This is a genomic window from Bradyrhizobium sp. HKCCYLRH2047 (assembly GCF_051168175.1).
In the GTDB taxonomy this organism is placed as follows: domain Bacteria; phylum Pseudomonadota; class Alphaproteobacteria; order Rhizobiales; family Xanthobacteraceae; genus Bradyrhizobium.
Map to the genome: position 1 here is coordinate 1 of NZ_JBNPUM010000021.1, position 83134 is coordinate 83134.

At 65.0% G+C, this 83134-nt stretch carries 86 protein-coding genes, 1 tRNA gene and 1 pseudogene; 49 read left to right on the forward strand and 39 right to left on the reverse strand.

Going from position 1 to position 83134, the window contains the following annotated elements; translation table 11 throughout:
- Nucleotides 1-971: 971 nt before the first annotated feature.
- The 4 genes from ACQR1D_RS30495 to ACQR1D_RS30510 all read right to left on the reverse strand — a co-directional run bounded on the left by ACQR1D_RS30495 (nucleotide 972) and on the right by ACQR1D_RS30510 (nucleotide 2857).
- Nucleotides 972-1238: a hypothetical protein gene (locus tag ACQR1D_RS30495; RefSeq protein WP_315717207.1), complete on the reverse strand. Its 267-nt coding sequence runs from the start codon at nucleotides 1236-1238 to the stop codon at nucleotides 972-974.
- Between the two features lie 149 nt (nucleotides 1239-1387).
- On the reverse strand, nucleotides 1388-1786 hold the full coding sequence (locus tag ACQR1D_RS30500) for a TIGR02301 family protein (protein ID WP_315802179.1): 399 nt from the start codon (nucleotides 1784-1786) through the stop codon (nucleotides 1388-1390).
- Between the two features lie 31 nt (nucleotides 1787-1817).
- Nucleotides 1818-2237, reverse strand: coding sequence for an NUDIX hydrolase (locus tag ACQR1D_RS30505; protein ID WP_315802180.1), 420 nt, complete (start codon nucleotides 2235-2237; stop codon nucleotides 1818-1820).
- A gap of 65 nt (nucleotides 2238-2302) precedes the next feature.
- Nucleotides 2303-2857, reverse strand: coding sequence for a hypothetical protein (locus ACQR1D_RS30510; RefSeq protein WP_409997911.1), 555 nt, complete (start codon nucleotides 2855-2857; stop codon nucleotides 2303-2305).
- Between the two features lie 62 nt (nucleotides 2858-2919).
- Here ACQR1D_RS30510 and ACQR1D_RS30515 point away from each other — a divergent pair, with 62 nt between their 5' ends.
- Complete coding sequence (locus ACQR1D_RS30515) at nucleotides 2920-3687, forward strand: SOS response-associated peptidase (RefSeq protein ID WP_434840359.1); 768 nt, start codon at nucleotides 2920-2922, stop codon at nucleotides 3685-3687.
- Between the two features lie 80 nt (nucleotides 3688-3767).
- On the opposite strand, the gene ACQR1D_RS30520 is transcribed toward ACQR1D_RS30515, so the two are convergent.
- Genes ACQR1D_RS30520 through ACQR1D_RS30535 form a run of 4 tightly spaced genes read right to left on the reverse strand, consistent with a single transcriptional unit; the run spans nucleotide 3768 to nucleotide 7274 of the window.
- Nucleotides 3768-4349: an NUDIX domain-containing protein gene (locus tag ACQR1D_RS30520; protein ID WP_434840360.1), complete on the reverse strand. Its 582-nt coding sequence runs from the start codon at nucleotides 4347-4349 to the stop codon at nucleotides 3768-3770.
- Between the two features lie 9 nt (nucleotides 4350-4358).
- Nucleotides 4359-4814, reverse strand: coding sequence for a GNAT family acetyltransferase (locus tag ACQR1D_RS30525; RefSeq protein ID WP_316178233.1), 456 nt, complete (start codon nucleotides 4812-4814; stop codon nucleotides 4359-4361).
- Nucleotides 4815-4829: 15 nt separating this feature from the next.
- Nucleotides 4830-6257, reverse strand: coding sequence for an FAD-binding oxidoreductase (locus tag ACQR1D_RS30530; protein ID WP_316217275.1), 1428 nt, complete (start codon nucleotides 6255-6257; stop codon nucleotides 4830-4832).
- An 18-nt stretch (nucleotides 6258-6275) separates the two neighbouring features.
- Entirely contained in the window at nucleotides 6276-7274 is a 999-nt protein-coding gene (locus ACQR1D_RS30535) for an L-threonylcarbamoyladenylate synthase (RefSeq protein ID WP_434840361.1), read from the reverse strand.
- Nucleotides 7275-7503: 229 nt separating this feature from the next.
- Here ACQR1D_RS30535 and ACQR1D_RS30540 point away from each other — a divergent pair.
- Nucleotides 7504-7580 (forward strand) — tRNA-Pro (locus ACQR1D_RS30540).
- Between the two features lie 20 nt (nucleotides 7581-7600).
- On the opposite strand, the gene ACQR1D_RS30545 is transcribed toward ACQR1D_RS30540, so the two are convergent.
- Entirely contained in the window at nucleotides 7601-8143 is a 543-nt protein-coding gene (locus tag ACQR1D_RS30545; RefSeq protein WP_434840362.1) for a hypothetical protein, read from the reverse strand.
- Between the two features lie 145 nt (nucleotides 8144-8288).
- Nucleotides 8289-9671, reverse strand: coding sequence for a sigma-54 interaction domain-containing protein (locus tag ACQR1D_RS30550; RefSeq protein WP_316217273.1), 1383 nt, complete (start codon nucleotides 9669-9671; stop codon nucleotides 8289-8291).
- A gap of 173 nt (nucleotides 9672-9844) precedes the next feature.
- Between ACQR1D_RS30550 and cydP the strand changes: the two genes are divergently transcribed.
- From cydP to ACQR1D_RS30575, 5 genes are read left to right on the forward strand one after another with little or no spacing between them, the layout of a single operon-like run.
- Complete coding sequence (cydP, locus tag ACQR1D_RS30555; RefSeq protein WP_315802220.1) at nucleotides 9845-10033, forward strand: cytochrome oxidase putative small subunit CydP; 189 nt, start codon at nucleotides 9845-9847, stop codon at nucleotides 10031-10033.
- Entirely contained in the window at nucleotides 10030-11586 is a 1557-nt protein-coding gene (locus ACQR1D_RS30560) for a cytochrome ubiquinol oxidase subunit I (protein ID WP_316178240.1), read from the forward strand. Before cydP ends, ACQR1D_RS30560 begins: the two co-directional genes overlap by 4 nt.
- An 11-nt stretch (nucleotides 11587-11597) precedes the next feature.
- Nucleotides 11598-12740: a cytochrome d ubiquinol oxidase subunit II gene (gene cydB / locus ACQR1D_RS30565; RefSeq protein WP_434840364.1), complete on the forward strand. Its 1143-nt coding sequence runs from the start codon at nucleotides 11598-11600 to the stop codon at nucleotides 12738-12740.
- Nucleotides 12741-12791: 51 nt separating this feature from the next.
- Nucleotides 12792-12908, forward strand: coding sequence for a cytochrome bd-I oxidase subunit CydX (cydX, locus tag ACQR1D_RS30570; protein WP_316217271.1), 117 nt, complete (start codon nucleotides 12792-12794; stop codon nucleotides 12906-12908).
- Nucleotides 12909-12910: 2 nt separating this feature from the next.
- Nucleotides 12911-13189, forward strand: a complete 279-nt coding sequence (locus ACQR1D_RS30575) for a cyd operon YbgE family protein (protein ID WP_316238265.1) — start codon at nucleotides 12911-12913, stop codon at nucleotides 13187-13189.
- A gap of 314 nt (nucleotides 13190-13503) precedes the next feature.
- On the opposite strand, the gene ACQR1D_RS30580 is transcribed toward ACQR1D_RS30575, so the two are convergent.
- The gene (locus ACQR1D_RS30580) at nucleotides 13504-14283 is read right to left on the reverse strand and encodes a class I SAM-dependent methyltransferase (RefSeq protein ID WP_434894265.1); all 780 of its coding nucleotides are present in this window, start codon (nucleotides 14281-14283) and stop codon (nucleotides 13504-13506) included.
- Nucleotides 14284-14479: 196 nt separating this feature from the next.
- Here ACQR1D_RS30580 and ACQR1D_RS30585 point away from each other — a divergent pair, with 196 nt between their 5' ends.
- Nucleotides 14480-14803 carry an ArsR/SmtB family transcription factor gene (locus tag ACQR1D_RS30585; protein WP_316217268.1) on the forward strand — a complete coding sequence of 108 codons (324 nt, stop codon included), beginning with the start codon at nucleotides 14480-14482 and terminating at the stop codon, nucleotides 14801-14803.
- Nucleotides 14804-14843: 40 nt separating this feature from the next.
- Here the strand turns inward: ACQR1D_RS30585 and ACQR1D_RS30590 are convergent, their stop codons facing one another.
- From ACQR1D_RS30590 to ACQR1D_RS30605, 4 genes are read right to left on the reverse strand one after another with little or no spacing between them, the layout of a single operon-like run.
- The gene (locus tag ACQR1D_RS30590; RefSeq protein ID WP_434894264.1) at nucleotides 14844-16835 is read right to left on the reverse strand and encodes an alpha/beta fold hydrolase; all 1992 of its coding nucleotides are present in this window, start codon (nucleotides 16833-16835) and stop codon (nucleotides 14844-14846) included.
- Nucleotides 16732-17985, reverse strand: a complete 1254-nt coding sequence (locus ACQR1D_RS30595; protein WP_434840366.1) for a radical SAM protein — start codon at nucleotides 17983-17985, stop codon at nucleotides 16732-16734. Before ACQR1D_RS30595 ends, ACQR1D_RS30590 begins: the two co-directional genes overlap by 104 nt.
- A 25-nt stretch (nucleotides 17986-18010) precedes the next feature.
- A complete protein-coding gene (locus ACQR1D_RS30600; RefSeq protein ID WP_434840367.1) occupies nucleotides 18011-19078 on the reverse strand; it encodes a geranylgeranyl reductase family protein in 1068 nt (355 codons plus the stop codon).
- Nucleotides 19079-19086: 8 nt separating this feature from the next.
- Nucleotides 19087-20118, reverse strand: coding sequence for a radical SAM protein (locus tag ACQR1D_RS30605; RefSeq protein WP_434840368.1), 1032 nt, complete (start codon nucleotides 20116-20118; stop codon nucleotides 19087-19089).
- A 99-nt stretch (nucleotides 20119-20217) separates the two neighbouring features.
- On the opposite strand from ACQR1D_RS30605, the gene ACQR1D_RS30610 reads away from it, so the two are divergent.
- The 13 genes from ACQR1D_RS30610 (at nucleotide 20218) to ACQR1D_RS30670 (ending at nucleotide 30152) form a co-directional block, all read left to right on the forward strand.
- Entirely contained in the window at nucleotides 20218-20919 is a 702-nt protein-coding gene (locus ACQR1D_RS30610) for a type 1 glutamine amidotransferase (RefSeq protein WP_434840369.1), read from the forward strand.
- 259 nt (nucleotides 20920-21178) lie between these two features.
- Nucleotides 21179-21559, forward strand: coding sequence for a DsrE/DsrF/DrsH-like family protein (locus ACQR1D_RS30615; protein ID WP_315802231.1), 381 nt, complete (start codon nucleotides 21179-21181; stop codon nucleotides 21557-21559).
- 31 nt (nucleotides 21560-21590) lie between these two features.
- Entirely contained in the window at nucleotides 21591-22316 is a 726-nt protein-coding gene (locus ACQR1D_RS30620) for a 4Fe-4S dicluster domain-containing protein (protein ID WP_316171964.1), read from the forward strand.
- A gap of 62 nt (nucleotides 22317-22378) precedes the next feature.
- The gene (locus ACQR1D_RS30625; RefSeq protein ID WP_315802233.1) at nucleotides 22379-23752 is read left to right on the forward strand and encodes a heterodisulfide reductase-related iron-sulfur binding cluster; all 1374 of its coding nucleotides are present in this window, start codon (nucleotides 22379-22381) and stop codon (nucleotides 23750-23752) included.
- Nucleotides 23749-24798, forward strand: coding sequence for an FAD-dependent oxidoreductase (locus ACQR1D_RS30630; protein ID WP_434840370.1), 1050 nt, complete (start codon nucleotides 23749-23751; stop codon nucleotides 24796-24798). The genes ACQR1D_RS30625 and ACQR1D_RS30630 overlap by 4 nt, the downstream gene beginning before the upstream one ends.
- A complete protein-coding gene (locus ACQR1D_RS30635) occupies nucleotides 24795-25670 on the forward strand; it encodes a hypothetical protein (protein WP_434840371.1) in 876 nt (291 codons plus the stop codon). The genes ACQR1D_RS30630 and ACQR1D_RS30635 overlap by 4 nt, the downstream gene beginning before the upstream one ends.
- 10 nt (nucleotides 25671-25680) lie before the next feature.
- Nucleotides 25681-26427, forward strand: coding sequence for a 4Fe-4S dicluster domain-containing protein (locus tag ACQR1D_RS30640; protein ID WP_316178264.1), 747 nt, complete (start codon nucleotides 25681-25683; stop codon nucleotides 26425-26427).
- Nucleotides 26427-27350, forward strand: a complete 924-nt coding sequence (locus tag ACQR1D_RS30645; RefSeq protein ID WP_316238274.1) for a CoB--CoM heterodisulfide reductase iron-sulfur subunit B family protein — start codon at nucleotides 26427-26429, stop codon at nucleotides 27348-27350. Before ACQR1D_RS30640 ends, ACQR1D_RS30645 begins: the two co-directional genes overlap by 1 nt.
- Nucleotides 27347-27823, forward strand: coding sequence for a hypothetical protein (locus ACQR1D_RS30650; RefSeq protein ID WP_434840372.1), 477 nt, complete (start codon nucleotides 27347-27349; stop codon nucleotides 27821-27823). Before ACQR1D_RS30645 ends, ACQR1D_RS30650 begins: the two co-directional genes overlap by 4 nt.
- Nucleotides 27824-27838: 15 nt before the next feature.
- Complete coding sequence (locus tag ACQR1D_RS30655) at nucleotides 27839-28279, forward strand: glycine cleavage system protein H (RefSeq protein ID WP_434840373.1); 441 nt, start codon at nucleotides 27839-27841, stop codon at nucleotides 28277-28279.
- A gap of 45 nt (nucleotides 28280-28324) precedes the next feature.
- Nucleotides 28325-29332: a YeiH family protein gene (locus tag ACQR1D_RS30660; protein WP_315802240.1), complete on the forward strand. Its 1008-nt coding sequence runs from the start codon at nucleotides 28325-28327 to the stop codon at nucleotides 29330-29332.
- Nucleotides 29333-29388: 56 nt separating this feature from the next.
- The gene (gene dsrE2 / locus ACQR1D_RS30665) at nucleotides 29389-29883 is read left to right on the forward strand and encodes a sulfur carrier protein DsrE2 (protein WP_315802241.1); all 495 of its coding nucleotides are present in this window, start codon (nucleotides 29389-29391) and stop codon (nucleotides 29881-29883) included.
- A gap of 41 nt (nucleotides 29884-29924) precedes the next feature.
- On the forward strand, nucleotides 29925-30152 hold the full coding sequence (locus tag ACQR1D_RS30670; RefSeq protein ID WP_315715462.1) for a sulfurtransferase TusA family protein: 228 nt from the start codon (nucleotides 29925-29927) through the stop codon (nucleotides 30150-30152).
- 88 nt (nucleotides 30153-30240) lie between these two features.
- On the opposite strand, the gene ACQR1D_RS30675 is transcribed toward ACQR1D_RS30670, so the two are convergent.
- Genes ACQR1D_RS30675 through ACQR1D_RS30700 form a run of 6 tightly spaced genes read right to left on the reverse strand, consistent with a single transcriptional unit; the run spans nucleotide 30241 to nucleotide 35857 of the window.
- Nucleotides 30241-31506 carry a (Fe-S)-binding protein gene (locus tag ACQR1D_RS30675; protein WP_316178269.1) on the reverse strand — a complete coding sequence of 422 codons (1266 nt, stop codon included), beginning with the start codon at nucleotides 31504-31506 and terminating at the stop codon, nucleotides 30241-30243.
- A 4-nt stretch (nucleotides 31507-31510) separates the two neighbouring features.
- A complete protein-coding gene (locus ACQR1D_RS30680) occupies nucleotides 31511-33238 on the reverse strand; it encodes a nickel-dependent hydrogenase large subunit (RefSeq protein ID WP_316178271.1) in 1728 nt (575 codons plus the stop codon).
- The gene (locus tag ACQR1D_RS30685) at nucleotides 33235-33894 is read right to left on the reverse strand and encodes a hypothetical protein (RefSeq protein ID WP_434840374.1); all 660 of its coding nucleotides are present in this window, start codon (nucleotides 33892-33894) and stop codon (nucleotides 33235-33237) included. The genes ACQR1D_RS30680 and ACQR1D_RS30685 overlap by 4 nt, the downstream gene beginning before the upstream one ends.
- Entirely contained in the window at nucleotides 33891-34955 is a 1065-nt protein-coding gene (locus ACQR1D_RS30690; protein ID WP_315802245.1) for a hydrogenase small subunit, read from the reverse strand. Before ACQR1D_RS30690 ends, ACQR1D_RS30685 begins: the two co-directional genes overlap by 4 nt.
- Nucleotides 34948-35367, reverse strand: a complete 420-nt coding sequence (locus tag ACQR1D_RS30695) for a hydrogenase expression/formation C-terminal domain-containing protein (protein WP_434840375.1) — start codon at nucleotides 35365-35367, stop codon at nucleotides 34948-34950. The genes ACQR1D_RS30690 and ACQR1D_RS30695 overlap by 8 nt, the downstream gene beginning before the upstream one ends.
- Nucleotides 35357-35857 carry a HyaD/HybD family hydrogenase maturation endopeptidase gene (locus ACQR1D_RS30700; RefSeq protein ID WP_315802247.1) on the reverse strand — a complete coding sequence of 167 codons (501 nt, stop codon included), beginning with the start codon at nucleotides 35855-35857 and terminating at the stop codon, nucleotides 35357-35359. The genes ACQR1D_RS30695 and ACQR1D_RS30700 overlap by 11 nt, the downstream gene beginning before the upstream one ends.
- A 131-nt stretch (nucleotides 35858-35988) precedes the next feature.
- On the opposite strand from ACQR1D_RS30700, the gene ACQR1D_RS30705 reads away from it, so the two are divergent.
- The 6 genes from ACQR1D_RS30705 to ACQR1D_RS30730 all read left to right on the forward strand — a co-directional run bounded on the left by ACQR1D_RS30705 (nucleotide 35989) and on the right by ACQR1D_RS30730 (nucleotide 41323).
- Entirely contained in the window at nucleotides 35989-36234 is a 246-nt protein-coding gene (locus ACQR1D_RS30705) for a HypC/HybG/HupF family hydrogenase formation chaperone (protein WP_434840376.1), read from the forward strand.
- A gap of 1056 nt (nucleotides 36235-37290) precedes the next feature.
- Nucleotides 37291-37779 (forward strand): MarR family winged helix-turn-helix transcriptional regulator, encoded by a 489-nt coding sequence (locus tag ACQR1D_RS30710; RefSeq protein WP_315802249.1) that lies wholly within the window; start codon nucleotides 37291-37293, stop codon nucleotides 37777-37779.
- A gap of 118 nt (nucleotides 37780-37897) precedes the next feature.
- Nucleotides 37898-39514: an FAD-dependent oxidoreductase gene (locus ACQR1D_RS30715; RefSeq protein ID WP_434894266.1), complete on the forward strand. Its 1617-nt coding sequence runs from the start codon at nucleotides 37898-37900 to the stop codon at nucleotides 39512-39514.
- A gap of 199 nt (nucleotides 39515-39713) precedes the next feature.
- Nucleotides 39714-40244, forward strand: coding sequence for a DUF4142 domain-containing protein (locus ACQR1D_RS30720; protein WP_434894263.1), 531 nt, complete (start codon nucleotides 39714-39716; stop codon nucleotides 40242-40244).
- A 286-nt stretch (nucleotides 40245-40530) separates the two neighbouring features.
- Nucleotides 40531-40803 carry a hypothetical protein gene (locus ACQR1D_RS30725; protein ID WP_315802537.1) on the forward strand — a complete coding sequence of 91 codons (273 nt, stop codon included), beginning with the start codon at nucleotides 40531-40533 and terminating at the stop codon, nucleotides 40801-40803.
- 28 nt (nucleotides 40804-40831) lie between these two features.
- Nucleotides 40832-41323 carry a GNAT family N-acetyltransferase gene (locus tag ACQR1D_RS30730; protein ID WP_315802251.1) on the forward strand — a complete coding sequence of 164 codons (492 nt, stop codon included), beginning with the start codon at nucleotides 40832-40834 and terminating at the stop codon, nucleotides 41321-41323.
- 83 nt (nucleotides 41324-41406) lie between these two features.
- Here ACQR1D_RS30730 and ACQR1D_RS30735 read toward each other — a convergent pair whose 3' ends face one another.
- Together ACQR1D_RS30735 and ACQR1D_RS30740 are read right to left on the reverse strand one after the other, a co-directional pair.
- Nucleotides 41407-42297 carry a hypothetical protein gene (locus tag ACQR1D_RS30735; RefSeq protein WP_434894262.1) on the reverse strand — a complete coding sequence of 297 codons (891 nt, stop codon included), beginning with the start codon at nucleotides 42295-42297 and terminating at the stop codon, nucleotides 41407-41409.
- A gap of 354 nt (nucleotides 42298-42651) precedes the next feature.
- Entirely contained in the window at nucleotides 42652-42897 is a 246-nt protein-coding gene (locus tag ACQR1D_RS30740) for a DUF3551 domain-containing protein (protein WP_315802253.1), read from the reverse strand.
- 358 nt (nucleotides 42898-43255) lie between these two features.
- Between ACQR1D_RS30740 and ACQR1D_RS30745 the strand changes: the two genes are divergently transcribed.
- The 3 genes from ACQR1D_RS30745 (at nucleotide 43256) to ACQR1D_RS30755 (ending at nucleotide 47755) form a co-directional block, all read left to right on the forward strand.
- On the forward strand, nucleotides 43256-44290 hold the full coding sequence (locus ACQR1D_RS30745; protein WP_315802254.1) for a YihY/virulence factor BrkB family protein: 1035 nt from the start codon (nucleotides 43256-43258) through the stop codon (nucleotides 44288-44290).
- A 251-nt stretch (nucleotides 44291-44541) separates the two neighbouring features.
- On the forward strand, nucleotides 44542-46068 hold the full coding sequence (locus tag ACQR1D_RS30750; RefSeq protein WP_434894261.1) for an ATPase domain-containing protein: 1527 nt from the start codon (nucleotides 44542-44544) through the stop codon (nucleotides 46066-46068).
- Nucleotides 46058-47755 (forward strand): response regulator, encoded by a 1698-nt coding sequence (locus ACQR1D_RS30755; RefSeq protein ID WP_434840380.1) that lies wholly within the window; start codon nucleotides 46058-46060, stop codon nucleotides 47753-47755. Before ACQR1D_RS30750 ends, ACQR1D_RS30755 begins: the two co-directional genes overlap by 11 nt.
- A gap of 40 nt (nucleotides 47756-47795) precedes the next feature.
- On the opposite strand, the gene ACQR1D_RS30760 is transcribed toward ACQR1D_RS30755, so the two are convergent.
- Nucleotides 47796-48008 (reverse strand): hypothetical protein, encoded by a 213-nt coding sequence (locus ACQR1D_RS30760; protein ID WP_434840381.1) that lies wholly within the window; start codon nucleotides 48006-48008, stop codon nucleotides 47796-47798.
- A 21-nt stretch (nucleotides 48009-48029) separates the two neighbouring features.
- A complete protein-coding gene (locus ACQR1D_RS30765) occupies nucleotides 48030-48752 on the reverse strand; it encodes a Crp/Fnr family transcriptional regulator (RefSeq protein ID WP_434840382.1) in 723 nt (240 codons plus the stop codon).
- A 644-nt stretch (nucleotides 48753-49396) separates the two neighbouring features.
- Between ACQR1D_RS30765 and ACQR1D_RS30770 the strand changes: the two genes are divergently transcribed.
- The 5 genes and pseudogenes from ACQR1D_RS30770 to ACQR1D_RS30790 all read left to right on the forward strand — a co-directional run bounded on the left by ACQR1D_RS30770 (nucleotide 49397) and on the right by ACQR1D_RS30790 (nucleotide 53471).
- Complete coding sequence (locus tag ACQR1D_RS30770; RefSeq protein ID WP_315802257.1) at nucleotides 49397-50131, forward strand: DUF899 domain-containing protein; 735 nt, start codon at nucleotides 49397-49399, stop codon at nucleotides 50129-50131.
- Between the two features lie 50 nt (nucleotides 50132-50181).
- Nucleotides 50182-50316, forward strand: a pseudogene (locus ACQR1D_RS30775) (EF-hand domain-containing protein); the annotation flags it as partial.
- Nucleotides 50317-50498: 182 nt separating this feature from the next.
- A complete protein-coding gene (locus ACQR1D_RS30780) occupies nucleotides 50499-50882 on the forward strand; it encodes a DUF302 domain-containing protein (RefSeq protein WP_434873958.1) in 384 nt (127 codons plus the stop codon).
- Between the two features lie 576 nt (nucleotides 50883-51458).
- The gene (locus ACQR1D_RS30785) at nucleotides 51459-53081 is read left to right on the forward strand and encodes a methyl-accepting chemotaxis protein (RefSeq protein WP_434873957.1); all 1623 of its coding nucleotides are present in this window, start codon (nucleotides 51459-51461) and stop codon (nucleotides 53079-53081) included.
- 171 nt (nucleotides 53082-53252) lie between these two features.
- Entirely contained in the window at nucleotides 53253-53471 is a 219-nt protein-coding gene (locus tag ACQR1D_RS30790) for a hypothetical protein (RefSeq protein WP_316238289.1), read from the forward strand.
- Nucleotides 53472-53496: 25 nt separating this feature from the next.
- Here ACQR1D_RS30790 and ACQR1D_RS30795 read toward each other — a convergent pair whose 3' ends face one another.
- Both ACQR1D_RS30795 and ACQR1D_RS30800 read right to left on the reverse strand, forming a co-directional pair.
- Entirely contained in the window at nucleotides 53497-54261 is a 765-nt protein-coding gene (locus tag ACQR1D_RS30795; protein WP_316238290.1) for a serine O-acetyltransferase, read from the reverse strand.
- 133 nt (nucleotides 54262-54394) lie between these two features.
- Complete coding sequence (locus ACQR1D_RS30800) at nucleotides 54395-55021, reverse strand: LysE family translocator (protein WP_434873956.1); 627 nt, start codon at nucleotides 55019-55021, stop codon at nucleotides 54395-54397.
- A 255-nt stretch (nucleotides 55022-55276) separates the two neighbouring features.
- Between ACQR1D_RS30800 and ACQR1D_RS30805 the strand changes: the two genes are divergently transcribed.
- The 5 genes from ACQR1D_RS30805 to ACQR1D_RS30825 all read left to right on the forward strand — a co-directional run bounded on the left by ACQR1D_RS30805 (nucleotide 55277) and on the right by ACQR1D_RS30825 (nucleotide 60605).
- Nucleotides 55277-55714 (forward strand): PaaI family thioesterase, encoded by a 438-nt coding sequence (locus ACQR1D_RS30805; protein ID WP_434873955.1) that lies wholly within the window; start codon nucleotides 55277-55279, stop codon nucleotides 55712-55714.
- A gap of 129 nt (nucleotides 55715-55843) precedes the next feature.
- Nucleotides 55844-57469: a S1C family serine protease gene (locus ACQR1D_RS30810; protein ID WP_434894260.1), complete on the forward strand. Its 1626-nt coding sequence runs from the start codon at nucleotides 55844-55846 to the stop codon at nucleotides 57467-57469.
- Between the two features lie 105 nt (nucleotides 57470-57574).
- Nucleotides 57575-57904: a hypothetical protein gene (locus tag ACQR1D_RS30815; protein ID WP_409997924.1), complete on the forward strand. Its 330-nt coding sequence runs from the start codon at nucleotides 57575-57577 to the stop codon at nucleotides 57902-57904.
- Nucleotides 57905-58771: 867 nt separating this feature from the next.
- Nucleotides 58772-60322 (forward strand): L-piperidine-6-carboxylate dehydrogenase, encoded by a 1551-nt coding sequence (amaB, locus tag ACQR1D_RS30820; protein WP_434873952.1) that lies wholly within the window; start codon nucleotides 58772-58774, stop codon nucleotides 60320-60322.
- Between the two features lie 76 nt (nucleotides 60323-60398).
- On the forward strand, nucleotides 60399-60605 hold the full coding sequence (locus ACQR1D_RS30825) for a DUF3606 domain-containing protein (protein WP_316178301.1): 207 nt from the start codon (nucleotides 60399-60401) through the stop codon (nucleotides 60603-60605).
- A 2-nt stretch (nucleotides 60606-60607) separates the two neighbouring features.
- On the opposite strand, the gene ACQR1D_RS30830 is transcribed toward ACQR1D_RS30825, so the two are convergent.
- Both ACQR1D_RS30830 and ACQR1D_RS30835 read right to left on the reverse strand, forming a co-directional pair.
- Nucleotides 60608-60808 carry a hypothetical protein gene (locus ACQR1D_RS30830; protein WP_434873951.1) on the reverse strand — a complete coding sequence of 67 codons (201 nt, stop codon included), beginning with the start codon at nucleotides 60806-60808 and terminating at the stop codon, nucleotides 60608-60610.
- Nucleotides 60809-60867: 59 nt separating this feature from the next.
- On the reverse strand, nucleotides 60868-61161 hold the full coding sequence (locus ACQR1D_RS30835; RefSeq protein ID WP_316217241.1) for a hypothetical protein: 294 nt from the start codon (nucleotides 61159-61161) through the stop codon (nucleotides 60868-60870).
- A gap of 170 nt (nucleotides 61162-61331) precedes the next feature.
- Here ACQR1D_RS30835 and pncA point away from each other — a divergent pair, with 170 nt between their 5' ends.
- Nucleotides 61332-61967, forward strand: a complete 636-nt coding sequence (pncA, locus tag ACQR1D_RS30840; protein ID WP_316178473.1) for a bifunctional nicotinamidase/pyrazinamidase — start codon at nucleotides 61332-61334, stop codon at nucleotides 61965-61967.
- 10 nt (nucleotides 61968-61977) lie between these two features.
- Here the strand turns inward: pncA and ACQR1D_RS30845 are convergent, their stop codons facing one another.
- From ACQR1D_RS30845 to ACQR1D_RS30890, 10 genes are all read right to left on the reverse strand, one after another.
- A complete protein-coding gene (locus ACQR1D_RS30845) occupies nucleotides 61978-63531 on the reverse strand; it encodes a hydantoinase/oxoprolinase N-terminal domain-containing protein (RefSeq protein WP_434873950.1) in 1554 nt (517 codons plus the stop codon).
- Nucleotides 63532-63534: 3 nt separating this feature from the next.
- Complete coding sequence (locus tag ACQR1D_RS30850; protein ID WP_434840389.1) at nucleotides 63535-64635, reverse strand: DUF917 domain-containing protein; 1101 nt, start codon at nucleotides 64633-64635, stop codon at nucleotides 63535-63537.
- Complete coding sequence (locus ACQR1D_RS30855) at nucleotides 64632-65291, reverse strand: AroM family protein (RefSeq protein WP_434840390.1); 660 nt, start codon at nucleotides 65289-65291, stop codon at nucleotides 64632-64634. The genes ACQR1D_RS30850 and ACQR1D_RS30855 overlap by 4 nt, the downstream gene beginning before the upstream one ends.
- Before the next feature lie 64 nt (nucleotides 65292-65355).
- Nucleotides 65356-66444 (reverse strand): ABC transporter ATP-binding protein, encoded by a 1089-nt coding sequence (locus ACQR1D_RS30860; protein ID WP_316178309.1) that lies wholly within the window; start codon nucleotides 66442-66444, stop codon nucleotides 65356-65358.
- The gene (locus ACQR1D_RS30865; protein WP_316178311.1) at nucleotides 66441-67505 is read right to left on the reverse strand and encodes an ABC transporter substrate-binding protein; all 1065 of its coding nucleotides are present in this window, start codon (nucleotides 67503-67505) and stop codon (nucleotides 66441-66443) included. The genes ACQR1D_RS30860 and ACQR1D_RS30865 overlap by 4 nt, the downstream gene beginning before the upstream one ends.
- 14 nt (nucleotides 67506-67519) lie before the next feature.
- A complete protein-coding gene (locus ACQR1D_RS30870; RefSeq protein ID WP_434840391.1) occupies nucleotides 67520-68398 on the reverse strand; it encodes an ABC transporter permease in 879 nt (292 codons plus the stop codon).
- Between the two features lie 8 nt (nucleotides 68399-68406).
- On the reverse strand, nucleotides 68407-69282 hold the full coding sequence (locus ACQR1D_RS30875) for an ABC transporter permease (protein ID WP_316238299.1): 876 nt from the start codon (nucleotides 69280-69282) through the stop codon (nucleotides 68407-68409).
- A complete protein-coding gene (locus ACQR1D_RS30880; protein WP_315802277.1) occupies nucleotides 69282-70064 on the reverse strand; it encodes an IclR family transcriptional regulator in 783 nt (260 codons plus the stop codon). Before ACQR1D_RS30880 ends, ACQR1D_RS30875 begins: the two co-directional genes overlap by 1 nt.
- Nucleotides 70065-70217: 153 nt before the next feature.
- Nucleotides 70218-73763, reverse strand: coding sequence for a molybdopterin cofactor-binding domain-containing protein (locus tag ACQR1D_RS30885; RefSeq protein ID WP_434840392.1), 3546 nt, complete (start codon nucleotides 73761-73763; stop codon nucleotides 70218-70220).
- On the reverse strand, nucleotides 73763-74245 hold the full coding sequence (locus tag ACQR1D_RS30890) for a (2Fe-2S)-binding protein (RefSeq protein WP_315802279.1): 483 nt from the start codon (nucleotides 74243-74245) through the stop codon (nucleotides 73763-73765). Before ACQR1D_RS30890 ends, ACQR1D_RS30885 begins: the two co-directional genes overlap by 1 nt.
- 285 nt (nucleotides 74246-74530) lie before the next feature.
- Between ACQR1D_RS30890 and ACQR1D_RS30895 the strand changes: the two genes are divergently transcribed.
- The 8 genes from ACQR1D_RS30895 to ACQR1D_RS30930 all read left to right on the forward strand — a co-directional run bounded on the left by ACQR1D_RS30895 (nucleotide 74531) and on the right by ACQR1D_RS30930 (nucleotide 82807).
- A complete protein-coding gene (locus ACQR1D_RS30895) occupies nucleotides 74531-75982 on the forward strand; it encodes a 6-hydroxynicotinate reductase (RefSeq protein WP_434840393.1) in 1452 nt (483 codons plus the stop codon).
- A complete protein-coding gene (locus ACQR1D_RS30900) occupies nucleotides 75979-76866 on the forward strand; it encodes a UPF0280 family protein (protein WP_434840394.1) in 888 nt (295 codons plus the stop codon). The genes ACQR1D_RS30895 and ACQR1D_RS30900 overlap by 4 nt, the downstream gene beginning before the upstream one ends.
- 39 nt (nucleotides 76867-76905) lie before the next feature.
- A complete protein-coding gene (locus ACQR1D_RS30905; RefSeq protein WP_315802282.1) occupies nucleotides 76906-77490 on the forward strand; it encodes an amino acid synthesis family protein in 585 nt (194 codons plus the stop codon).
- A gap of 27 nt (nucleotides 77491-77517) precedes the next feature.
- Nucleotides 77518-78720 (forward strand): ABC transporter substrate-binding protein, encoded by a 1203-nt coding sequence (locus ACQR1D_RS30910; protein WP_315802283.1) that lies wholly within the window; start codon nucleotides 77518-77520, stop codon nucleotides 78718-78720.
- 182 nt (nucleotides 78721-78902) lie between these two features.
- On the forward strand, nucleotides 78903-80789 hold the full coding sequence (locus tag ACQR1D_RS30915; RefSeq protein WP_434840395.1) for an ABC transporter permease: 1887 nt from the start codon (nucleotides 78903-78905) through the stop codon (nucleotides 80787-80789).
- The gene (locus tag ACQR1D_RS30920; protein WP_315802285.1) at nucleotides 80786-81577 is read left to right on the forward strand and encodes an ABC transporter ATP-binding protein; all 792 of its coding nucleotides are present in this window, start codon (nucleotides 80786-80788) and stop codon (nucleotides 81575-81577) included. The genes ACQR1D_RS30915 and ACQR1D_RS30920 overlap by 4 nt, the downstream gene beginning before the upstream one ends.
- Nucleotides 81574-82278 (forward strand): ABC transporter ATP-binding protein, encoded by a 705-nt coding sequence (locus ACQR1D_RS30925; protein WP_315802286.1) that lies wholly within the window; start codon nucleotides 81574-81576, stop codon nucleotides 82276-82278. Before ACQR1D_RS30920 ends, ACQR1D_RS30925 begins: the two co-directional genes overlap by 4 nt.
- A gap of 13 nt (nucleotides 82279-82291) precedes the next feature.
- On the forward strand, nucleotides 82292-82807 hold the full coding sequence (locus tag ACQR1D_RS30930) for a MarR family winged helix-turn-helix transcriptional regulator (protein ID WP_315802287.1): 516 nt from the start codon (nucleotides 82292-82294) through the stop codon (nucleotides 82805-82807).
- The last annotated feature ends 327 nt before the right edge of the window (nucleotides 82808-83134 follow it).

Below are 83134 nucleotides of genomic sequence, written 5' to 3' on the forward strand. Positions count from 1 at the left end.
GACAGGACGCCTCGCTGCGCTATCCTCTCAGCCGTGCTGCCGGCCGTCGTGCCCTACCGCGCGAGCGGTTTAGTCCTGTGGCCCAGAGCGGACAGACTCAAGTGTCTACTGGTCAGCGAGCGACGTAGGCTGTTCACAGGCCCGGATGGAGGCTGCATCTCTCGTAAAGGCTGTGAATGCGAGGGTCTCTGCGCCCGCTTTGGATTAGGACATTGTAGCAATCTCGCTTCCAAGCTTCTGTAAAGGCGCTTCCACAACAGCACGACCAAAGCCGCGCCCCGAAAATCGGGGTGAGTGACAAGCCCGTCGGGCGAATCAATTGCTCGCATTTGTTCGTAACGCCGTCGTTCTGCTCTCCGCAACTACACGAAACGCAGGTCCCGAAGCGGCAATTTTGCGCATTGTGTCAACATGATCGCGGTTGCAACCCCGTCCGCGTGAAGAATTTAGCTTTCGTTTTTACAGAAAATGTGTCACTCCTCCATCCATCCCGCCTCAACGAGAGGGGCGTACGCGCGGTCGTCACGAGACGCGAGGCGGGCAGGCGGTGGACGTGTCGGGTTGCAGCGTGGCTTTGGCTGCGCGGACGAACAATCCCGATGCGGACGTGAAGTCGCGTGGTCCTGGCCTCCCGATGCCGAGGTCAAGCCTGAGCGTGATGCGAGAGCATCGGCGCAGGCGATGGGGGCAATCAAGCCGGTCCCCAGGGAGAGCGCGGAGTAAGCGTTAAACCCATCGCGCAGGGAAGGCTGGGCTCATCCGGCTGCACCTGTGGTTCCTGCCCCGTGCATTCTTGTTCGCACGGGGGCCATGGGCGTCAGCCGACGCCCAGCCTTCCCTGCGCCCTCGATTGAACGAGGGACGAACGCCGGTCATCGCTCGGACGCATCGCGCCGCGAGGACGATGAGGCGAGTCTCGAGCTGTTTGAGATGTGAAGACGGATCTCGGCCCGTCCGAGGAGCGGGAGACCCTACTGCGTCGCGCGCGACAGCGAGAACTCGCCGTTGCGGACGCGCTCCGGCAGGCCCTCGACGAAGGTCGCGACCGCGTCCTCGCCATAGGTCGTCACGAGCTCGGCGAGCGCCGCGAACAGGCTGGCCTGCGCCAGGCAGTCGCCGTCGACGCCGTCGTGGCGCGCTTCCGCCCAGGCTTCGTTGAGGTAGCTGAGCGCGGCCTGCTTCTGCTCGTGGTCGGGCAGGACGGCGGGGAGGGCGCTGAAGGTGACGGGAAAGCTCATTGAATTCAGTCTGGCGGGGCCGCGAGGCATGTTGATTCCGAACGCGGGCGCGCCGGACCCGTGTGGTTTACCACGCAGGCGGCGGACGCCTAGGCCAGTTCTTTAGGAAAGGTTAACAAGGTTAACGCAATCGGGGATATCCCCGGCGGTCAGTTGGCGTAGCGCGCCGTGAGGTCGCGCGAGATCTTGGACCCCTCGTCGATGTAGCGGCGGATTGCCACCATCGCGGCCGGCGTGCAGGTCCGGTAGGTCTGCTGGAAGCCGTTATAGCCGCGGTTGAAGCCGGCGATCATGCGGGCGCGGCGCTCGCCCGACGGGGTCTCGGCATCGATCAGGGCCTGCATCTGGTTGCGCCATTTGGCGCCTTCATTGCTGCCGCAGATGCCGCGGAGGTAATGCAGGGTTCCGAGGATCTCGGCCAGCCGTTGCAGATCGCCATCGAACGGCGCGGCCGCATCCTGCGCGCGCGCCGGCACGACGGCGCAGGCGGCAACGAGCATGAGGATGGCCAGGAGGCGCTTGGGGATCATGGGGAACACCGACGTCATATGCCTTTGCCCCGTCGCGGACGCAAGGCGCCTACACCAGGGTCCGTGCGGCGGCGATGATCTCCGGCAGCCCGTCGGTCAGCGTCAGGCCCTCCAGCGCATCGGGGCGGCGCCACTGAAAATCGTCCAGTTCCGGGTCGAGCCGGGGCTCTCCGGCCCGCCAGCGCGCCGCAAAGGGAAGGATCACGTAGTGGCCGCCGCCGCCCTGGGCCGGCAGCACCTCGCGCCAGCCGGCCAGCCCGACGATTGTGATCGAGAGCGCCGTTTCCTCCATGACCTCGCGCGCGAGGGCCTCGTGCAGGGTCTCGCCGAACTCCACCCGGCCGCCGGGCAGCGTATAGACGCCCTTGGCCGGGGAACGCGCCCGGCGTACCAGCAGGAGCCTGCCGTCGCGGAAGATCGCGGCGCTGACGGCGAGCTGGGGACGGCGGGGCGGCGTCGGGTCGGTCATGCCAATGGCTCCAGGCGGGGTCTGCACCGTAGCGCGAAGACGACCGCGCCGGCAGCCCGTGCAACTCAGAAGCTCGCCATGATGGCGTCGACGGCGTCGACCTCATCGACTTCGGCCACGGGCTCCGAATCGAATTCGATGTCGCCATTGATGATGCCGCCGGCCTGGGCCACCAGCGGCTTGACCCAGTTGGCGGCCTGCTCGGCGAGCTTGGCCTTGGTCGCGTCCTGCTTGGCATCGCGCATCGCGCTGCCGACCGCGAGCAGGATGTCGGTCATGGTCTTCGTGAGATGATCGAACTTGTCGCGAATCGCCGGGTCGGCCTGCTCATAGGCCTCGATGACGAGATCGCGGGCCTTGAAATTGGTGTGCGTGAAATGTTCTGGATAGGTCAGCGGCGACCACGCCAGAAAATCCTCGGCGCATTCCGGAATATCGGGAATCATTTCGAGCAGCATCACGGCTTCGTTGAAATGATTCAGATAGTCGGTGGCGAGCCCGGTGCGTGGATTGATGTTGGCAGCGCGCAGCATCGCGGCCCGCGCCGGGTCAATGGCGCTGCCCGCCGGTCGTTGGGTCGTGCGATCGGTAGGCACGGAATGGGTCGCCGCTGCGGTCATCCGCTGCAGTGTTGGCAACCCAAGTTAAAAGGTGCTGAACACACGACGATTTGAGTGAGATTATGTGTGGACGCTTCGTGATCACTTCACCACCCGCGGCTCTCAGGCAGATTTTCGGCTACCAGGAACAGCCGAACTTTCCGCCGCGGCACAATATCGCTCCGACGCAGCCGATTCCCGTAGTTCTTCTGGATCAGGACATCAGGCATTTCCGGCTCATGCGCTGGGGATTCATTCCGGCCTGGGTCAAGGATCCCCGTAGTTTCACGCTGCTGATCAACGCGCGTTCGGAGTCCGTACGCGAGAAGCCCGCGTTCAAGAACGCGATTCGGCGGCGCCGCGTCCTTGTGCCCGCTGATGGGTATTACGAGTGGCAGGTGATCGACGGCCGCAAGCGGCCGTTCTTCATCCATCGCAGCGACCACGCGCCGCTCGGCTTCGCGGCCCTCGCCGAGACCTGGTGCGGGCCGAACGGCGAGGAGGTCGACACGGTGGCGATCGTCACCGCGGCTGCGAGCCGCGATCTCGCCACGCTGCATCATCGTGTTCCCGTGACGATCAGGCCGGATGATTTTTCGCTGTGGCTCGACTGCCGTTCCGACGATCCCGATGAGGCCACGAGGCTGCTGATCGCGCCTCGCGAGGGCGAGTTCACGTGGTACGAGGTGTCGACGCGCGTCAACACGGTGGCCAACGACGACGAGCAACTGCTGCTGCCGATGACCGCGGAGATGCGCGCCGCCGAGGACGCGCAGCGCAAGCCGGCGAAGAAGGTTGCATCCCGCAAGGTTTCAACTGTGGCCGATGACGGGCAGGGGAGTTTGTTCTGAGGCGGGATGTATCGACAGAGAAGGTCGTCATCGCCGCGTATGCCGTCGCCTCAAGACCGGCGACCGAGCGTTGGCCGCGCTCAGCCAAAGATCCGCAACGCGGCGTGCTGCAGCAGCATGATGGTCTTGGCATCCTGGATGCGGCCGTCGGCGATCATCGCCAGCGCGTCGTCGACCCCGAGTTCCAGCACCTCGATCTCCTCGCCCTCATGCGCGAGCCCGCCGCCGGCGCTGACGCGCATCTCCGGTTCGTAGGCGGCGACAAAGAAGTGGATCTTCTCGGTCACGACGCCGGGGCTCATGAACGCCTCGAACACGAACCTGACGTCGTGCAGGCGGAAACCGGTCTCCTCCTCGGCCTCGAGCCGGATGCGCTCCTCCGGCGAGGCGTCGTCGAGCAGGCCGGCCGCGGCCTCGATCAGGAGATCGTCATGGCCGTTGACGAAGGCGGGATAGCGGAACTGCTTGACCAGGATGACGCTGCGCTGCGCGAGATTGTAGGGCAGGATCGCCGCCGCGTTGCCGCGGTCGAACACGTCGCGGCTCTGCATCTGCCAGGTGCCGTCGTCGCGCCGCCACTCGAACCTGGTCGAGGTCAGCGTGCCGTAGTGATCGGAGAGCACGCGCGTCTCGTGGACGCGGATGCGGTCGGAGATGCTCATGCTGGGCCTCTACTTCATTCCCGGTGTCGGCGGGCGGCCGTCGAGCCATTTCGAGAACACCACGCTGTCCTGCACGGCATAGTCGAGTGCCTGGTAGAACGCCTGCACCTTGGTGTTGTCGCCGCGCACCATCAGCATCAGCTTGGGCACACCTCGGCTGCGCAGCCAATCCTCGGCGGCGGCCATGATGGCGCGGCCAAGGTCGCGGCCGCGATGATCGGGATCGACGCTGACGTAGTAGACCCAGCCCCGATGGCCGTCATGGCCGACCATCGCCGACGCCGCGATTGCGTCGCCCACGCGGCCGACCAGGATCGTGGAACTGTCACCGCGGCGGGCGAGCGCGATGTCGGCGGCCGGATCGTTCCACGGCCGCGTCAGGCCGCAGCGCTGCCACAGCGCGATGATGGCGGGCACGTCGGCATCGGTGATGTCGGAGATCGCGAGAGCGGGGAGACTGTCCATGGGAGCGTCGAAAGCCTAGAGCACCTTGCCGGGATTCATGATCCCCAGCGGATCGAACTGCGCCTTGATCGCGCGCATCAGCGCGATCGCGGTCGGGTCCTTGACGTCGGGCAGCTCGTCGCGCTTGAGCACGCCGATGCCGTGCTCGGCCGAGATCGACCCGCCCATCCGCAGCACGATCTCGAACACGACCGCGTTGACCTCGTGCCAGCGCGCGAGATAGTCGGCGGTGTCGGCGCCGATCGGCTGGCTGACATTGTAGTGGATGTTGCCGTCGCCGAGATGGCCGAACGGCACCGGACGCGCGCCGGGCATCAGCTTCACGACGGCGGCGTTGGCCTCCGCAATGAAGGCCGGGACTGCCGCGACCGGCACCGAGATGTCGTGCTTGATCGAGCCGCCCTCCGGCTTCTGCGCCGCGGAGATGTCCTCGCGCAGCTTCCAGAACGCCATGCGCTGGGCGAGGCTGTCGGCGATCGCAGCGTCGTCGACGATGCCGTCTTCGAGGCCTTGCTCCAGGATGGTCTCGAGCGTGGCCCGGGCATCGTCGCGCGACGACGACAGCTCCATCAGTACGAACCAGGGATGGGCGCCCGCGAGCGGCGCGCGGTTGCCGGCGGCGTGGCGGATCGAGAAATCGAGCGCGATCGCGGCGATCAGCTCGAAGCTGGTGAGGCTGCCCGCAGCCTCGCGTTGGGCGATCGCCAGCAGCTTCAGCGCGTCCTCCGGCGATTTGAGCCCGACGAACGCGGTCTCGATCGCGCGCGGCTTCGGGAACAGCTTCAGGCTCGCCGCGGTGATGATGCCGAGCGTGCCTTCGGCGCCGATGAACAGATTGCGCAGATCGTAGCCGGTGTTGTCTTTCTTGAGCTTGGACAGCGCATTCAGCACCCGCCCGTCGGCCAGCACGACCTCGACCCCGAGCGCCATCTCGCGCGCGACGCCATAGGCGAGCGCGGCGGTGCCGCCGGCGTTGGTCGAGAGATTGCCGCCGATGGTGCAGCTGCCCTCGGCGCCCAGCGACAGCGGAAACAGCCGGTCGACCTCGGCTGCCTTCTGCTGCGCCACCTGCAGCACGACGCCGGCCTCGGCGATCATCGTGTTGGAGGCGGTGTCGACGTCACGAATCTTGTCCATGCGCCTGAGCGACACCACCACCTCGCCATTGTGCGGCGTCTGGCCGCCGACGAGGCCGGTGTTGCCGCCCTGGGGCACCAGCGCGATGCGATGCTGGCTGGCGAGCTTGCAGATCGCGGCGACCTCGGCGGTCGAGCCGGGGCGCAGCACCAGCGGCGAGCGGCCGTGGAACAGGTTGCGCTCCTCGGTGACGTAAGGCGCGACGTCGGTCTCCGCCGTCAGCGCCTGGCGCTCGCCGACGATGGCGGCGAACTGCGCGATCAGGTCGGGTGGCAGCGGCGGCACGGCAGGCTGGCTGATGTTCATCGTTGGTCGCTTCCAATGTTATCTCGGCGCGGCGGCGCGGCGCAGCCGGTCGTTGATGGCCTCGCCCAGGCCGTCATTCGGGATCGGCATCACGGCGATGCTGCGCGCGCCCTTGGCATCGAGGCTGCGAAGATAGCCGAAAAGATGCGTCGCCGCCTCTGCCGGATCGCCGGCGGGGGAGAGGTTGAGGATCGCGGCAGCTTCGCTGGCGCCGGGCAAGGTGACGGGGCCGAAGGCGAGCAGGGCCTCGCCAGGCGCGACATCGCTGGCGTCGAGGCGCACGTGAGCGTGCGGAGCATAGTGCGAGGCCAGCATGCCGGGTGCCAGTGGTTGCTCGGACGTCTCAGTCGCTGCGGCGGGCCGCGCCAGCGCACGGCCGAGCACGGCCTCGATCGCCTCGCTTGGAACTCCGCCCGGGCGCAGCAGCGTCGGCGCATCGAAGCAGCCGACGATGGTCGATTCGACGCCGACCGCGACCGGCCCACCGTCCAGGATGAGGTCGATTCGCCCGGTGAGATCGGCCGCGACATGCGCCGCCGTGGTCGGCGACACGTGGCCGGAGATGTTGGCGGAGGGCGCCACGACGGCGCCGCCGAACGCCGCGAGCAACGCCTGCGCGATCGGATGCGCCGGCACACGGATTGCCACCGTATCGAGGCCGGCGGTGGCGAGGTCGGCCACGGCGCAGCCGTCGCTCTGCGGCAGCACGAGGGTCAGCGGTCCCGGCCAGAACGCGGTGGCCAGACGCTCGGCGGTGGCATTGAAGCGGCCGATGCGCCGTGCCGCCGCGATGTCGGCGACATGGACGATCAACGGATTGAAGGCAGGCCGGCCCTTGGCCTGGTAGAGGCGGGCGATGGCTGCGGCGTTGGCCGCGTCGGCGCCGAGGCCATAGACCGTCTCGGTCGGGAACGCGACCAGTCCGCCGCGCACGAACGTCGCCGCGGCCTGTGTGATTCCAGCCGCGTCGGCGGGCAGGATCCTGGTCTCGATCGCTGGTGTGTGTGCGGTGGGCATCGATGGTACAAGACGGTGGTGGCTTACGCGCTCGGCTATAGCGGGCGGGGACCTTCGAATGAAGCGCACAATTCGCCTGTCGCATTGCGCCCGCGCCATGGCCGCCCGACAAAGCCTCACGGCCTCAAGCAGTTAACCCCTCCGCCGACGATCGACGATTTCGATGCGATTTCCTGCCTTGTGTCCTTGCGAAGACGGAAACCCGACGCTATAAGCCGGCTTCCCAAGTCGGAGCGTGGCTCAGCCCGGTAGAGCACTGCGTTCGGGACGCAGGGGTCGCAGGTTCGAATCCTGCCGCTCCGACCATTTTTTGAGGCGCTCAGCTTTTATCTCCCGAGAAGCGCAACGAAACGTACAATGAAATCACGCGGCGCCGCCCTGCACCATTCGGCATATCGGCTGTTCGTGAGCATTTGCCGCCTTCCTCCAAACGCCTCAGCCGCCTCGCCCTGGAAATCCTGATGGTGGGGGCCGTAGGTTTGCTCTAACTGCTCGACGGTCGTGCCGAGCCAACCGGCCGCTTGCCAATGGTCGGTGCCTTGCTGCGTCAGCGACGTCGCGGCCGTGTGGCGCAGGGAGTGACGCACGACGTCATCGCCAAGCCCTGCGTCTTCCAGAATGCCCCATGCCGAGCGGATCTTGCCGGCGAGCGGCTGGCGATCGTGCATGCGGTTGATCGAAGCGGATCTCCTTGCCGGTATCGAAAAGGCCGCTGCGCGCGGCTCTGCAGATCGGCATCCGTCGATCTTACGCCAGCGCACCAGATGCGGCCGCAGCCGATTGGCGATCTTGGCCGGCGGTCCGCCCTTCTTTGTTCTGCGGCCATCGCATGGAGGTCCATCCATGGATGCGTCGTCGTCGGCACCCATTGCGTCCGGCGGATCGTCTCCTCGCGCCGGGGGCTTAGAGCCCAATCAGGATGAAGCGGGCCGCCGGCCGGCGTGCTCGCACCCATCAACGACCTGTTCTTTCGTGTGCGAGGACTTGACGTAGTTCCTTGGTAGACGACAGCGCCTATCCAGCGTCCAATTCCTTCAGCTTCCGGTAAAGCGTGCGCAGGCTGATGCCGAGGGATTTTGCAAGCGCTTCCCGATTGCCGCGATGCGTCAACAGGGCGGTCCGAAGCGCTCGCGCTTCCCGTTCCTTCAATGACAGCGAGCTCTCATCCTCGGCATGCAGCAGCCTTGCTGCCGTTCGCTGCGCATTGTCGCGACCCGTGATGCCCGGCGCTCGCAACGCCAGAGCACGCTCGATCGTTGCGGCTGAGATGACATCGTCATCGCAGAGCAGGGCCGCGCGCTCCAACACGTTGCGCAACTCGCGAACATTGCCCGGAAAAGCGTAGCCCTCGAGCCGTTCGAGTGCCGGGGGGGACAAGGTGAGCTTTCGCTCCGGTGCCACGCGGGCAAGCAGCGCTGCGGCGAGAAGCGGTAGATCGCCGGGGCGGTCGCGCAATGCCGGCAGAAGGATCGGAAAGGTCGACAATCGGTAGTAGAGATCGTTGCGAAAGCGCCCGTCTGCCACCATGCGCTCGAGGTCCCGATGCGTTGCCGAGACCAGTCGCACGTCGGCGCGACGCAGCTCCGTGCTGCCGACCCGGCGATAGGTGCCGCTTTCGAGCAGCCGGAGCAGCTTCACCTGCATTGCAAGGGGGATGTCGCCGACCTCGTCGAGAAACAGAGTGCCGCCGCTGGCGGCTTCGACCAGCCCGCTCTTTGCCGTATGCGCGCCGGTATAGGCGCCCTTTTCGTGACCGAACAATTCGCTCTCGAACAAGGTCTCCGGCATGCTGGCGCAATCGACGACGACCAGCGGGTGCGAGGCGCGCATGCTCGCTTCGTGAACGGCCGCAGCGACGAGCTCCTTGCCGACGCCGGACTCGCCAAGCAGCAAAACGCTCGCGTTCGATGGACCAACCCTCGCGACCAGTTCGAGCATCTGCCGAAACGGCGCAGAACGCCCGATCAACCCTCGCGCCGCCGGCTCTCCCTTGGCAATCCGAAGTGGCTCCATCTTCTCGACAAACCAGGCGTCGTGTCCCAACGTGTCGCGGACGGGCGTCAACTCGATGTTCACGTAGGCTTCGCCAATCGGCGTGTGATGCAGATGCAGCACGCGCTCGCGCTGACCGGTTTTCTGCAGGCGCGCACGCGGACAGCTTTCTCCGGCCTGATCGCAAGGCACGGTGAAATGGTGAGACACTTCATAACAGGTGCGGCCGACGACCGATTCGTTGGGGCTGAAGTGGGCGCGATAGGCCGCGTTTGAAGCGATGATCCGGTACTGCTCGTCGACGAGAATATGCGGCTCCGGAAGGGCTTCGAGATAGGATGCAAGTTCGGGCTTCCGGCGAGTGGCCTCTGGCAGCCGGCCCGGCACTCGCGCTTTCGACGTCATCCTGCTCCGCCGCTCCGTGTCGTTCCTTCGCTGCACTGTGCCATGGACTGCCAAATAATGCCAGAATTGGCATCATGGCACGGGACGCGATGACGGCCGTTTCGGCAACAGATTGAAATAACACAATAATTCATCACGCCGCCGGCTGGCACGGGTCTTGTTAAGCAATGGCCATGAATGACAGGCGCCTCTTCCGACATCTGGGCGTCGCGATCGTCGCCAAACTCGTGCTGCTCCTGGCGCTGTGGTGGGCGTTTGTTCGCGACGCCCGCATCGACGTCGATGCGCCGACCACTGCTGCTCATCTTGCCGGCGTCAATTCCGCGCGGCAGCCGCTGGGCTTGCCAGGAGCTCTCCCATGATTCCCGACCAACTCGTCGATCTGTCGCGGCTGCAGTTTGCCGCGACCGCCATGTATCACTTCCTGTTCGTGCCGCTCACGCTCGGCATGGTGTGGCTGCTCGTGATCATGGAAGCCGTGTACGTGATGACCGGCGCCGTGGTCTGGAAAGACATGACCCGTTTCTGGGGCAAGCTGTTCGGGATCAACTTCGCGCTCGGCGTCACCACCGGCATTACGCTCGAATTCCAGTTCGGCACCAACTGGGCCTACTATTCGCACTATGTCGGCGATATCTTCGGAGCGCCGCTGGCGATCGAGGGCCTGATGGCCTTCTTCCTCGAAAGCACCTTCATCGGCCTGTTCTTCTTCGGCTGGGATCGCCTGCCAAAGACCCAGCATCTGATGGTGACCTCGCTGATGGCGATCGGCACCAATCTCAGCGCGCTGTGGATTCTCATTGCCAATGGCTGGATGCAGAATCCCGTGGGGGCCGCGTTCAGCTGGCAGACCATGCGCATGGAGATGGTCGATTTCTGGGCCGTCGTCTTCAATCCCGACGCGCAGGCCAAGTTCGTCCATACCGTCTCGGCGGGCTACGTCACCGGCGCGATGTTCGTGCTGTCGATCTCGAGCTGGTACCTCCTGAAGGGCCGCGACATCGAATTTGCCAAGCGCAGCTTCCGGGTCGCCGCCGCGTTCGGGCTGGCCAGCGTCGCGAGCGTCATCGTGCTGGGCGATGAGTCCGGCTACACGGTCGGTGAGGCGCAGCAGACCAAGATGGCCGCGCTGGAGGCGATGTGGGAGACCGAGCCGGCGCCGGCCGGGCTGAAGCTCCTGGCTGGCATCAACGAGAAGGCGGGCCGGAACGATTGGGAGATCGAGATTCCCTGGGTGATGGGCCTGATCGGCACACGCTCCGTCAGCAAGACGATCCCCGGCATCCATGAGATCAAGGAACACAACCGGCGGCGGATCGTCGATGGCATCACGGCGGTCCAGGCGCTGGAAGCGCTGCGCAAGGACCGTCATGACCAGGCTGCACTGGCCACGCTCGAGCAGACCAAGGGCGATCTCGGCTTTGGCCTGTTGTTGAAGCGATACACCGCCGACGTGGCCGAGGCGACGCCAGCGATGATCGATCGTGCGGTCGACGATACCGTGCCGCCGGTGTCGCCGATGTTCTGGAGCTTCCGCGTGATGGTCGGGCTCGGCTTTGCGATGCTTGTCCTGTTTGCGATGGCCTTTCTCAGCACGCTGCGGCTGCAATGTGCGGCGCGGCCATGGATCATGCGTGCCGCCGTGATGCTGCTGCCTGCGCCCTGGATCGCGAGCGAGCTCGGCTGGTTCGTCGCGGAATATGGCCGCCAGCCTTGGACCATCTACGGCGTGCTGCCGACCCATCTGTCGGTGTCGACGCTGAGCGTCGCCAGTCTCTACGGCTCGCTCGCCGGCTTCGTTGGCTTCTACACGCTGCTGCTGGTGGTCGAGATGTATCTGATGGTGAAGTTCGCCCGGATCGGCCCGGGCAGCCTCGGCACCGGCCGCTATCAATTCGAACCCAAGCCCGTCTGAAGGACGCCGTCATGCTCGATTATCCCACATTGAAGGTCATCTGGTGGCTGCTCGTCGGGGTGCTGCTGATCGGCTTCGCCATCATGGATGGTCATGACATGGGCGTCGGCACTTTGCTGCCATTCGTCGGCCGCACCGACACTGAGCGCCGCGTCGTCATCAATACGGTCGGCCCGCATTGGGACGGAAACCAGGTCTGGTTCATCACCGCCGGCGGCGCGATCTTCGCCGCGTGGCCCGTGGTGTATGCAACGGCGTTCAGCGGATTCTACTGGGCGATGCTGGCCGTGCTCTGGGCCTTGTTCTTTCGCCCCGTTGGATTCGACTACCGCAGCAAGATCCACAACGTCACCTGGCGGCGGACCTGGGACTGCGGCCTGTTCATCGGCGGGGCGGTACCACCTTTGATCTTCGGCGTCGCGTTCGGCAATCTGCTCCAGGGCGTTCCGTTTCACTTCGATCGCTACCTGGTCTCGACCTATAGCGGCAGTTTCTGGCAGCTCCTCAATCCGTTCGCGCTGCTTGCGGGCGTGGTCTCAAGCGCCATGATCACGCTGCACGGTGGCGTCTACCTGGCGCATCGCACCGAAGGCGCCATCCAGGCCCGCGCCGTCCGTGGTGCGCTCGGAGCCGCGTCGATCATGGTGATCGCCTTCATCGGTGCCGGGCTCTGGCTGCGCTTCGGCGGCTTCCAGGGCTACGCCATCACGTCGGTGCTCGATCCGGCCGCGCTTCCAGATCCGCTCGCCAAGACCGTGGTCCGCAGCGCCGACGCGTGGTGGGGCAACTATGGCCGATGGCCCGTGCTGTGGGCGCTGCCGCTGCTCGGTATCGCGGGCGCGCTGCTGGCGGGCGCACTCGCCGCCGCCGATCGCACCCTCGCAGCCTTCGTGTCGTCATCACTTGCCATTGCGGGCGTCATCGGCACGGCCGGGGCCAGCATGTTTCCCTTCGTCATGCCGTCCTCCTCGGTTCCGGATGCCAGCCTCACGGTGTGGGACAGCGTCTCCAGCCACCTCACATTGGGGCTGATGTTCTGGGCCACGATGGTCTTGATGCCCTTGATCATCGTCTACACCGGCTGGGCCTATCGCGTCATGCACGGCAAGGTCACGGAAGCCCAGATCCACGCCAACGAACATTCCGCATACTGACGGCGGTCCGATCCCCACGCCGCCGGAGCGGCCAACTCGAAGAGCTTAGTCATGTGGTATTTCGCCTGGATTCTCGGCGTCGGCTTCGCCGTCTTGCTTGCCATCATGAACGCGATGTGGGGCGAGACCGAGGAGGTGCGCAAGGCCGGCAACCGGACGGGGGAATGAACATGGCGCCAGTAGCCACGTCTCAGGCGCGCATCCATCTGCCGTGCCTCGTGGCCGCGCTGGTGATCATGCTCGCGAGCACGCTCTATCCGCCGTTCCTGGCGAACGCCGCAGGGCGCGCCGACCACCTGTCGGCCGGTCTGGCATTCTGGGCCATGAGCGCAGGCTTCGTCCGCGGCGTCGGCTTCGTGCCGCACGCGATCTTGCCGCGATGGCTGTTCTCCGGATCCGTATGTCTGCTGGCTCTGCTGGCCTTGACGGGACTGAAAGTCCTCACGTGATCACGCAAAGGCTGAGTGCGAGCTTTCGCAAAAACCATCAGCTCCAGCGTCGCAGCGAAGCCGATAGCCGGGCAAATCTCAGTCTGTCACGAGACTAACTTCGACTATGGAACAGGCCATTTTGCTCTCCGAGGATCAGCTCAGCCAGCAACGTCTTGGCATTCTCGTCCTTTACGGCCAGGCATGATGGATTTCGTCATTTGGATGTCCATTGCGACTAGCCTTGCCCAGAAAAGGAAGTGCGTCTCATCCTTGACTGGAGTCAAGGATGAGACGCATGCGTGCGATCGATTCCGTGGACCAGGAGAGCGCGATCAGGAAGGCCGGTGCGCGACCATTCCGATCAGCGCAGAGCGGCCATGATGGCCGCTGCCTTCGCTGAGCTCGGTCTCGTATTCGCGCAGTTCGATGATCTCCAGCTCATGGAACGCCTCTCGGAGCATGGCTTCCGTATAGAGGTGCGAGACGGCGGAAGGGCCGCCCGTCTTGTATTCCAACTGCCTGGGCGTATAGCCCTGCAGGATCAGAGTCCCGCCCGGCTTCAGGCTTGCGATCATGCGCGCGAACAGCCGCTTCCTCAAATCCGGGGCGGCGAACTGCACGAAAATCGCCGCGATGCCGTCATACGCCGCACTTGGCCACGCGAAGCCGTCGCAATCGGCAAGCTGGTAATTCACGCTCACTCCGGCTGATGCGGCAAGCTTGCTCGCTTTCGCCAGACCCACTTCCGAGATGTCGAAGGCGTCGACCTGGAATCCCTGCCGGGCGAGCCAGACGCTGTTACGGCCTTCTCCGTCGGCGACGCAGAGAATACGACCGCGGTGCGGGAACGCGCCGGCATGGCGGCGCAGCCATTGATTGGGGTCGGTTCCGAAAACGAAATCATCGCTTTCGAACCGTCGGTTCCAGCGGCCGGCGTCGGCGTCTGGCGGTACGTTCGTGACCATCGGCAATCCCACTTTGAAGATGACAAGCGTGTTTGTTGGCAGACGCAGGGAGCTTGCGAACTCCCTCGGTATCAGCTTGCGAACCCTTGATCGCAAGCTAGGCGAACTGAAAGCCGGATTGTAGTTCTCCATCAGCTCGTCAGACATGGCGGGCGCGTGAGCAGGACACGCTCGCTCCGGCGTCTCGATACCGTCTCGCACGAACCGCGCCGGGACAGGCGCGACCGCCTGTTTGTTATCGCCTCGCCAAAGTGATAGCAACACGGGGCGGCCATCGACACGACGCAGTGGCCGCCTGGATGTAACCGACCGAATCGGGCGATTGAGGAATATGCGGACGAACATGGCAACCAAGCGTGCACGCAGCAGGTCTTCGCTCGAGCCTGACGCGTTGCTCGAGAAGGCTCACAAGGCAAGCGAATTCCTCAAGGCGTTGTCGCACGAAGCGCGGCTTGCCATTCTCTGCCTGCTGCTGGACGGAGAGAAATCCGTCAGCAGCATCGAGGACTCGCTGCAACTCCGCCAGCCGACGATATCGCAGCAACTTGCCCGGCTGCGCGCGGACGATCTCGTCAAGGTACGCCGGGACGGCAGAAACGTGTATTATTCGGTTGCGCGGCCGGAAGTGATCGAGGTCATGTCCGCCCTTTATCGCGCCTTCTGCTAGGTGGTGCTGATGGTGCTCGCCGCCTGCCGGAGCTCTTCCGTCAGGCGGAGCCGGGGACGGCCGCGACCGTGTTTTCAGCGGTCACTCGATCGATGAACCCGGCCGCTGCGGCTATCACCGCCGAGGTCGCCTGCTGGTGGGGCGCGTGCCCACAGCCTTTCAGCACGCAGGTCTCGATCCGGGCCGGCACGAGGGCGCGGAGTGTCTCAAGCTGCGCATGCGTGAAGAACTCGTCTTCGCTGCCCTGAACAGCGAGCACCGGGGCGCGAACCCGTCCAACGTAGGGCTTGATACCCCAGTCGCGCGCTTCTTCTCCGGTCCAGGCGTCGACCAGCCGGCCAAAAAGATGGTCGGTTCTGCTGCCATGATACCGTGCGAGCCGCGCCCTCAGGTCACCGTGCTCGAAGTCCCTGATCTGGGCGGCGATGCCGTCAACGGTCCGCTGTTCGCGGAAGAGGTGAGGGGCGATCGCGACGACCCCGCTGACCTCATCGGGAAACGCGCCGGCAAACGTCAACGCGATCGCAGCACCGTCGGAGTGTCCGACCAGGATCGGGCGCCGCGCGCCGGTCGTCCGTAGCACTTCGGGCAGGGCATCCAAAGCCTCGGCGAGCAGATATTGCCGCGAATGGGGCAGCTCGAGCGGCTCCGAGTCACCGGAGCCCCAGCGGTCGAACACCAGGACGGAGGAGCCGGTCGCAGCCGCAAGCCGCTCGGGGAAATCGCGCCACAGCCGGGCGCAGCCCAAGGCGTCATGCAGCAGGACGAGCGGCGGACGTTCCGGTCGCGTCGCCGCGAGCCAATGGCCGCGAAGCCTACGGCCGGCCGCAACGAAGCTGAGCTGCCGCGCTGCCGCGACGACCACATCGCGAATGTCCGGCGGGCCGAGATTGACGAAGTCGGCCGACGTGCGTGAGAAGAAGTTCTCGACGATCGATCCGGCATCGGCCAGTTCGGCGCCGCGCAGCGCCGCCTCGAGATCAAAGATGACGCGTGGCGGCGTGACGAAGAAATCGCCGGTGATCAGAGCTTCGCGAATCCGTCCGCGGACCGGCCCCTCGAGGCGGATATCGGCGCGCAGGTTGCCGCCACGCCGCGTCAGAGTGGCACTGACCAGCGAGCCGTCCACCTCGGGAGCGTCGACCATCTCGACGAAGTCGTCACGGCCGATCTCGTCGCGATACAATTGGTCGGCGATTTCTTCTTCGTGCATTGACACCTCGCCCCATTGCGGAACAATGCCGAGGCCTTCGGCCAAGCCGTCGAGCAGGGCTTGCTGGATGGTGGCCAGATCAGGAAGGTGGTCGCCGAGGATCTCGCGCATGCTGACGACGCGCTGGCGGGCCGAAGCGAGGTCGCGCTTGGCGAGCTTTTCCACCGGCACTTTGAGCGCAGCGATCATCTGCTCGGGATCGAAGTCGATCAGCAGAGTTCCCTGATAGAACAGCGTATCGCCGTCGAAGAAGCCACCGGTGCCGCTGATCTTGCGGCCGTCGACGTCGATGTCGTTGCGCGGGCGGTAGCGCGCGGGGACGCCGAGCTTGTTGAGCCCGAGTGCGACGCTTTCGCAGATCCGGCGTGTCGTTTCGGTGAGATCCATGGCGCCGAGGCTGGAGCGGCCGAACACGAGCTCCCATCCGATCTGACCCTCGTCGAGATAGAGGCCGCCGCCTCCCGTGATCCGCCGGCCGATCTCGATTCCCTTGCTCCGGCAATAGTCGAGCCGGACCTCATGGCTCAGGATCTGATGGATTCCGACGAGCGCCGACGGACGAAACCGCAGGAAGCGGATGGTATCGGGAATCCGCCGTGCCTTGTGAGCGTCGATGAGCGCCTGGTCGAAGGCGATATTGGCGCGTCCGCCCCGAATCCCGGTGTCGATGACCCGAAATGACTTGGCGCTGCTGGCCATCGCATCTTCCTCCCGGTTATTTGGGTAGTCCGCGCCGGAGTTGGCTGCGCACGTGGCGAATGTCGCGACGATCGGGCTTGAACGGGTAGGAGGCAATGTCGCGCGGCGGCGAGTCGCCATAGGGACGGTCGCAGGCGGACACGTCAGCGGCCTCCTTGCCCGGGCAGCCGGACGTGCGGAAGGCCACGCCCGCGTCGATGATCGCGTCGACTTCGTCCTGCGGCAGACCAAAATCGACGAGTTGACCGCGCTCGTCGAAACGCATGCGCTGCAGGGAATGGCTTCGATAGTCGATGAGATAGCGGGCGAGCTGTATGCGTCGCCATTGCGGGCGCGGCGCCGGCGGGAGGTGATCCATCAACGAGCCTTGTTCGGGAAAGAACGCGAACAGGTGGCTGCGGCCGCCGAGATCGCGAATTCTCTGCACCTGCGAGAGAACGTCGTGGTCGCTCTCGCCCATCCCAACGATGAGATGGGCGCCGAAGCGTTCCGGGCCAAATATCTCGGCGGCGGCCAGCAGGATCTCCCAATATTTGTCCCAGCTGTGCGGCGATTGAACGCCGTGGCCGCGGGTGCGGTCAAAAATGGCCGGGTTGGCGGCATCGAGCGCGACCGTAAATATCTCGGCGCCGAGATCCTTCAGCTCTTGCACATCCAGTCGGGTCATCGTCGTCGGGTTGGACAGGATGGACACGGGCACGTGCCTGATGCGTTCAACCCATTTCCGCAGGACGATGCGGGTGTCCTCGTCCGACCGCGGATGCGTGATCATGCTGATACACATGCGATGGAAGCGCCCGCCGTCGCCGCCCGATGCGACGATGTCGATCACCTGGTCGTAAGGCACCGCAGGCCAGTCGACACGAATAAAGTTGCGGTCGGCATAGTCGCGCTCCGCTTCGCGATGGCGCGCAAGCCCGCAATAAGCGCAGTTGGCGCGGCAGCCCTCCGGATAGGTCAGCAGCAGGTTCAGGCAACGGGTGCAACTGGTGCGATGCATGTAGCCGTTCATGATGCCGAGGGTGATCGCTGCTGCCGTCGACATTTGCACGTAGTCGGGTGATCGCATGTTCGGCGTCAGAACGTTGTCGTTCGGCAGGTAGACGCCTTCCGGCCGCGCGTCCTGCGCTTTCACGCGCCCGCCGTTGCGTGCTTCCGCCGGCACGTCGCCGGGCGCGCGCGGCCGCATGGCTTCGGCCGCGTTGAAGGTGCGTGTCTCCCCGGTGAGGAAATCCGGCACCGGATGCGTCGGTCCTTCGAGACAGCTCATGACGTCCTCCCCTGATCCTGCATTTTCACGCCCAATAGTTCGGCGAACTGATCCACCCTTCGGCGAGCGCAGTCGCGTCGGGGCGACGGCCGTCGCCATAGTGCGCCAGCACTTGCCGTCGTCGCAGCAATGCCCGGCCCAAGGCCGCATCGAAAATGTCGCCGAGTTCTTCGTCATAATCATCGAGGGCGCCGCTGCGGCCGGACAGCATGTCTGCCGCGGCTTGCCCGGCGAGTGCCCCCGATTGCACGGCGGAGGCGATGCCGGCGCCGGTCACGGGGTTGGTCAGGCCTGCTGCATCGCCGGCCAGCAACACCTGGGTTGCGCCAAGCCGGCCTGTCGAACCCACCCTGCCGCCCACGGGGATCGCCCCGCCCGTCAACGCGAACGGGCGCGTTCCAATGCGGCGCGATGCCGACAGCGAGGCGAAAAGCGCGGCGAGCATCGGTTTCAGTCGCCGCCGGTCCTCGATCATGACGCCAACGCCGATATTGGCAACGGCTCCCTTGGGAAATAGCCAGCCATAGCCGCCGCGGTAGTCGGCGCTCAGGAAGATATCCGTGGCATCGTGCGGCACGATCAGCGGCGCGGTCAGTTGCCTCGTATCGACAAGCGCGTGATTGATCTGGCCGATGGCCGCGCCGACCCGCGAGCGAGGGCCGTCGCAGCCGATCAGGACGCGCGGTTTCAGGGCAAGACCATCGGACGTATGAACTGTGCCGTCGATATCGATGGCAACCACGGAGGTGCCGTATCGGCACGCGGTTCCCGCATTCGTCGCCTCATCAGCGAGCATTCGATCGAAGGCGGCGCGATCGATCATCCAGCCGCGGAAGTCCGGCGTTTCCTCGCAATCCGTCGCTTCGGTGAAGGTCAGCATGCGCGTGATCTTCTGTTGGGCGACGGCCGTGATGTTCGGAACGTCCCGTTCGATCATGGCGGGCACGAACTCGGCACACTGGACCGGGCGACCCGCCTCGAGCCGGCGATCCACGGCGACGACGCGGTAGCCGGCCTTCGCGGCAACTGCGGCCGCACGACTCCCAGCCGGTCCAAGCCCGACGACGACAATATCCGTTGCCTCGGCGTTCATCGTGCACCTCAGGCTGCGCAAGCCCGCCGTCCGGCGAGGCCATCAAGCGCGATCGAGCAGCAGGCATGCTCCTGCTCGACCGGGCGACCGATGGCGCGGGCAAGAGCTACGATGCCGTCCGCGGGATAGGCGATGCCATCAAATCCCGCCATGACGGCGTATGCGTCGGTCATCAGCTTGTGGCGGCCCGCGGGGCGGATACAGCCAAGTTGAACCGGCGCGTGACTGATGCGTTGCCGCGCGGCGACCAGCACCTTTGCCACGTCGTCGGTGGATATCGTGGCGAAGGGCCGATCCGGCGGCGCATAGATCGGCGTCACCACCACCAGGATCAGCGCGGCGACCGGATGGCGCGAAACGATGTCCAGCGCGGTCTCCTCGCCGAGCAGCCGGCCATAGTGCAGACCGATGACGATGTGTGGCACGACCTGCATCTTGGTGCCCGAGAGCGCGGCGAGCGTCGCCTCGAAATCCGCGACGGGACGGTCGAGGTGATAGACGTCGCGGATCGTCTGCTGCGAGCCGATCACGTCGAGCATCGCGACGTCGACCCCGGCCGCTTCCATGGATCGGGCGCGCCGTTCGTCGAGCAACGCGGAGTGGACGGCGATGCGCAGATGGGGAAAGTCGCGCTTGAGCCTCTCGATGGTCGGATAGAAGCGATCGTACGGAACCTCGTTGCGTCGGTTGGATCCGCCCGAGAGCAGGAAACCGCCCAGATCCTTGAGTAGAATGAGATCGCGCACCTTGCGGTCGAGTTCGTCCGGTGTCGTTGCCGCGATCATCGGGTCGAGGATCTTCGCCTGACAGTGATCGCAATTCAGCGCGCAAGCGCCGCCGGTGATGGAAAAGGCGGGAAAGCTCGCTTTGCCGCAGCCCTTGAGTTCTTCGCTGGCATAGGCGCGGAACGTCGGCGTGTAGAACCGCATCGGTCCGAGCGCGCGCTCGCGGGCTGCCGCCTCGAGTGCATCGACGAGCCCACGGTCAAAACGCAGGTCGTCGAGCGGTTCGATCTCCTGCAGCTTCTCATACCATGCCATTGCGTTCCTCGCTTTTCATATGCGAAAAAACATATATATTTCAGGTCTGCCGTCGGCTTCGGCCGTCATTGATGCTTCATTCAGTTGTCGCGGTTCGCCATGAAGACACTCTGCGTCCTGCAGCATTTCGAGGCGGACTATCTCGGCTTGATGGAAGATCAGTTCGAAGGACGCAACGTCGGCTTTCGCTATTGCCGGCCGTTTACGGCCGGAGGATCGATACCTGCGACGGCGGGGGACTTTGACGGCCTCATTGTTCTTGGCGCCGGACCGCTCGGAGTCGTCAGCGGCAACCTGCTTCCGAGCCTCGGGCCGGAGTTGCGGTTGGTACGGGATTTCCTGGCGCGCGGCTTGCCCGTCATCGGCATCGGAGCCGGCAGCTGCATACTTGCAACCGCGTGCGGCGGCGGCACACAGGAAGCTCCGCTCCGCTTCGTCGTGGAGACGGCCCGACGGGTCGATCCCACTGCGCTCGGCGGTCATCTGCCGCGATCCTTTCCCGTGGCGATCTACATGCGCGATCGCCCGGTGCTGCCGGCCGATGCAAGTGTTCTCGCGATCGACTCTGCGGGGGAGCCGGCGGTGTTTCAGCTCCGTGATAACTGCTTCGGGTTCCTCGGCCATCCCGGAATCAAATCGGCCATGATCGAGGATCTGATCATGGCATTCGACGAATGTCCTGATCGCACGGCGGAAACGCTCGCCGAGTTGCGCGTGGTGCAGCGCGAGATTGCTGCGGCGCTCGGGCCGCTGATGATTGGTTTGATCGAGTCGACGCATTTGATGCGGCCGCTCCCGTAGGACCGTTCTCCCGAGCAACGAATTATTTTCTTCACCCTATAGATGTCATTCAAAAAATGGAATATGTTTTGTGCGTTCGTCCGACGGATTGGATGAAATCGATGTCAGCTTGTTGTCCATCTGGGACTTCGGTTCCTGGGCTTGTTGATCTTCATCAACTCCAAGGCGATGCGCCTCGAGATAACTTGTCGTGCACGCTCCTGTGTCGATGTGCGCTAGGCACGCTCAATAGCAGACGATCGGGGAGGACATCGTAGGAATGGCGAAAAAGCTCATCATCATCATGGTCAATACCGATCCTCGCAACGGCGAGGAGCTCGGCGCGCCGTTCTTCCAGGCCACTGTTGCCGCGGCGATGGACTACGAGGTCGATGTCGTCTGTACCGCGACGGCGGGGCAGCTCATGAAAAAGGGCGTGGCCGAGAAGCTCGTGGTCAAGCCCGGATCTCCGAAAACCGTCTATGACTTCATCAAGGACGCGCACGGAGCCGGAGTGAAGTTCTATTGCTGCTCTCCGAACCTCGATCTCTTCGACATGACCGAGCAGGATCTGATCCCTGAATGCGAGGGCATCGTCGGGGGTGCAAAGGTCATCGAAGAGGTGATGGAAAACGATAACGCCAAGGTGCTGACCTACTGAGGAGAGCCGCCAGATGACGAGCGGAGCTTCAATGGAGCTGACCTCTATCGGCGACCCGGTCTCCGAGGCGCCGGTCGTTCCCTATGAGAAGCTGGAAGAGGTATTCGACGACATTCGCTCGCACGTCCTCTACGATCATGAGCTGCACGGCTGTCTCAATTGCGGCATCTGCACCGCGACCTGTCCCTCGGCGCACTACTACGATTATTCACCCCGCGAGATCGTCCAGCTGCTGTGGACCGAAAATCTCGAGGGCATCTACGACGCGATGCAGGAGAAGATCTGGTCCTGCGCGCAGTGCTACACCTGTGCCGCCCGCTGTCCGTTCGAGAATTCACCGGGCGGGCTCGTCATGATCATGCGCGAGGTCGCGATCAAGCATGGCATGCAGTCGGCGAAAGATGTGCTGCGACCGTTCTCGCGGGTGCTTCTGAAGGTCATTTCCACGGGAAATCAGCTCGCGCCCAACATGATCACGCGCGATGCGTTTCCCGACTGGGGCCCGAACGTCGCCAAGGTCGATGCTCCGCTCAATATCCTGCGCAAGGCCATTCCAGTCCCAACCATGCACACCATGGACACGGCCTGGGAGGTCAACCTGAAGACGTCCGTCGAGCTCTACACCATTTGGGAGGCGACCGGCGTGCTCGATCAGCTCGAGACGATCGACGAGAATCTGTTCGACGTCGTCAGCGACGTGATGGATGAGAAGCGCGAGGAATACAACGAGTGGCTTGAAGAGCAGCAGGAAGAATAGGCCGCTGAGACGACCACAATAGACGACGAGATCAATCGCCGCGGTGGACGACGGAGGAAGCGATGGACGAAAAGCGCAGTGACAGTCAGTCGGCTTACGCCGGCTTTGGCGCGGAGTGGCGCCCTTCCAACCTGACGCCGAGCGAGGCGCAGACGGCGACGGCCTGGGTGGAAACCCGGATCGACCGTCGCTCCATGCTGACCAACAAGGAGCGTGTCCACGACATCCGCGACGCGATGTGGGAGTTGGAGAAGGACGGCGAAATCGTCGTTCATCGGATCGACGAGCGCCACGAGCCGGTGGTGGCGCGCACACTGTACGGCTGGGACAAGCGCATTCCCACCACCAACCTCTGGCAGCACAAATCCTGCGGACAGTGCGGCAATATCCCCGGCTATCCGTCGAGCGTGATGTGGCTGATGAACCAGCTCGGCGTGCGCTATCTCGACGAGACCGATCAGACCTCTTGCACCGCCTGGAATTATCACGGCTCCGGGGTCGGCAATGTCGTCAGTCTGGCCGCCGTCTTCCTGCGCAACTTCCACCAGGCATACATGTCGGCCAAGGCGCAGGGCCTGCCGGTCGGAACCTACTTCCCGCTGATCCACTGCGGCACGTCGTTCGGCAATTACAAGGAGATGCGCATATTCTTGATGCATTCGGCTGAACTGCGCGAGCAGGTGAAGAAGATTCTCGGCAAGCTGGGTCGTCTGGTCGACGGCAAGCTGCTGATCCCCGAAGAGATCGTGCACTATTCCGAGTGGCTGCACGTCATGCGCCACCGCATCCGGGAGCGGCAGGTCATCGACGTGAGCAGCCTTCGTGCCACCGTTCATCCGGCCTGTCACGTCTACAAGATGGTTCCGGAAGACGTGATCTATGACGACACCGTCATGGACGGCAACCGCGTGGCGGTATCGACCGGCCTGATGCAGGCGCTGGGTGCACAGGTCGTCGACTACTCGACCTGGTACGACTGCTGCGGCTTCGGCTTTCGTCATATCATCGGCGAACGTGAGTTCACGCGCTCCTTCGCCATCGATCGCAAGATCAGGGTCGCGGTCGAGGAGGCGCGGGCGGACGTCATGATCGGCCACGACACGGGTTGCATCACCACACTCGACAAGAACCAGTGGATCGGCAAGGCCGTCGACAAGGTCTATGCGCTGCCGATCATGGCCGATTGCCAGTTCGCGGCGCTCGCCCTCGGCGCGCATCCCTACAAGCTCGCACAGCTTCACTGGCACGCCTCGCCGTTCGAGGGGCTGCTCGAGAAGCTCGGGATCGACTGGCAGAAAGCCAAAGCCGAGTTCGAGGCCTATCTCGGTGAGGTCAAGGCCGGCCGCATCGAGACGCTTTACGACCCCAAACGCGCGATTACGTCGGGCCCAGGCTATGTCAAGCCGACGGCAACCCTGCCAGGAGCCGCATCATGACCCGTCCCGTTCTCATCGTTGGCGGCGGGCCGTCGGGGCTTTCCGCCGCACATGCGCTGGCCGCGGCCGGCCAGCGCGTCGTTCTCGTCGAAAAGGCGGAGCAGCTCGGCGGTGCGCCGATCCAGTCAGGCTACGCCAGGCTGGTGCCGTCCGGCGAATGGGCCAAGGACGCCATCGGTGGCATGGTGCGCCGGGTCGAAACCGACAGCCGTGTCGAGATCCGAAGGCGCGTCACGGTGAAAGCCTTTTCGGGCAGCCCAGGCGACTTCCGCGTGACGCTGTCGGATGGCGCGGTGCTGGAGGCGGGGGCGGCGATCCTGTGCACCGGCTTCACGCATTTCGATTCCGTCAATAAGCCGGAATGGGGTTTCGGCACCTACCCTGATGTGGTTACGACGACCCAGGTCGAGCAGATGCTCTCCTCCGGCAGGGGCGTGCGCTGTCCGTCCGACGGGCGCGAGCCGGAACGGGTTGCGATCCTGCTATGCGTCGGCTCGCGCGACCGCCAGATCGGTCGCGAGTGGTGTTCGAAGATCTGCTGCACGGTCTCCGCCAACATCGCCATGGAGATCCGCGAGGCGATGCCACGGTGCAACGTGTATGTCTACTACATGGATATCCGCACCTTCGGCCTCTACGAGGATCTCTACTGGGAAAGCCAGGAGAAGCACCGCGTCAAATACATCAAGGCGCGGATCGCCGAAGTGACGTCAGACGGCAGGCGGTTGATCGTGAAGGGCGAGGACACGCTGGTGAAACGGCCGATCTCGATCCCGTTCGACATGGTGGTGCACGCCATCGGCATGGATCCCAATGTCGACAACATGACGTTGTCGGCGGTGTTCGACGTCAAACTGCAGAAGCACGGCCATATCGAGAAGGCGTCGGTCTATTCCAACACATCGGCCACCTCGCGGCCCGGCGTCTTCGTCGCCGGCGCGGCCACCGGGCCCGAGACCATCGACGATTCCATCGCACAGGGCCAATCGGCAGCGATGGCCGCGCTGGCCCTGGTCCGCGGCGCCATGATGGAAGCGGCCGAGTGATGTGGCCGATCACCAACCATAGAGGCAAGGCGGTGGTCGAGCCGACGCGGCCGGTGCTCGATCTGTCCGGCCCCAGGCTGCGGCGGGCGTTCGAGAGCCTCGTGGAATCCGCCGACGACAGCGGTGGCGTCGAGCGCTATGTCGGAGCGCTCGCGCTCAAGGCCTCGCTGTTCGAGGAGGTGTTGGGCAAGGGGCGGGTCAGCGAGCTGACGGAGGCCGAATTCTGCGACCTTGCCACGTTCATCACGCCGGTGCGCCGGCGTGTGGGGGCGTGGCTCGGCCGCAACGGGTTTGCGGCGCTGCGCAGCATGCTCGAGGCGCTGCTGCACGGATGGTCCGACCTCGGCACAACCGACCAGCGCGTCGCCGCGTTCGTCACGAGCTTTCCGGCCGATCGCGAGCACCGCTGGTCGCGCGATCTTGCCGCCGAGGTCCTTCATTTCACCGCGCCGGACCACTATCCGCTGATGACGCGCTGGATGTGGGACGCCAGGGTCAATACCGGCGTATTGCGCGAGATATGGTACGACGAGGCTGCCGAGACCGGCACGATCGCCGTCGGCGACGGCTTCGCCACTTTCACGATGCTACGCGAGGAGCTCGAAGGTTTCCTGCAGGCGAACGGTGTCTTCCGCGATCTGGCCTTCTACGTCGATCTGCTCTGCGCCCACACCTATGCAAGCTATATCAACGACAAGGGCGGCCAGTTCCTGCACGCGGACTTCTGCGGCGGCTTCAAGGCGGACGCGATGGCGCATACTCGCCGTCTCCTGGGACTCGATGCGGTCGATACCGAGTCGGGGCGCACCCGCCTGAAGCTGATCGATGGCAGGGCCCATGTGCTCGGGCAGCCTCGCCTGCTGAGCGAATGAGGGAACATCCATGCCGATTCACGAAAAATCGCTGATCCGGCCAGAGAATCTCGTCACGCATGAGCACCTGGAAATTGATGGCGTCGATGTCTCCGGGCACTGGAGCACGTTCATCACCTCACGCGCCATTACCGACTACAACGAGCAGATGCAGGAGGAGATCGCGGCGCTCCCGGGAGGCGAGTTCATCCACCGCTGCTGGCAATGCGGCTCATGCACCAATGCCTGCACGATCAACGCCGTGAATCCCGACTTCAACCCGCGCTATTGGATCTACCTGATCCGAATGGGCTTCGAAAGCGAGTTGCTGCGCGACAAGGACATCATCTGGCAGTGCGTCTCCTGCAACAAATGCACCTATGCCTGTCCTCGCGACGTCAGTCCCGAAGGCGTGATGAAGGCCACGGCACATTGGCTGGAGCTGAAGGGCCATACCGAGAAGAAGCCGTCCACCGCGTTCGATGAGGTCTTCTCCGAGCAGGTCTTCGCCACCGGCAAGATCGAGGAGGGCCGCGTGCTGCGCCGGTTCTTCGCGCGGACCGGGCAGTCCCTGTCGCAGGGGTGGCTCGTCGAACTGATACGCAGTCTCGCCAGCCGATTGCCGGTGGGCCTCCTGGTGAAGTTGGGACTTGCCAGCGTGGTCCGTCCCCGCACGCGCGGATGGGGGGGCGCCAGCCTAGCGATCGACGAGTATGTCCGTGAGTGTGAAGCAGCGGCCCGCAAGGCGCTTCGGTTGGACGTTCAGGGAGCTGAGTGATGAGCGACAAACACAAGCGGGTCGCCTACTATCCGGGGTGCGCGCTCGAAGGAACCGGGCACGCCTACAACCGCTCCACCCGGGAGGTCGGCAAGGCACTCGGCCTCGATCTGGTCGAGCTCAGGAACTGGAACTGCTGCGGCGCCATGGAGGTCAAGAACATCGATCCCAAGCTGCAGACCTATCTGTCGGCCCGCAACCTCTCGATCGCGGATGCGATGGGGTTCGATACGGTGATGGCGCCTTGCAACGGCTGCTATCACAATCTCAAGAAGGCCGAATACGACCTTGCCAAGGATCCCGCGTCGCGTGAAGTGACGGACCGATTGTCGCGCAAGGCCGGCCACGCGACCTACGAAGCGGGCAAGGTCACGACCATTCACGCGCTCGACTGGATCAAGGAATCCGTCGGCGAACAGGGCCTCAAGACACGCGTGAAGAACTCGCTCAAGGGCCTGAAGGTCGCCAACTACTACGGTTGCATGTACACGCGGCCGCGTCACATCTTTCCGGAAAAGGACAAGGGGCCCGGCTCGGAATCGACCTCGAAGCCCCATTTCATGGACGACCTGCTGGCTGCGGCGGGGGCCGAGAACGTCGAGTACCCGCTCAAGACGGCATGCTGTGGCGGCGCTCACACGCTGTCCGACAGCGACACCTCGACCAAGCTCGTTCTCAACCTGCTCACGACGGCCGAGGCCTGCGGCGCGGACGTGATCGCCACCGAATGCCCGACCTGCCACACCGGGCTCGAAATGCATCAGGTGCGCGCGGAAAAGGTCTTCGGCCGCAAGACGAGCGTCAAGATCCTGTACTTCACCCAGCTCCTCGGCATGGCGCTCGGGCTGTCGGCGCGCAAGGTCGGCGTGCAGGAGAATTTCTCGGATTCGACCGGTCTGTTGCGTGCGCGAGGGCTCGGGTGATGGCGGATATCGGTATCACGAGCCTCGACGACGTCGCGGAGCGGCTGGACGGCATGTTGGCCGCGTCCGATGCTGCACTCGGGGCGGCCGCCGCGCCGCTCGCCGAGGAGTTGCTGCAGCTCGGCGAAACGATTCTCGAAACATGGCTCGCTGCGCACGGCGAGATCCCGACCGATCGCCAGGTCGAGACGTTTCGCCTGCTGGCGCTGCATCGGCAGGGCGCGCGCGGCGATGCAAGCTTCAACGCCTGCCGCGAAACCTGCCGCGAGCTCGTCTATCACTACAATCTGGTGCGCCTCGAGCCAGGCCACGCGCAGGTCGCCCGGCGGCTGCGACTGGGCGCCATGGTCGCGCGGCATCTCATGCTGTTCATCGGAGGCAAGCTGGAGGTGGCCGGGCTCGGCGAGTTCTGCTGCGCGTCCCGGCCGCTACGTCAACTCGACGCATCGACGCAAGCCAACGAAACCATTTGAGACAAGGAGAAGACGATGCCCATCGTCCGCGGCTGCAACCTTCCCGACGACCTTCTCTACGACGTCGAAAACAACATCTGGTATCGCGAGAACGCCGACGGCACCGTGACGCTCGGGATGACCGCTGTGGCAGCGGCCATGGCCGGTCAGCTTGTCGCCTTCACACCAAAGAAGGCCGGCCGGTCGGTCGATGCGGGCAAGTCCTGCGCCACGATCGAATCCGGCAAGTGGGTCGGCCCGGCAAAGGTCGCCTTCAATGCGGAAATCGTCGAGGTCAACGATGCAATGAACGCAGCGCCCAAGCTCGCCAACACCGACCCGTATGGCGAGGGATGGATGGTCAAGGTGCGCCCGAAGGACTGGGCTGCTGCCAAGGCCGGCCTCGTGCCGGGCACGGCGGCCGCCGCCCCTTATGAAGCGAAGATGGCTGCCGAGAATTTCGCTGGCTGCGCGTAAGGAAGTGGACAGGCTGTGACTGAGACCGCCGCAATCAGGACATCGATGATAAGTCGCGGCCTCGCGGCCTTCATGTCGCTGCCGACCTACTTCCCGGGCGTCCTGGCCAGTTTGATCATCGCGATCGCGGCAACCTTCCTGTCCGAGCACTATGGCGGGCCGGTCATGCTGTTCGCCTTGCTGCTTGGGATGGCCTTCTATTTCCTGTCGCAGGAGGGGCGCTGCGTTGCCGGCATCGAACTCGCCTCAAAGCGCATCCTGCGCGTCGCCGTCGGCCTGCTCGGGGCGCAGATCACGATTGCCGAGATCATGAAGCTCGGCCCGACGCCCGTGATCACGGTCGTCGGCGCGGTGATCCTGACCATCCTGTTCGGCGCGCTGGCCTCCCGCGCCATGGGGTTGAGCCGGCCGTTCGGAATCCTCACCTCCGGGGCCGTGGCGATTTGCGGAGCGTCGGCGGCGCTGGCGATCTCGTCGGTGTTGCCCAAGGGGGAGCACCACGAACGCGACACGGTCTTTACCGTGATCGGCGTGACGGCGCTCAGCACGATCGCGATGATCGTCTATCCGCTGGTGATCGCAGGATTCCATCTCGATCACGCTGCCGTCGGCATGTTTCTTGGCGGTACCATTCACGACGTGGCGCAGGTGGTTGGCGCCGGCTTCAGCGTGTCGGAGGAGACCGGAAACGTCGCGACCTTCACCAAGCTGCTCCGGGTTGCCATGCTGCTGCCTGTCGTCGTGATGCTGTCCTACGTGTTCCGCGCCCATCGCGTCGGCAAGGCCGGGCGCCAACTGCCGGGGTTCCTGGTGGTGTTCGCCGTTCTGGTGATGCTCAACAGCGCCGGCGTCATTCCCGCATTCCTGCTTGCCGTCATCAAGGACATTTCAAGGTGGTGCCTCGTGACGGCGATCGCAGCGCTCGGGATGAAGACGTCGCTCAAGGCGATGGCCGATGTCGGCGGCCGGGCGATCGCGCTGATCGTCGCCGAGACGCTGTTCCTCGCAGTCCTCGTGCTGATGGTCGTGCGTTGGAAAGCAGGAATCCAATAGCAGGAATCCAATGACGCGCGCGGTTGCGCCTGCGAGAGACCAAACGGAGAGATGCAATGGCCGAAGACAACAATACCAAGCGCATGTCGATGATTGTCACCAAGGGGACGCTGGATTGGGCCTATCCGCCCTTCATCCTGGCCACGACAGCGGCGGCCATGGGCCTCGACGTGACCATGTTCTTCACCTTCTACGGCTTGACGCTGCTCAAGAAGAATCTCGACCTGAAAATCTCTACGCTCGGCAATCCGGCCATGGAGATGCCGATGTTTGGAATGCACATCGGTATGCCGAATCTCGTATCGGCCATCCCCGGCGTCGACGCGGCGGCGACGACGATGATGAAAAACCTGATCAAGAAGAAGGGGGTCGCATCGATAGAGGAGTTGCGCACGATGGCCATCGAAGCCGACGTCAAGATGATCGCCTGCCAGATGACCATGGATCTGTTCGAGTACACCAAGGACGACATGATCGAGGGGCCGGTGCTCGGGGGCGCTGCGACCTACATCGAGACGGCGACCAAGAGCGACATCAACCTGTTCATTTGAACGTGTCACGGACCCAGCACCAGAAATGACGGAGAGACAGGATGGCTGACCAGGTTCTCGATGCCAAGGGATTGAACTGCCCGCTGCCGATCTTGCGCGCGAAGAAGGCGCTCAAGGACGTGCCGATCGGTGGCACGCTCCAAGTGCTCGCCACCGATCCCGGCGCTGTGAAAGACTTCGAGGCGTTTTGTCGCACGACCGGAAATGATCTCTTGGAATCCAAGTCGGAAGGCAAGCAGTTCGAGTTCCTGATCAGGCGAACGTCCTGACGCTGCGCGGACCCGCGGCGGACGGAGCGGGCGACGCAGTCTGCGCCGCTCCGCCGTCCGCCGCTGCAGGGCGTACGACTATGAGCCGTCACCCTTGCGTCTTTGCCGGGGCGTCCTCGATCAGGTGATCCGCAATGATCTCCACCAGGCTCGCGAGTCCGCCTTCCCATTTCCAGTGGGCCTTGCTCTCGTCCATGGTCAGCCGGCAGTTTGAGCATGCCGAGACCATCGTCTTCGCGCCGGTCTTCTCCACCTGATCCATTTTGATCTTGAAGACCTTGTGGCGAAGATCGGCTGCGCGCGCGATCGCCTGCACGCCGCCGCCGCCACCGCAGCACCAGTTGAGATCTCCGGTCGGGGTCATCTCGCGGAAGTCCTTCGCGAAATCCTGCAGGAGGAATCGCGCATCCTCGGTCGCGCCGCCGCGACGGGAGATCTGGCAAGGATCGTGATAGGTGATCGACTCCTCGATCGGTTTCAGCTTCAGCCTGCCGTCGCGCTTGAGCTGCGCCATGAATTCCGAAATGTGCACGACTGCGAAGGGCAGGGGGCGGCCGAGCACATTGGCGCCCGACCAGCGCAGTACACCGAACGCGTGGCCGCACTCCGGAATCACGACCGTCTTGGCTCCGACCGCCTCGGCGGCCTCGGTGATCCGCTGAACCATGATCCGGGCGACGTCTGCCTTGCCGGCCAGATAGCCAAAATTCGTGGCTTCATAGCCCTTGGTGCTCAGCGTCCAGTCGACGCCCACGTGGTTGAGCAGCTTGGCCATGGCCACCACGGAATCGGGGTATTTCATCGTTTCGACGGACGAGAGCGTCAGCAGAATGTCGGCCTTGTCCTTGTCGAGCGCGATGGGCACGTCGTGCTCATCTTCGAGCCATTCGATGCGATCGCGCAGCTTGTCGGCTGTCACGCCCAGCGGGCTTCCATGGTCGCGCGAATTGTCGGCGGCCTGCAGAAGGTCCTTCGGCCCAAGTCCTGCCTTGACGAAGGCCTGCCGCGCGCCGCCCACGATGGAAGCGATGTCGATCCCCATCGGACAGATCGTGGTGCATCGACCGCACATGGTGCAGGTATCGAACAGCAGTTCCTCCCATTCCTTGAGGTCCTCTTCCGTGATGCGGGGAGCGAAGAGGGAGAGCGGGAATTTCTGCCGGCGATAGGCCTTGGCCATCGGAAACAGCTTGTAGGCGGGCGTATGCCGTGGATCTCCGGACGCCTGATAGAAGTGGCAGGCTTCGGCACAGTTCCCGCAATGGACGCAGGCCTCGAGATAGCTGACCAGATGTTCCTCGGTTCGCGCCAGGAACGTTCTGCTGGCTGCTTCGACGTCGATTTCGCCGCCCATCGCCTTACCTCACCCGCAATTGTATCAGCTCTTCGCCGTCGGGATCGATCACATGCACCGCGCAGGCGATGCACGGATCGAAGCTGTGGATCGTGCGCTGGATCTCGAGCGGCTGCCGAGGATCGTGGAGCGTGTGGCGATCCATCAATGCCGCTTCGTAAGGTCCGGGCTGGCCCTTGGAATCGCGCGGCCCCGCGTTCCAGGTCGAGGGCACCACGGCCTGATAATTATCGATGCGCTTGTTCTTGATCACCACCCAATGCGCCAGCGCCCCGCGCGGCGCTTCCATGAAGCCGACACCCTTGGCTTCGGTGGGCCAGGTCGAGGGATCCCACTTGTTCGAATTGTGAACGTTCAGATCACCCGCGCGGATGTTGGAAAGAAGACGGTCGTACCAGGTCGACATCTGGTCGACGACGATCTTGCTTTCCAGCGCGCGCGCCGCTGTGCGTCCCATGGTCGAGAACATCGCCGTCAGCGGCAGGTCGAGCTTGCCCAGCGCGTAACCGGCCAGTTCGCGCGTCGGCTCGTGACCTTTGGCATGGAGCATCAGCACGCGCGCGAGCGGACCGACCTCCATGACATGGCCCTTCCAGCGCGGCGCCTTGAGCCAGGAATAGCTCGCGCCGACATCGAGCTGCTCGAAGGGGGGCTTGGGACCGGTGTAATGCAGATTGGTCTCACCCTCGTAGGGATGCAGGCCCTTGTCCTTGCCGCTTGCATAGTCGTACCAGGAATGGGAGACGAACTCCTGGATTTCCTCCGAATTGTTCATGTCGACGGGATGGATCGTGGTCAGGTCGCGATTGAGGATCGCGCCCGCCGGGATCAGCCAACTGGCCGGGTCGTCCATGCCCTTTTCGGGGAAGTCGCCGTAGGTCAGGAAGTTGCCCACGCCTTCGCCGCGCGCGAACCAGTCCTTGTAGAAGGAGGCGATGGCCAGCGTGTCCGGCAGATAGACCTGCTCGACAAAATCCTTCATTCGGCCGATCACGGTCTTCACCGTCTGCAGGCCGTCGATGCCGATGGCGGTGCCGCCGGTGTTCAGGCTGATCGCTGACGGGGCGCCGCCGACCAGGAAATTGGGATGCGGATTCTTGCCGCCGAAGATGGTGTGGATCTGCACCACCTCGCGCTGCCAGGCGAGCGCTTCCAAATAGTGCGCGACCGCCATCAGGTTTGCTTCGGCCGGCAGCTTGAATCCGGGATGTCCCCAGAATCCACCTGCAAAGATGCCGAGCTGACCGCCTTCGACGAAGGCTTTCAGTCTCTTCTGCGTGTCCGCGAAATAGCCCGGGCTCGACTTCGGGAAGCTCGAGATCGATTGCGCCAGTTGCGATGTTGCCGCCGGATCGGCCTTCAACGCCGACACCACGTCGACCCAGTCGAGCGCATGCAGATGATAGAAGTGCATGACATGGTCATGCACATATTGTGCGGCAATCATCAGGTTGCGGATGAGTTGCGCGTTCGGCGGAATGGTGTATCCCAGCGCATTCTCCACGGCGCGGACGCTGGCGATGCCGTGGACCAGCGTGCACACGCCGCATATGCGCTGAGCGAAAGCCCAGGCCTCGCGCGGATCGCGTCCTTTCAGGATCAGTTCGATGCCGCGCACCATCGTGCCGGAACTGTACGCACCGGTGATGGCGCCATGGGGATCTGTTTCCGCCTCGATCCGCAGATGCCCTTCAATGCGCGTGATGGGATCGACGACGATGCGCTGGTTCATATCTCGACTCCCCGGCGGCTGTAGAAGATCCCGGTCTCGCTCCTGGTCAGGAAGACGAGGAAGGCATGCATGAGTTTTCCGAACGGGAACCAGATCAGGAACAGGCACACGGTCAGGAGGTGCACGGACAAGAGCGTCTCGTACGGCGCCCATAGGTGGCTCACCGCGATCAGCCCCGTCGCGACCGGAAGTAACGTCACCAGCCAGCTGAAGTAGTCGTCAAGCGTCGAAAGCAGTCTTAAGACCGGATTCGTCATCCGTCGCGCCAGCGCAGCCAGGAGCGACGCCAGCGTGACCACCGAGGCGGCCGAGATCACGCCGGTGGGCAGATTCGGCCATGAAAAGCCGAACAATCCACGCAGGAAGAGAATGTGCTGCGCCAGTCCGAACACGATGATGGCAAGGCCGACGTGAAAAACATAGCCGTTCACCGTGCTGAACAACGAGGCGCGCAGATAGGTGTTCGCGGGCCATAGGTGACGCACGAAGCCACGGAACGCGCCAACCACGGCATGCGGTGCATCAGCTCGCCTCGCCGATCTGTCGCTGGTCCAGGGCAGGAGCAGCAGCGACGCGAGCCGCCACAACACGCCGCCCACGAATATCGCGATTGCGATCTCGATCGCGGGTCCGCGCACGAAATCCAGCAGGCTCATGGCTGGGCCTCCCTCTCTGCTCGTTGTTTGCGTCGCCGCGCCAGCCATGCGCTGGCAATCCCGACCGCCGCGCCCGCAGCCGCGGCGCCGCCGATGATCTCCGGATCATTCAACGTGTTTGAAGAAAGTGGCTGGTAGAAGCTGCCACGATCCCAGAAATTCGGTTCGGAACAGCCCAGACAGCCGTGTCCCGACTGGATCGGGAAAGAGACGCCACCATTCCATTTCATGGTCGCGCACGCATTGTAAGTCACGGGCCCCTTGCAACCGACTTCATAGAGGCACCAGCCCTTGCGCGCTCCCTCATCGTCGAACTGCTTGGCGAACTGCCCCTTGTCGTAGAACGGCCGGCGATAGCAGCGGTCATGGATCGTATCGCCGAAAAACGCTTTCGGTCTGCCCTTGTCGTCGAGATCGGGAAGCTTGTTGAACGTCACGAGATAGGCAACCGTGCCGGCGATGGCTTCCGGAATGGGCGGGCAACCGGAGACATTGATCACCGGTTTGTCGGTGATGATGTCGCTGACGGCAACTGCGCCGGTGGGGTTGGGATTTGCGTGGGGAATGCCACCGAAGGCCGCGCAGGTCCCGACGGAGATCACCGCGGCTGCATCTGCGGCCGTCTCCTTCAGCACCTCGAGGTTGGTCTTGCCGGCGTTGGTGGAGTAGACCCCGCCATCCCTCGTCGAAACGGAGCCGTCGACCACGACGACATATTTGCCCTTGTTCTCCTTCATGGCAGCCAGGCGCGCCGCTTCCGCGGCAGTACCCGACACCGCCATCAGCGTTTCGTGATAGTCGAGCGAGATGAGATTGAAGATCATGTCCTCGATGGTTGGACCGAACGAACGCGTTAGCGATTCCGTGCAGCCGGTGCATTCCTGAAACGAGAGCCAGATCACGGATTGGCGGCGCGTATTCGCCAACGCCTCAGCCATGCCCTTCGCGGCCATCGGGGGCAATGCGAGAAGGCTGGCAAGATAGGTCGTATATTTCAGCAGGGCGCGGCGCGAGACGCCGCTGCGCGTCAAGAGCTCGCCGATCGTCTCGGTTTCATGCATCTTCGGCATCCTCTGAAGAGACGCGGTCGATCAGGTCTTCAGCCAGTCTGTTGCTGGCCGCAGCGATGTCGGCCGCATGGCTTGTCAGGATCTCCGGGGACGCCGTGATTTCAATGCGTTCGGCGGCGAGCTTGTCCCCGGCGCCGAGATGGCGAACCCACCACACGCCGGCATAGCGCGTCTCCCAGATTTCGCTGGTGCCGGCTGCGGTCAAAACGGCCTCCAGGTCACCATGGCCCAACCGGGCTTCCAATTCGCTGCGGTCCGCAGCCGTGAGAGGCAGGCTGCACAGATCGATCGCCGCGCATGCGCCGGTTTTGGCAAGCACACCGAGGTGATGGGCGATCTCGCGGAGCAGGCTGTCGGTCATCCCCGTGCGGAACCGCGCCGCGGCATCCGCTTCAACTGTCATGGTGCCACCTGCTGAGCAGTGTTTTGATCTGCTGACACGCGGAGGGAATGGCCGCGCCAACCGCGGGCGTCAGCGACAGGCCCCATTGGGTGGATTCAGGTTGAATTGCGACCAGCGCCCGGCGCGCCGGCTCGCAGCCGGCCAGCCGCGCCGCCGACATCAGGTCGGCAAGCGCGACCTCATGAGCCGTCCGCTTCTTGCCCGTGAGCTGCCGGTCCATCTCCGGACCTTGAAAGATCTTGACGGTGCCGGGCTTCGCGCCCAGTTCCACGGCGTCGACGGCGATCAGCGAGCCGAAATCTTCGATCTCCGAAAACAGGGACAGCCCGAGCGTCCCGCCATCCCGCAGAGCAACACAAGGCGGTATCTCGCCCGCACATTCAAGCGCATCGAGGGCCCGAATGACGTGCACACCAATGCCGTCATCGCTCAGCAGGATATTGCCGAGTCCGAGCACCAGCGTGGTGGTCGCCGCGACATTGGTCCGCATGGAAATCCCCGCGAGATCAGACGCCACATATTCTATGCAGCGAATATGATTCCCTTATCTTGATCCACGTCAAATCGAGTTCGTCGATCGGGCTATGATTTCAGACTCAAGTATTTGCGGGTGGAACCGAGATGTGCCTTGGCATCCCGATGCGGGTCGTGGAGAGTGACGGAGTCATGGCGCGATGCGAGGCCAAAGGCATCGAGCGCACGGTGAGTCTGTTTTTGCTACAGCATGAAGCTATCGAGCCCGGCGATCACGTCGTGGTTCATGTCGGTTACGCCATCCGGAAGATGTCGGAAGCCGAAGCGTCGGGTGCATGGGATCTCCTCGACGAAATGCTTGCGGCGGAAGACGCAATGCACGGCTATACATGAGCTCGCCGGCTGGTGGCGCGGTTCAGCGCATCCGCTTCGGGCTGGGGATGCCACCTTCCGGCATATCGCTTACCAAAAAAAAGAAAATTTTCGACGTCCCGAGATCGATCTGACCCGCACACCCGATGTTCCCTAACGGAGGCCTGATTTGACCGGCGGCTGATAAATGCCGTTTCTATGGGTTGCGTTTGCGTTATAGTTCAATTCTTGAATGTGATGCAAGACAAGCAAGAAGGAGGGTCAATGCGATTGGTTGTCTTCCTCGCGGTGTTGATACCACTGGGCCTATCTGTGGCACATGCCAAAGGGGCTCCACATAAGCCGATAAAGGCGGAGCCTATTGGTAGATGCGAGTATACTTCGATTTGTGGCACGGGTTGCAGATTTTGCCCCACACATGGCGCTTGCCGTTGCAGCAATTGTTGCCTCGCGACATCAAGACATAATAGATAGTAGATCTAATAATCAATTTTGCGGATTGCTTGGTGAGCGTCGAGCCATGTCATGCTATAGGGCAACCGTTTTAGTTGGTGGCCTCACCATTTCATTAGCGATCTCGTTTCGGCCAAATGCAATTTGGATCATGGCTGAGACCATCGGCGGCGCCGCGCTTGGGACCTGTTCGGCGTCACCGTCCGCACGATTACCGATCTGGCGAAGCGTGGCATCACTGCGTGCGCCGTGCGCTGCTACGAGCTGACGGTCAGCTTCGCGGCTATTGCGAACATTTGCTGAAGCTGGCGACGGGACGCGGCGGCGGTCAAGCGATTTGCATCGGCGACGGTAGAGCGGGCTCGCCTGGCGCGTGAGCAGGCCGGCCACCGGTTGACCACCGAACCCCTGTGAACAGACGGCGAAAATGGTCGTCAATCACGAGCAAACTTCATTTTCCCTATTGGCCTTTTCGTTCGCTATTTGCGTTCGGGACGCTGGGGGCGCAGGCTCGAATCGTGCCGTTCCGACCATTCTTCGCGTGACATCTCACGCGTTTCCCGATTTCACCTTGCGTCTGCGACGTTGACCCGGCGTGGTTCGATATGGCGAGGTAGTCCCGATATGACAGCGCGAGATCAACGCAAGGCGCGGCCCACCGGGCAGACGGCATGGCGTCACGCCAATGTCGGCCGGCTGCTCAACAATGCGGTGCGCCGGTTCGAATCCCGGGTTCTCCAATTGATGGCGGAGAGCGGTCACGGCGAGACGCGGATTGCCCATGTCAGCCTCACCCGCAACCTCGACGTCGAGGGCACCCGGCTGACCGAGCTCGCGCGGCGGGCCTCGATGAGCAAGCAGGCGATGGGCGAACTGGTCGATCAATGCGCCGAGCTGGGGCTGGTGTCGCGCGAGGCCGATCCGAGCGACCGGCGCGCGCGCCTCGTCCGCTTCACGCCGGCCGGACTGACATGGCTGGAGGCGTTTGGCGATGCCGTGGATGTGGCGGAAGCCGAGATGCGCAAGGAGCTCGGCAAGGCCGCGATGGACGCGATTCTGCAGGGATTGTCGGCCTATGGCGCCCGCTTCGACACGCTCGACGACACCAGATAGTCAGGCTGATTGACTAATTCGCGGGGCGCGCTAGCATTCCTCCATTGCGAGGAGGAGCGCCGTGATCGAACGTCTGAGCGCCTCGGTGCTGATCGTGGGCGGCGGTCCGTGCGGGCTGATGCTGGCCAACGAGCTTGGCCGCCGCGGCGTGTCCGCAATCCTGGTCGACGAGAAGCCGGGAACGGCGTTCAACCCGCAGGCCAACGCGACGCAGGCGCGGACGATGGAGCATTTCCGCCGGCTCGGATTCGCCGACGAGGTCCGGCGCGCCGGCCTGCCCGCGGACTACCCGACCGACGTCGCTTATTTCACGCGCTACACGGCGCATGAGCTGGCACGTTTTCAATTGCCGTCCGCGGCGCGCGCGACGGAACTGGTGAAGGGCCTGTCCGGCTCATGGAGCGCGGCCGAGCTGCCGCACCGGGTGTCGCAGAAATTCGTCGAAGAAATCCTGCGCCGGCATGCCGCGCGCCTTGCGGGCATTCAGTTGCACTACGGGCACCGGTTGATCGGCCATGCCGTTACCGACGGCGGCATTGCCGCCGAGGTCGAGCGTGTCAGCGACGGCGCGCGCCTCGAGATCGCGGCTGATTTCCTGATCGGGGCCGACGGTCCGCGCTCCCAAGTGCGACAGTCGCTCGGGATCATCTATGGCGGAACGACGGGCGTGCAGCGCGATTTCATGGGCGGCCGCATGCTCGCGGTCTATCTGCGCTCGCCGGAGTTCTACGCCAGCGTCCCGCATGCGCGGGCCTGGATGTATGTCTGCTTCAACCGCGACCGCCGCGCCTTCATGGCCGCGGTGAACGGACGCGACGAGTTCGCTTTCCACACCCAGCTTCGGCCCGGCGAGAACGAAAGCGCTGTCACCGCCGACGATGCGCGGGCAGCGTTCCAGCGCGCCTGCGGTGCGCCCATTCCCTGCGAGGTGCTTTCGCATCTCACCTGGACCGCGGGGCATGCGCTGGTCGCCGAGAGCATGCAGCGCGGCCGGGTCTTCCTTGGCGGCGATGCGGCGCATCTGTTCACGCCGACCGGCGGGCTCGGCTACAACACCGCGATCGAGGACGCGGTCAATCTCGGCTGGAAGATCGCGAGCGTCGTCAAGGAAACGAGCCCCGTCTCGCTGCTCGACAGCTACGAGGCCGAGCGCCGTCCGGTGGCGCTGCGCAACACCGACTACGCGCGCGGCTTTGCGGATTCGCTCGGCCTGTTTGCCGCGGTGCCCGAGATCGAGGACGCGACCGCGGCCGGCGACGAGGCACGGCGCATCGCCAGCGCCTATCTCGATCAGCATGCGCGCGCCGAGTTCAACATCCCCGGCGTCACCTTTGGCGGCCGCTATGATGGCTCACCGATCATCATCCCCGATGGCACCCGGCCGCCGCCGGATGCGGCCAACGCCTACGTGCCGAGCGCCTGTCCCGGCGGCCGCGCGCCGCACGCCTGGCTGGAGCAAGGTATCTCGCTGTACGACCGCTTCGGCTTCGAATGGACGCTGTTGCGGTGTGAGGGCAGCGACCTCGATGAGGATCAACTACGTGAGGCCATGGGGCCGCTGCGTGTCGACGTCGAGATCGTCACCTTGCCGCGGGCCCTGCGCGATCTCTACGAGGCCGACCTCGCTTTGATCCGTCCCGATCAGATCGTGGCCTGGCGCGGGAGCGCGGCGCAGGCCGGCCTGCTTCGAGGCGTGCTGGCTCGGGCGCTCGGCGGGGATGCACGCACTCACTGAGCGCTGCATGGCGCGGGTCCGAAACCGAGAAGTCGCGGACGTTGTGCTGCAGGGATGGTTGTGCCGCAGCATTTGGAACCCGCCGCGTCGTTGCGCGCGGAAGCATTCTGCAGGGTTGCCGCGCGGGGCTTAGGAACGATCGTCGGGTAAGGCTCTTGCCGTCGCGACGATCAGGAGTCGAACCCCTCGGAGATCAACGATGAGCAGGATGATCCACAACCATCAGGCGAGAGCAATCCGAATTGCCCTGGCCGCCTCTGCCGTGACCGTGTTGGTGGCCGGCGGCGCGGTCGCCGCTCCGAAGGGCCGGTCGCCCGCCAAGGATCAGCATTTCATGACCGAGGCGATCGAGGGCGACATGTCCGAGGTGAACATGGGCAAGCTGGCGCAGCAGAAGGGGCAGAGCGATCAGGTCAAGCAGTTCGGGCAGGCCTTGCAGCAGGACCATAGCGAGCATCTGCAGAAGGCGCAGCAGCTTGCGAGCCAGAACGGGATGAAGGTGCCGTCCGAGCCGAGCAGGAAGCAGAAGGCCATCTACAACCGGTTGGAAGGCATGTCCGGCGGTCGGTTCGACCAGGCGTTTGCGCAGGCGATGGTTCGCGATCACCAGGAGGATATCAAGAAGTATCAGAAGCAGGCGGCGGCAAACTCACCGCTGTCGGACTTCGCCCAGCAGACCGTGCCGGTGCTGCAGAAACACCTCGACATGGCGAAATCCTTGGCGAAATGACATGCGCCAGAGCGATCACAATGCCTCAGCCTTGTCGAGGGGTCGTGATCGCCAATGAACGCGCTATCTGAAGAACGCGTTGCAGATCACGACGCCAATGCACGCCGGCCGAGACGCTGGCAAAGCAGCATCGCAAGAGGGCCGAGCCAGGATCGGCGGGAAATCGCACGTCGGCATCGCGCGTTCGGCATTGGAGTGCCGTCTGCCCGAGCATTGCCCGACCTTCGTCCGGCTGCTAGCGTTCTCCCGTGAGGCACGGGCAAACGAAAAGACGATGACTGACGTGATGACCGAATCGGAAAAGGCGCAGCAGATCGTGGCTGCGCTGAGGGCGGCGGAAGTGAGCCCGCCGGAAGCGGCACTGCAGACGTTGAACGGCCTGATGGGCCTCGTCCGCAGCCCGAGCGCGGAGCAGCCGCTCGAGGTGGAGGAGGCGCGCTCGGCGGCCTTCATGTCGATCTGCGAGGTCGGCAAGGCACTGCATCGGGGGCAGCCGACGGAGGCGCTGTGGCCGACGGCGCTGTCGGCCAGCGAGCGCTGGCTGGCCCTCGCCAAGTGAGAAAGGGCGAGTGAGAAAGAACCAGACCATGAGGTGGCGCGCAATGGCGCCGGGCGATCTTGCTGATGTCGATGAGATCGCGGCCCGCGTGCACCCGAACTATCCCGAGGACAAGAGTGTTTTCGCGGAGCGCCTGCGTCTCCATCCTGATGGCTGCCGCGTGCTGCGTGGGACGGGCGCGGGCATCGCCGGCTATGTGCTCAGCCATCCCTGGCATCTCGGCCGGCCCCCGGCCTTGAACCTGCTGATCGGCAGCATTCCGCCGGCTGCGTCGACCTACTACATCCACGATCTCGCCTTGCTGCCCGAGGCCCGCGGCAGCGGCTCGGCGACCGTGATCGTCGAGGAGCTGATCCGACACGCGCGTGCGCTCGGCCTGAAGTCGCTGTCCTTGATCGCCGTCAACGGCTCGACGCCATTCTGGGAGAGGCAAGGATTTGCGGTCGACAAGACAGCCGCTGCCGATCCGACCGGCAGCTATGGCAGCGACGCGAACCTGATGATCCTGCGGCTCGCCTGAATTGCACGCGCTTCGTTCGCGGCGGCGGTCCAACGCGAAGCGGCCCGGCGATGGGCCGGGCCGCTCGCTGGTCTTGATGTGCTCTATTCCGGCATCGACATTGGCCGCCGCCACATGTCGCGCCGCCGGCTGAAGCGGTTGGCGTGCAGCATCCATCCGGTGACAGGCTTGCCGTCGCGGTGACGGCCACCGCTCTCCGCAGCCGCCCAGGCGGCGACGGCGCCGAGCAGCAGCGCGGTGGCAACCGAGAACGCCAGGATGACAGTGCCGGCGCGGGTATGCGAGATCGCGCTCTTGGCTTCTGCGATCACGCTGTCCACCCGCCGCTCCGCATCGGGCGCAGCAAGACCCGTCGTGCCGGTGACGAGCTGCACGAGATAGCTGCGATCCTCCGGGCTGACGCCATTGTGGCTCGACGCCGTGAGCAGGATGCGGCCGGCCTCGCTGCGCGCGGGGGCGACATCCGGGCTGGGTACCCGCCGGGGCGCGCGGAACAGATGGTCGAGCTCATAGCTCAGGATCGACGGTTCATTGGCCGTCGCCGGCGTAGTCAGCGGATGGGTCCGTGTCGCCGCGGACGCGCCGAGTACGGCCAGGGTGGCGCCGAGCACGACCGCCAGCGCCCAGGCTGTGACGCCGTGCAGGCCGTCCCGCTTCTCGGTCTCCTCGCTTTCGGCGAGCCCGTGCGGTGCGCGCAAGCGGCCCGCCATGTAGCCGCCGCAGCCGAAGCTGATCAGCGCCTGCAGCACCAGATAGAGTCCGGACAGGAGCCAGAGCGCCACCGAGGCGTCGCGCCATGTCGGCGCGGTGGAGCTGACACCGAGACCGACCGACATGGCAAAGCTGATCAGGATCGAAGAGACCGCCGCCGCGGTCAAAGCTCCCGCAACGACCGGCGTCCATTGCAGGGTCCAGCTATCGGCCGTCGCGCTTGAAACGGGTGAGGCGACGACCGGCGCAGTTTCCATGGCCATGATCGTCGTCTCAACGCAGGCCGAAGAACGATAGAACGGCCATGATGACCACGATCAGCCCCACGAGATAAATCAGTCCGTCCATGATGATCCTCCTCCGATTGGACATTGGTCGCCGTATAAGCGACGGCGAGCCGCAATGTTCCGTGCGCCGGGCGGCGGAGGAGGAGAGCACGCGCGACTGCCGGCGCCGGAGTAAGGCTTGCCACAACAGCTAACGGATCATCGTGCCGTTGCGCGACGCAATAGAACAGGGCCGGGGGAGCACGGGGGCCTGACATCCCGCCGCTAGCCATCTCTCAATCGATGGCGCTGATCGTGCACCGCGCAAGAGGCTGACGCAACGGTCCACGCTCAATAGCGTCGGTCGTAGCCGCGCTGCCGGGCATAGGCGTAGGCGGGGTTGATGCCGCAGCCGGCATCGGTGCCGGAGGCGGAAGCCAGGCACTGGCGATAGGTGGAGAATTGGCAGTTGCCCGGATAGCCCCAGATCCTGCCTTGCAGGCAGTAGCGGTCCTGGGCGGCGGATGCGGGCGAGATCGCGGCGAAGCTCGCGAGGACGGCGGTGGCGGACAGCGAGGCAAATAACAGGCGGCGCATGCGTTTATCCTTGCGTTGAAAAGTCCCGTTGCAACGCGAGGGTGCGCAGGCCCGTTCCTCGCGCGCAACATAACTGTTTTGTGTCGGCGCCGCAGCGACGCGTTCACAGGCCGGCGAAATTGTCTGGATGTTGGCGCCCGAGTTGGCCTCTTGAAGGTCTGAGGCAGCCCCACCGTTGCGGAGCCTGGCAACGCGCGTCATGACGTGATGCCGGAACATTCGTCCACCGCACCGGTTGCTTTTTGGCCGCTGGTGATGGACCGATCCCATGTTTCGCCGATCCAAGACGTCAGACGCCGCCCATCGCGACTCTTCGAGCGTTTTCGCGGGCCGCCCGCGCACACCTGGCACCGGCGGGATGCTGGCTCTGCTCGGGTTCGCGTTCCTGATCCACTATTTCGATCAGCGGCCCGAACAGGCGGAGCGCTCGCGAGGCGCGAGCCGGGCCGGCGCTGGACACGGCCGGCTGGCGCGTTCGCCCTCGGAGATTCCCGCGCGCGGCTGGAAGGACGTCCTGCTCCGGGTCTATGAGAATGTCACCGAGCACAGGATCGTTGCGCTCGCCGCAGGCATGACCTTCTACACCCTGCTGGCGATCTTTCCGGCGCTGGCCGCGCTGGTGGCAATCTACGGCCTGTTCTCCGATCCGGCCAAAATCACCGGACATCTGGAACAGTTGCAGGGCTTGATGCCCGGCGGCGCCATCGACATTGCGCGCGACCAGTTGACGCGCGTTTCCGCCAACGGCCGTCAGGCGCTCGGCATCACCTTCCTCGTCAGCCTCGCGATCTCGCTGTGGAGCGCCAATGCGGCGATGAAGTCGCTCTTCGACACGCTCAACATCGTTTATCGCGAACCCGAGAGGCGTGGCTTCATCAAGCTGAACGCGATTTCGCTGCTGTTCACCGGCGGCGCGATCCTGTTCGCGCTGCTCGCCATCGGTGCCGTCGTCGTGCTCCCGGTGCTGCTGAACTATCTCGGCATGTCCGGGGCCGGCGATCTGGTGCTGCGGATCGGCCGCTGGCCCGCGATCTTCATCTGCGTCGCGCTCGGACTGGCCCTGATTTACCGCTACGGGCCGGACCGCGAGGAGCCCAAATGGCGCTGGATCAGTTGGGGCAGCGCGCTGGCGGCGGCGCTGTGGCTCGCGGGCTCGGCGCTGTTTTCCTGGTATGCCGCCAATTTCGGCAGCTTCAACGCGACCTACGGCTCGCTCGGCGCAGCCATCGGCTTCATGACCTGGATCTGGATCTCCGCCATCGTGATCCTGATCGGTGCCGAGCTCGATGCCGAATTGGAGCATCAGACCCGGCGCAACACCACCACCGGCGCTGCACAGCCGCTCGGCACCCGCGGCGCCACGATGGCTGATACGGTGGGCCGGGCCAGCTGATCGGCCGTCGGCTGAGAAGGCGGGGTGCGATCGGCGTCAGCCGTGCGAAATGCTGGGCGGCTCCGAGCATCACGCACGCGTCGGGCCTCCAGCTGTACACCTGTCGGACGTCCGTCCTGCACGCCGGCGGACCTGGGGATGGAACTGGGGAACCGGAGGCGGAGCGACTGTGTTCCTATCCGGTCGTCGCGAAGCCTCGCGTTATCGGTTTCGCTGCCGCGTCGTTTCGATTGTTATAACGGAGCTTTTGCATGACGGAGCAGCCTGTTCGCGGAAGCGACGAGGGCGGGCCCACGGATCTGCCGCGTATTTCGACCGGAAGCGAAGGCCTCGACGACATTCTCGGCGGCGGCTTCGATCCCAATCGCCTGTATCTGTATGAAGGCCGGCCCGGCACCGGGAAAACCACCATCGCGCTGCAGTTCCTGCTCAAGGGCGTGAGCTGCGGCGAGCGCGTGCTCTACATCACCCTGTCGGAGACCCGGCGCGAGCTCGAGCTGGTGGCGCGGCGCCACGGCTGGTCGCTGGCCGGCGTCGACATCTTCGAGCTGGTGCCGCCGGAAACGACGCTCGACCCCGAGCGTGAGCTCACTGTCTTTCATCCGGCCGAGGTCGAGCTCAGCGAGACCACCAGCCTGATGTTCAACGAGGTCGAGCGGATTAATCCGAGCCGCGTCGTGATCGACAGCCTGTCGGAGCTTCGCCTGCTGGCCCAGAGCCCGCTGCGCTACCGCCGCCAGGTGCTGGCGTTGAAGCACTTCTTCGCCAAGCGCAACTGTACCGTCGTCCTGCTCGACGATCTGTCGTCGGCCCAGGACGACCTGCAGCTGCACTCGGTTGCGCATGGCGTCGTGATGCTGGAGCAGCTCGCGATCGACTACGGCGCGGAGCGCCGCCGGCTGCGCGTGATCAAGATGCGCGGCATCGCGTTCCGCGGCGGCTACCATGACTTCACCATTGCGTCCGGCGGGCTCAAGATCTTTCCGCGCCTCGTCGCCGCGGAGCATCACCGGACGTTCGCGGGCGATGTCACGCCGAGCGGCAATGCCGAACTCGATCAGCTTCTCGGCGGCGGACTGGAGCGCGGTACCAACGCGCTGCTCATCGGTGCCGCCGGCGTCGGCAAATCCTCGGTCGCGCTGATCTATGCGATCGCGGCGGCGAGGCGCGGCGAACATGCGGTATTCTTTGCCTTTGACGAGGGCCGCGGCACCGTCGAGGCCCGCGCGCGGACGCTCGGCCTCCCGCTCGATGAACACATCGACTCCGGGCGCATCCGCTTTCAGCAGGTCGACCCGGCCGAGTTGTCGCCGGGCGAGTTCGGCGCCATCGTCCGGCAGAGCGTCGAGCAGGACAATGCCCGCGTCATCATCATCGACAGCCTCAACGGCTATCTCAACGCGATGCCGGACGAGCGGTTTCTGATCCTGCAGATGCACGAGCTCTTGACCTATCTGGCCCAGCAGGGCGTGCTGACGATCCTAGTGCTCGCGCAGCACGGCATGGTCGGGCCGATGGATACGCCGCTGGACATCAGCTATCTCAGCGATGCCGTCCTGATGCTGCGCTATTTCGAGGTCGGCGGCACGGTTCGGCGCGCTCTGTCGGTGGTCAAGAAGCGCAGCGGTTTCCACGAGCACAGCATCCGCGAGTTTCGCCTGAGCGGCTCCGGCATCAGCCTCGGCCCGCCGCTCATGGGTTTCAGCGGCATCTTCTCCGGCAATCCGCGCTTCACCGGGACGGATTTCCCCGACATGGAACTGCGGGATGAGCATTGAGCAAGATCACCGTGTCCTCGTCTTCGCGCCGATCGGGCGGGACGGGCCGGCATCGGCGGAGCTGCTCCGCAGCGCAAGGATCGAGACGACGGTCTGCTCGGACCTGGCGCATCTGCTCCATGAGATGAGCGCAGGCGTCGGCGCGGTCTTCGTCGCCGAGGAAGGGCTGTTTGCCCAGGACACCGCTCCCCTCACGCAGTGGGTCGAACGCCAGCCGGCCTGGTCCGACCTGCCCTTCATCGTCCTCACCAGTCACCGCGAACAGCGTGCAGTCGTGACCTGGCGGCGCCATCTGGTCGGCGCGCTGCGCAATGTCTCGCTGCTCGAACGGCCGATTCAGCCGATCACGCTCACAAGCGCTGTTCAATCGGCGCTGCGGGCGCGGCGCCGCCAATACCAGATCCGCGCACTGATCCAGGCGCGCGAGCAGGCGGCGCAGCAGCTCGAGCAGCTCGTCGTCGAGCGGACCCGGGCGCTCGCGGAGTCGAACGAGCATCTTCGCATCGAGATGGCCGAGCGCGCACGGGTCGAGGAGACGCTGCGCCAGGCGCAGAAGATCGAGGCCATCGGCCGGCTGACCGGCGGCGTGGCGCACGACTTCAACAATCTGCTGATGGTGATCTCCGGCGGCCTCGACATGCTCGACCGCCAGAGCGACCCGGCGCGGCGCCGCCGCCTGATGGACGGCATGATCCAGGCGGCGCAGCGCGGCGCGAGCCTGACCCGGCAGTTGCTGGCGTTCTCGCGCCGGCAGGAGCTGCGGCCCGAGCCGGTCGACATCGCCCGCCAGATCGACGGCATGCGCGAGCTGCTCGACCGCAGCCTGCGCGGCGACGTGCACGTCGAGTTCGATTTTCCCGACGCGCTGTGGCCCGTCGCGGTCGATCCCGGCGAGCTCGAGCTCGTGGTGCTCAATCTCGCCGTCAACGCCCGCGATGCGATGCCGGCCGGCGGCACGATCCTGGTCCGGGCCGAGAACCTGCGACATCTGCAGGACGACGAATTGGCCGGCGACTATGTCCGCCTCTCCGTGATCGACACCGGCACCGGCATGACGGACGACGTTCGGGTGCGTGTGTTCGAGCCGTTCTTCACCACCAAGGATGTCGGCAAGGGCTCAGGCCTCGGCCTCGCCCAGGTCTACGGCTTCGTCACCCAGTCGCGCGGCACCGTCCGCATCGACTCGGAGGTGGGCAAGGGCACGACGATTGCGCTGTACCTTCCGCGATCGGCGCAGGCGGCGTCCAGGCAGCAGCACCATCTCCTCGATCTGCAGCGGCCGCGGGCGCGCCAGCATGATGAGGGCCGCATTCTCCTGGTCGAGGACGACGACGAGGTCGCGGCCCTGGTCGGCGAGATGCTGCGCCAGCTCGGCTATGAGGTGACCCGCGCCTCCAGCGCGGCAGCCGCGCTCGGCGCGCTCGCCGACGGGCGCACGGTCGACCTCGTGTTCTCCGACGTCATGATGCCGGGGGGCATGAATGGTGTCGAGCTGGCACGCGAGATTCAGAAGCGGCGCGGCGACATGCCGATCCTGCTGACCAGCGGCTATTCCGGCGCTGCCGTTCACGCCGCCAAGGAGGCCGGCGTCCGCATCCTGTCGAAACCGTATCGCATCGATGAGCTGGCCGCCGCGCTCGACGCGGTGAAGATGGGCCACGTCTGGTCGCAGGCGCGCATCTCCTGATACGGAGCTGCGCCTCTGGACCTTTCATCGGCCCGCGCTCTCAATGGCGCTCGATCAGCACCGAGACGGTAACATGCCCGACCCGGCCGTCATCGGAGCTGACCTCCAGGTGGACGTTCGTGGAGAAGGGATCGAGCCGGTCGCGCGCGATTGCAAGCGCGGTGTCCGCCGTCTGCATCAGCACCGTCTCGATGTCGTCGAAATCGACACCGTCCCCGCGCATCTCACCAGGACTTGTCACGTAGAAGCGCATCGCGTTCGTCCTGATCTGCCGTCACCCAGGGCAGGAACCGTTGATCTGGTGGAGATACGCAGGATCGAACCCTCCAGCAGCCACGACCTTCTCAAGATCGAACATTGTGACAACGTTCCTGCGGATGTCCAGAACACCCTGACTGCGGAACTCCTGAAGCACCCGGTTCACATGCACCGTGCTGAGCCCGAGCGCCTCGGCGAGCGCAGCCTGCGTGATCGGGAACTGATACTCGTTGTCGGCGACGAGACCGGCCTCCGCCAGGCGTTGTCGCAGCTCGGCCACGAGATGCGCCATGCGGGCCGCTGCCGAGCGAACGCCGAGGTTCAGGATCCACTCGCGGAAGACCGCTGCATCGACCAGGGTCATGCGCCAAAGCGCGCGGGCGACGGCGGGATGTGTGTCGATCAGGGCCGACAGGTCGGCGTGGTCGATGAAGCCCAGCGTCGCCGCGGAGATCGTGACGAGATCGTGGTCCATCGTGTTGAGCAGCAGAGACTGCAGATCGGGAATGTCTCCTGGAATATGGAACGACAGGATCTGGCGCTTGCCCGTCTCGGTGACCTTGGAGCGGTAAGCGAAGCCGTTCACGATGAGGCAGCATGCATGCGGCCGATCGCCTTCCATGACGATGAGCGTTTCAGGCTCGACCATCTTCAACACGATGGGAAGCGCCTCGATGGCCGCGATGTCGGTGGTGTTCAGCTCGGTGCCGTTCCGCAACCGGCGGATCAGGATCGTCATCGGATGCATGGGAAGCCATTCGCGATGGCGAAGGTCAAGACCATCGACTTGAGGCAGGGTCCGCAGGACCGGAGAGCGATGTGCCAAACTTCGCTGCACGGGCAGTGGGAGCACGATCATCTCTCTGCCGCCGGCTCGAAGCGGGGAAGCCCGCGATCATCGAAAACGGCTGAATGCGGGTTTGTTCCTCGCGGGTCAGATTTTTTTGCCGGCAGCCAGTCGCGACCGAACCGGTTGCTCACCGCCGGTCGTCCATCCAATTGACAGATCCGCAGGCGGTACAGTTGAACAGACGCGCCGCTTCGCCGGTTCGCGGGTTCAGGATGCTCTGAACCGCGCGCGCCGGTTGGCCGCAGCTGCGGCAGCGCGCCGGCTCGGTCCGGCCGCTGCGGGAGTCACTGCTCTGATCCGACACGTCTGTCATGGCCGCCCTGAAACGGACGGGAGCAGACGGTGGATCAGGTCGAGCGCGCGCGCCGGTCTGAGACCCGGAGCGGGGACGCCCGAAGCTGGCCTTGTCCAGTCGATCCGCGGTTCGCTGCACCCGGCCGCGCTGCGATGACCTGCCGACAAAATAGATGGCGTCGGTGTCGGGCCGCCGAGCCTTGCATCGTCCTCTGCGAAGGATACGGAGGACTCCAGACATGACCCCCAGAATAGTCACCGCGGACGAATGGACCGAAGCTCATCGCGCCCACCTCACCCAGGAGAAGGCCTTCATCAGGCAGCGCGATGCGCTGGCTGCCGCCCGCCGGGCGCTGCCGTGGGTCCGGGTCGAGAAGGACTATGTCTTCCAGGCGGCGGATGGACCCGTGAGCCTGGCTGACCTGTTTCAGGGACGGAGCCAGCTGATCGTCTATCATTTCATGATGGCGCCGGGCGATCCGCACCGCTGTCCCGGCTGCTCGTTTCTGTGCGACCACATCGACGGCGCCAACCAGCACCTTCGCCATCACGACGTCAGCCTGGTCGTCGTCTCGCGTGCGCCGCTCGCCGAGATCGCGCCGTTCAAGGCGCGCATGGGCTGGACGTTCGACTGGGTGTCATCCGAGGGCGGTGATTTCAACTTCGACTTTCAGGTCTCGTTCTCGGACGAGCAGATCGTGACGGGCAAGGCCGTCTACAATTTCGCACCCTTGACGCGCAGGTCGCCCGAGCTCCCGGGCCTGACCGTGTTCACCAAGGACGACGCCGGCAACATCTTCTGCACCTTCCAGGTCCGCTCCCGCGGCGGCGATCCGCTGATCGGCGCCTATCACTATCTCGATCTCACGCCCAAGGGCCGCAACGAGACCGGCCGCGGCAATCTCTCCGATTGGGTGCGCCTGCACGATGAATATGAGGAAACCGGCGCGCGAGACTGTCATTGCGGCCGGTAGATCGAAACGGGCGGGGCGGATCGGCGCAGCGTGATCCGCCCCGCCGTCACGCCGACGGCGACGGCAAGATCTCGCTGCGGGAATTCCAGGCGACGCATGAGCGCATCTTCAGGGCCATGGACAGCAACAAGGACGGCAAGTTGACCCCGGAAGAGATGCAGGCGTTCATGCGCGGGCCGCAATGACCGGCGTCAAAACAGCGTGATGGCCTGGCCTGCGCCGCCGCGAGTCCGGCACGTGCGGCCATTTCGCTGATCTCGATCAAGTGCACGCCGCACGGACGCGCAACAGTGCCGCCGGGAGATCCCATGGCCGCGCGCGACGAACCGTGTTGACGCGGCGGCAGACCAGCCGGAAAGAGGCGAACATGAGCTACTATTTTGCCAAAGCGGTGAATCTATCGTTCGACGCAGCGATCGAGCGGGTGACCGCGGAGCTGAAGGCACGCGGCTTTGGCGTTCTGACCCGCATCGATGTGCAGGCGACGCTGCGCGAGAAGATCGGCGCCGACTTTCGGCCCTACATCATTCTGGGCGCCTGCAATCCGAAGCTGGCGCATGAGGCATTGCAGGCGGAGAGCCGGATCGGCACCATGCTTCCCTGCAACGTCATCGTCCAGGAGATCGGCGGGAAGGTCGAGGTCGCTGCCGTGAATCCCGTCGCCTCGATGCAGGCCATCGAGAACGCGGCGCTTGCGACGCTCGCCACAAAGGTCTCTGACGCCTTGAAGGCGGTGGTCGAGGCGGTCTAGCGCTGCTGTCCAACGGGACCGCCGCCGATCGAGGCTCGCCGGCCCAGGTGCATGACGACACCGGCGCGGATGGAGCGCGGTGATCGCCCGCGCGCATCGGGCGTTCTTGCATTGGCGGTTGCCCCGGTGCCGAAGTGTTGCGAGCTGGTGCGGTTGCTCGGAGAGGAGCTGCGCGCCAACCAGGCGACGCTCGGCCGCCTGGTCCCGCAGCCGCTGTCTGCCGCAGCAGCTGCGGCAGACATGCGATCGACCGACTTGACGCCCCGCGATCTTCGCGCCGCACGGCCGATTGCCGACGCTTCGGGGGCCGCAGCGCAGCTTCCGCGCGCCGTCCTTGTATGTCGGGCGTCATGTCACAGCGGTAGAATTACGGAAAAGCCGGAGTTTATCAACGCGCTTTAACGAGACTGGAACAAGTTGCATCAATTTTTGCGCAGACATGTCGCCGGGCGCGCGGGACGATCGTCATCGCCGCCGGCTATCTGCAAACGAACTATTCATCTGGAGGTTACCTTGTTGTTTCGATCGAACAGCCGCTCGGACGCGGAAGCACAGCTTGCAGCAATCAGTCGCGCGATGGCGGTGATCGAATTCCAGCTCGACGGCACCATCATTACCGCGAACAAGAATTTCCTGAACGCACTCGGCTATCAGCTGGACGAAATCCAGGGCAAGCATCACAGCATGTTCGTGGAGCCTTCCGAACGCGACAGCGCCGCCTACCGCGAGTTCTGGGCGGCGCTGAGCCGCGGCGAGCTCAAGGCCGCCGAGTTCAAGCGCATCGGCAAGGGCGGTCGCGAAATCTGGATCGAGGCGTCCTATAATCCCGTCCTCGACAGCGCCGGCAAACCGGTGAAGGTCGTCAAGTTCGCGACCGACATCACCGAGAAGAAGCTGCGCAGCATGGCCGATGGCTCCAAGCTTGCCGCCATCGACCGCGCGCAGGCCATGATCGAGTTCAAGCTCGACGGCACCATCGTCGGTGCCAACAAGAATTTCCTGGATGCGCTGGGCTATCGCCTCGACGAGATCCAGGGCAAGCATCACAGCATGTTCGTCGAACCCGCGCTGCGCGACAGCCAAGCCTATCGCGAGTTCTGGGCTGCGCTCAATCGCGGCGAATACCAGGGCGGCGAGTACAAGCGCATCGGCAAGGGCGGCAAGGAGGTATGGATCCTCGCCACCTACAATCCGGTGCTCGATGCGGCGGGCAGGCCGATCGGGGTCGTGAAGTTCGCGACCGACGTCACCGCGCAGAAGCTGAAGAACGCCGACCTCGCCGGGCAGATCGAGGCCATCGGCAAGTCGCAGGCGGTGATCGAGTTCAACATGGACGGCACGGTCATCACCGCGAACGACAACTTCCTGCGCGCGCTCGGCTACACCCTGGCCGAGATCCAGGGCAAGCATCACAGCATGTTCGTCGAACCGTCCGAGCGGGAGAGCGGCGCCTACCGCGATTTCTGGGCGAGCCTGAACCGCGGCCAGTATCAGTCGGCCGAGTACAAGCGCATCGGCAAGGGCGGCCGGGAGGTCTATATCCAGGCCTCCTACAATCCGATCCTCGACCTCAACGGCAAGCCGTTCAAGGTGGTCAAATACGCCACCGACGTCACCCGGCAGGTCTTCGTTCGCATGGGCAACGAGCGCGTGCGCGCCATGATGGAATCGGTGGCGGCGGGCGCGGAGGAGCTCAACGCGTCCGTGCGCGAGATTTCCGAAGCCATGACGAAGTCGCGCGAGACCGCCATGGGCGCGGTGGACCGTGTCACCTCGGCCGACGCGCAGGCGCAGCGGCTCTCCGATGCCGCCCAGTCGATGAGCGGCATCGTCGAGATGATCCACAACATCACCGGCCAGATCAATCTGCTGGCGCTGAATGCCACCATCGAGTCCGCCAGGGCCGGCGAAGCGGGCAGGGGCTTCGCCGTCGTCGCATCCGAGGTCAAGAACCTGGCCACCCAGGCGAAGACCGCCACCGACAAGATCGCGACCGAGATCGACAGCCTCAACAACATCTCCGGGGGCGTCGTCACGTCCCTGAGTTCGATCAAGCAGGCGATCCAGAACGTCAGCGAGTATGTGACGTCGACGGCGGCCGCCGTCGAGGAGCAGAGCACGGTGACGAGCGAGATGTCGTCGAGCATGGCGCGTGCCGCGGCCGAGGCTCAGGCCCTGGCCGAACGCGCGGCGGCTTGAGGCCGGACCGGAAAGCGCCGAGCGCGCGGTGGCTTGTCAATCCAGGCCGCCGCGCGGTTGCAGGCAATGCCGCCGCCCCGCGCGTCGTGCGCCTGTCGTCTTCGCCGAATTCCACCTTTCTCATCGGGGCGATCCGTGGCTGATATCCTCGCATTTCCCGCCCGGGCCTCGTTGCGGATCATCGGCGCGAAAGCAGAACGGCTGAGCGATGCGGTGGTCACCAGCGAGATCGGACGGCTGCGGCGCGAATTGGAGGCTTGGCGAAGCGCGGTCGACAATCTGGACCGGTGCATCAGGTCGGATCCGGCCCTCGCATCGCTTGCGGCCGAGTGCGACAAGATCCGCGACCTGATCTCCGTCACCGCGGCCAAGCTCGAAACATTGCCGTAGAGCCTTGCCGGCCGAGCAGTCGTGGTCAGGCCGGGATCGGCTGCTCCGGGCAGTTCGTCAGCCGGGCCGGCGTGCCCACGGCCGTGCAGCCAGCCGGCACATCGGACGTAACGAGTGCTCCGGCGCCGATCTTGGCAAAATCACCGATCGCGACGTCGCCCAGCACGGTCGCGCCCGAGGAGAGCAGCACGCCGCGGCCGATCCGCGGGGCGCGGCCGGGCAGCGCGTCGTGTCGTCCGATCGTGACGTTCTGCAGGATGGTGACGTCGTCGCCGATGCTGCTGTGGGCGCCGATGACGATGCCGGTGGCATGATCGAGAAACATCCCGGTGCCGAGCCGCGCCGAGGGATGGATGCTCACCTGCAGCGACGTTGACGTGTCCGCCTGCAGCAGTAGCGCCAGGTCGGGCTGCCCGTTGCTCCAGAGCCAGTGCGCGACGCGATGCGCCTGCAGTGCGACGTAGCCTTTGTAGTTCAGCAGGGGCGGCAGCAGCGCCGTCGTCGCTGGATCCTGCGTCGCGATCGCACCGAGGTCGTGACCCGCCGCCTCGACGAGCTCAGGCGCGGCGGCATACGCCTCGCGCGCGACCGCGGCAAACCGGGCGCGCGCGGCATCGCCGCTGCCGATGCGGACGCCAATCTGCTGCGCGACGGCACTGCCGAGATCAGAATGGTCGAGGATTGCAGCCGACAGGATGCGGCTGAACACGGGATCGGCCGCAGCGATGCGCCGGGCCTCGTGCTGGAGCGACGGCCAGAGCTCGGGACTGGATGGGGGCGTGTCGGCCATGGCAGAGCCTGCTCGATGACAGGTGACGGCGGCAATATAGCCTGACCTGCGCGCTGCTGAAACCTGGACGATGCCTCGCGGGCGTTGTCAGCCGATGTGGCCGGCGACATTCCGCCGAAAGCTCGCGGCCCGTTCAGTTCTGCGCCGTCCGCGCCGCCGCGGCGGCGACGCCCGCACCGATCAGAAGGGTGCCGCCCGCCTTGTTGAAGATGCTGATCACCTTCTCGCTCCGTACGAGCGCGCGGGCGCGCGAGGCGATCAGCGCATAGCCGACGGCGTTGGCGAAGGCGAGCACGACGAAGGTCGATTCGAACACGACCATCTGCGTGAGGAAGCTGCCGTTCGGACTGAGAAATTGCGGCAGAAACGCGACGAAGAAGGTGATGCTCTTCGGGTTCAGCGCCGTGACGATCCAGGCGTGACCGAGCATCTTCAGCGCCGAGGTTCGGTCGGTCCGCGGCACGGCGTTGAGCGCGCCGCCGGCCTGCCACAGCTTGATCCCGAGCCAGACGAGATAGGCCGCGCCGATCCATTTCAGCACGGTGAACAGCAGCGCCGAGGTCGCCAGCAGCGCGCCGACGCCCAGCATGGACAAGGTCATGGCGGTGAAGTCGCCCAGCGCGACGCCGACGGCCGTCGGCAGCGCGGTTCGCCATCCCTGGCCCAGCGCATAGGAGACCACCAGCAGAACCGTCGGCCCCGGGATCACCAGGAGGATGATGGACGTTCCGGCAAATGCGAGCCAGGTCTCGATCGTCATGCTGATTGTCTCTCGCGAGGACACATGCGACGTTGGTATATCGAGGCGGAAAGGGCCGCAATGATCTTTGTTGCGAGACCCGCTTCAACAGTTCTCCTCGACGATCACGAACGCAAGACGTGTCATGCACGACCTTCGGTCGCTGCGGCGCTCCAATAATTCGTTCGCTTTATAAGAAATTTTACTCTACTGCGTCCATCCTGCTTCGCCACAAGGGCGTATCGCGATCGTCACGACACGTGAGGCGGGGAGGCGATGGTCCTACTCACGCCCAGGCCGGAGATATCGCAGCAGCGCGGGTTCGTTCACGCCGGAACCGTCAGCGCCATCGCGGACACGGCTGCAGGCTATGCGGCGCTCAGCATGATGCCCGCGGACCGCGCAGTTCTAACCACCGAGTTCAAGATCGATCTGGTGGCTCCAGCCGTGGGCCAGCGCATCGTCGCCGAGGGCAGGGTTGTCAAATCAGGCCGGACGCTGACGCTCGCCCAGAGCGAGGTTTTCGCCGAGAGCGGCGGCGAACGGCGGCTCGTTGCTCTCCTGACGGCAACCCTCATGGCTATTGAGGGGCGAGACGAGAACTGTGCTCGCAAGATCAGTAGCGCGCGATGGTGCCGGCAATCTCCTGGCCCGAGGAGTATGACGAGATCAAGCGCCAAACCGTCGTGCATGGAGTGTTGGGATGACAACTGAGACCGCGGAGTCCCGCAATCATATGGAACGCCTTTGCGTTCTAACCATTGAGCTGGATCAAAGATAGGGTAGCAATACTAGTGCACGCTAAAATTGAATAGTGACCTGAGTTGTCAGGGAGGCTCCTGCATGGACTTTTCCCTCAAGTCATTTAGCAAACACTGCCGGCTCGCAATAGCGACCCTGGCCTTCGTCGCGCTGCAGTTCCTCCAGCAGCCTGCGGCTCGGGCAGATTCGGGCGAGTATGCTCGCGTTGGCGGGTGGTCAATCAGATACGACGAGACCGAAGAGATAAACGCCTGCTACGCAGGAATCGCCTTTGCAGACAGTACAACCTTATTAGTAACGTTGGCTGTGAGTGATAAAGAATCCGCTTGGTCCCTGGCGTTTGCGAATCCTAAATGGGACGGGGCGCTGGGAAAGCGAAACAAGATCCATCTTTTCATAACGACTACGAGTGAATGGGAGGGAAATTTCGAGGTTTCCGAGAGAGTCATAATGGTTAAGCAACTCAGTGAGGAATTTGTCCAGAGTGTTGCTGATGCGCGGTCAATCTCAATAAAGAACGAAAGTAAGCAGTCAATCGCAATCGTAAGTATGCAGGACTCTGCCAACGCGATCAATGCGATTCGGCGGTGCGTGCATGATCATCCACGAAAGAGCGCCCCGACCAGTGGGTGGTCGCTAGGATACGATCAACAAGCAGGTATCTGTATTGCAAAGGCGACGTTCACGGATGGAACGGCCGTTGGCCTGGGATTCGTTCAAGCTGCTCGAGAGGATGAAAGAGGATTTGGGCTGTTAGTGATCAATCCAAAGTGGAGGGATCTGACCGCGAACAAGACCCAGATTCGTCTTCAACTTGTCACGACGAGGGAGTTCGACGCGACTTTTGACGTCTCAGATGGTGTCCTGAGCGTCGGTCCGCTCAAGGACGAGTTCATGGCAAGTGTGATTACGGCGGGCTTTCTGGGGATTCGGACTGATGCCGGGCAAAGTCTTGCTCTGCTCAACATGCAAGACGCCATCAGTATAGTGAGGTCGATCAAGCAGTGCGTAGAAGATCATCGGTCGCGAGCCAAGCCAAGCGAAGTTTCCGTGATAACGGGAACGGGATTTTTTGTCGCCCGCGGGGTGATCGTTACGGCCAATCACGTTGTGAGCGGCTGCACGAGCCCGATCAAGGTTCGCTATGCCGACAGAGCAGAGTATGCGGCTACGGTGTATGGTCAGGATGATGCGAATGATCTGGCTTTGCTGAGGACCGATATGGGCAATGCCGCTGTTGCTTCGTTCAGCCTCCAGGCGCGTCTTGGAGACAGGGTTGCTGCATTCGGATTTCCGCTTGCAGGCTTGCTCCCGAGCGTTGGCAATTTCACGACTGGGGACGTTACGGCGTTGACCGGCCTAGGGAACGATACGAGGTTTTTGCAGACCTCCGCTCCCGTGCAAAGTGGCAATAGCGGTGGACCGTTGCTCGACATGTCGGGGCGTGTTGTCGGAATCGTGGATAGCAAATTGAATGCATTGGCCATGATGAAGGCTGGCAGGGACATTCCAGAACTAATAAACTTCGCGATTGTATCGCAGATTGTCGTCAATTTCCTCAATCGTCGGGGAGTCTCTCCGGAGATCTCGGCAGCGACGAAAAGTGCTCAGGAGTTGTCATCGGCAGACGTCGCAGAGATTGGTCAGAAGATCAGCGTTCAAGTGTTTTGTTTAGGTAGAACGGATGTCTCAGGTTCGGAAAAATAGGGGTGCACCATGCGATCTACAGGACAGTGTTTCGCTGTGGCAGTTGCAACGGTTGCGATGGTTGCCGCTTGTTGGGCTCAAGATGCGGGCAAGTCCGATTTTGCCATGTCATGTGCTCCTTGCCATGGAGCCGATGGTAAGGGGGGCGGACCGGTGAGCACGCAGCTGAAATCGGTTCCGTCCGATCTTACGGCGATTGCCAAGAAGAATAATGGAGTGTTTCCGGTTAGTAGTACCTACGAAGTGATCGATGGCAGGCAGGCAATCCTGGCGCATGGTACGCGAGATATGCCCATTTGGGGGTATCGGTATCGGCCAAGTCAAGCGACGCAGTTGAGCTCTGGAGCCGATGCATCGTCATTTGATCCGGATAGTATTGCGAGAGCGCGAATTCTTGCCATAATAGACTATCTCAATCGGATTCAGGAAAAGTAGAAGTTGCCGACTGGGCAACTATGCCGCTCACTTTGTCGATCGGGGTGGGGCGGGCCACGATCTGTGACGGCAGGGAAGTGGACTTCAGGAAACGCTGCAGGCTTCCGATTTCACAGATAGTGGCTATGTCCTTCGCAGGATGGGATGTGGCAGCGGTATGGCGCAGCTGGCGGTATGGAGCAAACTCTGACCGCCGAGAAGAAATGGCTTTCGCTTTACCAGAAAATGTGCTCTACTGCGTCCATCCTGCTTCGCCACGAGGGGCGTATCGCGATCGTCACGACACGTGAGGCGGGGAGGCGATGGCCGCTTGCCTGCCGCAGCGTGCTTGCACGCGGACGAACGGCAGCTTGCGGACGTGAAGTCGTGTGGTCCTGGCGCCGCGACGCTGGCGCCAAGCCGTCGGGCGATGATCCCGAGGGCGACGGTGGCTAAACAGCCGTACACCGGGGAGATCACGATATAAGCGTGAAGACCATCGCGCGGGGAATGCCGGGATGTCTCGGCTGAACCTGTGGTTCCTGCCGCCTGCATTTTTTTCGCAGGCGGGCCATGGGGGCGGCCAGCTCCCGGCATTCCCTGCGCCCTCGTGTTTCGCGAGGGTTCGTCGATCCCATCAGCCCGGGCGCGCCGCGTCGCGGGATCGCACCGATGCGCGACTCATGGCCCATCCGGAGGGCGCGACGCGGGCAACGAGCGTGAGAGATAACGACTCGCGGGAGCGGATAGGCGATCGGCTCCAGTGGCGGTTTGCCCAGCGCGCGGGTGCTCGCGCCGCAGCCGGATTTGATCTACACGGGGGCGTTTACGATGGACCATTCATGACGTCTCGCGTGCACCGGCGCAAGGGACAATCCGGAGTTGCATATGTCGCCCAGCCAAGCATCGCCCCTGATACTCGTTGCGGAAACGGCCGAGATCCTGACCTCGCTCGGCGTTGCGCCGGTGCGGCTGCGCGGCGGGACGCGCACCGCCCGTTCGCCCGTGACCGGCGAGGTGCTGGCCCATGTGCATGACGACAGCAGGGCGGACGCGACGGCGGTGATTGCGCGCGCGCATGCCGCGTTCCTGCAGTGGCGACTCAAGCCGGCGCCGAAGCGCGGCGAACTGGTGCGGCTGTTCGGCGAGGAGCTGCGCGCCCACAAGGCCGCGCTCGGCCGCCTGGTTTCGATCGAGGCCGGCAAGATCGTCTCCGAGGGACTCGGCGAGGTCCAGGAGATGATCGACATCTGCGACTTCGCCGTCGGCCTGTCGCGCCAGCTCTATGGCCTGACCATCGCCACCGAGCGCGCCGAGCACCGCATGATGGAGACCTGGCATCCCCTGGGGGTCACCGGCGTGATCTCGGCCTTCAACTTTCCGGTGGCGGTGTGGGCCTGGAATGCGGCGGTGGCGCTGGTGTGCGGCAACAGCGTCGTCTGGAAGCCGTCGGAGAAGACTCCGCTGACCGCGCTCGCGACCGACGCGCTGCTGGGGCGCGCGCTGCGGCGTTATCGCCGCGAGGGCGGCGAGGCCCCGGAGGGGCTCGCCGGCCTGCTGCTCGGCGGCCGCGCGGTGGGCGAGATGCTGGTCGACGATGCCAGGGTGCCGTTGGTGTCGGCGACCGGATCGACCGCCATGGGCCGCGTCGTCGGCGCCTGTCTTGCCGGCCGCTTTGCCCGCGCCATCCTCGAGCTCGGCGGCAACAATGCCGCGATCGTCACGCCCACGGCCGACCTCGATCTCACCCTGCGCGCCGTGGCGTTCGCGGCGATGGGCACCGCCGGCCAGCGCTGCACCAGCCTGCGCCGCCTGTTCGTGCATGCCGACGTCTACGCCCAGCTCGTGCCGCGGCTGAAGCAGGCCTACGCCTCGGTGGCGATCGGCAATCCGCTGGAGCAGGGCACGCTGATCGGACCGCTGATCGACCGCGGCGCCTTTGAGACCATGCAGGATGCGCTGAGCGCCGCGCGGGATCACGGCGGCCGCGTGTTCGGCGGCGAGCGCGTCGCGGTCGGTGGCTGCGCGGAGGCCTATTACGTGCGGCCGGCGCTGGTCGAGATCGACGTACAATGCGGCCCGGTCGAGCGCGAGACGTTTGCGCCGATCCTCTACGTGATGCCGTATCGCGATCTCGATGCCGCGATCGAGCTGCACAATGCGGTGCCGCAGGGCCTGTCGTCCTCGATCTTCACCAATGATCTGCGCGAGGCCGAACTGTTCGTGTCGTCGCGCGGCTCCGATTGCGGCATCGCCAACGTCAATATCGGCCCCTCGGGCGCCGAGATCGGCGGCGCGTTCGGCGGCGAGAAGGAGACCGGCGGCGGCCGCGAGTCCGGCTCGGATTCATGGAAGGCCTATATGCGCCGGGCCACCAACACCGTGAACTACGGCCGCAGCCTGCCGCTGGCGCAGGGCGTCAGGTTCGACCTCGGCTGATCGACGCGATGGGTCTTCCTCATCGGCGGAACCGCTTCGCTGCGTCGTGCGTTGCGCGCTGACAAGGAGATGCACCATGGCAGTGAAAGCGAAGAAGACGACATCCGCCGCAAAGTCCGCGCGCGGCCGCAAGCAGGATCGCGCCCGCGTCGCGGGTGGACAGGACTACGAAGTCCGCTACGAAGCCAAGAAGAGCGGCCGCTCGGCGTCCGCAGTGAAGAAGGCGGTCAAGAAGGTCGGCAACAGCCGCAACAAGGTCGAGCGCAAGCTGACGCGCAAGTGACGTCAACGCTGCTTCGGCCGCTGCGGCGGCCGAAGCGATCCCCTCGCCCAGCCGAGCGCCTTGGGCGAGTGCAGCGGATCGGGCCCGTCGCAGGTTGGACAAACAAGCTGGCGACGTTCGCCCTTGCCCTCGCGCACCGCGAGCGCGCGACCGCAGGTCGGGCATGGCTTGCGCAGCAGCCATGGGACCGGATGCTTCTGCATGATGGCGTCTCCCGGTGGAGGCCTCAGGCTAGGGCATCTTGGGGTAGCCGCGGAATCACTTATTTGAATCGCGGCGGATCTTCCGGCTCTCCGTGCCGTGAACAATCAGGACAGGTGTCGCCGGTCGCAGCCAGGACGTCCTCGATGGCCGCGAGCGCGTCCGAACTGCACAGCCCGGGTGGTGGATCGTCGCGTGCGACGCAAAGCGCCCGCGCCAGCGCTTCCGGGTCGCCGCGTTCGCGCATCCAGCCGTGCCGTTCGCATTCGACGATCGCGCCGGCCTCGCGCAGGGTGGCGACCGCCCAGCGCTCGAGACGCTGGCTCGCGGAGCGGTGTTTGACGGCAGTCGGCATCGGCCATTCTCTCCCGCCGGGAGAATCCATGAATCGGCGGGCGTTTCCAGGCCCGGCCTGCAGAGCAGGGATTCCAAAATGGAGGGACTGGCTGGCCGCGGATTATTCGGCGACCCGGCTTGAGATCGCCGCGGCCTGGGGCCATCCTTGATGGAGCTCGCGTGAAACGGATGCAGGCAGGAATGCAGATCAGGGCCAACGAGGATTTGCTGCTCATCATCGATGTGCAGAACGATTTTTGTCCCGGCGGTGCGCTCGCCGTGGCCGACGGCGATGCCGTGGTGCCGGTGATCAACCGGCTGAGCGGGATGTTCGATCACGTCGTCCTGACCCAGGACTGGCACCCGGCGGGACACAGCTCGTTCGCCTCGAGCCACCCGGGCAAGGCGCCGTTCGAAAGCGTCACGATGCCCTACGGGCCGCAGACCCTTTGGCCGGACCACTGCATCCAGGGCACGCCGGGCGCCGCCTTCCATGCCGGGCTCGCGACTGACAAGGCGCAGCTCATCATCCGCAAGGGCTTTCGCGCCGCGATCGATTCCTACTCGGCGTTCTTCGAGAACGACAAGACCACGCCCACGGGCCTCGCCGGATACCTGCGCGAGCGCGGCCTGAAGCGGGTTTTCCTGGTCGGTCTCGCCACCGATTTCTGCGTGCACTATTCGGCGGTCGATGCGCGGCGGCTCGGCTTTGCGGCCATCATCGTCGACAACGCCTGCCGGGGCATCGACCTCGGCGGCTCGATGGCGGCGGCCAAGGCGCAGGGCGCGGAGGCCGGGGTCGAGCGGATCGCCGAGCTGGCGTGATGATCGTGGACTACGCCGCCGCGCCGATGGTCGGCTCGGCGATGGCGCCGGCGACGCGGACGCGGACGCGGAGCGCGTTGCCGGGGAGGTAGGCGATCGGCATGTCCTCGACGTCGACCGTCTTGAGCGTGTCGCGGTCGGCGCCGGCCTGCACGGCGCGCACCTCGGCGATGGCCCGCGCCGCCGCGATGGCCTCGTCGCGGGTCATGTCGCGGAAGACCTGGTCGGCCTCGCCGGAGACCTGGGCGATGGCGGCGCCGACCGCATTGGCGCAGTCGCCATGGTCGACGCGGACGATGGTGGAGATGCCGGCGAGGCGCTCCGGCACCAGGAAGGCGCCGCCGCCGACCGCGAGCAGCGGCACGTCGCCCGCCTCGGTCTTCATGCGGTCGATGTCGCCTTCGAGCTTGCGGTGGGCGTCGGCGAGCGCGGCGTCGATCAGGCTTTTCGGCAGATGCGCGACGCGCGATCGGTCGCCGATGTCGATCAGCCCCGCTGCGACCGCGATGTCGGTCGCGGTGAGCTGGTCGCCGCCGAACACCAGCGCGTCGGATGTCAGCCGGTATCCGACGCTGAGCGGGCCGACACGGACCGGATCCTGCGTGACGTGGCTGCCGCCGCCGAGCCCGATCGAGAGCAGATCGGGCATGCGAAACAGCGTGCGGACGCCGCCGACCTCGACGACGGCGTTGGCCTCGCGCGGAAAGCCGTGGCGGAGCTGGCCGATGTCGCTGGTGGTGCCGCCGACGTCGACGACCATGGCGTCGTCGAGGCCGGACAGATACGCGGCGCCCCGCATGGAGTTGGTGGCGCCGGAGGCGAAGCTCATGACCGGGAAGGCGGTCGCGATCTCCGCCTGCATCACGGTGCCGTCGTTCTGCGTCAGGAACAGCGGCGCATCGATGCCGGACTCCGCGATCGCCTTGCGGAAGGCGGCGACCGTCGTGACCGCGAGGTCGTGCAGCGCGGCGTTGAGCAAAGCGGCGTTCTCGCGCTCGAGCAGTCCGATGCGGCCGAGGTCGTGCGAGAGCGTGACGGCCACATCAGGGCAGATCTCGGCGAGGATCTCGCGCGCGATGTTCTCACAGCTCGGATCGAGCGGTGAGAACGACGAGGCGACCGCGACCGCGCGCAGGCCCTTGGCCTTGATCGCGCGCGCGGCGGCCCTCAGGCCGTTGGTGTCGAGCGGCATGAAGGGGCGGCCGTCATAGTCATGGCCGCCTTCGAGCATGAAGGTCTTGCCGCTGACCAGCGCGGCGAGGTCGCCCGGCCAGTCGCAGAACGGCGGCAGCGAGGCGGAGGCCGGCATTCCGATGCGGATCGCGCCGATCTTCTGCAGGTGCCGCCGCTGCACCACCGCATTGATGAAATGCGTGGTGCCGATCACGACCGCATCGACCGGTACGGCCGCTGCGGGATTTTCTCGCAGCGCCTTCAGCGCCGCGAGGATGCCGGAGGTCACGTCGGCGGTGGTCGCAGCCTTGACGGAGTGAACGACCTGGTCGTCGGCAATCAGGACGGCGTCGGTGTTGGTGCCACCGACGTCAATGCCAATCCGCTTCATTCACTATGCTCCAGGGGGCGCAAACAGCGACCGGAAATCGAGGTCGTAACCGAAGGCGCGGGGGCCGACGAATTCGAGTCCGCGCGGGCTCGTCAGCACGGCAGGCGCCGGCAGCGCGATCACGGTGACGCGCTGGCCGTAGCGCACCGTCTCCGTGCCGATGCCGTGGCCGTTGACGCTGTCGAGCACGCAGATCAGGTCCGGCGACATCGCGATGGCTTCGCCATCGCGCCAGGCCACGATCCACTCGTTCTGGAACGACAGCTTCAGGCGCGTGCCGCGGTCATCGTCGCTGCCCTCCACGACGGCAGAGCCGCGCAGGAAGCCCTCGGTGGTGCGGCGCTCGACGTCGACGATCTTGCCGCTGAACAGCCGCTGGCCACCCTCGCAATCGAGGATCGCGGCGATCGGATCCTGGTGGCTGCGGTTGGCGGCCTCGACCGCGCGGCCGATCGTGATGGCCTTGGTGGTCGTGAAATGGATGCCCCAGTCCTTGACCTCGCGGCCCGTGCGCGGCGCCTTGCTGGTCGAGGCGATCGAGCCCATCTCGACGCAGATCTTGCGGCTGGCGCGCTCCATCCACTTCCAGCTCGGCACCTTGGTCACGACGGCCTCGATGCCGCGCGGATCGTAGAGCGTGCAGGGATACGGCTTGAGGTCGCCGATCGCAACCGACGTCATCTGCGCCTCGGGAAAGGCGCGGCCCATGCAGTCGGCGTCGACCACGGGGATGTTCAGATGTGCTGCCGCCATCAGCGCCTGCATGCCGTTGCCGCCGCCGATCTCCACCGACATCACGGCGCGAAATGTGATGCCGTTGAGCTCCTCCTGCATGCGCACCGCACGCGCGATGCTGCGGCTGTCGGCGAGCCGTTCCTGCCCGACCAAGGGGGCGCCCATGTTGGAGACCACGGCGATCCAGTCGTCGTCGGCAAGATCGAGCGGCGACATCATCTGCACGCGATGTCCATCGGCATAGAGCCGACGCAGGTTGAGCAGGCCGAGATAGGGACTGCCGCCGCCGCCGGTGCCGAGGATCCAGGCGCCGACCGCGAGCGCCTCGATGTCGTCGAGACTGATCGTCTTCAATTCCACCCCGCTCACGACAACAGTTCCTCGACAATGCGGGCGGCTGCGGCGATCGACAGGATCACGGGCCCGGAATAATGGCGGCGGACGCGGGCCTTGTTGGCGCTGGTGTAGCTCATGCAGTCGAGCACGACGAGGTCGGGCTGCTTGGCCGCCATCGCGCGCGCCGCGGCGTCGACGGCCGCGTCATCGGAGCCCGGTTGCAGCGTGACGCCCACCACCTCGACGTGATCACGCTGCCATTTGCCGGCGATCAGCGCGGTCTGCTCGGCCAGCGGCGAGAACACGCCGAGCCGGCCCCTCGGCAGCACGGCTTCCACCATCTTGTGCAGCACTGCCGAGGGCAGGATCACGAGCCCTTCTGGCGCGAGGTTGGGAAACTTGCCCGTACAGGCCAGCATCGCGACGTCGATGCCGTCGTGCCGAAATTTCGCGAGCTGTGCATTGGCCCGGCCCTCGACCGCCTTCTTGCTGATGCGCACGTTGTCACCGTTGGGCAGCAAGGTGAACAGCGCATCGGCGCCGTCGACCGGCGGGATGCGATCGATCTCGCCGCGGCTCATGCCGTCGAGCGCGCCGCGCAATTCGATGGTCGTGCCGTGAGACAGCACGGCTGCGATCTCGGCTTCCATCGCGGGGCGCGGGCTCTGGCCGATGACGACGACGCCCATGCGCCGTTGCGAAGGGCGATCCGCCACATCGAGGGAAGGGGACGGGAGTATGACGTTCACAATATCAATCCTCGAGAATGACGAGATCGGTCGGCCGCCAGCCGAGCGCGACGGCTTGGCCGGGTGCGTGGAGTGGACCGGCTCCTGAATTCGGCTGCTGAGCCAGCACCCGCTCGCCACCGTCCAGGACGATGCGGTAGAGGACGGCACCGCCAAGGAAGTTCGTGCTCTCGACCGTACCGCGTGCGGACGTGCCCTTGCTCTCGGCATCGACCGGGCCGGCTGGCGACACCATGATCTTCTCCGGCCGCAAGGCGACCGACAGAACCTCGCCACCGGCCGTTGCGGACACATCCGGCAGGGCCAGCACCAGGCCGTTGCCGACCGCGATTCCGGTCCCGTGGTCCAGCGTCACGCGCTGGCCGCGGAAGATATTGGTGTCGCCGATGAAGTCGGCGACGAAGCGGGTTCGCGGCTGGTCGTAAATCTCGACCGGTGTGCCGATCTGCTCGACGCGGCCGGCGTTCATCACCGCGATGCGGTCGGACATCGCCAGCGCCTCCTCCTGGTCGTGGGTGACGAAGACGAGGGTGAGGCCGAGAGTCTTCTGCAGTTGCTTGAGCTCGAACTGCATCTGCTGGCGCAGCTTCTTGTCGAGCGCGCCGAGCGGCTCGTCACAGAGCAGCACGCGCGGCGAGATGACGATGGCGCGGGCGAGCGCGACGCGCTGCTGCTGGCCGCCCGACAATTGTGCCGGCCTGCGGTCCTCCATGCCGGACAGCTCGACCATCGCCAGCGCGGCCGTGACCTTGGACGCGATCGTGGCCTTGTCGGTCTTGCGCATGCGCAGGCCGAAGGCGACGTTCTCCGCCACCGTCCGGTGCGGAAACAGCGCATAGTTCTGGAACACCATCGCCATGTCGCGCCTGTGCGCGGGGACATGGGTGATGTCGGCGCCGTCGACGCGGATCTCGCCGGTGCTGGGGCTGTCGAAGCCCGCGATCATGCGCAGCGTGGTGGTCTTGCCGCAGCCGGACGGGCCGAGCAGCGAGAAGAACTCGCCCGGACGGATGTCCATGGCGACCGCGTCGACGGCGCGTACGCCGCCGTCATAGACCTTGCTGACGCTGGCGATCTCGATGCTTGCGCTCATGCGCGGAAGATCCGGTTGACCCGGCTGTCGATCACGTCCTTCTGCGCGTTGTACCACTTCCAGTCGACCTGGATCAGCTTGCTGACCTTTTCCGGAGTGGTCAGCAGCTTGGCGTCGTACTTGGCGTCGAGCTTCACCTTCTTGTTGGCCGGCGAGTACCAGACGGTCTCGGCGAGGCGCTTTTGGACCTCGGGGCGCAGCATGTAGTTCACATAGGCGTTGGCGAGCTCCTTCATCTTGCTGCCGGGTGTGATGCTCAGCACCTGCTCCAGCGACAGCACGCCCTCGCTCGGGGTGACGAAGTCGATCGGCTGGTTTTGTCCGTCATAGCGGTAGATGCCGGAGTCGTGGATCACGCCGAGACCGACCTCGCCGGACAGGAACAGCTTCTCCATCGCGCCGGTGAAGTCGACGAGCTTGATCGGCTTCAGCTTCTCGAGCGCCGCATAGGCCGCGTCGAGATCGGTCTGCCCCTTTCCGTAGAGAGTGCCGCACATCATCAGGAAAGCCTGTCCCAGGCTGTTGACAGGGATCACATAGCCGCCGCGCACGCCGTTGTACTTCGCGTCCCACAGCTCCTTCCAGGACGTGACGTTGGCGTAGCCCTTGTCGGTGCGCATGCCCAAGCCAATGGCGCTGGTGAAGATGCAGACACCGACGATCTTGTCGCTGACCGCGTAGGGGTAGACGTCGGCCATGTTCGGCACCAGCTTGGGGTCGACCTTCGGCTCGACGAGGCCCATCTCGACCGCTGCCCACTGCTCGTTGGAGTTGGTGTGCAGCACGTCGTAGATCGGCGCCGAGCGCGAGCTCGCCTGCAGCTTCGGCAGGAACGGCAGCGCAGTGTCGGTCCTGAGCTTGCACTTGAACTCGCTTTCGAAGGCGGGGCCGATCTCGGCCTTCATGACGTCGCCCCATTTGCCGCCCCAGCCGGTGATGTTCAGCACGGGCTCCTCGGCGCGCGCGACGTAAGGCGCCGCGACGACGCCTGCACCAAGCGCAGCAGCCGAAGTCAGCAGGCGCCGGCGGCTCATGGGGAAGCGACGCGATGAGTCGGTCATGTCCGGAATCTCCCTTAGAGTTTGACGTAGGAGCGCAGGCCAACGGTGCGGTCGAGCGCGATGACGACGATGAAGGCGAGCAGGATCGAGACCACCGAGGCCGCGCCGATGGTGCCGTCGAGATCGAACTTCAGATAGTTGAACAGCGTGATCGGCAAGGTCTCGCTGCCCGGCGCGACCAGGAACAGCGACACCGGGAATTGGTCGAACGAGACGATGAAAGCAAAGATCGCGCCTGCCAGTACGCCGGGCTTCACCAGCGGCAGCGTGACCTCGAAGAAGGTCCGGGTGGGGCTGGCGCCGAGATTCTGCGCGGCTTCCTCCAGCCTGACATCGAAATTATGCAACACGGCGAGGGTGGTGCGCACGACGTAGGGAATCGTCACCAGCGTATGGCCGGCGACAAGGCCCCACAACGGGCGCCCGACATCGAGCAGCACATAGGACTGGAACAGTGCAAGACCGGTCAGGATCGCAGGCAGCATCAGCGGCGACAGCATGGTCGCCACGATCAGGCGAGAGCCCGGAAGGTTGCCGCGCGCGACCGCCAGCGCGGCCGACGCGCCGAGCACGGTGGCCGCGACCGTGGTCATCGCTGCGACCTCGATGCTCAAGAGCAGCGCGTGCATGAAGTCGCGCGAGGCGAAGAATTTCTCGAACCAGCGTAAGGAGACGCCGACCGGTGGAAACTGGATGAAGGGCGTCGGATTCAGCGCGAACACGATCACGATCGCGATTGGCGCCAGCAGGAAGACGAGGACGGCGCCGTTGGCGGCGAGATAGAGCCTGCGACCCCACCGGAGCGGCCGCTTCCTGCCGCGAAGCGCGGGTGCGGCCGCCAGATCGATCGGCGCAGCAAGCGGCGGCTGCGATCCTGGAGCAAGGCTCGTCATCTGCGCCCTCATTGCAGCTCGCGCTGGCCCGAGACGAGGCCGAGCACGTGATTATACGCGATGACGAGCGAGAGCGAAATGACGAGCAGCACCATGCCGAGCGCAGCCGCGAAGCCGACGTTGAAGTTGGCGGAGATCTGCTGGTAGATCAGTATCGGCAGGGTCATGACCTGGAAGCCGCCGAGCAGGATCGGGGTCACATAGGCGCTGATCGCGAGCGCGAACACGAGCAGCGACCCGGCGAGGATGCCGGGCAGGCTGAGCGGCAGGGTGACTTCGAGAAAAGCGCGCCATGGGCTGGCGCCGAGATTCTCCGCCGCCTGCTCCAGCCGTTCGTCGATGCGGCCGATCACGCCGGTCAGCGTCAGCACCATGAACGGCACATAGATGTGGACGAGGCCGATGACGATGCCGGTCTCATTGTACATCAGCTGCAACGGCCTGGTGACCAGCCCGAGCGAGGTCAGGATCTGGTTGATGACACCCTTGTCGGACAGCAGCGTCATCCAGGCGAAGGTACGCACCACGATGCCGGTCAGCATCGGCGCCAGCACGGCCATCAGCAGCAGCGCGTGGCCGGTGCGGCTCTTGATCCGCGCCATCCAATGCGCGAGCGGATAGCCGATCATGAGCGCGGCCAGGGTCGTCCAGAGGCCGATCCGGATCGTGGTCCAGATCACCTCGAGATAGTAGCCGTCATCGCCCATGCGGGCATAGTGCCTGGCGGTGAGGGCGACGTTCGGCATTACGACCGGGTTGCCGGTCAGGACGCTCATCACCGCCATCAATCCGATCGGCAGGAAGAAGAACAGCGCAAAAAGCAGCGCGCTCGGCAGGATCAACAGCGCCAGGCTGTTGACGCGCGGCGCGCTGCTGCTCGTCATCAGGAGGCCAGTCCGGCCAATTGCTCGATGGTCTGGCCAAGCGGATCGCCGGTCATGCGCCGCAGCTTTGCGGCCATGCTGCCGAGCTCGCGACGGACATTGGCACGCTCGATCTCGGTGGTGGCCTGGACCGAGTAGGAGACGGCGATGCCGATCAGCTCACCGCTCTCGCCGCTCGCCAGCGCAAAGCCCTGCGAGCCGACGCCCTCGATGGCCTCGTCGGCGGCGTCCGAGATGCCGGTCCGGCGGATCTCGTTCAGCCGCGCCATCAGCTCGGTGAAGTTCTGCGGCGAGTTGGCCGGGACCTTCGGATAGTCGAGCGGCACGCGCGCCCGGATCTCCTGGTCCGACAGACGCGCCAGCATGGCGCGGCCGTTCGAGGTGATGATGGCCGGCGTGCGCTGGCCCGGCGGGTTGACGACGCGCAGCGGGTTGGAGCCGGGCACGATGCGCAGCACCACCTGCTGATAGCCGTCGAGCACGGCGATGTAGCCGGTGTGTCCGGTGCGCGCGCAGACATCACGCAGCTCGCGCTCGGCGGTGGCGATCAGGTCGTCATGGGCCCGGTGCAGCCGCCCGAGCTCGAAGGTGAGCAGGCCCGGCCGGTAGCGGCGGCTGTGCGGATCCTGCTCGAGCAGGCCGCAATCGCGCAGCGAGCGGAGCAGGCGTGAGGTCGAGCTCTTCGGCTTGCCGGTCAGGACCTGGACGTCGGCAAAGGAGAGGTCGGGCCGCGCGGTCGAGAAGCAGCGCAGGATGTCGATGGCGTTGGTCAGGGCGCTCATGATGATACCGTTTGTTCCATTTTTTGGAACGTAGTCCCGAATTCTAGAAGCGGCAGGGCGACTGCCGCAAGGCGAAATTACTGGCAAGCAGGTGCCTGAATGCGCGTCAGGGTGGTGGGCGGGGCGCCGGGCGCTGAAGGAGCATGCTCGGCCTCACTGCACCGCGGCCGACCTGACGCGACCGATGACGGCGTCCACGTCCGTCCAGGCCGGCTTGTCCGGGGCGAATTGCTGACGGAGATAGGAGACGAGTTCGGCGAGCTGGACGTCGCTGAGATGGTCCTTGAACGCCGGCATGTAGCCGAGATCGGACGAGGCCGGCTTCATGATCCCGTGCAGGATCACCTGGATCAGGTTGTCGGGTGTGGCGCTGTGCAGGTTGCTGTTCAGCGCCAGCGAGGGCCGGCTGCCGAACAGCGGCAGGCCGCCGATCTCGTGACAGACCGCGCAGGCGCCGAGATAGAGCCGGGCGGCCGGAGATGCCGCCGAGGTCACCCTGGTGCGCGCCTCCAACTCCGCTGCCGTCGCCTCCAGCTTCGCTGCCTCGGGCGAGGGCGTCTGGAAGGAGGCGAGATAGACCGCCATGGCCCGAATGTCTGCGTCGGGCAGCGTCGCGAGATCCTTCACGATCGGCGCCATCGGACCGGCGGCCACGCCATGGAGGCGCGACTGACCGGAGCGGAGATAGGTGTAGAACTCGTCCTCGGTCCACGGGATCGGGGCAGTCGAGAGCACGGTCAGCGCGGGGGCTTCCCAGCCCTCCGCGAAGCCGCCGGCCAGATATGCGTTGCGCTGCTCGGCACCGAGCGCATTGCGCGGCGAATGACAGGCGCCGCAATGGCCGAGGCTTTCGACGAGATAGAAGCCGCGATTCCACTGTTCGGATCGGGTTGGATCAGGCCTGAACGGCCGGGTGTCGTGAAACAGCGCATTCCATCCGGCGACCAGCGGCCGCAGATTGAACGGGAAGCGCAGCGCGTTGTCGGGCGCCCGCTGTCTCACTGGCGTCTGAGCGATCAGGTAGGCGTAGAGCGCCTGCAGGTCGGCATCGTCGGTTCGCGCGAAATGCGTGTAGGGAAACGCCGGATAGAGCTGCCGGCCGTCGCGGTGCACGCCCTCGCGCATGGCGCGCTCGAAGGCGGGATAGGACCAGGCGCCGATGCCGGTCTCGACGTCGGGCGTGATGTTGGTGCTGAACAGCGTGCCGAACGGCGTCTCCAGCGCACGGCCGCCGGCATTGATCAGGCCGCCATCCGCGGTGTGACAAACCGCGCAATTGCCGAGCGCCGCGAGCGCCTCGCCGCGCGCGATCGTCGCGGCGGAATAGACCGAGGGATCGGGGCGTGTGATCGGTGCGATGGCGCGCCAGGGCAACACGGCGGTGGCGACGCCGATCGCCGCGGCGCAGGCCGCGACGGCGGTGGCGATCACGCCGCCCCGCCTGGCAAAGGGCTTGAGCCATGTCGTCGCCGGTCTTTCGGGGGCGGGCAGCGACTGCGGCGCCGGCGTCTCGACCTGTTCGCCGCGCAGCCCTTTCAGAATGCGCTCCGGCGTGAATGGCGGCTCGCGGAAGCGGACGCCGGTGGCGTCGTAGATCGCATTGGCGATCGCAGCGGCGCTGGGCACGGACGCGGACTCGCCGACGCCGAGCGGCGGCTGATCCGGCCGCGGCAGCATCAGCACGTCGATCTCAGGCAAATCGGGGAAGGTGATGATCGGATACGCCCCCCATTCCCGGGCCGCGACCTTGCCGCGCGAAAACGGAATCTCCTCCATCAGCGCCCGGCTGGTGGATTGGATGACGTTGCCTTCGATCTGGTGGCGTACGCCGTCCGGATTGATCATCAGGCCGGAGTCCTGGCCTGCGATGACCCGCGTGACGCTGACGTCGCCGGTCGTCGTATTCACCGCGACATCGGCGATCCACGCCGACCAAGCCGCGCCGTAGCCGGGAAACTTGCTGTGGACGTAGAGCGCATAGGCGAAGCCGCGGCCATGGACGACGCCGTTCTCGGGCGTCTTCTCTTCCCTCACGGGGCGCGGCGTCCAGCCGGCGCGTTCGGCCACGGCGTTCACGAGATCACGCGCGCGCTCGTCCTTCAGATAGCGCAGCCGGTATTCGATCGGGTCGACGCCAGCCTCCGCCGCGAGCTCGTCGATATAGGACTCATGCGCGAAGGTGTTGGGCAGCGCCGAGACGCCGCGGATCCAGGACGCACGCACGATCGGCGGCATGTCATGCGCAGTGACGCGCATGTGGTCGTAGTCGTAAGGCGGGATCGCGGTGCGATCGCCCATCTCGAACACCGCAGGCTCCGGCGCGATGCGGCCGGTCAGCAGCAGCGCCAGCGTCGGCGCGCCGTTCGACGGATAGCGCGTGGCGAACTCATAGGCCGCAACCGAGCCATCGGCATTGAGGCCGCCATTGACGTCCATCAGCTGTGCGGTGCCCTTGGGCTCCCACAGATGCTCCTGCTCGCGCGACAATTGCACCCGCACCGGACGGCCGACCGCGCGCGACAGCAGCAGCGCATCGGCGGTAACATCGTCGGCGCAGTTGCGGCCATAGCAGCCGGCGGCCTCCAGCCGGATCAGCTCGATGTGATCCTCGGGACAGTCGATGAGCTTGGCGAGATCGCCGCGCAGGATGTGCGGATTCTGCGTGCCGGAATAAATGCGGGTCTGCCCGTCGCGATAGTCGGCCACCGCGCAGGACGGCCCGATCGAGCCGTGCATCTGGTAGGGCCAGAGATAGGTCCGCCGCATCGGCTTGGCGGCGCCGGCGATGGCGGCATCGACATCGCCCTTGTCGAGCAGCCGACGCGGCTCGGACGGATTGGCGCGCAGCGCGTTCTCGACATCGTCGAGGTCGCGCAAGGTCGGCACCGGTTTCCAATTCGCCTGGAGCCGCTCGGCGGCCAGGATCGCGTTTTCCTCGCGCTCGGCGACGATGCCGATGAAGTCGCCGATGACGACGACGTCAACCAGGCCAGGGACGTCGCGGACCGACTCCCTGTCGACGCTCAGCAGGCTGGTGCCGATGAACGGGCCGGCATCGACGCCGGCATAGGGCGGACGCACGACGCGGCCGTGCAGCATGCCGGGGACGCGAACGTCATGGACATAAGTGAGTTCACCGGCCGCCTTTGCCGGCAGATCGACGCGCGGCACCGACCGGCCGACGACCTGATAGTCGTTCACTGACTTGACGACGATATCGTCGGCGAGGGCGAGGCGGAACGTCTCATCGCCGATCAGCTCGCCATAGCTGAGGACGCGGTTGTCGGGACCGCGGACCAGTCCGTCCTCGACCCTCAAATCCACGACGTCGAGGTCGAGTTGCGCTGCCGCCCGCGCCAGGAGGAAGGCGCGGGCCTGCGCCGCAGCCTTGCGCAGGGGCACGGCGGTGATCTGAATTGTCTCGCTGGCGATGGTTGCGCCCTGATTCGGCACGACCGCGGTGTCCCCGAGCACGACCACGACACGGGCGAAGGAGACATCCAGCTCTTCCGCGACGATCTGTCCCAGCGCGGTTCGGATGCCGGTGCCGAGATCGACATGGCCGTTGAAGGCGGAGACCTCGCCTGCGGCCGTGATCCGGATGAAGGTTTCGAACCGGCCATCGTTGCCGGCGATGGGACGTTCGACAACCAGCCAGCCGCGAGGCGTGTCGGCGTCCTTGGTGAGGCGATCGTTCATCAGTCCAGCGCCTCGAGCGTGTGGCCGGCCGCGCGCATCGCCGCGCGGAGGATCTCGACATGGGCACCGCAGCGGCAGAGATTGTAGCGCAGCGCCTGCTTGATCTCGTCGCGTGACGGATCGGGCTTGATCGCCAGCAGCGCCTTGGTCGTCATGATCATGCCGTTGAGGCAGTAGCCGCATTGCGCGGCCTGCTCGGCGATGAAGGCCTGCTGCACCGGATCGGGCGCCTCGCGCGAGCCCAGCCCTTCAAGCGTGGTGACGTCGCGGCCGATGCAGCCTTCCACCGGAATGACGCAGGAGCGGGCGGCACGGCCGTCGATCAGCACGGTGCAGGCGCCGCATTCACCGAGGCCGCAGCCGTATTTCGGACCGTTCAGAGCGAGGTCGTTGCGCAGCACATGAAGCAGGGGCGTGTCCGGCGCGGCCGCAACGTCATGCGCCCGTCCGTTCACGGTCAGCCGAATCGTTGCTGGCGTCATGCCCTTCTGCCGTCCGCTGTGCTATCGTTAACGAGGATGCGATGGTGATCGCTCCGAGCGTATCGTTTGTGTACTAACATGCAAGTGCCACGTTTTGCGCTGCAGCGTGTGCACGATTTGTCGTCATTGTGCAGGGCAAACTGATCGTTTATCCGGCAATCGTGCTTTTCGTTCGCGGTGGCGCTTGACAGTCGGCGGAAGGGCGCGACATCATTCGTATACGAACGAATTGCCGCGGCGTGCGGACGGTTGCCGTCAACTCCGCTTCAAGATGGGCTTCTCTGCATGGTGACTGAGACGGCGAGCGAAGGTGCAGGGGACAAGATCCGCTGCGATGCCTGTCCGGTGATGTGCTACATCAAGCCGGGCGCGGCTGGCGCCTGCGACCGCTATGCCAATCAGGACGGTGTGCTGGTGCGCGTCGATCCGCATATCCTGCTGGAGCGCACGGTGTCGCATGGCGGCAAGCTGGTGCCGTTCCAGGCGAGCGGCGACTGGGACGGCAAGATCGTGCATCAGCCGGAGCTGTTCGTCACCGCGATCGGCGCCGGCACCACCTATCCCGACTACAAGCCCGCGCCGTTCATCGTGTCCTCGCAGGTCGAGGGCGTCGACATGGTCACGGTCGTGACCGAGGGCATCTTCAGCTATTGCGGCGTCAAGGTGAAGATCGACACCGACCGCTATCTCGGCCCGGAAGCGTCGACGGTGCGCGTCGACGGCGAGGCCGTCGGTCACGTCACGACCAGCGAATACGGCTCGCAGATGCTGTCGCTCGGCGGCGTGCATCATCTCACCGGCGGCTCCAAGAAGGAGGGGCGCGTCACCTGCGACGCGCTGATGGACCTCAGCAACCGCAAGGCCGTCGAACTCGTCGTCGACGGCGGTTCCAGCGTGATCGTGCAGGCGGGGCAGCCGCCTGTTGTCAACGGCGTCAAGGAAGAGCGCATGCGCGTCGGCTGCGGCTCGGCCACGATCGGCATGTTCGCCAAGCAATGGCAGGGCAAGGTCGACGAGGTCGTCGTGGTCGATGATCACATCACCGGCGTGCTGTCGGAGCACCAGGCCGGCAAGCTGCTCGACATTCCCGCGACAGGCATCAAGATGAAGGGACGGCGCTCCACGCCGGGCCGTTACTTCCAGGTGGCGCAGCCCGGAACCGGCTGGGGCGGCACCGACATCTCCGATCCGCTGTCGATTCTCGGGCCGTTCGATGCGAAGACGGCGAAGCCTGGCGCGACACTGCTGATGGTGTCCACGACGGGCGAACATGCCGGCTACTACGTGCTCGACGAGTCGCTCAAGCCGGTGCAGCGCGAGATGCCGCCGGAGCTGCAGTTCTCGGTCGAGCGCATCCAGGAGAACTGCGAACCGGCACTGTGCACCGTGCTGTTCATGGCCGGTGCCGGCGGCTCGCTGCGCGCGGGCGTCACCGATAATCCGGTGCGGCTGACGCGGTCGGTCAAGGATACGCTGACGCGGGTGACGAGCGGCGGTGCTCCGGTCTATGTCTGGCCGGGCGGCGGCATCACCTACATGGTCGACGTGACCCAGATGCCGGCCGGCGCCTTCGGCTATGTGCCGACGCCGGCGATCGTCGCACCGATCGAGTTCACGTTGAGGCTATCGGACTACGCGGCGCTCGGTGGGCACATGGACTACGTCCAGCCGCTCACGTCGCTAAAGGATGTCAGCAAGGACATTCGTCAGCTGCCGTGGCCGAGGCCGGGCGCATGACCCGGCGGCCACAGATCGCCTTGTTGCCCGAGCGGCGGCTGCATCTGCAGGACGGCCCGATCGATCTGATCATCGGCGCCGACGCCGCCGATGGCGATGTTCGCGCGGCCTATCGTGCGGCGGCCGAGCGTTTCACGGGTCTCTTGGACGAGCTGTGTGCGGAACTGTCCGATCTGCGCAAGGGAGCCGATCACGATCGCTGCCCATTGAAAGGCGTCGTTGCGCGGCGGATGCATGCGGCCGTGTCGCCGTTCGCGCGCGAGATGTTCATCACGCCGATGGCCGCGGTCGCGGGCAGCGTCGCCGAGGAGATTCTCGGCGCCATGCGCGGCGCGGCGAAGCTGACGCGGGCCTATGTCAACAATGGCGGTGACATCGCACTCCATCTGCGGGATGCCGCCACGTTCAGCGTCGGGCTGATGGACCGTCCCGATGGCGCAGGCGTGATGCGCAGGATGACGCTTCGTGCTGCCGATGCGATCGGCGGCGTCGCCACATCGGGCCGCCACGGCCGCAGCTTCTCGCTGGGCATTGCCGACGCGGTGACGGTGCTCGCGCGCAGCGCGGCGCAGGCCGATGCGGCGGCGACGGCGATCGGCAACGCCGTTGACCTTCCGGGTCATCCGGCCGTGCTTCGCCGACCCGCCTGCGAGCTGCAGCCGGACAGCGATCTCGGTGACCGCCTCGTCACATGCGAGGTCGGAGATCTCGGTGATGCCGAGATTGCCCAAGCGCTGGCCGTGGGCGAGCATCGTGCGCAGTCGCTGCTCTCGGCCGGCCTGATCGAAGGCGCCGTACTGCAGCTCCGCGGCAACATTCGCGTTGTCGGTCCGCGCGCGATCGAGATCGTTCGTCGGCCGCAGTTGCGGGCGGCGGCGGCGTGAGGTTTGATGCATGATGTGCAGGAACACGAAGGGTCGACGATGAGCGCCGTCATCAGAAAGATCGTGACCGTGGTCGAGGAAGTCCATCAGGAGATGGGCCGGACCGTGTCGCCGCCGACGCGGCGCGCGGCGGCAGTGGCGGTGATCGAGAATCCGTTTGCCGGCCGCTATGTCGAGGACCTCACGCCGCTGATCGCGATCGGCGAGGAGCTCGGCGAGATGCTCGCCAAGCGCGCCGTGGCCGCGCTCGGCATCGAGGGGCCGGCGGCGCACAGCTACGGCAAGGCCGCGGCCGTCGGCAGCGACGGCGAGCTGGAGCATGCCGCCGCGATCCTGCATCCGAAAATGGGCGCGCCGGTGCGCAAGGTGCTCGGCAAGGGCGCGGCGCTGATCCCGTCATCGAAAAAGCGCGGCGGCGTCGGTTGCACGCTCGACATCCCGCTCGGGCACAAGGACGCCGCCTTCGTGCGCAGCCATTTCGACGGCATGGAGGTGCAGATCAACGACGCGCCACGCGCCAACGAGATCATGGTCGCGCTCGCGGTCACCGACAGCGGGCGTCCCTTGCCAAGGGTCGGCGGGCTCACGGTCGCCGAGATCAAGGGCGACGACGGTCTAAGATAATTCAAATCAAAATTGGAGGCTGAAGGGATGCGACGGAGAACGATGCTTGCGGCAGGCCTGGGCCTTGCCGTTGCCGGATTGACGGGCACGGCGCGTGCCGAGGACGTCATCAAGATCGGCGAGATCAACAGCTACTCGCTGTTGCCGGCGTTTACCGAGCCCTACCGCAAGGGCTGGCAGCTCGCGGTCGAGGAGGTCAACGCGGCCGGCGGCATCAACGGCAAGAAGCTCGTCGTCGTCTCCAAGGACGACAGTGGCAAGCCGGCCGACGCGCAGACCGCTGCCAATGAGCTGGTGTCGAGCGAGAACGTGGCGATGCTCGCCGGCACGTTCCTGTCGAACATCGGTCTGGCCGTCAGCGACTTCGCCAACCAAAAGAAGGTGTTCTTCCTGGCGGCCGAGCCGCTGACCGACGCCATCACCTGGGCCAAGGGCAACAAATACACCTTCCGCCTTCGTCCGTCGAACTACATGCAGGCGGCAATGCTGGTGGAGGAGGCCGCGAAGCTTCCCGCCAAGCGCTGGGCCACGATCGCGCCGAACTACGAATACGGCCAGTCGGCCGTCGCCGTGTTCAAGAAGCTGCTCTCCGAGAAGCGCCCGGACATCCAGTGGGTCGACGAGCAGTGGCCGCCGCAGGGCAAGATCGACGCCGGTCCGGTGGTGCAGGCCGTCGCCGCCGCCAACCCGGAGGCGATCCTCAACGTCACCTTCGGCGCCGATCTCGTGAAGCTGGTCCGCGAAGGCAACACCCGCGGCCTGTTCAAGGACCGCAAGGTCGTCAGCTTCCTGACGGGCGAGCCGGAATATCTCGATCCGCTCAAGGAGGAGACGCCCGAGGGCTGGATCGTCACCGGCTATCCCTGGTATTCGATCAAGACGCCCGAGCACGACGCGTTCCTGAAGGCCTACCAGGCCAAGTACAACGACTATCCGCGGCTCGGCTCGATCGTCGGCTACCAGACCATCAAGTCGGCGGCCGCCATCCTCGCCAAGGCCGGCTCGACCGATACCGACAAGCTGATCGCCGCGGCCGAGGGACTGTCCGTTCCGTCGCCCTTCGGCGAGATCACCTTCCGCAAGATCGACCACCAGTCGACGCTCGGCGCTTATGTTGGCAAGACCGCGCTGAAGGACGGCAAGGGCATCATGGTCGACACCGTCTATCGCAAGGGCTCGGACTATCTGCCGAGCGATGCCGAAGTTTCCAAGCTCCGTCCGAAGGACTGAGTGAGGTCTTCCTGCCTCCTCCTCCCGCGGAGGAGAGCGGGCGGGGTGAGGGCGCGCGACGCCTGATCTACAGGTTCAGGCCGAGATCCCTCACCCCACGCTTGCTCGCCGGCTCATTGACAGGGCACACGAGCTCGAACGCGGCTCATTCGATACAGACGATCTCCTGACGCGGACCGCCCATGGCCTTCTATTTCGTCCAGTTCCTGACCGGCCTTGCCAGCGCAGCCTCGCTGTTCCTGGTGGCGTCGGGACTGTCGATCATCTTCGGCGTGACCCGCATCGTCAATTTCGCCCATGGCGCGTTCTACATGCTCGGCGCCTATGTGGCGTTCTCGCTTACGGAGCGGCTGTCTGGCTCGCTCGGCTTCTGGGGCGGCATCGTCGTGGCGGCGCTCGCGGTCGCGGCCATCGGCGTCCTCGTCGAGATCGTGCTGCTGCGCCGGATCTATCACGCGCCGGAGCTGTTCCAGCTGCTCGCGACCTTCGGCCTGACCCTGATGGTCGAAGATCTCGTGGTGCTGATCTGGGGACCGGACGATCTGGTCGGCCGCCGTGCACCTGGCCTCAAGGGGGCGGTCGACTTCTTCGGTCAGAACATCCCGAGCTACGACCTGTTCCTGATCGCGCTCGGTCCGATCGTGCTCGGGGTGCTGTGGCTGCTGTTCCAGCGCACCCGCTGGGGCGTCCTGGTGCGCGCGGCGACGCAGGACCGCGACATGGTCGCGGCGCTCGGCGTCAATCAGAAATGGCTGTTCACCTCGGTGTTCGCGGTCGGCGTCTTCCTCGCCGCGCTCGGCGGCGCGCTGCAGATCCCGCGCGACGCGGTCCATCACGCGATGGACCTGCGCATCATCGTCGAGGTTTTCGTGGTCGTCGTGATCGGCGGCCTCGGCAGCATCCTCGGCGCGTTCGTTGCCGCCGTGCTGGTGTCGGAGCTCAATGCTTTCGGCATTCTCATCTTCCCCACGATCTCGCTGATCCTCGTGTTCCTGGTGATGGCCGTCGTGCTGGTCGTGCGGCCCTGGGGCCTGTTCGGCAAGAAGGAGGCGCCGGCGCGCCGCACGCCGGGCCTGACCGTCATTCCGTGGCGCCCGCTGAGCTCGGTCGAGCGGCTGGCCTCTCTCGTCGCGCTGGCGCTGGCGGCGATGCTGCCCTTCATCGCCGGCAACTACGCGCTGACCGTCGGCGCCGAGATCGCGATCTTCGTGATCTTCGCGGCGTCCCTGCATTTCCTGATGGCGGTCGGCGGCCTCGCCTCCTTCGGCCACGCTGCCTATTTCGGTTTGGGCGCTTACGGCGTCGCCTTCCTTGCCAAGATGGCGGGACTGCCGATGATCGCCTGCCTCTTGCTGGGGCCGCTGCTCGGCGCGCTCGGTGCGGCCGTGTTCGGCGCCTTCGCCGTCCAGCTTTCCGGCGTGTATTTCGCGATGCTCACCTTGGCCTTTGCGCAAATCGTGTGGTCGATCGCGTTCCAATGGGTCGCGGTCACCGGTGGTGATAACGGCATTCTCGGGCTCTGGCCGGAGAAATGGGCGGCGTCGCCGTCGCATTTCTACTGGCTCGCGCTTGGCGTCTCCGCCTTCGTTGTCGGCGTGCTGCGCCTGATCACCTTCTCGCCGTTCGGCTATGCCCTGCGCGGCATGCGGGACTCGCCGTTGCGCAGCGAGTCCATCGGCATCAACGGCAAGCGCATCCAGTGGACGGCCTTCATCATCGCCGGCACCACGGCCGGCATCGGCGGCGCCCTGTTCGCCTATCTCAAGGGCAGCGTGTTTCCGGACAACATGGGCATCTCGCTCTCGGTCGATGCGCTGGTCATGGTGCTGCTGGGCGGCGTGGAGACGGTGCCCGGCGCAATCTTCGGCGCCATCGTCTACAAGGCGCTCAACATCTGGCTGGTCAGCCAGACCGACTGGTCGAAGCTCGTGCTCGGCATCTTCATCGTGCTGATCGTGGTGGTGTTCCCGAAAGGTATCGTGGGTGTGGTCGAAACCGTCATGCATCGGCGTCGCGCACTGGCCCCCAAGGGCGCTTCGCTGTCGGCCAAGATGGAGGGCGCGCAATGAGCCCCAGCGTGTCGCTGCTCTCGGTCGAAGGCCTGTCGAAATCCTATGGCGGCATTCACGCCGTCCGCAACGTGTCGTTCACGCTGCGGGCCGGCGAGATCCTGGCGCTGATCGGCCCGAACGGCGCGGGGAAAAGCACCTGCTTCGACATGCTCAACGGCCAGAACGTGCCGGACAGCGGCCGCATCACGGTGATGGGGCAGGAGACCACGGGGCACAGGCCGCGCGAGGTCTGGCGGCTCGGGGTCGGCCGCACCTTCCAGATCACCGCGACCTATCCGACCATGACCGTGCGCGAGAACATCCAGGTCGCCCTGGTCTCGCATCATCACCGTCTGTTCGATTTCTGGAGCCCGATGATTTCAATCGAGCGCGGCGAGGCCGATCGCCTGCTCGATCTCGTCGGCATGGCCGGCTATGCCGAGCGTCCGTGCGGCGAGCTCGCCTATGGCGACCTCAAGCGGCTGGAGCTCGCGATCGCGCTGGCCAACCAACCGAAGCTCCTGCTGATGGACGAGCCGACCGCCGGCATGGCGCCGCGCGAGCGTGTCGAGCTGATGCGGCTGACGGCTGGAATCGCGCGCGAGCAGTCGATCGGCGTCCTTTTCACGGAGCACGACATGGACGTGGTGTTCGAGCATGCGGACCGCATTCTCGTGCTCAATCGCGGCAGCCTCATTGCCGAGGGATCGCCAGCCGAGGTGCGCGCCAACCGGGAGGTGCAGGCGATCTATCTCGGCGAAGGCCTGCTCTATGATGCCGATCATCGCGAGGGAGCGCCGGCATGAAGCTGTCCGTCGCCAATCTCAACAGCCACTATGGTCCGGCGCATATCCTGTTCGACATCGGCCTCGAGGTCGGCGAGGGCGAGGTGGTGGCGCTGCTCGGGCGCAACGGCGCCGGCAAGTCGACGACCTTCCGGTCGATCGTCGGCCTGGTCGAGCTGCGCGAGGGCCAGATCATGTTCGAGGGGCAGGACATCTCGTCGGCGCCCACCCATGAGATCGTCCGCGCCGGCCTCGGCTACGTTCCGGAGGAGCGCCGCATCTTCACCGAGCTGACGGTGGAGGAAAACCTGGAGGTCGGGCGGCAGAAGCCGCGGCCGAATGCGCCGCAATGGACGCGTGAGAAACTCTATCAGTTGTTTCCCAATCTCGGCGAGATGAAGAACCGCCCGGGCGGCCGCATGAGCGGCGGCGAACAGCAGATGCTCACCATCGCCCGTACACTGATGGGCAATCCGTCGCTGGTGCTGCTCGACGAGCCCTCGGAAGGCCTGTCGCCGAAGATCGTCGAGCAGATGGTCGATGCGATCCTGACCATGAAGAAGGAAGGCGTCTCGCTGGTCGTCTCCGAGCAGAACCTGCATTTCGCCAAGCTGATCTCGGACCGAGCCTACATCATCGAGCGCGGCCGCATCTGCTTCTCCGGCACCATGACCGAGCTCGACGCGCGGCCCGACATCCGCGACGCGCATCTGTCGATCTGAGGCGAGGGAAGATATGGCCAAGAGTCCCCCGCCGAAGCGATCGGCGAAAGCCACGACGAAGACTGCGCCGAGGCCGCAGGCAAAGCCCGCTGCGAAGGCCACGGCCAAGGCGGCGAAATCAAACTACGTGCTCGACGATCAGATCGGCTTCATCCTGCGCCAGGTCTGGCAGCGCCACACCATGATCTTCGCCCGCGACATCGGCAGCAACCTGACGCCGACGCAATGGGCGGCCATGTCGAAGCTGGTCGAGACCGGACCGTGCTCGCAGAACCAGCTGGGACGGTTCACGGCGATGGACGTCGCGACGATCAAGGGCGTGATCGACCGGCTGACCGCACGCGGTCTCACCGAGACCAGCCCGGATCCGCAGGATGGCCGCCGGCTACTGGTGAGCCTGACCCGCGCGGGTCAGCAGCTCGCGGAGAAGACCGCGCCGCTGGCGCTCGCGATCTCCAAGGAGACCTTGGCGCCGCTGGATGCGAGAGAGCGCGAGAGCTTGCTGTCGCTGCTGAGCCGGCTGAAATAGCTGTTGCAAACCGCCCGCGTAGGGTGGGCAAAGCGAAGCGTGCCCACCATTCTCACCGAGAGCGCATCTGCACATGATGGGCACGCGCCGCCTGGCGGCGTCGCTTTGCCCACCCTACTTGTTTGCTCAGTCGCTATGAGCGCAGCCCGATACAGCACCCTCTCCCCTTGTGGGAGAGGGCATCTCCGGTCCATCCACATTCGCGATTGGGTGAGGAGTATCTCTCGGCGAGCGAGACTCGCGGAGAGATACCCCCATTGGCGCTAACTTACCATTTTGCTGCCGGAAATGGATGATTCCTCGGTCGAGTGACTGACGAATCGCTTT

Coding starts and splice junctions, on each gene's coding strand:
- ACQR1D_RS30610 (WP_434840369.1), top strand. CDS start 20,218: ATGAAGACACTCTGCGTCCTGCAGCATTTCGAGGCGGACTATCTCGGC.
- ACQR1D_RS30895 (WP_434840393.1), top strand. CDS start 74,531: ATGGTGACTGAGACGGCGAGCGAAGGTGCAGGGGACAAGATCCGCTGC.
- ACQR1D_RS30805 (WP_434873955.1), top strand. CDS start 55,277: ATGGTCCTACTCACGCCCAGGCCGGAGATATCGCAGCAGCGCGGGTTC.
- ACQR1D_RS30615 (WP_315802231.1), top strand. CDS start 21,179: ATGGCGAAAAAGCTCATCATCATCATGGTCAATACCGATCCTCGCAAC.
- ACQR1D_RS30505 (WP_315802180.1), bottom strand. CDS start 2,237: ATGACCGACCCGACGCCGCCCCGCCGTCCCCAGCTCGCCGTCAGCGCC.
- ACQR1D_RS30690 (WP_315802245.1), bottom strand. CDS start 34,955: ATGCATGAAACCGAGACGATCGGCGAGCTCTTGACGCGCAGCGGCGTC.
- ACQR1D_RS30865 (WP_316178311.1), bottom strand. CDS start 67,505: ATGACCGACTCATCGCGTCGCTTCCCCATGAGCCGCCGGCGCCTGCTG.
- ACQR1D_RS30755 (WP_434840380.1), top strand. CDS start 46,058: ATGAGCATTGAGCAAGATCACCGTGTCCTCGTCTTCGCGCCGATCGGG.
- ACQR1D_RS30845 (WP_434873950.1), bottom strand. CDS start 63,531: ATGAAGCGGATTGGCATTGACGTCGGTGGCACCAACACCGACGCCGTC.
- ACQR1D_RS30620 (WP_316171964.1), top strand. CDS start 21,591: ATGGAGCTGACCTCTATCGGCGACCCGGTCTCCGAGGCGCCGGTCGTT.
- ACQR1D_RS30720 (WP_434894263.1), top strand. CDS start 39,714: ATGAGCAGGATGATCCACAACCATCAGGCGAGAGCAATCCGAATTGCC.
- ACQR1D_RS30735 (WP_434894262.1), bottom strand. CDS start 42,297: ATGGCCATGGAAACTGCGCCGGTCGTCGCCTCACCCGTTTCAAGCGCG.
- ACQR1D_RS30855 (WP_434840390.1), bottom strand. CDS start 65,291: ATGGGCGTCGTCGTCATCGGCCAGAGCCCGCGCCCCGCGATGGAAGCC.
- ACQR1D_RS30655 (WP_434840373.1), top strand. CDS start 27,839: ATGCCCATCGTCCGCGGCTGCAACCTTCCCGACGACCTTCTCTACGAC.
- ACQR1D_RS30525 (WP_316178233.1), bottom strand. CDS start 4,814: ATGGACAGTCTCCCCGCTCTCGCGATCTCCGACATCACCGATGCCGAC.
- ACQR1D_RS30830 (WP_434873951.1), bottom strand. CDS start 60,808: ATGCAGAAGCATCCGGTCCCATGGCTGCTGCGCAAGCCATGCCCGACC.
- ACQR1D_RS30910 (WP_315802283.1), top strand. CDS start 77,518: ATGCGACGGAGAACGATGCTTGCGGCAGGCCTGGGCCTTGCCGTTGCC.
- ACQR1D_RS30905 (WP_315802282.1), top strand. CDS start 76,906: ATGAGCGCCGTCATCAGAAAGATCGTGACCGTGGTCGAGGAAGTCCAT.
- cydB (WP_434840364.1), top strand. CDS start 11,598: ATGCTCGATTATCCCACATTGAAGGTCATCTGGTGGCTGCTCGTCGGG.
- ACQR1D_RS30915 (WP_434840395.1), top strand. CDS start 78,903: ATGGCCTTCTATTTCGTCCAGTTCCTGACCGGCCTTGCCAGCGCAGCC.
- ACQR1D_RS30660 (WP_315802240.1), top strand. CDS start 28,325: ATGATAAGTCGCGGCCTCGCGGCCTTCATGTCGCTGCCGACCTACTTC.
- ACQR1D_RS30930 (WP_315802287.1), top strand. CDS start 82,292: ATGGCCAAGAGTCCCCCGCCGAAGCGATCGGCGAAAGCCACGACGAAG.
- ACQR1D_RS30630 (WP_434840370.1), top strand. CDS start 23,749: ATGACCCGTCCCGTTCTCATCGTTGGCGGCGGGCCGTCGGGGCTTTCC.
- ACQR1D_RS30495 (WP_315717207.1), bottom strand. CDS start 1,238: ATGAGCTTTCCCGTCACCTTCAGCGCCCTCCCCGCCGTCCTGCCCGAC.
- pncA (WP_316178473.1), top strand. CDS start 61,332: ATGCAGGCAGGAATGCAGATCAGGGCCAACGAGGATTTGCTGCTCATC.
- ACQR1D_RS30520 (WP_434840360.1), bottom strand. CDS start 4,349: ATGAGCATCTCCGACCGCATCCGCGTCCACGAGACGCGCGTGCTCTCC.
- ACQR1D_RS30640 (WP_316178264.1), top strand. CDS start 25,681: ATGCCGATTCACGAAAAATCGCTGATCCGGCCAGAGAATCTCGTCACG.
- ACQR1D_RS30860 (WP_316178309.1), bottom strand. CDS start 66,444: ATGAGCGCAAGCATCGAGATCGCCAGCGTCAGCAAGGTCTATGACGGC.
- ACQR1D_RS30515 (WP_434840359.1), top strand. CDS start 2,920: ATGTGTGGACGCTTCGTGATCACTTCACCACCCGCGGCTCTCAGGCAG.
- cydX (WP_316217271.1), top strand. CDS start 12,792: ATGTGGTATTTCGCCTGGATTCTCGGCGTCGGCTTCGCCGTCTTGCTT.
- ACQR1D_RS30700 (WP_315802247.1), bottom strand. CDS start 35,857: ATGCGGACCAATGTCGCGGCGACCACCACGCTGGTGCTCGGACTCGGC.
- ACQR1D_RS30535 (WP_434840361.1), bottom strand. CDS start 7,274: ATGCCCACCGCACACACACCAGCGATCGAGACCAGGATCCTGCCCGCC.
- amaB (WP_434873952.1), top strand. CDS start 58,772: ATGTCGCCCAGCCAAGCATCGCCCCTGATACTCGTTGCGGAAACGGCC.
- ACQR1D_RS30800 (WP_434873956.1), bottom strand. CDS start 55,021: ATGACGATCGAGACCTGGCTCGCATTTGCCGGAACGTCCATCATCCTC.
- ACQR1D_RS30645 (WP_316238274.1), top strand. CDS start 26,427: ATGAGCGACAAACACAAGCGGGTCGCCTACTATCCGGGGTGCGCGCTC.
- ACQR1D_RS30870 (WP_434840391.1), bottom strand. CDS start 68,398: ATGACGAGCCTTGCTCCAGGATCGCAGCCGCCGCTTGCTGCGCCGATC.
- ACQR1D_RS30625 (WP_315802233.1), top strand. CDS start 22,379: ATGGACGAAAAGCGCAGTGACAGTCAGTCGGCTTACGCCGGCTTTGGC.
- ACQR1D_RS30710 (WP_315802249.1), top strand. CDS start 37,291: ATGACAGCGCGAGATCAACGCAAGGCGCGGCCCACCGGGCAGACGGCA.
- ACQR1D_RS30685 (WP_434840374.1), bottom strand. CDS start 33,894: ATGAGCCTGCTGGATTTCGTGCGCGGACCCGCGATCGAGATCGCAATC.
- ACQR1D_RS30810 (WP_434894260.1), top strand. CDS start 55,844: ATGGACTTTTCCCTCAAGTCATTTAGCAAACACTGCCGGCTCGCAATA.
- ACQR1D_RS30705 (WP_434840376.1), top strand. CDS start 35,989: ATGTGCCTTGGCATCCCGATGCGGGTCGTGGAGAGTGACGGAGTCATG.
- ACQR1D_RS30795 (WP_316238290.1), bottom strand. CDS start 54,261: ATGGCCGACACGCCCCCATCCAGTCCCGAGCTCTGGCCGTCGCTCCAG.
- ACQR1D_RS30670 (WP_315715462.1), top strand. CDS start 29,925: ATGGCTGACCAGGTTCTCGATGCCAAGGGATTGAACTGCCCGCTGCCG.
- cydP (WP_315802220.1), top strand. CDS start 9,845: ATGAATGACAGGCGCCTCTTCCGACATCTGGGCGTCGCGATCGTCGCC.
- ACQR1D_RS30770 (WP_315802257.1), top strand. CDS start 49,397: ATGACCCCCAGAATAGTCACCGCGGACGAATGGACCGAAGCTCATCGC.
- ACQR1D_RS30725 (WP_315802537.1), top strand. CDS start 40,531: ATGACCGAATCGGAAAAGGCGCAGCAGATCGTGGCTGCGCTGAGGGCG.
- ACQR1D_RS30595 (WP_434840366.1), bottom strand. CDS start 17,985: ATGAGCTGTCTCGAAGGACCGACGCATCCGGTGCCGGATTTCCTCACC.
- ACQR1D_RS30825 (WP_316178301.1), top strand. CDS start 60,399: ATGGCAGTGAAAGCGAAGAAGACGACATCCGCCGCAAAGTCCGCGCGC.
- dsrE2 (WP_315802241.1), top strand. CDS start 29,389: ATGGCCGAAGACAACAATACCAAGCGCATGTCGATGATTGTCACCAAG.
- ACQR1D_RS30835 (WP_316217241.1), bottom strand. CDS start 61,161: ATGCCGACTGCCGTCAAACACCGCTCCGCGAGCCAGCGTCTCGAGCGC.
- ACQR1D_RS30785 (WP_434873957.1), top strand. CDS start 51,459: ATGGCGGTGATCGAATTCCAGCTCGACGGCACCATCATTACCGCGAAC.
- ACQR1D_RS30925 (WP_315802286.1), top strand. CDS start 81,574: ATGAAGCTGTCCGTCGCCAATCTCAACAGCCACTATGGTCCGGCGCAT.
- ACQR1D_RS30750 (WP_434894261.1), top strand. CDS start 44,542: ATGACGGAGCAGCCTGTTCGCGGAAGCGACGAGGGCGGGCCCACGGAT.
- ACQR1D_RS30580 (WP_434894265.1), bottom strand. CDS start 14,283: ATGTCTGACGAGCTGATGGAGAACTACAATCCGGCTTTCAGTTCGCCT.
- ACQR1D_RS30765 (WP_434840382.1), bottom strand. CDS start 48,752: ATGACGATCCTGATCCGCCGGTTGCGGAACGGCACCGAGCTGAACACC.
- ACQR1D_RS30885 (WP_434840392.1), bottom strand. CDS start 73,763: ATGAACGATCGCCTCACCAAGGACGCCGACACGCCTCGCGGCTGGCTG.
- ACQR1D_RS30780 (WP_434873958.1), top strand. CDS start 50,499: ATGAGCTACTATTTTGCCAAAGCGGTGAATCTATCGTTCGACGCAGCG.
- ACQR1D_RS30730 (WP_315802251.1), top strand. CDS start 40,832: ATGAGGTGGCGCGCAATGGCGCCGGGCGATCTTGCTGATGTCGATGAG.
- ACQR1D_RS30890 (WP_315802279.1), bottom strand. CDS start 74,245: ATGACGCCAGCAACGATTCGGCTGACCGTGAACGGACGGGCGCATGAC.
- ACQR1D_RS30920 (WP_315802285.1), top strand. CDS start 80,786: ATGAGCCCCAGCGTGTCGCTGCTCTCGGTCGAAGGCCTGTCGAAATCC.
- ACQR1D_RS30500 (WP_315802179.1), bottom strand. CDS start 1,786: ATGACGTCGGTGTTCCCCATGATCCCCAAGCGCCTCCTGGCCATCCTC.
- ACQR1D_RS30745 (WP_315802254.1), top strand. CDS start 43,256: ATGCTGGCTCTGCTCGGGTTCGCGTTCCTGATCCACTATTTCGATCAG.
- ACQR1D_RS30815 (WP_409997924.1), top strand. CDS start 57,575: ATGTCATGTGCTCCTTGCCATGGAGCCGATGGTAAGGGGGGCGGACCG.
- ACQR1D_RS30680 (WP_316178271.1), bottom strand. CDS start 33,238: ATGAACCAGCGCATCGTCGTCGATCCCATCACGCGCATTGAAGGGCAT.
- ACQR1D_RS30695 (WP_434840375.1), bottom strand. CDS start 35,367: ATGACAGTTGAAGCGGATGCCGCGGCGCGGTTCCGCACGGGGATGACC.
- ACQR1D_RS30550 (WP_316217273.1), bottom strand. CDS start 9,671: ATGACGTCGAAAGCGCGAGTGCCGGGCCGGCTGCCAGAGGCCACTCGC.
- ACQR1D_RS30600 (WP_434840367.1), bottom strand. CDS start 19,078: ATGAACGCCGAGGCAACGGATATTGTCGTCGTCGGGCTTGGACCGGCT.
- ACQR1D_RS30605 (WP_434840368.1), bottom strand. CDS start 20,118: ATGGCATGGTATGAGAAGCTGCAGGAGATCGAACCGCTCGACGACCTG.
- ACQR1D_RS30575 (WP_316238265.1), top strand. CDS start 12,911: ATGGCGCCAGTAGCCACGTCTCAGGCGCGCATCCATCTGCCGTGCCTC.
- ACQR1D_RS30740 (WP_315802253.1), bottom strand. CDS start 42,897: ATGCGCCGCCTGTTATTTGCCTCGCTGTCCGCCACCGCCGTCCTCGCG.
- ACQR1D_RS30530 (WP_316217275.1), bottom strand. CDS start 6,257: ATGAACATCAGCCAGCCTGCCGTGCCGCCGCTGCCACCCGACCTGATC.
- ACQR1D_RS30880 (WP_315802277.1), bottom strand. CDS start 70,064: ATGAGCGCCCTGACCAACGCCATCGACATCCTGCGCTGCTTCTCGACC.
- ACQR1D_RS30545 (WP_434840362.1), bottom strand. CDS start 8,143: ATGGGTGCCGACGACGACGCATCCATGGATGGACCTCCATGCGATGGC.
- ACQR1D_RS30510 (WP_409997911.1), bottom strand. CDS start 2,857: ATGACCGCAGCGGCGACCCATTCCGTGCCTACCGATCGCACGACCCAA.
- ACQR1D_RS30675 (WP_316178269.1), bottom strand. CDS start 31,506: ATGGGCGGCGAAATCGACGTCGAAGCAGCCAGCAGAACGTTCCTGGCG.
- ACQR1D_RS30585 (WP_316217268.1), top strand. CDS start 14,480: ATGGCAACCAAGCGTGCACGCAGCAGGTCTTCGCTCGAGCCTGACGCG.
- ACQR1D_RS30900 (WP_434840394.1), top strand. CDS start 75,979: ATGACCCGGCGGCCACAGATCGCCTTGTTGCCCGAGCGGCGGCTGCAT.
- ACQR1D_RS30715 (WP_434894266.1), top strand. CDS start 37,898: ATGCTGGCCAACGAGCTTGGCCGCCGCGGCGTGTCCGCAATCCTGGTC.
- ACQR1D_RS30560 (WP_316178240.1), top strand. CDS start 10,030: ATGATTCCCGACCAACTCGTCGATCTGTCGCGGCTGCAGTTTGCCGCG.
- ACQR1D_RS30875 (WP_316238299.1), bottom strand. CDS start 69,282: ATGACGAGCAGCAGCGCGCCGCGCGTCAACAGCCTGGCGCTGTTGATC.
- ACQR1D_RS30590 (WP_434894264.1), bottom strand. CDS start 16,835: ATGGCGACTCGCCGCCGCGCGACATTGCCTCCTACCCGTTCAAGCCCG.
- ACQR1D_RS30760 (WP_434840381.1), bottom strand. CDS start 48,008: ATGCGCTTCTACGTGACAAGTCCTGGTGAGATGCGCGGGGACGGTGTC.